Here is a 115,343-nt window from a genome sequence, read left to right on the forward strand (position 1 = left end):
TATATAATGGCTCTAAAGCCGTATTGTCATCAAAACTACCGTCTCCTGCAGTGCTCCAGCTTAAAGTAGAGAAATTGGTAGCCGATACCGTGCCACTTGCTGATAAATCAAGGTCATCACCTTCACAAATTGCCACATCATCACCCGCTTCTGCCTTCGGGGCTGGGGTAATGGTCAAAGTCATATCGTCCGTTGTTGCCGGGCAACTACCATTTCCAGTCGCCTCAAGGGTCAATACCACACTTCCGTTGGTGATGTCCGTTGCACCCGGGCTATATATTGGCTCCAATGCTGTATTGTCATCAAAACTACCATCTCCTGCAGTGCTCCAGCTTAAAGTAGAGAAATTAGTGGCCGATACCGTGCCACTTATCGATAAATCAAGGTCATCGCCTTCGCATATTGCCTCATCATCTCCTGCTTCTGCGGTTGGAGCTGGAGTAATCGTTAAAGTCATATTGTCCGTAGCGGTTTCCGTAGTGCAGGCACCGTTTCCAGTCGCCTCAAGGGTCAATACCACACTTCCGTTGGTGATGTCTGTTGTACCCGGGGTATATATTGGCTCTAGGGCTGTGTTATTATCAAAACTACCGTCTCCTGCTGTGCTCCAGCTTAAGGTGGAGAAGTTGGTGGCCGATACCGTGCCACTTGCCGATAAATCAAGGGCATCGCCTTCACAAATAGTCTCATCATCACCCGCTTCTGCCGTTGGGGCTGGGGTAATAGTCAAAGTCATATTATCCGTGGTTGCAGGACATCCATCATTTCCATTTGCCTGAAGCGTTAACAGCACACTCCCGTTGGTTATATCCGCTGCACCTGGGGTATATATTGGCTCTAAGATTGTGTTGTCATCAAAACTACCGTCTCCTGAAGTGCTCCAGCTCAAGGTGGAGAAGTTGGTGGCCGATACCGTGCCACTTGCCGATAAATCAAGGGCATCACCTTCACAAATGGTCTCATCATCACCCGCCTCTGCAGTTGGGGCTGAATTAATAGTCAAGGTCATATTGTCCGTAGCGGTTTCCGTGGCACAGGCACCGTTTCCGGTCGTCTCAAGGGTTAATACCACATTGCCATTAGTAATATCCGTTGCACCTGGGGTATATAATGGTTCTAGTGCTGTATTGTCATCAAAACTACCGTCTCCTGCTGTGCTCCAGCTTAAGGTGGAGAAGTTCGTGGCCGATACCGTGCCACTTGCCGATAAATCAAGGTCATCGCCTTCACATATTGCCACATCATCACCTGCTTCTGCCGTTGGGGCTGGGGTAATGGTCAAAGTCATATTGTCCGTTGTTGCCGGGCAACTACCATTTCCATTTGCCTGAAGCGTTAAAATCACACTTCCATTGGTAATGTCTGTTGCACCTGGGGTATATATTGGCTCTAATGCTGTATTGTCATCAAAACTACCGTCTCCTGCTGTGCTCCAGCTTAAGGTAGAGAAATTGGTGGCCGATACCGTGCCGCTTGCTGATAAATCAAGGGCATCACCTTCACAAATAGTCTCATCATCACCCGCTTCTGCCGTTGGAGCCGCTGTGATCGTCAAGGTCATATTGTCCGTGGCAGTTTCCGTGGAACAGGCACCGTTTCCAGTCGCCTCAAGGGTCAATACCACACTTCCGTTTGCAATATCCGTTGCGCCTGGGCTATATATTGGCTCCAAGGCTGTATTGTCATCAAAACTACCATCTCCTGCAGTACTCCAGCTTAAAGTAGAGAAATTAGTGGCTATTACCGTGCCACTTACCGATAAATCAAGGGCATCTCCTTCACAAATAGTCTCATCATCACCCGCCTCTGCCGTTGGGGATGGGGTAATAGTCAAGGTCATATTGTCCGTGGCAGTTTCCGTAGTGCAGGCACCGTTTCCAGTCGCCTCAAGGGTCAGTACCACACTTCCGTTGGTGATGTCTGTTGTACCCGGGGTATATATTGGCTCTAGGGCTGTGTTATTATCAAAACTACCGTCTCCTGCCGTGCTCCAGCTCAAAGTGGAGAAGTTCGTGGCCGATACCGTGCCACTTGCCGATAAATCAAGGGCATCTCCTTCACAAATAGTCTCATCATCACCCGCTTCTGCCGTTGGGGCTGGGGTAATAGTCAAAGTCATATTATCCGTGGTTGCAGGACATCCATCATTTCCATTTGCCTGAAGCGTTAGCAGCACACTCCCGTTGGTTATATCCGCTGCACCTGGGGTATATATTGGCTCTAAGATTGTGTTGTCATCAAAACTACCGTCTCCTGAAGTGCTCCAGCTTAAGGTAGAGAAATTGGTGGCCGATACCGTGCCACTAGCCGATAAATCAAGGGCATCACCTTCACAAATGGTCTCATCATCACCCGCCTCTGCAGTTGGGGCTGAATTAATAGTCAAGGTCATATTGTCCGTAGCGGTTTCCGTGGCACAGGCACCGTTTCCGGTCGTCTCAAGGGTTAATACCACATTGCCATTAGTAATATCCGTTGCACCTGGGGTATATAATGGTTCTAGTGCTGTATTGTCATCGAAACTACCGTCTCCTGCTGTGCTCCAGCTTAAGGTGGAGAAGTTCGTGGCCGATACCGTGCCGCTTGCCGATAAATCAAGGTCATCGCCTTCACATATTGCCACATCATCACCTGCTTCTGCCGTTGGGGCTGGGGTAATGGTCAAAGTCATATTGTCCGTTGTTGCCGGGCAACTACCATTTCCATTTACCTGAAGCGTTAAAATCACACTTCCATTGGTAATGTCTGTTGCACCCGGGGTATATATTGGCTCCAAGGCTGTGTTGTCATCAAAACTACCGTCTCCTGCTGTGCTCCAGCTTAAAGTAGAGAAATTGGTAGCCGATACCGTGCCGCTTGCTGATAAATCAAGGGCATTACCTTCACAAATAGTCTCATCATCACCCGCTTCTGCGGTTGGAGCCGCTGTGATCGTCAAGGTCATATTGTCCGTGGCAGTTTCCGTGGAACAGGCACCGTTTCCAGTCGCCTCAAGGGTCAATACCACACTTCCGTTTGCAATATCCGTTGCACCTGGGCTATATATTGGCTCCAAGGCTGTATTGTCATCAAAACTACCATCTCCTGCAGTGCTCCAGCTTAAAGTAGAGAAATTAGTGGCCGATACCGTGCCACTTACCGATAAATCAAGGTCATCGCCTTCGCATATTGCCTCATCATCTCCTGCTTCTGCGGTTGGAGCTGGAGTAATCGTTAAAGTCATATTGTCTGTTGCATCTGCACAATTTTCGTTGCCAAATGCAGTCAAAGTAAGGGTCACACTACCTGCCGTGATGTCTGCCGCACTCGGACTATAGCTGGTGATCAATTGTGTGGCATCCCCAAAAGTACCTGAACCACTTGTGCTCCATTCAAGCCCGTTGTTGTCGCTTACCGTTGGTGCGGTGCCAAAATTGTTCATGTCAAAAATATCCGTACTGCATATCTCTTCATCACTACCAGCCGTTGCGCTTGGTGCCGGCACTATGGTCATGATCACATCGCTTGTTACGGGCGCACAACTACCGTTTCCAGTCGCTTCGAGCGTCAGGGTTACCGTGCCGTTGGTTGCATCGTTAGCTCCAGGGGTATAGACCGGTGCTAAAACCGTATTATCAATAAAGCTACCATCTCCGCTTGTTGTCCAGTTTAAGCTTGCGAAATTGCTTGCACTTGGCGGGGTAGCAGAACCTGAAAGGTCATAAGCAGTCGCCTCACAAATTGACTCGTCACTACCGGCATCCGCTGTTGGTGCAGGCGTGATCGTCAAGGTCATATCGTCAGTTACAGGGTCACAGCTGCCGTTGCCGGTCGCTTCCAAGGTCAATACCACGGTTCCGTTGGTGATGTCCGTTGCACCCGGGGTATATAATGGCTCTAAAGCCGTATTGTCATCAAAACTACCGTCTCCTGCAGTGCTCCAGCTTAAAGTAGAGAAATTGGTAGCCGATACCGTGCCACTTGCTGATAAATCAAGGTCATCACCTTCACATATTGCCACATCATCACCCGCTTCTGCCGTTGGGGCATTAGCCACTGTTACAATCACATCAGAATCAGAATCTGCGCATGTACTCGTATTATCACTTATTGTCCATCGAAAAGTATAATCGCCATCGAAAAGTAAATCTGTGATTAGTGTATTAGGATCATTAACATTGTCAATCTGAGCATTTGCTCCACCCGGTTGTGAAATTATTGTCCAAGTACCTGTTTCAAAAGATTGAACTGCATTTCCATCTAGTGTGGTGTTATCTACACAAATACTTTGGTTGGAACCAGCATCTGCAACTGTAGGCGTATTAACCACGATTCCTGATTCTACCTCAGTACACCCGTATCCATCAGTAACAGTTACTTCATAAGTTCCGGCAGAAAGACCTGTTTGATCTTGGTCTGTGACTACAAGACCACTACCATCGCTAGTTGACCATTCATAAGTATATGTCCCTTCTCCTCCTGAAACTGAAATAGCAATTTCTCCATCATTACCATTACATGCAGGTAAAATATCATCTATTGTAATAATAATATCTAAAGCGCTGCTAACAAAGATATTGTTAGCAGGAAAAGGAGAAAACCCAGCCCCATATGATTCTCCATTTGGTGAAGCTGGACATGGTCCATCACTTAATAATAAAAGATAATCTCCTTGTGGTAATCCAGAGAACTGAACGGTATTAGTTCCAATTACAGGTGCATCAACTGTATTTCCTCCTGGTAAAGCATTATCATCATAGACAAAAATAGCACTAGATTGATCATATAATCTTATTCTATATGTGGAACCATCAGGAGGTGTACCATCATTAAATGTAAATAAAATACTACCCTCACCCGCATCCCAACAAGGAGTTATATCTGTACTTCCAGGGCTTGGGCATTGAGCACTTAATTGAAAACTAAATGCTGGAATAATAAAAAATAATAATACAATGTATAATTTTCTCATATTTAATCAATTCTTAAACCAGAATAAGGAAATCCTGAAAAATCTTTACCTACATGTACATCTTTACATGAAGGTTTCTTAACAATTAATAAGTAATCTCCAGTAGGAATATTTTCAAATATTAATCTTTGTAAAGATTTATTAAAGACAACATCCTGAATATTTCCAGAACCTAATGATATAGTTTTATAGATACTTGCATTTGTATAATTATAAAGAGAAAATTCTATATCTGTAACTGAGTCTTTATAATTAGGAAAACTTACAACAAGTTCCTTTCCTTCTATTATTTCGATTTCAAAATCTTCAGTAGATATACATTGCCCTTTTACTTGGGATAGCCAAGCAAAGGAAGCAAAAATTAATACAAATGTTAATCGAATTATCTTAATCATCTTATTAGTTTCCTTAATAACCAATTGTAAAAGTAAAATTTTAATACCTAAATTAAACCACAAATCTAACCCCTTTTGGTACATATTGCATAAAATCACTCAAAGAAAAACATAATTCTTTAAATTTAAATACATACGGAACAAATTCTTCTAATGGATTTTATAGCAATTCAAATATAAGTGATTCAATATTCTAAACAATAAAAAACAAGTAAAACTTTAAGTACTTAACCTTAACTTTCTACTAAACAACGATTTATATCGATAATTAGAATTTTTACAAATACGGATAATCCTTATTCTCACATAGGATAAAAGTCTTGTTTTTGTATCTTTGCAAAAAATCAACAGATTTTAAATTAAATATAATAATATGGCTTTTGATATAGACATGATTAAAGCTGTTTATGCCGGAATGAGTGAAAAAATCGCTTCGGCAAGACAGGTAGTCAACAAACCTTTAACTTTATCTGAAAAGATACTTTATTCTCATTTATGGGACGGGAAGGCAAAAAATGCTTTTGAAAGAGGTAAATCTTACGTGGATTTCGCTCCAGACCGTGTAGCCATGCAGGATGCAACGGCTCAAATGGCACTTTTACAATTTATGCAAGCTGGAAAAGATCAAGCAGCAGTACCTTCAACAGTACATTGCGATCACTTAATTTTAGCTAAAGAAGGCGCTAAAGAAGATTTAAGAAGTTCATTAACCGCTTCTGGAGAGGTTTTCAATTTCTTGGAATCGGTTTCAAATAAATATGGTATTGGCTTCTGGAAGCCAGGTGCCGGTATTATCCACCAAGTAGTTTTAGAAAATTATGCTTTCCCTGGCGGAATGATGATAGGTACTGATTCTCACACAGTTAATGCAGGTGGTTTAGGAATGGTAGCCATAGGTGTTGGTGGAGCTGATGCGGTGGACGTAATGGCTGGAATGCCTTGGGAACTAAAATTCCCAAAATTAATCGGTGTAAAGTTGACCGGAAAATTAAATGGTTGGACTTCTGCTAAAGATGTTATTTTGAAAGTAGCAGGAATTTTAACTGTAAAAGGTGGAACAGGCTCAATTGTTGAATATTTTGGCCCTGGTGCGCAATCCCTTTCAGCAACAGGAAAAGGCACAATTTGTAATATGGGAGCTGAAATTGGAGCCACTACTTCAACTTTCGGTTATGATGATGCTATGGAGCGTTATTTAAGATCAACTGATAGAAATGATGTAGCCCATGCAGCTAATAAAGTTCGTGAACACCTAACAGGAGATGATGAGGTTTATGCTAATCCTGAGCAGTATTTTGATCAAGTAATCGAAATTGATTTATCATCTTTAGAACCACATGTTAACGGTCCTTTCACTCCAGACAGAGCCACTCCTATTTCTCAATTAAAAGCGGAAGCTGAGAAAAACGGATGGCCAACTAAAGTAGAATGGGGATTGATTGGTTCTTGTACCAACTCATCTTATGAAGATTTATCAAGGGCTTCCTCTATCGCAAAACAAGCCGTAGAAAAAGGTTTAAAAACTAAATCTGAATTTGGAATCAACCCTGGTTCAGAGCAGGTTAGATTTACTGCAGACCGTGACGGTTTATTAAAAATATTCGAAGATTTAGACGCAACTATTTTCACCAATGCTTGTGGTCCTTGTATCGGGCAATGGTCAAGAACTGGTGCAGATAAAGGAGAGAAAAACACTATCGTGCACTCTTTTAATAGAAATTTCTCTAAAAGAGCTGATGGAAACCCAAACACTCACGCATTTGTAACTTCTCCTGAAATGGTAGCAGCTATTGCCATTAGCGGTGATTTAGGATTCAATCCATTAACCGATACATTAACAAACGAAAAAGGAGAACAGGTTAAGTTAGACCCTCCTTTTGGTGCAGAATTACCTGATGAAGGATTCGCTGTCGAAGACAACGGTTATCAAGAACCTGCGAAAGATGGAAGTAAGGTAGAAGTAAAAGTTGCTCCTGATTCTAAGAGATTACAGCTATTGGAAGGCTTTGATGCATGGGACGGTAAAAATATTACCGGAGCTAAACTGCTTATTAAAGCATTAGGCAAATGTACCACAGACCATATTTCTATGGCTGGACCTTGGTTGAGATTTAGAGGTCACCTTGACAATATTTCTGACAACTGCTTAATTGGTGCTGTTAATGCATTCAATGAAGAAACCAATAAGGTTAAAAGTCAAATCACAGGTGAATATGGTGCTGTTCCTGCAACACAGAGAGAATATAAAGCAAAAGGAATCCCAACTATAGTAGTGGGTGACCACAATTACGGTGAAGGTTCTTCAAGAGAGCATGCTGCCATGGAGCCAAGACATTTAGGTGTTAAAGCTGTATTGGTGAAATCATTTGCTCGTATTCATGAAACTAATTTGAAGAAGCAAGGTATGTTGGCTTTAACTTTTGAAAATGAAGCTGATTATGATAAAATTCAGGAGGATGATACTTTCAACTTTGTGGATTTAGCAGAATTTGCTCCTGAAAAACCCATCACTATTGAAGTGGTTCATGCCGATGGAAGTAAAGATGAAATCAAAACTCTGCATACTTATAATAATGCTCAAATTGAATGGTTTAAAGCAGGTTCTGCCTTAAACAAAATCAAGGAAGAAGCAGCCGCAAGAGGATGATAATAAATTCATAGAAATAAGTTTATTAATTTAAAGGACTATTCATTGAATGGTCCTTTTTTATTTCCGCTTATTTATATTGAATCCATATTTAGAAGAAATCCAATTTCAGATTAATTTTAAGCTCAACTTTTTCCACTTAAATTATGTATAATGCATAAAAATAGAAAATGAAAAAATTATGAAAGATATAATAACACCTAATAAATCTTTAACTGCAGAAACAGAAAAGAAACTGAATCAGCAGATTGAAATGGAGGGGAAATCATCTGCCTACTATCTATCGATGGCTTCTTGGTGTGAAACGAAAGGATATGTAAACTCCTCAAAATTTTTATATGACCACTCTGATGAAGAAAGAGGTCATATGTTAAAATTATTTAGTTATATCAATGAGGCTGGCGGTCATGCAAGACAACCGGCTATCAGTGAAATCCGACATGAGTTCAATAGTTTGAGAGAAGTATTCGAATTGATCTTAGAGCATGAAATTAAAGTAACTAAATCAATTCACGAATTAGTAGATCATTGTTTCAGTACAAAGGATTTCACTACCTTCAATTTCCTTCAATGGTTTGTGACCGAACAGAGAGAGGAAGAAACCATTGCGAGAAGAGCATTGGAAATCTTTGATATCATAGGTGAAGAAGGAATGGGATTATGGCATATAGATATTGAATTAGGGAAATTGCATGGAATTGACGGTGCAGAAGAATAATAATCCCTAAATAAATGAAGCCGCGAGATTTCAAGATCTCGCGGTTTTTTATTCAATATTAATTATTAATCTTATCTATATTCTGATCCATTTAGGGAATACCCTTCTTATTGAAACCCCAATCGAATATATCAAAGCTAGATAAAATCTAAGTAGCCAATCCCATAGTAATCAAAAATTTGTGCCTCTCGGATAATTGAATAATTTATCGCTACTTTTCAGAGCTTCTTTATCTGCACTTAAAATTGTGGTAATTTGATAATTGATAATTCATTATACCCTCTAAAAAATACTTTAATAAGCATGCAGCTGATTTTACATCATTATAGGAATATTAAATTACGCATGACCCCTTAAAGTTTTGATTCTATTTTCAATTCATTTACTAAATATACCTAATTTTGAATTATGAGGATGTTTTTATTTGTCTTTTTTATGCTAGCTTGTATTCAACCACAAGCAACTGCTCAAATCCAAAAAGACAGCATTAATAAGAAAAAAATAAAAAAGATTATTTTAGCAGAAAGCGCAATATATACAAGCGGCATGACTGCTTTAGGATTTTTATGGTATAAGGACAACCAATCTCAATCTTTTCAATTCTTTAACGATAATAATCAATGGCTTCAAATGGATAAAGTAGGCCATGTTTATACGGCCTATCATATCACCGAAATAAATTTTCAACTATTGAAAAAATCAGGAATGAATTCTCAAAAAGCTATGCTTTATAGCAGTTTAAGCGCTACAGCTATGATGTTTCCTATAGAAATATTCGATGGGTTTTCACAAGCCTATGGAGCTTCCTGGGGAGATGTTGTAGCCAATACAATTGGAGCCTTCCTACCCTATCAGCGGTTTATGTTTGACCAAAACTATATTTTTCCCAAATTTTCATTTTCACCGAGCTCTTACGCTGATTTGCGACCCAATACCCTAGGAAATAATTATATCAAACAGTTAATAAAGGATTATAATGGACAAACTTATTGGCTCAGTACGGATTTAAATATCTTCAGCAAGAAAAATAAATTTCCCGATTGGCTACAGTTTTCGGTGGGTTATAGTGGAAATAAAATGGTTTATGGGAATCCTTTAGAAAACACACAAAATGGCTATGAAGCAAACAGACAATGGTTTTTAAGTTTGGATTTAAATATGAGTAAAATTGAAGTGGAGCAAAAATGGCTGAAAATTATGTTCAATATAATCAATAGGGTTAAAATTCCGTTTCCAACATTAGAATGGAATGGAAAAGGCGTAGTTTTGCATCCTTTGTATTTTTAAAATAGAATAAAATGAAAATTGGCGATAGAGTAAGATTGATGAAAGGAACTGAAGAAGGCATAATAGTAAAAATGCTGGATAAATCTTTGGTAGAAGTTGAGATAGAAGATGGCTTCGCTATCCCTGTTTTAGAGTCAGAATTAGTGGTGGTTTCTTCTGATGAAAGCACGGCTTTTGACACCCCAAAATATGAAAGTCAAAAACCTTCTAAGCAAAAAACAGTCTATGAGCAGCCCAACCAAATAAAAGGCTTTCATTTAGCCATTATACCATTAAATGATCATCTTAATAGTATCTATTTCTTGAATCCTACGAATGATGATATTCTATTGATGGCAAATGAAGTAAATGGGAAGCAAGAGGAAAAAACCATATTATCAGAAAAAGTATTTGCCGGGAAATTCAGTAAAATAACAGAAAGAAATATGGATCATATCAATACTTGGGCTCCTCTTTCCTTTACCATTTTAATTGAAAACAGTAAATGGTCAATTCCTATTAGGCCTGAAAAAATCATCCTAAAAATCAAATCAAAGCATTTTCAAAAAGATAAGGTAGAAATTCCATTCCTGAATAAAAAAGGCTACTTATTGCCTCTCAATCAAGCAATCAAAGAATCTATTGAGCCAGAAAAAATTAACCCAGAGAAATTGAAAAATAGTTTCTTCAGGGGATTGGAAGATGCTGAAAACTTTAACAATACAGTAACGAACAATTCTAAAGTCCCTGAAATTGATCTACATATAGAAAGCATAGATCCTAATTATGAGCATTTACCAAAAGAGGATATTCTTCGCATTCAACTAGCTAAATTTGACGAAAAACTCAATGAGGCTTTTATGGCAGGATTGGATGAAATCATTTTTATTCATGGCGTTGGTAATGGTGTTTTAAGAAACAATATTCACAAACAATTATCCCAACACCATAATGTCCAGTTTTTTAAGGACACACATAAAGAAAAATTTGGATATGGGGCCACATTAGTAAAGATTAAATAAAATTTTATCTAAATTTTATGCAATATTTTACTAAATTTGTTATTATATGCATTTCCTTCATTAAGGAATCATAAAATATAACTAAGAAAACTTTTTAATGACTGTCTTATGAATTTTAATGAATTTATGGAATCGTATGCCAATGAAATAGGCGGACAATTTCAAGAATATGACACTAATAAGTCGGTGGTTATTTACCCATTGGGTGGAAATCGATATCAGGCTGTATTAGGCACTTTAAAAAAGAGCGATATCACCAACAAACCAAGTATTGAATTTACTTCTAAGGTTTGTGAGTTCAACAATTCTATAAACTTAGAAAACCTTATCAGGGCTAATGCTACCTTCTGTTCAGCAAGATTTGTATTGGTAGATGATTTTATAAGAGTTGAAGCGGCCATTTTAGAAGAAAGCGCAACAGATGCCGTATTAAAAGATATTATTGAAGAAGTGGCTACTGTTGCTGATGCATGGGAGCACAAATTAACTGGTCAGGACGTACATTAGATATTTATATTAAATTTTATTTTAACTTAAAACCTTTACACCCTCCCAAATCCATATTTTGGTCTTATTTTTGATTTAAGAATTTTAATAAAAGATTGCAAGCTGTCTTATCGCTTCCTGTTTTAACAGGGGGAGGAAAGTCCGGGCAACACAGAGCACCGAACCTTGAGAAACCAAGGGGCTTGATGTAAAAATCAAGAACAGATAGTGCCACAGAAAACAGGTAGCCTTGACAATTTGCTTGTCAAATTCGTCAGGGTCATAGTGAAAAGGTGGGGTAAGAGCCCACCGTCTCGAATAGTAATATTCGGGTGCACGGTAAACCTTTCGGGTTGTAAGGTCACATATATTTTTGCTTCTGTAGTTCAAGGACTGCGGAATAAGGGCTGCTCGTCCGAAAATCCCGAATACTCGGGATGGTAAAAAGGGGTAGACTGCGTTAGATAAATGATAGGAGCCTGTCTTTGGACAGGGACAGAACCCGGCTTATAGGCTTGCAATTTTTTTATTTAACAATGATTATTTTCAAAACAAAAAAATATGTCAAAGATATTATTGATAGATGATGAGGCCAGTATCCGACAAACATTGAAAGAAATACTGGAATACGAGAAATATCAAGTTGAGGAAGTAGCCAATGGTGCCGATGGTTTAAAGAAAATAGAGAGCGAACATTACGATCTTGTCCTCTGCGATATAAAAATGCCTAAAATGGATGGCATGGAATTGCTTAATGCCGTTTATGATAAAGGTATTGAAATCCCATTCATTATGATTTCGGCTCATGGGACGATAGATAATGCAGTGGAAGCCACCAAAAAAGGAGCTTTTGATTTTATCTCCAAGCCACCAGATTTGAACAGATTATTGGTTTCGGTTAGAAATGCTTTGGATAAATCCAACCTTATGGCAGAAACCAAAACCCTCCGAAAAAAAGTTTCCAAAAAATATGAAATGATTGGCTCTTCTAAAGAATTGGAAGAAGTAAAGGATACCATTGCTAAGGTGGCTCCTACAGATGCCAGGGTACTAATCATTGGGGAAAATGGAACCGGAAAAGAATTGGTCGCCCGCCAGATTCATGAGCAAAGTGAAAGAGCTAAAGCTCAAATGGTAGAAGTCAATTGTGCTGCTATTCCATCTGAACTTATTGAAAGCGAACTATTCGGACATGAGAAAGGAGCCTTCACTTCTGCGGTTAAACAACGAATAGGAAAATTTGAACAAGCAACTGGGGGAACCTTATTTCTAGATGAAATTGGGGATATGCCATTAGCCGCACAAGCGAAAGTTTTACGTGCTTTACAAGAAAATAAAATTAACAGAGTAGGTGGTGATAAAGACATCAAGGTTGATGTGAGGATTATTGCTGCTACTAATAAAAATCTTAAAGAAGCCATTGAAAACAATGAATTTAGAGAGGATTTATTTCACAGACTTAGCGTAATAAGAATTAATGTCCCTCCTTTGAAAGATAGGAAGGATGATATCCCGGAATTAGTGGAGAAATTCTTGAGCGACATTGCTGAAGAACAAGGAGCAAAGAAAAAATCTATTGATAAAGAAGCTTTAAATCAACTAAAGCAATATAATTGGAGTGGAAATATTCGTGAGTTGAGAAATGTAGTGGAAAGATTGATAATTTTGGGAGCTGATAAAATTACTGCTCAAGATGTGAAAAAATATATTGAGTAATGAAAACTGAATAAATCAAACAGATTGCTCTTCCAAATTAGATTCCTGCTCTGTATTTAAATCATTAAATGAATAAGTCGGACAGGTTTTTTGAGCACATGCGCCAATAAATAATCCTGCAATAATAACTAATAAAAGTTTTTTCATATCGAAAGCGTTTAAATATCTTACATTCAAATATAAGTGCATTAATCTAAAATTTAAAATCTATTATTAAATTAATTACATTATTCGATAAAATTTAAAATAATCCATCTACTAAAATTCATAATTCTCAACACAAAAAACCTCTTCAATGAGCTTAAATAGAGTTTTTATGTAAATTAGGAGAAAACAATCAACCGCTTAAAAATAATTTAACTTATACTTAAAAAACACACAAATCATTAACTTCAATCTGTATAATTTTGCTTAATTTGATGCTTAATGTAAATTTAAATATGCTTAAAAAAGCAAAACATCTATTTTTATACTTACTATTTATAAGCATTAACCTTCAGGCGCAATCTTCTGCAATTTCTTCTGAATGGGAGTGGTTTAAAGCACTTAAAGATACTTTATCTGCAAGAAATGCAGAAGAACTCTTAGAAAACAAGCAAGAAGTATTGCAATCTGCGATAGACATTGAAAGAAGCGATATCGTAAGTAAAATCTCAAAAGAGCTGGCTTTTATTCACATAAACAAAACCAATGATTTGGAAAAAGCCATGTCATTATTAATTAAAGCATTGGAAATAGATGAAAAGGCAGAAAACAACACAGCACTTATTTTTACATATATTGGCTTTTATCAACTTTTTGAAAAAATAGAAGACTATTACTATGGGAAAGAATTTTTGGAAAAAGCCTCCAACCTCTTAAGAAATTACGATTTTCCTCCCCTAAGGATTTACCTCAATAAAGAACTAGGCTACACTTATTGGATGACGGGTGAACTGGGCAAATCAATAGAACAACATCAAAATATATTGACCTATGCTAAAGCGGAAAGAATACCAAAACTAGAAGCTGAAGCTCATACGGATTTGGCGAGTATCTATGCAAACGAAAATGAATTTGATAAAGCATTAAGTCATTATCAAAATGCACTTAAGACTTACAGAAGAATTAAATCACCTTTACCGGAGGCTGAATGTTTAACGGCAATAGCTGATATTTATTTATTACAAAACAACTCTGAAAGAGCTTATGAAAATTATTTGGCGGCCCTGAATATATTAAGAGATGTAAGCGATGCAGAAATCCAATTAGCTAAATTATATAATTCAGTTGCTCAATATTATTTAAAAAAGAATAATGCAGAAAGGGCTTTGGCCAATTTAAGGTTGGCTAATCCATTGGCACAAAAGTCCCAGAACCAAGAGCTCATTCAAAACACTTATGGACTATTAAGTAAAGCTTACAAAGAACTTGGCGACTATAAAAAAGCATTGGAATACAGCGAGTTATTTAAAGCTTTGGAAGATTTCCTTCAGAAGGAAAAAAATGATAGGAATATTTTAAAAATGCAAAGCCGTCATACAATCAATCAGAAACAAAGCTTAATAGACCAATTAGAGCTCAATAGGATTCAAAAAGACTTCGAACTTGAAAAAGAAAAAAGATTCAAGGAATTTCTAATTATTATGGTGGCATTAATTGCCATTATTTTGATTTTAATCTTAACGCTTTTCATTCTACAAAAAAGGAACAATAAAAAATTAAAAGAAGCAAACCTAAAGGTAAAAGCCCAAAATGATGAATTAGAAGATCTTAATGCTACTAAAGATAAATTCTTTTCCATTATTAGTCATGACTTAAAAGGTCCTTTAAATTCACTTACCTCTTTTTCCGGTCTTTTGATGAACCATACCAGCAGTTTGAGCACAGAAGAAATTCAAATGCTGGCAAAGGACTTAGATAAATCCTTAAAAAACCTTTTTGCCCTGCTAGAGAATCTTTTGCAATGGTCACGATCTCAAACAGGTAACATAGAATTTACTGCAGAAGAATTTGACCTTACTGAAATGTTGAATGAAAATAAAAAGTTACTGGACAAACAAGCAGAAAACAAAAAGATCGACATAGAGGTAAAAAACACTAAGCCGATAAAAGTAAAAGCACACCGTAATTCTATCACAACAGTAATAAGAAACTTATTGTCAAATGCCATAAAATTCACAGATGAAGCAGGACAAATTAAAATGGGCGTGGTAGAGGAAAGCAATCAATATGTGGTGAAAATTGCAGATAATGGTGTGGGGATGCCAAAAGATGTAGCCTCCAAAATTTTCAGGATTGACACCAAACACTCTACTCAAGGAACAGCTAAAGAAAAAGGAACTGGTCTAGGGCTTATTTTATGTAAAGAATTTGTGGAGAAAAATGGTGGTAAGATTTGGGTGAAAAGTGAAGAGGGAAAAGGAACTATTTTTTCTTTCTCAATACCCAAATAAATTAATTATAGGTTATATTTTCTGCCATTTGCCTAACGGGCAAAATGATTTCTATTGTAGTCCCCTCGCCCTTTTTACTTTTTAAATTTAGCTCTCCGCCTAATCGCGAGATTACCTTTTTAGCCATATACAAACCCATTCCAACATTTATATCACTCCTTTTACCTTTAAAAAACACCTCAAATACTTTTTTATGTAGTTCCTCCGGAATGCCAATACCATCATCTTCAAAATAAATTTTATAGTGGGTGGCATTATATTTCTCATAGACAATTTTCAGTTGGGTATCATAATAATTGTTATGTTCAAACACATTTTCAATTAGCTGATAAAACAACCGCTTAAGTAATGCACGATCAGAAGTGATGTATTTAGAATCTGCTAATAATTCAAAATCGATTTTTGCCTTTTTGATATCTTTATTTCTCTTTAGGAAAATTGATTTGGTCACATCTTCAACCAATTCCTTTAAATCAAAAGTAGTAATATTCAAATCGCCATGTAAAATAAAGCTCACTTCCTTAAAGTCATTAAAAATATGCTCCAACTTATGCACACTCTTTTCAATCATACCAAAATAACTTGATATTTCTTTATCATTCGATTTCAAATTACCCAGATTCACCAAACCTAACACATTTGCAATGGGCCCTCTTACATCATGAGAGGTTTTGTACATGAAATTAGCCAGTTCAGCATTTAAATCTTTTAAATTCAAATTTGCTTGTTTCAAAGGTGTTATATCCCTCAAAAATTGTTTAAATCCGATGATTTTTTGATTAGCATCATAAAGTAAAGAAGTGCTACTATCCATCCAAACAGGTACATTTGAACTGGATTTAAATTCATATTCAGCATCCAAATAAGAAAATTCTTTGTTCATCAAAATACTTTTGATCTCTTGATCTTTAGCTACAGATTTAACTGATAGTAATTGATGGATGTTAACACCCCAAAGTTCATTCTCTTCAAATCCCAATATTGAATAGAATAATTTAGGTGCTTGTGTAATATTGTGCTCCAAGTTTGTTTCCACTAACATGACAGAGGTAAAGGCTTCCATTTTACTTCTCATATTTTCACTCTCCTTTAATTCCCATTCAGTCTCTGTCCTATTTTGGATTTCTTTTTGGATCACCAGCGATTTCTTTCTTACTAAATTTCTTAAAGAATAAATATAAATACCAGCCAATATGGCCAGCAATAACAATATTGCTATTATCATGAGGATTAATTCTTTATTAACCTCCCACCACCCTTTTTTGGGTGTTAACCATTTCTGATATAAATTATCATATTCTCCAGAAGCTTTCACTAATCTTAAGCCCCAGTTTAATGAATCAAGTAAAGCTGAATCTTTTTTATTCACTACAAAACAATATTCAGTAATGAATACTGGGTCACTAGAGGATTGAATATTACTAATGTTTTCAGCCCTCATTTTATAATTAGTAGTCATAAATGATGTAATGGCACAATCTGCCTCTCCCCTCACCACGGCATCAATAGCATCAGATTCTGATGCATAAGTTTTGAGCTCCTCTAATTCTAGAAAACCTAATTGATCAAAATATTCTTCTACAATAGTTACTTCTTGAATTGCTACTTTTTTTCCAGAAAGGCTAAACAAATCTTCAACAGGCTCTTTATCTGAGCGAGTGAAAATTGAATAGTAAACTAAGCTGATGGGACGAGAAAATAAAAGATTATCCTCACGATCTACTGTTTTAAAATATGCAGAGGCATCAAGCTCATGTGTTTCCTCTAATTTATATCTGATTTTTTTCCAGTCATCGGGATGAATATTTACCTCCCAATTAAGTTCCTTACCAATGGCCTTAATAATCTCAACATTGAAACCGGTTGCTTCTCCATCCTTGTTGACAAACTCATAAGGCTCATAAGTTTTATCAATTCCATAATTTATTGATTTTTCGGGTAAAGTATTATTATTACTTTTAGCCTGTCCAAACAAAAAAGACGGAAATAATAAAAATATTAGTAAGGCTTTGGAAATGGTCTTCACTCTATTAAGATTTTCGTTAATTGCATTTAATATAGTCAATTTTTGATTAAATTATAAATAATAGTGTAAAAACACAATATCCCTTCTATAGATTATATAATTTTATAGACGGATATTCCGAAAATCAGTTATCATAAGACACAAAATGGAAGAACAAGCCAATACAAAAGCTCAATGGAAAATAAGGGCCTTCAATATCATATTCAAAGCAGATACGGCTGAAGGTAAGTTGTTTGATGCTATTTTATTAATAACTATTTTCTTTAGTGTTCTAGCCGTAATTTTAGAAAGTGTCGGTTGGATTAAACTACAATACGGAACCTATTTTTTATGGGCGGAATGGATTTTCACTGGCTTTTTCTTGATAGAATATATTTTAAGAATCATTATTGTAAAACATCCCTGGCATTACATTAAAAGCTTTTTTGGTATAGTAGATTTATTGTCTATTCTGCCATCATTATTAGCATTTGTCTTTGTTGGAGCACAATCCTTAATGATCATTAGAGGTTTACGACTCTTAAGAATTTTTAGAATATTCAAATTAACCCAATATTTAGGAGAAGCTTCCCAACTTTCTTCGGCCTTATTGGCAAGCAGAAAGAAAATAACACTTTTTATAGGAACAGTATTGATATTGGTATCCATATTAGGGGCTATTATGTATTTAATAGAGCCACCTGAAAGTGGTTTTACTAATATTCCAAAAGGCATATACTGGTCGATTGTTACGCTCACCACAGTCGGTTATGGTGATATTGCTCCTATTACCCCATTAGGTCAAATTGTTGCTTCCATAATCATGATAATGGGCTATGGCATCATTGCAGTACCTACTGGTATAGTTACATCGGAAATGAACAAAAACAGATTTAAAATAGATAATAGAAGTTGTATTAATTGTGGAATAAAGCAACATGGTGATTTTGCAAAATTTTGTCATAATTGTGGCAAAAAATTACCTACTGAATAAAAAATCTAAACCCATTTTTGTCAACATATTGAACAAGATAATCGTTGTACCTACATGGAAAATACAGGAATCAATAAAATAGAAAAATTAAGTTTCCCGTGGCAGACACAAGACCCCTTTTTGTTTTGTGTACATCATGAGGATTTCTTCCCTAAGGGAAATAAAGATTTGGGACCTGCTGCTTCTTTAGAAGGCAGAATGATAGGGCAAGATTTTACCATTAAGGATGGTTGGAGAATGTATCACGGAAGTAAAGTTCCAGGCTTCCCAGCACATCCACATTGTGGTTTTGAAACCGTTACAGCAGTTAGAAAGGGCTTGGTAGATCATTCTGATTCACTGGGAGCAGCTGGAAGATTTGGCAATGGTGATGTGCAATGGATGACGGCTGGGAAAGGTGTTCAACATTCTGAGATGTTTCCCCTATTGAAAGAGAATGAAGAAAATCCATTAGAGCTTTTCCAGATTTGGTTGAACTTACCAAGAGACAACAAAAAAGTAGAACCCCACTTTGCTATGCTCTGGAAGGATACCATTCCCGTTTACAAGCATAAAGATGCTAACGGTAAATCAACAGAGATTGAAGTAATGGCTGGCAAAGTTGGTGATGAAACAGCTCCTAAACCTGCACCTGATTCTTGGGCAGCAAATCCAGAAAATGAAGTGGCCATTTGGCATATTAAAATGGAACCCGGAGCTGAATTTACCTTGCCGTCAACAGAAAATAAAATCAATAGAAACTTATATTTCTTTAAAGGCAAAGATTTTAAATTGAACGATACTGATTTACCTCATTATCATGGTGCATATCTTGATGCCAGAGCAGATATTAAGTTGAAAAATGGCGAAGAAGAAGCAAGATTATTATTACTGCAAGGAAAACCTATTAATGAACCTGTAGTTCAACATGGTCCATTTGTATTGAACTACCCAGCAGAGGTACGAGAAACCATTATGGAATTTCAAAAAACCGAATTCGGGGGATGGCCTTGGCCTTCTTATGAAAATGTTCATGATAAAAATAAAGGGCGATTTGCAATACATGCAGATGGAAGAGAGGAAATTAAAGATTGATGCAAGAAGAATTTTTAGACAATTTATATAAAGAACACCAAAGTGCATTGGGCTGTCCCTCACCGGACAGCATCATTGCATTTTATGAATCATTATTGGGTTTTATCTTTCCAGATTATGGAAACGAAAAAATCTCCGATAAGGATGAATTAGAAAATAGATTTCTGGAATTAAAAAAAGAATGGCATCTACTTTTAGAAAAACGATGTAGGAGCCTTCAAAAAAAATATCCGGGTGAGGAAGAAATCCTGTTTAATGATATAATTAAAATAAAATCTGCACTCGAAAAAGACATTAATGCTATTTTCGAAGGTGATCCTGCAGCAAAGAGTCGATTGGAAGTTATTAAAACCTATCCCGGTTTTAAAGCGATTGCTGCCTACAGAATAGCGCATTGCATTTACAATTCAGGATATGTTTTAATAGCTAGGATGATCAGTGAGCATGCCCATAGTAAAACTGGTGTTGATATACATCCTGCAGCAAAAATCGGATCTCATTTTTGCATAGACCATGGAACAGGAATAGTAATAGGGGAAACAACTGATATTGGTGATTATGTAAAAATTTATCAAGGAGTAACGCTTGGTGCCACAAGTGTTAAAAAAGAAAATGCAAGCCAAAAAAGGCATCCAACTATAGGGAATAATGTGGTGATTTATGCCAATGCCACCATTTTAGGAGGCAAGACCCATATTGGAGATCATTGTATAGTAGGGGGCAATAGCTGGATTACCAAAAGTCTAGAACCAAATTCAAGGCTTTACTATGATTCTGAAAATAAACATCTACTAAAAAACAATTTGGAATGAATGGCTTTTTAAGTTAAAGCCTTTCAAAATAAGTTTGATTTTATTGTTCAGTTTTCATTTTTGAGCCAGCCCAAATTCTATTGTTCAGATTGAGATCATCTACAATCCCAATGACTAAATCCAACATTGAATAATATTCTTCTAGAACTTTTTATTTAGATTTGTTCTGAAAATCCTTGGTTCAAATAAATTTTTATGTTCTGTGATGGCCACAAAAATGCTATTATTGACAAATGAAATGGCAACGGGATGTTTTCTCTTCTCTCGAAATTCTGTAAGCCTTTTCATTAAGGATGTAGATAGAATATAGCGTGCCTCAACTTGATCTTCACCATAAACTGCGAAATACTTTTCAAACTCAGGATCTTCCAATTTTATTAAATCAGGTCGGCTAAAATTCATGCTTTGTAATTTCTTCCCAATAAAACCTAATGATCTTTCCAAATAATCAGGCATTACAAAAGTTTTGGTCTTAAACTCTTTATTGAAATCAGCTTCAAAGAAAATACCCCTGAATATTGTATGCCAAGATTCTTTATTGTCTTTGCCACTCCTTGTTTTATACTCTGAATGTACTTCAGAAAACCTAAAGTATGTCTCCCCTATTTTTCCTTCAATATAATCCTCAGCTTTATACCGGTCTGGTTTCCTTTTAAACAATTCACTGGTCATATACTGATTTTTCGGAAAACCACCCTTAGCATTATATTCTAAATCGCTGCTGATGTGATGGATAATCTTTTTTATGACATCATTTTTATAGGTGGCTGTAAATTTCTTTCTGAAGGAATTATACATTACAAAAAATGGAATCAGGAAAATAATGAATAAAATCCAAAAGACAGGAGTTGTGGTTTCCGCAGCAAAGAAAGTATTAACCAGGAAAAAATAAATTGATATAAAGGCTATAAAACTTATGATTAGATAGGTAAAAAACTTCTTCTTGAAAGCTTTTCGTTCCCCTTCCTGTTTTTCAATTTCTGGAATTAACTCATGCTGGTATAAATCATCAAATGATTTTTGACTTTCCATTACGTAAAATTTTATGCATTAAATAAATCCTGGGCACTAATATTTTTTCGTTCCGTATCAGGAATTTCAAACCAATCTTTCTTCTTATAATTCATCATGGATGCCAAAATATTGGTCGGGATCATTTGTATGGCATTATTATAATCAGTCACTGTACTATTATATGCTCTTCTTGCCGCAGAAATTTGCTCTTCAGATTCTGTCCAAGCACCTTGTAATTGTAAAAAATTAGTATTGCTTTTTAAATCGGGGTAGTTTTCAACCGCCACCATGATCCCGCTCATTTTTCCAGCAATTTTATTCTCTACATCAATTTTTTCACTATCAGACAAATTACCGGAAACCGCTTTTGATCTTAATTCAGTAATTTCCGTCAATAGTTCTTTTTCATGTTTCATAAATACCTTTACTGTATTGACCAAATTGGGAATCAAATCGTATCTCTTCTTCAACATCGCATCTATGGTAGAAAAACTATTCTCAACTTGGTTTTTCTTGTTTACCAAGCTGTTATACATCAATATTATGATTAATAAAAGAACTCCAACGGCTATTCCAATAGCTAACATATTTTAATAAGTTTAAGTAAATGAATAATTGTAAAGCACAATTTATGGATAAAAATAATAATGACAACATTTTATATCAATAAAGTCATATAAAATTCCTGAGTAAAATTCAAACAGTTAAATTAATCACTCGTTTGTTACCATTGATTCAAGTTCATTTTAATAAATATTATTAATGTTTGTAGAAGATTTAGTGGGCAACACCCCGATAGTAGAATTAAAAAATATCCCTACCAATAAAAATGTTAAGATTTATTGCAAATTAGAAGGGCAAAACCCAGGGGGAAGCGTGAAAGATCGTGCAGCTTTGGGAATGATTGGTGCCGCTTTGGAAAGAGGTGACATAAAACCCGGGGATAAATTGGTGGAAGCCACTAGCGGGAATACTGGAATTGCCTTGGCCATGATTGCCAAGCTGAAAGGTCTCCATATGACCTTAATTATGCCTGAAAATTCGACTGCCGAGAGAATACAAACCATGGAAGCTTATGGTGCTGAGGTGATTTTAACCAAAGCAGAAGGGACCATAGAATATTCCAGAACTTTGGCGGAAGATATGGCTGCCACTGGTGAATATTATATGCTCAATCAATTTGGGAATGCAGATAACTACAAACAGCATTATAAAACTACAGGACCTGAAATTTGGAAAGACACCAATGGTGAAATCACACATTTTGTGTCGGCTATGGGAACTACCGGGACTATTATGGGAGTATCGAGGTATTTGAAAGAGCAAAACCCAAATATTCAGATTGTAGGTACACAACCTACTGATGGCTCAAGAATCCCCGGTATCAGAAGATGGTCTCCAGAATTTTTACCTAAAATATTTGAAGCGGATAGAGTAGATAGAACCATTGATATCAGTGAGGAAAACGCCACTAAAATGACGCAAAGGATGGCTAAGGAAGAAGGCATATTAGCTGGAATGAGCAGTGGCGGTGCGCTATATGCCGCTTTGGAAATTGCCCAAGAAATTGAATCAGGTGTTATTGTTTGTATCACTTGTGATAGAGGTGACCGATATCTAAGTTCCGATTTATTTAAATCTTAAATTCAACTTCTTTAACTCTTAAACCAGAGGCAGGTGCGGTAAACTTTTGGAAATTAGGGGGATTTCCTTTCAAAGCATATTCAATATCTTGCAAGGAAATTTCATTTCTACCCAGCCTTATCAAGGCTCCCATCATTAAACGAATTTGGTAACGCATAAAACCTTTCCCTTTTACCATGAAAACAAAACTCTTTTCTGGAAAGAAGCTTGCCGTAAATACTGAATTCGGCTCAATCTTAGATTCCTGAATGTTTCTTATAGTGCTTTTATTTTCAATATCTCCTGTGATAAAATATCGGAAATCGTTTTCTCCCTCAAACAGCTTTGCTCCTTCACACATTTTGGCAATGTCCAATGGTTCTCGAATACAATTCATAAAAGGCGAGGCAAAGGGATATTTTTCATTTACCGGAGCAAAATAATAATGATAAATTTTGTGCTTTACATCTTGAATGATGTTGAATCCTTTATCAACAGCTTCGATACTTATCACCTTCATATCTGCAGGAAGGTTATCGTCCAATTCTTGTTGAAAACTGGATGGTTCCAATTCATCATTGGCAAATAATTCAAAGTATGCAGATTCAGCTGAAACCATTGCATCTGTACGTCCAGCTCCCAAAATCTTGAACTTATCTTCTTTAAAAAGAAAAGCGAATGTTTTTTCCAGCATCCCCTGAAGTGTTTTCAACCCATGCTGAAATTGCCAACCATGATAGCGAAAACCTAGATACTGAATTTCTATTAAATAGAAGTAGTCGAAACGAGAAGCCATTGGGTTTTATTTACAAACTTCAGCATTCACTTCGCTATGTCCTCTATTGGCTTTGCAACTCCAAGCCTTTTTGATGTCCATGACTTGCCAAATACTTCCTCCTAATTTCAACTCTATTCGGTAATACTGATCGTTAATGGAATCATCCTGAAGATTTTGCTTTTCAATCATGACCACCGTATGAGTGATCAATTCATTACCTGACATGCTCTTAGCTAAAACTTTCACATGAGGACTCACCATTTGTTGCCCGGCCACTCTTATAGCAATCGTGATCGGGCTATAGGCCCAACTTAAACGCATTGTAGAAGCTTTCTCAATAGCTTTGTTGATTTCATCTATTTCAATGTTTTCCCCATTTTCGAACACTTGTTGCTCTAATTCCCAAAGTGGGTCTTGATCGTTTGCAGTTTCAGTATTTTGACTACAAGCAAAAAGAAAAGTAGAAAAAATGATCAATATAAAATTTAGTCTCATAGATTGGTTTAGTAAAATATCTTCAATTTTAAGGATTTCTTTTCACCTTCCAAAAGGAATTTTGCATCCTTATATTTTGGGGCACTAAAAGTATTCACCGCATCATTACTAGCACCATACCCTTCTGTTGGCACACCTACAAAATTTGTATCCATTTCCTCATTACCGTTTTCATCATGTAAAAACACTACGGCATATTCACCTTCGGGAAGGTCTTCAATCAAGATGGTATGCTTCTTTTGAGTTACTTTAACTTTCTTATTCACAAGCGCATATTGCTCATTATCAGGAAAATCATCTGAATTATCGAATACTGAAACTAACAAATGACCTTTAGTATTCCTAAACTCTCCTATTTCTAATTCAAGAGTTGAAGTTGAAGGTTGTATAAACAATGTAAATAGGATAAGGAAATATTGATTAATTATTATCATGGTTTTATGGTTAGCAACAATTTGTCCATATCAATGTTCACTTTACCAAATCTCTCCAATACATCAAAGCTGATGACCATGGATCTTGAGATTTCATCTGAAATAACGGCCTCCAAATTAGTTAATTGTCCTTCACCCAAAGCCAATGAATTTAGGTTAAAAACATGCGGTGGTTCAAAAGCTTTATCTTCATCGATAAAGTAATAATAATTACCTTCTTTCCATTCTTTATAGCCAAGTGTTTTAGTTTGAATTAATGTTTTCGCAATATCTTTTGATACAATCACTTCATTTGAGGTTTTTTCCAGACCTACATATATTTTTAAAACATCATTCACCATTATCGGAATTTCAACTGAGCCTGAATCACTCAATTGAATAGGAATTGATATTTCATCTCGTTTAAAAGCCTGATCCATAAATACTTGATCCATATCAGTTGGTTCTTGAGCCTTCTCAGGGTAAATCATTTTAAATTCATCTATTGACCAATCAGACCAGTATAAAATGAATTTCTTATTGCCAAACACAATTTTAATATCTTCAAGATTGGGTTTGGTGGGCTTTCCAGCGTTCCACCTGCCTTCATACATCTCTTCCGATTTGGCGATCATTCCTTTCAAATCCCCATAGACCCAATTTTCCAAGCCTCCTTCTAAATAAACCAATTTGTAAATATCCTGATCTTTAGCTAAGGCGATGGAATAAGACCTACTGTCTCCGGAAAGCGCATAAACACCTTCAATAGCTTCTCTACCTACGTTTTCCCATTTCTTTTTAAGGCTATCCAATTCAAATTGAGCCAAGGAAGTAAGGGGCAATAAGTATATTATTATAGTAAATAAATGCTTCATGATTCTACAGCTATAATTTCAAGATTTATTCAAATATAGACCCAAATAAGTAAAATAGGAAAATAAGTAAATGCAAATTCATTTCGTTAGTCATTAACTATTTAATATGACATAAAAAGCTTTAAACTTATCATTTCTGATCGCCAATCATAAAAACTGTGGATTGAAATCGATTATGTTATGTAATTTTTCTTAGTTTTGTCACCATTCTCAAAAAAATAACTGATTGAACACTAAGCTTTATGCAAGAAGTAAATAATTTCCTCATTTTTATTGACAGTTTTATTGGAAGTGCCACATGGTTTCCTTATGCCCTTTTGGGAACTGGTTTGTTCTTTACCATATATTTAAAATTTCCTCAAATACGGTTCTTCAAACATGCTATAAAGATCGTGACGGGAAAATTTGACCGAAAAGATTTACCGGGAGATACCTCACACTTTCAGGCTTTAGCAACCGCATTGTCAGGAACAGTAGGGACTGGAAATATTGCAGGAGTTGCATTTGCTATTCACCTTGGAGGTCCTGCCGCGCTTTTCTGGATGCTAGTAACTGCCGCCATCGGTATGTGTACCAAATTCGTGGAAGTATCGCTTTCTCATAAATACAGAACCAAATTAAGTGATGGCACCATGGCAGGTGGTCCAATGTATTACATGAAAAATGCCAATTTCAAATTCAATGGTAAAAAGGTGAATTTAAAATGGTTAGCTGCCATTTTTGCATTTGCTACTGTTTTATCTTCATTTGGAACAGGTAGTTTACCTCAAATAAATAGTATATCCAGTACACTATTGGCCACTTTTGGAATTGATCAAGTAGTGACAGGAGCTGTTTTAGCTGTGCTTTTAGCTTTGGTGATCATTGGCGGAATTAAAAGAATTGCAGCGGTAACTTCTAAATTAGTACCCGCAATGGCCATTATTTATTTCATTGGTGCTTTTGCAGTTATCCTATTCAATTACGAAAATATCATTCCTTCTTTAATTGCTATTTTTGGAGATGTATTTACAGGTTCTGCGGCAACAGGTGGTTTTATTGGTGCCAATATTGCTTATGCCTTTAACAGAGGAGTAAACAGGGGGTTATTCTCAAATGAAGCAGGTCAGGGATCTGCTCCAATTGCTCACGCTTCAGCAAAAGCTAATGAACCACTTTCTGAAGGTATGGTAGCCATCTTGGAGCCCTTTATTGACACTATTATCATTTGTACTGTAACTGGTTTAGTATTACTTTCCTCTGGTGCTTGGAATGAAAAGCATATTAATAAATTTGAGTATTCGGAAATAGAAATATTGGAAAAGCAATATGTGGAAACCAATGAAGAACATAAAAATAAGATATATCTCCACATCAATGATGAAGAAAAACTCCCTACCTATTCGGGAAAATTAGAAGTTGTGGATGGCAAAATCCAAAATAATGATGACTTTACCTTTATTCATAGTAGAAGTTTTGCAGATAACATCATGGTTTATAAGGATGAAGGCCTATTAACAGATGAAGTTTTTACTGGTTCAGTAGCCATTACCAATGGTAAAGTTTCAGATGATCGTCCAATCAAATTCATTGGCGAATCGCTAGTACATAGTGCCCCTTTAACTGCATTAGCATTTAAAAGAGGTTTCTTTGGCGACTATGGACAATATATAGTCTCCATTGGATTACTATTATTTGCATTCAGTACAGCTATCAGCTGGTCTTATTATGGGGACAGAGCCATGACTTATTTATTTGGACCCAAATCAGTGATTTATTATAGAGTAGTTTATGTAGTAGCATTTTTCTTTGCTGCTTTTCAAGACACTACCATTATTTGGACACTATCTGCTATTACGATAGCCTTAATGACAATTCCTAACTTAATTGGTATCTTATGGCTCAGAAAAGATATGAAGAAAACGATCGGGGAATATGGAGATTTCTTTGAGGAGAATTTTCCGGGGGAAAAACATCCGAAATTTAAGTAAGGGTTTTAGAACATATATAAATAACAAAGGCTGTCCATTTTCAGGGCAGCCTTTTTTATAGATATTCCATAAAATTCGAATTTAGTGGTGAGTATTAAGTTAGAATACTTTATAGAAGCTTTTGCCTCCAGCAGACATAATGAAATCAGCTTTAGTCAATAATCTTGTTAAAAAAGCATTATTTTCATCTTCCAATTGGTGGCTTCCTTGGTAAACAATTTCATCATCTTGACCTAAGACTACAATAATTTCAGTGTTTTCACATTCTAGCACTCCTGCTTCTCTCATTTCAGATTCAAATTGATTAAAGTCAGCTTCTGCTTCTAATAAGTTGATCATTTCAGCATCCGAAAAAAACGGATTATTGTGCGGTTCAGCTGAACTCGCAAAGGCAGTAACGTTAATTGCTAATCCCATTATAAATGTTAAAGCAATCATTTTGGCGGTGGTCTTAATAGTTTTCATTTTTTTAGATTTTTTAGATTTTTTGTTAAAATATTATTTTGTTATTGTTTCTATAGCTAAGACGCTGCCAAATTTCAAATAGTTGCAGATGTGCGTTTAAATGAACTTTAAAGGGTTTTTCAATTTTATAAATTCTAAAAGTGTTCATTAATGAACATAAAAAATTCCGTCTGCGAACACTATCTTACATATTGCTTAAGATTATTCATAACTGAAGCATAGTATCCAGATCCAAATAGATTCAAATGCACTAATAGCGGGTAAATATTGTAGAGCGAAATCCTATCTTGAAATCCGGGTTCTAATGGAAAGTGGTGATGGTATGAATCATAGAATTTGCTATCAAAACCTCCAAAAAGATAAGTAAAGGCAATATCAGTTTCCCTGAAATTGTAATGAATAGATGGATCTATCAGATAGGGAGTATCCTGCTCTCCTATCATAAAATTTCCACTCCATAAATCACCATGCACTAATGATGGTTCGGTGTCGGGTAGGATTGTATCTAGTTTTTGAAATAAATTTTCGAATAAACTGAGTTCTTTTGAAGCAAAATACTGATGTTGCTGAGCCAAACGGATTTGAGGTTTTAGTCTTTGATGAATGAAAAATTCAATAAAATCATCCATTTTTTCATTGCTTTGAGGTAAGCTGCCAATAAAATTTTCTTGATGCCATCCATAATAAGGAGCTGGGTTTTGATGCATTGCTGCTAATTGCTTTCCAAAATTTTCCCAAGCAATTGCCGTTTTTAAACCGCCTTGAATGTACGACATAATTAACACTTCATACCCATCCATTTTCTCAAAGGCTATTACTTCTGGTGTGGCAATACAATTTAATTTAGCTATTGCCTTAAGTCCATCTACTTCCTTTTCAATTATACCTTCTACTTCATTATTATATTTTATGAAGAACTCCTCATCTCCAACAGCATAGCGATAGGTTTCATTAATACTTCCACCTCCCACAGATGAGAATTGGTGGATTCTTTCTTGGTGTAGAGAGTTGATGAAATTTTGGATTGCTAGAGGTAGCATATGATGATGTTTTTTAATAATGTCACCCCTAACGGGGCTTGGGTTATGTGCTATTGGCTAACTATTACCATAATGTCGTCCCCAATGGGACTTTGTTTTGCATATCTGAATACTATTATTCAATAGTCAGTTTTTTTGCTAAAATACTAAAGAAGAAAGCAACTTAAAAAGTCATGATCAACTTTAACAGACTGATTATAAATCTATTCTCAGTGGATTATATGAACCAAAAAGGGGTTTCGGTTAAGCGCTTTTTACTAATTTACCATATTATTGCCCCCAATGGGACTTTGTTTTGCATATCTCTTATCTTCAATGAATTTAATTTAATGCGATACACTTTAAGGTTTAAACAATGAAAATAAAAGTATTGAGTCCAGAAAAGAATAACATATAACAAAATCATAATATACTTTGGCCCCAGAGGGGCAGTATTATGGTAACAAAATGAATAAAAAACTATCCTAAGCCCCGCGAGGGGTGACATTATTTTAGGAAAGCTTGAAAATCAATAAAACTCAAAAATATACCGCTCATCGTATTCAACCTTAAATCTTTCTAAGAACCCTAGATATTCCTCCTTGAAAGAAACACTTCTATGATGAATCTCTTGATTTAGTATATATTTTATTACATTATTCCTTTGCGACTTTGAATAGGAAAAAGCTCCATATCCCTCTTGCCAATTGAATTCTCGATTATTAAAATAATGATTATTTAACCATTTCGATGAAGATGATTTTAACTTCATCATGTGATCTGCAATTGACATTTTAGGAGACAATTCAAAAAACACGTGCACATGGTCTTTCCAACCATTTACAGCTAAAGGATAAGTACCATCATTCTCCAAAATGCCATACATGTATTTAAACAATTCAGTCCTAATATCTTTTGTTAATAAGTATTTTCGTCCTTTTACAGCAAAAATACATTGGATATTGATTTGGGAATAGGTATTTGCCATGGTTGATATCTTCAAAATTTAAAACTAAGAACACTTTATTTACTTTACAAAATTACAGTAGTATTTATGAGCCCTATAATTAAAATCCATGATCATATTAGCCGATATTTATTTTCTAATTTCAGAGAATAATGTCACCCCTACCGGGGCTTTGGTTTTCTGCTATACTTATTATTACCATAATGTCGTCTCGAATGGGACTTAGATTTAAAAATCTATGATTCTTATTGCATTCATTATTAAATAAAATCTGAAAAGAATCTAACATTTACTGATTTTAAATGCTATAGCCATGCTTAATTCATTTTCCTTATCAGGATAGCTGATTCTAAATCAGTTATTCATGGTATGACTTTGGTTTTTAAGGTATTTTACTATCTTTAGTGTAAATGATTGAAAACAATGGAATTGAAAGCCTCAATTTTTTTCATGTCTCATTTCAATTTTATTTAATCAATTCAAAAGTATTAAAAAAATAAAAAGGTTCAGATAATTTTAGCCCCTTTCGGGGCTATATTATGGTAACAAAATGTCTGAAAAACAGGCCTAAGGCCCATAGGGCTGACATTATCTACAGCTTTCTTAGAACATCTCCAAAAGATTAGCTTCAATTGCCATACAGGTAATTAGATTGATGAACTTAAAATTTTATCATAAAATCATATTTGTTTTAATTGAACATTATCATATTTGTTTTAGTATTGAAACCAAAACATTGGAATATGAAACCACTCCCACTTGAAGGTGTTTCCAACTTTAGGTATTGGATGGTTTGAAATTTGAAAAATAAAAAAACAGAGAATGAAAATATCCATGATAGTGGCAAAGGCTAATGATAATGCCATAGGAAAAGACAATGATATGATTTGGCACTTGCCAGATGATTTAAAATATTTTAAAGACAAGACTAGAAACCATCATATCTTGATGGGGAGAAAAAACTTTGATTCTCTGGGCGAGAAATATCAGCCCCTACCCAAAAGAGTGAACATCGTCATCACCCGAAATAAAGATTGGGAGCATGATGGCGTAAAAGTATTTCATGATATTAAAGATGGAATTGAATTTGCTAAATCTAATAATGAAGAGGAGTTGTTTATCATTGGAGGTGGTCAAATCTATCAACAAGGTTTAAAATATGCGGATAGGATGTATATCACGGAGGTTGATGCAGAATTCCCCGATGCAGAAGCTTATTTTCCCGAATTTGACAAATCAGACTGGAAAGAATTAAGTAGAGAACACCACCCTAAGGATGATAGGCATGCTTTTGAATTTGACTATGTAGTGTATGACCGCAAATAGCTTTTTTCCCTAGCTTAAAAATCGTTCCCTTTGTAAAAGAATTTACTTATAACTATATTTAATAACTTATGTAATTACATAATAATATTTTTATAGTTTATTTTTTTAACAACAGAGCATGCCCAACCCAATCCAGATATCCTTAGATGAATTCATGGAATTAAGTCTGGATATCCTATGTACTATTGATAAAAAAGGTTATTTCGTTTCAGTAAGCAAAGCAAGTAAAAAAATATGGGGATATGAACCTCAAGAATTAGAAGGAAAATTATTTTTGGATTTTGTAGCCCCACAAGATTTAGAAGCCACCAAAAAGATTGACCAAGAAATTATTAATGGAAAAGAAGTAACTTATTTTGAAAACCATTATGTTCATAAAAAAGGATATCTCGTTCCATTAGTTTGGTCTGCTAAATATGACAAAAAAAAGGAATTAATCTATTGTGTTGCAAAAGAATCTACTGCAATTAAAAAAAGGGAAAGTAAACGAGAAAAAATCCTTAAATCCTCTCATGCGCTTATTAACGGGACACAAAACCTTATCTGGAGCATAGACAAAGATTACAATTTATTGGCAAGTAATCAGGCCATGACAAAGCGCTTTTTGAATGATTTAGGTTTTGATCTACAAGTAGGTCAAAATATGCTTCAAATCCCGATCTTACCTGCAGATTATATTGATAGATGGAAAGCTTTATATGATCAATGTTTTAAAGGAAATGAAATAAATATAGAAATCCCTCCCTCAGAAAATGACCATGTTAAACCAGCTTGGATTCATGCAAACCTAACTCCTATCTATGAAAATGAAAAGATTATCGGATTAGTTTGCCATAGTACCGACATTACTGAGAAAAAATTAATTGAACTTGAACTCAATAAACAAAAAGAACTGGTTGAAAATATACTGGAACACATCCCAATGGGTGTAGCTGTAAATGAAATCAGTACTGGTAAACTTGCCTTAATGAATAGCGAATTTAGCTCCGTTTACGGTTGGCCAGAAAGCAAATTAACCGATGTGAGCTCTTTTTTTAACAATGTATATAGTGATCCCGAATATCGAAAAGAAATCAAGGAACGAATATTTGCTGATATCGAAAGTGGGGATTTAGAAAGGATGAAGTGGAGTGAATTAAAAATTCAAACACAAGATGGAAGAACCAGGTATGTAGATGCCAAAAACATTCCAGTTATTGAACAAGACCTCATGATCTCCACCGTGATAGATGTTACGGATAAAGTTTTGAACAGAAGAGGTATAGTTGAAACATTGGAAGAAAAGAAAAATATACTGGAAAGCATTTCAGATGCTTTTTATGCTTTAGATAAGGACTATAATTTCACTTATGTCAATAAAAGTGCTCTTAAAACCATGAGGAAAGATCAAAACGACCTCATAGGAAAAAATGCTTTTGAAGCATTCCCACAGCTTAAAAAATCAGTTTTTAAAAATTATTTAGATGAAGTAAAAAGGACTGGTAAACCAGCTCAATTTGAATTTTATTATGAATTTTATGATCTATGGTTTGATGAAAGTATCTACCCAAGCGAAGATGGATTTTCAGTATATTATAAAGATATAACCAAAAGGAAAATAATCACCCAAGCCTTGGAGGAAGCTTATGAAAAAGAAAGTGAAATATTAGAAAGTATATCTGATGCGTTTTTGGCAGTGGACAAAGATTATAACTTCATCTACTTTAACAAAAAGGCGGAAAAATTATTGAATATAAAAAAGGAAGATGCAATAGGTAAAAATAAATGGGATTTGTTTCGCTATGCAAAAGGAACCATAGCAGAAGAAGAATGTGATAAAGCCTTAAAATATAATGAGACCAGAACCTTCGATTTTTATAATGAACCCTTGGAGAAATGGTTTAATATCAGAAGTTATCCCTCAAAGAGAGGCCTCTCCATCTATTTCAGGGATATAACTTTAGAGAAAAAACAGCAGGAGGAATTGGAGAAATTAAATCAAGAACTTCAAGAATACACACAAAAGTTAGAGAACAGCAACCAAGAATTGGAGCAATTTGCCTATATAGCTTCCCACGATTTGCAAGAACCCTTGAGAATGGTGTCCAGCTTTATGACCCAATTAAAGAATAAATATGAAAGTCAATTAGATGATAAAGCCCAAACCTATATCAATTTTGCAGTAGATGGTGCTCATAGAATGCGACAAATTATCATAGATTTATTGGAATACTCTAGAGCAGGGAGCCAAAAAGAAGAACTTCAAAAGTTAGACTTAAATGAAGAATTGGCAGAAGTCTTGAGCTTGCTTCACTCTAGTTTAAATACCAAAAATATTGATTTGGATGTAATTGAATTACCTGAAATTTATTATTCCAGAACTGCCATAAGGCAACTTTTCCATAACTTGATTGGGAATGCTATTAAGTATTCTTCAAATGTTAGCAAGCCAAAAATTGAGATTGGTTTGAAAGAATCTAAACATGACTACCAATTTAAAATAGCGGATAATGGAATAGGGATAGACCCGAAACATCAAGATAAAATATTCCAGATATTTCAAAGACTGCATTCCAAATCTGAATATGCTGGGACTGGATTAGGCTTAGCAATTTGTAAAAAGATAGTAGAAAAATACGGAGGTACCATTTGGGTAGAGTCTCAATTTGGAAAAGGCAGTAATTTTTATTTTACTATCCCAAAGAATTAAAATTATGTTAACAAACCGAACACCCATTATAGGCATCGGTGCTTCTGCGGGGGGTCTAGAGCCTTTAGAAGTATTTTTCAACTATGCTAACCATATTGCAGGCTATGCTTATGTGGTCATTCAGCATTTAGCCCCCAACCATAAAAGCCTGATGGATGAGTTGTTGGCAAGGCACACTAATTTGCCCATCAAAGTTATTGAAGATGGAATGGACATTGAACCCAATACGATTTTTCTTAATCCACCCAAAAAATTTGTCACTCTTTCTGGAAATAAATTAAAATTAAGCGATAAAGAAGATAAAAAGTTAAGTTTTCCTATTACCACCTTTTTCCAATCTTTGGCAGAGCATAACCAAGAACTCTCAGCAGCCATTGTTTTATCAGGAACTGGAAGTGATGGTTCGGAAGGAATTAAATTTATAAAAGAAAAAGGAGGAATTGTATTAGTTCAAGATCCGGAATCATCAAAATTTGATGGAATGCCCAAAAATGCCATCCATACAGGTTCTGTTGATAAAGTATGTGCCATTGAGGACTTACCTAAAGAACTTGATATATTCTTTAATAGCAATAAAAAGTTAACATTACTTGATTTTCAAACCGAAGAAAACAGCAAGCAAATCAAGAATATCTTAAAAGAAGTTGAAAATCAAACCCAAATTGATTTCTCAGGATACAAATTCTCCACTATGTACAGGAGAACGGTCAGAAGAATGGGTATTCAAGGCTTCACCGATTTGGATAAATATTTAGATTATCTCAAAAAGAATAATTCTGAAGGCGCATTATTGGCAAAAGAATTACTTATAGGCGTTACCCGTTTTTTCAGAGATACGGAAACTTTTGATGCCATCAGGGATAGGCTCATTCCAGAATTAATTAATCAAACATCAGAAACCAAAAATATTAGAGTATGGGTTCCCGCTTGTTCTAGCGGGGAAGAAGCCTACTCTATAGCCATTTTAATAAAAGATTATCTAAGGAAAAATAATCTTCAATATGATGTAAAAATCTTTGCAACGGATTTGGATGTTGAGGCCATTAAAGCGGCTAGCAATCCCTTTTTTCCGGAAAATATTGCGAATGAAATAGAACCCAACATTTTAGGAGCATATTTTATCCATCAAAAGGAAGGCTACAAGATTGCGAATGAAATCCGGGATATGATTGTCTTTACAGTTCACAACATCATTCAGGATCCGCCCTTTAGTAAAATAGATGTAGTCAGCTGCCGGAATTTCTTAATTTATCTCAATCCTAATATTCAAAAACAACTTTTTTCACTCTTTCAATTCACATTGAATTCAAACGGATTCCTAGTGTTAGGCTCAAGTGAATCAGTTGGTGAAAAAGATACTGAATTTCAAGAGTTTGATAAAAAACATAAAATATTCCAAAACAAGAAGAATCAAAAGGTATTAAAACCTATGGTTAAAGGAGACAATGAGAAACCCATTAGGATGAAAATGACTCCTTCACAAGGCCAAAATCAATCCGATTCGGAAAGCAATAAATTTTCAGTTTCTCCTAAAAAAATGTTGGAAAACATCAGAGACTTTTTAATTCAAGAATATGTCCCTGATGCAGTCATATTTAATCGGAATTTTGATTTGGTTCATACCACCGGAAGAACCAATCAATGGCTCAAATTACCTTTAGGCGTAGTCAGCATCAATATCCTTAGAATGTTGCCTGAAAATTTAAGCTTAACTTTTGAGGTCGCTGCCAATAAAATTATTCAAGAAGACAAGGAAGTAAGCTTAAATAATGCAGAGATCACACCGGAAATGGAGAAAATATATGGGACAAAATTCCTTAATATTTATTTCAAAAAAATTGAAAGTGATGATGGTTCTGTATTGATTATTGCACTGTTTGAAGGGAACAAAAGCATACAAAAGAAGGATAAAACTTCACCTATCAATTTAGATTTAGCCTCCAAAGAGAAAATTGAGCTATTAGAAAGAGAATTAAAATCAAATAAAGAAAACCTTCAAACAACTGTAGAGGAACTTGAATCAAGTAATGAAGAACTACAAGCTTCCAATGAAGAACTACAAAGTTCAAATGAAGAATTAGAGTCGGTAAATGAGGAATTATATACTGTAAATGCAGAGTTTCAAGAAAAAGTAGAAGAACTAACCGCCTCAAATAATGATTTAAACAACCTGATTTACAGTACCAATATTGCGATATTGTTTTTAGATGCTGAACTCAATATTAGAAAGTTTACCCCTGCAATTAAAGACATACTTAATCTGATGCCACATGATGAGGGCAGGCATATCAGTCATTTTAGGTCACGCTTTCAAATAGAGAATTTCACGGATAAAATAGAGGAAGTTCATAAAGATTTACAGCCTTTTGAAACAAGCATTCAAGACCCCAACGACAGGCAATTTATGATGAGGGTTTCTCCATTTAGAACTAATAAAAATGAGATTAAAGGAGTCGTAATATCATTTGTGGAAATCACATCCTTTTCCCATGCCAATAATTCAATACAACTTCCTGAAAATGCTTTAAATCAAATTAATCAGGATTTCGAAACTCAAATTGAGCTATCCAAATTAATTATAAATCAATCTAGTGAAATGATTAGTTTGCTTGATTTGAAGGGAAAAATAGAATACATTTCACCTGCTTCAAAAGAAATTTTAGGTGTGAATCCTGAAAATTTACATACCATAAATCCGAATAAATTTATAAAAGACAAAGACCACCGAAACTTATGGAAAAGCACATTTAAAAAAATAAAGCAAGGGGAAAATACGGCTACTATTCAAATTGAAATCAAAACAGGAAAGAAGGAATCAAAATGGTTGGAATCTCGATTTAAGGCCGTAAATAATGAAGAAGGTGAATTAATTAAAATATTAGCCATTAGTAAGGACGTTAGTAGAAGAGTATATTTCGAGGAAGAAATTCAAAAACTATCACTAATTGCCAAACAGACTAAATATGCGGTTATCATTACCGATTTAGAAGGCAAAATTAATTATGTGAACGCATCATTTCTAAAATTAACTGGCTATAAGGAGTCTTATGTGTTAGGGAAAAAGCCGGGAGAATTTTTGCAAGGAAAAGAAACAGATCCTAAAACGGTAAAAATCATGAGTGATGCCATAAAAGAAAGAAAAGGTTTTGAGGTGGATATCATTAATTACACTGACAAAGGACATAAGTATTGGACTAACATTCAATGTGAACTTTTACATGATAGATTCAGAAAACCTATAGGTTTCTTTTCCATTCAAGCTGAAATAAGCCGTGAAAAAGAATTTGAAAACCAAATTGAGTCGTTAAACCAAATACTAAGATCCCGAAACAATAAGCTAACAGATTTGAATAAATCCTTAGAGGAATTTGCTTATGTTGCCTCACATGATCTAAAGGAACCTGCCCGAAATATTAAAAGCATATTAGAATTAATATTGAAAAAATCGAAGGGAGAGTTGAATGAAAAATTAGAGAATTACATGCGAATGGCAGCAGGAGCTGGAGATAAAATGAACCAGATGATCAACTCTTTATTGGAATATTCTAGGTCAGGAGTTTTAAATGAGGAATTGAAAACCGTTAACCTTAAAGACATGACTGAGGAAGTGAAATTCTCGCTTCAAAAGCTTATAACAGAAAACAATGCCATTATTAGCGTGAATGATAATATTGGTGATTTCAAAGCATATCCTATCCTATTCGGAAGATTATTACAAAACTTAATACAAAATGCCATTAAATATCGTTCAGAAAAGAAGCCTGAAATAGTGCTCAAATCCTCAGAAGATGAGTTCAGTTACATTTTTTCTGTGGCCGATAATGGCATTGGCATATCTCAGCGTGATTTTGACCGAGTATTTAAAATTTTTCAGAAGGTACATCAAGAGGATAATGAGAGCCATGGAATTGGGCTAGCCGTATGTAAAAAAATTGTGGAAACTCATTTAGGTGAAATCACGGTGGAAAGTCAAGAAGGATATGGGACCACTATCCATTTTAGTATTAGTAAAAAACTTGATTCTTAAAATAACAAAGCCAGAACTTTAGAAAGTATTTTTTAAACCAAGTATAGGTCAATTCTATACTATAAAGAAAATCCCCTACTTATGTCATTAAATAAAAATAACGGACTGAAAGTATTACTCATAGAAGATAATCCAGGTGATCAAATTTTAGTAAAAGATTATCTTGAAGATGAATTTCCGAAATTAAACCTTGATATAGCATCTGATTTTAAGGAAACTAAACTTTTCCTTAAGGAGCCAAACATCCCTTACAAAATCATATTGTTGGATTTAAGCTTACCGGATGTTGAAAAAGACACATTATTAAAGGAAATCTTGGCTTTAGCACCTTCTACACCCATTATCATCTTAACTGGCCAAGATGATATCCACACGGCTATTCAAGCCTTAACCTTGGGTTGTACCGATTACTTACTTAAGAATGAAATCACCAGCAAAGGTCTGAGAAAAAGCATCACCTATGCATTTGAAAGAAAACATATTGACAAACAACTGGAAAATTCTGTAAGGAGATACCAACAGCTTTTTCAATTAAACCCACAGCCAATTTGGGTGATCAATAATAAAACAAGTGTATTTCTTGAGGTAAATAAATCCGCCATTGATAAATATGGATATAATAAAGAAGAATTTTTGGAAATGTGCATGCAAGATATCGACCCTGATTTTGATAAAATAGATTTACAAAAAAATTACAATGCAGATGAAATATTAAGAGATGGTAACCTGCATCAGCATCAATTAAAAAACGGTCATAAAATCCAAGTGAAGCTCTATGTCAATCCCATTGATTATCAAGGGATAGACGCCACACTTTTAATGTCCATTGATTTGAGCGAAACAGAATCCTATATCCGGCAGATAGAAGAACAAAACCAACAATTAAAGGATATAGCCTGGGAACAATCTCATTTGGTTCGAGCACCATTAACCAGAATGATGGGAATTATCAACAGGTTGGAAGAAAAACATATGGCTCATATTATGGAGGTGGATGAAGAGTGTTCATTTTTATTAAAAAATGTTTTAAAATCTGCTCATGAGATTGATGATGTTATAAGGAGTATTGTGAGTAAATCTAGTTCAAAAAACAAATAAATCCATTTATAAAATTTTACTCTATAACCTTATTTACTTTTAGTAGTATTGCACCTGATGAAAACGACTATTCTACTCATATTAGGATTATTATATTTGGGATTTATACAAGTTTGTAATGCCCAAAACCAGGCACAAGAAACACAATACAACCTTCAGAAGACAAAAGAAAATATTGTTTTAGATGGTGAATTAAATGAATCCATATGGTCCTCTTCCGAAGTGGCCACCAATTTCTATATGAACATCCCCTATGATGACCGACCAAGCGCCATGGAATCAGAAGTAAGGATGACCTACGATGATAAGAACTTCTACTTTGCCATCACCTGTTTTGATGGTCAGGAGGGTTATGTAGTCCAATCTTTAAGAAGGGATTGGGATTGGCCACTTAATGAAAATTTCTCTATCTATATAGATCCCTATAATGATTTCACCAATGGATTTTCATTTGGCATTACGCCTTATGGTGTACAAAGAGAAGGCACTATAGATGAAGGAACCAATGTGAATGAAGATTGGGACAATAAGTGGTATTCAAACGTAAAAAGATATGATGATCGTTGGGTGGCAGAAATTGCCATTCCTTTTAAATCCATAAGGTATAGTGATGAAAATAAGGTTTGGAATATGCAGTTTTTCCGAAACCACCTAAAAAGGAACGAAAGAAGCTCATGGATTGCAGTTGAACAACAATATACCCCTTCCGCACTTACTTTTTCAGGACAAGTAAAATGGCCTGAAAATCCACCCCCTGCTGGAACCAATATTTCATTCATTCCTTATGCGCTAGGGAATTATGATAAAAATTTCATAGAGCCTGAATTGGAAAAAGGCTTAAATGCCAATGCGGGCTTTGATGCAAAAATCGGCCTCTCCCCTTCTTTAAATTTGGATTTGACTGTGAATCCTGATTTCTCGCAAGTGGAAGTGGACAGGCAAGTAATTAACCTCAGTCGTTTCGAAGTTCAGTTTCCTGAAAGAAGACAATTTTTCCTAGAGAATGCTGATCTATTTAGCAAATTTGGTTTTCCACAATCAAGGGCTTTTTTCTCTAGGAGAATTGGTATTACAACCGATACTTTAGGGCGTTCTGAACAGGTACCTATTTTGGGAGGAGCCAGAATGAGCGGTAAACTCAATGAAAAACTAAGAATAGGCGTTTTGAACATGCTGACTGATAAAAGGGATGATTTACAACTGCCTTATCAAAATTATAGCGTTTTAGCACTTCAGCAGAATATTCTGAAAAGATCTAATGTAGCTTTAGTATTTGCCAACAAAGAAAATTTAGGGGTAGAAAAAGGCAAAGATATAAGCGAATATAATCCGCAAGTAGCCAGAAGGGAGATTCAAGGAAATGATACTACTACAAGTTATAAACTTTACAATAGAGTTTTAGGGGCAGAGTTCAACCTGTTTACAGAAGATACGCGTTGGGCAGGAGATTTCTATTATCAACGCTCTTTCGATAATTGGAATAAAAACGGTACCTATAATCACGGAGCTTTTTTACGTTATCAAAGAAGAAACTATTCTGTTAGATGGGTTCATACTGCTATTGGAGATGGCTTTAATGCAGAAATGGGATTTGTACCAAGAGTTGGCTACAATCAAGGTTCCTTAAGCCCAAGCTATATTTTCTATCCTGAAAATAATAAAATCATTAACCATAGCGTAAGTTTTGATGTTTCCTACACTACCAATTCGGATTTTAGCAGAATAACCGATCGTTCTCTCAGTCTGTCGCATGATTTTAATTTCACCAATACTTCTTCTGCTTCTATTAATTTGAGTAGAAATTATGAATATATGTTTTTTGACTTCAGCCCGATAGCACCATTTAATGACAGCTTGTTATTGCAGGGGACAGATTATGAATGGAATGTTATTCAAGCAAATTATACCTCAGACAGAAGATCACTATTGAATTATGATGTAAGCACCAGTTATGGTGGTTTTTATAATGGTAGCAGATTTAACGTCAATGGAAATGTTGGCTACCGCTTTCAACCTTACGGATCTTTTTCAATAAGATATGATTTTAATTCAATCGAACTAGCAGAAGGCTTTGGCAATGCAAATTTTTATCTTTTAGGGCCAAGATTAGACCTTACCATGACCGATGCTATATTCTTCACGGGCTTTGCACAATACAATAACCGATTTGATAATGTAAATTATAACTTGCGGTTCCAATGGCGTTTTGCTCCAGCTTCTGATATATTCCTGGTTTACACAGAAAATTTCGTACCAAACGGACCCGTAGATTTTATTCCAGGGGAAAATACCAAAAATAGAGCTTTAGTTTTAAAAATTACTTATTGGTTGAATCTGTAAGCTTTTTAAAGACGAGTCACTTCAACACCAAAATACTTCAACACGTTATTACTCACTTCAAAACTTAATCAAAACATAACCATCTGCCACATTTTTAGTGATAGTGGTTAAAGCAGATGTTGCCACTTGGGTATATTCCCAAATCTCATTCCTTCCTAAATCCCTAGCTATTAATGACTGGCCACAAATGATAATATCTGCACCTGCATTACTTAAAGCTTCCCAAACAGGAAGATTAGGATTTTTGGGGATTCTGTACTTTTCAAAATAATTACCATCTGACAGTAAATCAAAAACTGCAGGACCATGCACAATTACCTTTACGCTTAAATCACCTGGGGACACCCCTTCAATACCATGAAGGTTCATTAAACGTGCTATATTGTTCACCCAAAAAGAATGCTTCTCTGGCGTTTCATTTCCCGTAACTAATTCGACTATAATTTTAACTTTTTCACCTTTCTCAAGCTCTTCTACTACATTTTCAATCTCATAAATCCCTCCATAACCTTTTACAATAGGGAATTGAGCTTCCTGAGCTTGAGCAGTTGCACTAATGAGTATTATGGCGACTACAGTATGGAAAATATTTTTCATTTTATTAATTCTTTAAATCACAATGATAATTAATGCTAAAATTGAATTTAAACTCTTTGAATTACAAATTAATTGTGAGATTTTAAATGAACGGTATATTTTATGAGATTTAGCTTAATTTATTGGTTATATAATAGTTAATTTGCAACTTTTTAAATTGAATATCAGAATTAATGGCATTACAGGAAGAATTTGAACAACAAGGTGTATGGCTTTTCAAATACAGGGGAACATTACCCGTTTTAATTTTATTAATTGGGATGGGTATCTATTTATATGCCTCGTTAAATCCAGAACTTTTCTTTATTCAAGACCCCAATATTAAGAACTACTTTCTGATTTTTTGTATTGCCGTAAGTTTATTTGGACAATATATTAGAGCTTATACAGTAGGTCATACTCCTAAAAATACCTCAGGTAGAAATACTGGAAAGCAAGTAGCTGATACCTTAAATACTACCGGGATTTATTCAACTGTAAGGCATCCGCTCTATGTGGGAAACTTTTTTATGTGGTTGGGCCCTGCTTTGTTAACTGAAAACTTATGGTTTATTATAGCCTTTATTTTGTTCTATTGGGTATATTACGAAAGAATAATGTTTGCGGAAGAACAATTCTTAAGAAGAAAATTTGGCGAGGTTTATACGAGCTGGGCAGCGAAAACACCTGCATTTATCCCAAATTTTAAGAATTTTGTTAAGCCCAATTTATCTTTCAGTTGGAAAAAGGTTTTTAAAAAAGAGAAAAATGGATTTGCTGCCATTTTTATCATTTTTTGCGCTTTTGATGTATTGGCTGAATTATTGAAAGGAACTCAAAATTTTAATATTTATCTCATTATTGCTGCTGCAATTTCAATTTTAATTTATTTAATACTTAAAGCATTAAAAAAATCTTCATTATTAAAACTGAAAGAAGATAGATAGGAACTATTTTAAATGTTTTTCCGATTAAAAGAAGCCTTGTATAATCTATAAGGCTTTTTTATTATTCGGATTCGGGTTCTGATTCTTGCTCTTCGGTTTCTTCTTTCGAGGCGTCCTTATTTTTGTTCCCAAAAATTCTTCCGAAGAATCCTTTCTTTTCGTTTGATGTGGAATCCGAAGCTTGCGTTACTTCTTCTCTTTCCGTTCTGGCTTTTGCTGAATCTCTTTGGACGGCTTGTTCTTTCAACACATCATTTCCCACCAGCAACATATAATTTACAAAATCAACATTATATTTAAACCGCTTGGTATTGTCCCAAGCATCAGCTCCTTGAGCACGTTGAGCGGAATCCAATTCAGGAGTAAATGGAGACTTCTCTTTGATATCTCCTCCTTCTGCCATCTCTGGAACACCCTTTTTCCGAACATCCAATAAAGAGTCCACTTCCTTGCTATATACTTCTTTTTGTTTGACCTTCAGCAATGCCTGTTCCTTCCAATAACCGTATTTCTTTTCCGAAATACCATAAATATTGGTTTTATAATTGCTTGTGGAAGCAGAGGCAGTTAACACTAAGGAATCCCCTTCAAATAAGGAAAACCTTTTCTTTTGTTCCTCCTCATCTAATATATAACTACTCTGAAATGCAGCACACACCATTTTGTCTTTACAGGCCGTAAATACAAGTAATACAATAATATATATATGGAAGTGCTTTAACATTCTTATTTCAATAATTGGTAAATGCCCGGTGCCAAATAGTCTGCCCATTCAGCATACATTTTTGCAGAAGGGTGTAATTTATCTTTAGCTATCATTTCTCCATCCCAAATTGCTTTTAAGGATATAGGGGTGATATCAAAGAATTTAACGCCATATTTGTCTGAAATATTTTTAGCTATTTTATTATATTCATCCAATTCTTTAGCTATCAATGCATCATTTTTATTATTCTCCTTTGCAAAAGGGGTTACCCCATAATCGGGGATACTTACAACAAATACCTTGTTCACCCTTTTCCCAGCTAAGTCAATTGCTTTTTTCAACAATAATTCAAATTCCTCTTTATATTGTTCTATACCATAACCTCTGTATTGATTGTTGACACCTATCAAGAGACTTACTAAATCATATTTAGCATTTTCTAAATCTTTATCGTTATTAATAGCGCTTAGTAGTTCATCTGTAGTCCAACCCGTGGTAGCCACTATTTTATCCAATTGAACTTCAACATCCTTTTGATTAAGTTTTTGGCTCAAAACACTAGACCATGTCTTATCATTATCAACTGCCTCACCTATGGTATAAGAATCGCCTAAAGCCAAATATGAAATGCTATCTTGAGCCATTAAATTAGTATTTAATAAGATAAAGTATATAAATATAATGCCTTTGAAAATTTTCATTTACTTTTATAAATAAAATGCAATTTAAAATATATTAATTAGAATAAAAAAAATAGCTGAGAATGACTCCCCAAAATCAATTGTTTTATTCCTGTATCTTGAGTTTATTTCCTATTTACAAGCATTCTTTATGATCATGTTTCAAAAATGAATTTTCAAATTAAGTTATCAAAACGGTAAAATAGAAATTTTTATACTTTTTAGCCCATATTAAAAATGTACAACAGCTTATGACACTATAAATATTATTCATAAATTCATATACAATAAAGTACCATTAGTCGAAAAAACTTATTTTAAACCGTACATTTTCGTTTTTTTTATATTTAAAATTATATTCTACAAGAATTCAACTAAAATTTAAATATTGAGACTACTTATAACCTTAATATATATATTACTTCCTTTATATTCATTTGCGCAAGATGAAATAAGCATAGAAGGTATCCCCGGAAATGTAAACAGCCAATATCAAGATGTCAGGCCCATTATTTCTGATGATGGTAAAAAACTTTACATCAACAGAAGATTTCATCCTGAAAATATCAGAGGTGATAAAGATTTTCAGGATGTTTGGGTCAGTACCTTCGATTCAAGGGGTATTTGGACTAAACCTAAAAATCTGGGAGAGGATTATAATGATAAAAAAGCCAATGACCTCGTTAGGGCAAGTAAAAATGATGATTCCCTCATATTTGTAAATGCCCGGTATAGGGGAGTAAGTTCAGAACTTGCGCTATTTACTAAAGGAAGTACCGATCCTAAGGAATTCCCAATAGATGGTTATTATAATAATAGTAATTATGTTGATTTCGATTATAATTTTAAACATAAGGTAATCTTAATGGCAGTGGAGCGAAAAGACTCTGAAGGGGATCAAGATTTATACTACAGTGTTTATCAAGAAGATTCAAAGAGATATAGCACTCCAATGCATATGGGTAAGAATATTAACAGTGATAAAGCAGATTTCGCACCCTTTCTGACAAATGATGGAAACACACTGTTTTTCGCTAGTTATGGTCACAAAGGCAATGGAGCAGCCGATTTATTCATGGCACATAGAACTGGAGAGGGTTGGGATGAATGGACTGAACCGGAAAACTTAGGAAATGTCATCAATACAAAATTTGAAGAAACCTTTGTTTCAATTGATCCTAGCTTTGATTACTTGTATTATGATTCATATCCTTCCGGTGCGACAAATCGAAATATTTGGAGGGCAACATTATCTTCTGAAATTAAAGAAAAAATTATTACCGCAAGGGATCGAAATAAACAAAAACAGGAACAAAATATTCGAGTAGAAAAAGAATCTGAAGATTTAATTAGCGAAAACAACGAAGCGGTGGAGGAAGAACCCACTAATACGAAAACCTCTGAATCGCAAGAAGTTGTAAATGTAACGGAAGAATCTACCATTGCTGAAAACGCCCAACCATCTGCTGTCACAATCAATCAGGAAATGGATTATCAGAAGGAACAAGAGCGGAATAATAGAGGCTTTTTATCCACTTTAGGAAATAAACTAGGATTTGGGAAAGAAGAAGATATTCAATTATTGGATGCAGGGTCAAAAGGGATGAAAATTAACAGAAATGTTTACTACAAATTTAATTCGGATAAACTTCAAGGGAAATTTAATATATTATTAGATATGATAAGTGAGGAATTGGAAAAAAATCCTCAACTCAAATTATTAATCGAAGGCCATACAGATGCAATTGGCGGTGAGAATATCAATATTGATTTATCATGTAATAGGGCGAACAATGTTAAAGATGCATTAATTGACAGGGGGATTAATCAATACAGAATTGAAATTAGTTGCGAAGGAAAAGAAAGACCAATTGCCACAAATGATGATGAATTTGAAGGTAGGGAACTCAATAGAAGAGTGGAATTTTATCTGTTCTGATTTACTTCTTCTCGAGGCTTCTTAGGAAGTTTGGATACCACCAAATCATAACTGTGGTTGACCCAATGGAAAATTTCTCGATCAGATAAGCTTCCATCAAATTCGATTGTGTTCCAATGTTTTTTGTTCATATGATAGCCGGGCTTAACTGCATCATACTTATCTCGTAATTTTATAGCTTGTTCGGGGTCACACTTTAGGTTTACACTTTCAAACAATTCAACATCAATAAGCGCAAACATTTTTCCCATCACCTTAAAAACTAAAGTATTTTCATCAAAGGGTAATTCTTCAGTAACACCATATTTTTGGATACAAAAATTTCTAAATTCTTCGATGTTCATTTTAAACGATTTGCTTTAGCAAGCAAAATTAATGAAATATCTAAATTTAGGACCTCATAATGGCTCTAGTCACCATCACAATCACCGCAATAAGGAATAATACGATTGAAATTTTATTGATCCCATGCATCATTTTCAAATTGAAATTGCTGGGTGCATTGGGGTCTTTTTTACCAAATAATCTTCCGAAATAAGAAACGATATCACCTAACTGAAAATAGCTTTTCCAATCTGATGATGATTCTTTTTTTAAATCCTCTAAATCTCTCTGCTCTTTCATGTGTATATTATGCTTTTAAATTGCCATCCCGGTAAATCGGGACAGACTTTGGAGTAGTCAAAATTCACAAGCCTAGTAAACCAAGCTTTGACAACCTGTTATATTCATTTCGATTGGTATGCTAGGCTTATGACTATTTCATGTATTAATTTTATCTTATTAACTCTAACCATGCTAAACTGTTTCTGGTTCTAACCATTTGCCATCATTTCGAATAATCTCTATCAATTCGTCCACCGCTTTTTCAAAAGGGACTCCCCTTTTCATCACTTCCTGTCCTTTGTATAACGTGATTTTACCTTTTCCGGAACCTACATAACCATAATCAGCATCCGCCATTTCCCCAGGACCATTGACGATACATCCCATAATTCCTATTTTAACCCCTTTCAAATGATTGGTTCTATTTCGAATCATGGCCGTGGTTTCTTGCAAATCAAAAAGTGTCCTTCCGCAAGATGGACAGGAAATATATTCGGTTTTGGAAATTCTAGTTCGGCTCGCCTGCAAAATATTAAAAGCAGTTTCATTAATAGCCTTATCGCCCCCACAATTTTCAGCGGCTATGAAAACACCATCACCAAAACCATCAATCAATAAACCGCCCATATCAGTAGCGGAGTATAACTGTAATTTCTCTAGCGATAAATCTTGATAAGCTCTTCCTATTACAACTGGTACATCACAGGCCTTTTGCATCAATTCCATGAACAATCTCCGCTGTTCAGCCATTCCATGCTTATTATAAGTATCAATCAATAATACTGCTGTTGAATCATTTTTAAGTTTATTGATAAACTCATCTGTCAAGTCCGATAAAATGGCATAAATGAAATTCAATTTTGGATGTTGCTCAACCCCTTTCAAATAGTCTTTTGGATTAATGAATGGATACCTTCGTTCTTTATCCTTCTCCTGAAGCCAGGTTTTATGCGAATGTATTATTCCTAATGTTCCTGGGATTTCAAAATCAACTGTCTTGTCATTGGTGAAAATATAATCGCAAGCAAAGTCTGAAATTGACCACTTATCTAAGGGAACTGAGTAATTATAACCTACTCCAAAAAATGAAGCCGGTGTAATATTTTGCTTCAAAGAAAAATCAGCCATTACAATAGGCACTTCTTTTCCTCCTATATTGGCTACCTGTCGGCTGCTTCGTTTTTCATATTCATAGGGATTGAAAAGGCAATTATCTATCAGTGGGATTTCCTCATGATCACCTCTATCATTATAACGATCAGCTAAAACCTTGGCAACTGGGATTTCTTCTTCTGGCTCTTCTGTTAATGAAACTCTAATGGTATCACCCAATCCATCTTCCAACAAAGTGCCTATTCCAACAGAGCTTTTAATACGACCATCTTCTGCCTCTCCTGCTTCCGTAACTCCTAAATGTAATGGATAAGGTTTTAAACCCTCTTCATCAAGTTTTTGCACTAATAAACGATAGGCCTGCACCATCACTTGCGGATTACTAGATTTCATGGAAACTACAATATCGTAGTATTCCATTTCTTCACATATCCTAATGAATTCTAATGCGGATTCCACCATACCAAATGGGGTATCACCATAGCGGCTCATGATACGATCAGAAAGCGAACCGTGATTGGTGCCTATTCTCATGGCAGTACCATGTTCTTTACAGATTTTGACCAAGGGTTTAAATCGCTTTTTTATACGATCTAATTCCGCTTGATAGCTCTCGTCTGTATATTCTATATTCTCAAATTTCTTTTTGTCGGCATAATTACCAGGATTTACCCTTACCTTCTCCACTATCTTAGCAGCTAATTCAGCTGCATTAGGCGTGAAATGAATATCAGCCACTAGAGGCGTATTATATCCTCTTTTTCTCAAACCTTCTTTAATGGCCCTCAAGTTTTCAGCTTCTTTGATGGAGGGGGCCGTAATTCTTACCAACTGACAACCCGCATCAATCATTCGGATGGATTGCTCAATGGAGCCCTCTGTGTCCATGGTGTCAACAGTGGTCATGGATTGCAAAACAATGGGATTGTCACCTCCTATAGTAACATCACCCACTTTTACGGGAATAGTTTTTCTACGCTTATAAGCGACTAAACTATTACAATACTGCTGAAAATTTTTAGTTGAGATTTCCATATTTTATTTCCTTCCACCAATTTAACTACAAAGTAAACAAATTGTTAGTATAACAACTATTGTTAATTGTTTAAATTATTGTAAGAAGCAAACATGTAAAGATGAATTGAAGTGTAATATTTTATCAAACCCACCCTATTCTCTCAAAAACCTCATAAACTTTCAGCCCTAAGTAAGCATCAGTTGCAGCATAATCTAATTGAGCTTGGGTCAATTCTGTTTTTTCCCAATTAGAGGTTTGCTGTGCTTTGGAGATTCTTTTTTCCAAAAATATTGCCGTCAAATTTTTAGCACCGCTTTGCAACATTCCATTTTCTCTAGCGATTGATCCTATATCTTCAAAGCCTGAGGGTCTGAATTTTCTTAGTTTTTGAAGGTCTTTTAAATCGTCATGAATGGCGGCTCCTGTTTTAATGATTGATGGGTCTTCAAATATCCTAACCAATTCACCATGAAAACCACACATTAAATTACGAATGAGGAAAACCTCTTCCTCAGTAGCCAATTGAATCAGTGAAACAGGATTGTAATGTCCTTTTCTGAAAACAGGCTTTGCTTCGGTGTCAAAACCCAATTTCTCAGCTCTCCACAATTTGGGAATTACTTCTTCCCAATCTTCATCTTTCTCCACCAATGTTATTTCCCCTTCGAATTTCCAAAGTGGTAAATCATTGATTTTTTCTTTTGAAATTTCTTTTACAAAATTCATTTATCAGTAAATCTTCTTATTTTAATATTTAGATAGGCGAATAATATAGTCATAAATGGACTTATAATATTGAAAAACGCATAAGGTGCGTATGTCCAAGTTGAAACACCTAAAACCGATGATTGCGTGGCTCCACAAGTGTTCCAAGGAATCAACACACTGGTAACAGTACCTGAGTCTTCTAAAGTTCTACTTAAAACTTCTGGTTTTAAATCTCGCTCTTTGTAAGTTTCTGCAAACATTCTTCCTGGAACTACTATTGCCAAATATTGGTCAGATGCTGTTACGTTAAAAAACACACAAGTTCCAGCAGTAGAAGCTACTAATGAGCCGGTAGAATTTGCTAGTTTAATAATAGAAGCGGTAATCACTTGAAGCATTTTAGTTGATTCCATAACCCCACCAAAAACCATGGCACAAACAATCAACCAAATAGTATTGAGCATTCCAGCCATACCACCTGTAGATAATAATTCATTTACCATATCATTGTTTGTAGTAATACTTATATCTCCATACATGGAAAGCATTACTGCTTTATAGGACTGCTCGAAAAAATTAGCCCCACCACCCGATATGATTTCGATAATTCCGGGCTGAAAAATAATGGCAAAAGCCCCTCCGAGCAAAGACCCTATTAACAATGCCGGAATAGCAGAAATTTTCTTTACAATCATGAAAATCACTATTGCCGGCACCAAAAATAACCAAAGATTAATATTAAACTTATCCTGAATGGCCGCTTGAACCAAAGCTACTTGTTCTATATCAGCTTCCGAACTATTCAAAAATCCTAAAACCAAAAAAATAATTAAGGCAATGCTTATAGATGGTATAGTGGTATAAGCCATATATTTAATATGGGTGAACAAATCAGTTCCTGCCATCGCAGGCGCTAAATTCGTGGTATCACTTAATGGGGACATTTTATCTCCAAAATAAGCACCCGAGATAATGGCGCCAGCCACAACACCTTCACTTAACCCCAAAGTTTGACCAATTCCTAATAAGGCCAATCCTAAAGTGGCAATGGTGCTCCAAGAACTGCCTGTAGCAACTGAGACTATCGCGCTCACAATACAAGCAGCAAAAAGGAAAATGGTGGGGTTCAAAATATTCAAGCCGTAATAAATCATAGCCGGAACTATACCGCTCAATAACCAAGTGCCTGCCAAGGATCCGATTAAAAGCAATATCAAAATGGATGACATAGCAGAACTGATACTACTCACTATGCCGTCAAGCATGGTAGTCCATTTAAACCCAACCTTTAATGCTATGATGGCTGCAACCCCAGCAGATAAGATTAAAGCAATTTGATTGGAACCATCCAATGTTCCATCACCAAAAAAGTAAACATTTAAACTTAAAAGTGAGATTAAAAAAACTATAGGAATTAAGGCTTGGAGTAATTTTGGCTTGGGCTGCTTGTCAGTCATGTAAGTTAAATCAAAATATTAATTTAAAATGAATTCGAAATATAATAAAAATAAGTTATCAGTCAGCAAGCAATTCGTGTAATTCCTGTCCGACCTGAGTACCAATGGCAACTCCCATTCCTCCCAATCTAACGCCAATAGCTATCTTATCAGACACTTTTTTGATAATCGGTGATTTCGTTTTGCCAAAAGCCATGATTCCCGACCATTCCATATCAATGGAAAACTCTTGATCAAGCAAAATCAATTGCTTTAAGTCATTTATGATTGCAGACTCAATTTTGGAGTTAATTCCAAATTCAGTGGTATCCTCTCTAGATTTATCCAAATTTCTTCCTCCACCAATCAACACTCGCTTCCCTACATTTCTAAAATAGAAATAGCCTTCATCGTAATGAAAAACACCTTTAAATTTTAATTCCTTTATGGGATGTGTAATTAACACCATCCCTCTGCCAGGGTTGATATCTTCCTTTTCAAACCAATTATGAGCAAAGGCATTAGTACAAATTGCTAATTTTCTTGCTTGGAAATGAACCGAATGTTTTCCTGATTTACAATTTAGATTTACAAAATCTTGATTTTCCTCAAAATCCAATATTTCACATCCAGTAATAATTTTCACACCTATTTCATTGCACAATGCCCACCAGCTTTTAATCATTTTACCAGTACCAATCTGACCTTCAAATGGATTGGAAACTATAGTCTCAAGCTGATTTCCATTAAAGCCAAACTCTTGAATCAGGCTTGGTTCCAATCTATAAACATCCTCTTTAAATACGCTTTTTAAAAGATCATTATAGTAATCCAAATATTCCAAAGCAGGCAATTCTGCTTTCCGAATCAATTCAAATCCACCATTTGGCTCAAATCCAATATTATTTTCTCCTAAAATACTTTTTAATGATTGAAGCCCCTCCCACCTCTTTTCCACTAGTGCTAATTGCTCTTCTTCACTTAACCCATTTCGGTCATCTACTAATTCAGTTAAACTACCAAAACATGCAAAGCCTGCATTTTTTGAACTGGCTCCGCTAGGAAACACGCCTCTTTCAATTATACAAATTTCAGCTTTAGGATTTTTCTTTTTCAAATGATAGGCTGTGGAACAACCCACAATCCCACCTCCTATGATAATATAATCATATTTTGATAAACTTTCTCTTTCCCAAAAACTCAGCATGCATAATAAATTTTTATCAACAGTTGAAAAATAGGGCTATTTCTACGAGATTGCTTCATAAAATGAAAAATATTTTCAAAAAATCATTTTCAAATTCAATTCAATCTACTAAACACGCAATTTAATGAACTTGACTTCCATCGTTAATAAAGCACAACATTCAAGATTTTATTTATGGTTATTAAACCAAGGATTAAGTAGAATGATCCCTTTTAATAAACCTCATGGATTTAAGATCATAAAAATTTCTGAGGATAAAATCCAAACCAAATTACCCTATAAAAAAAGGAATCTAAATCATATTAAAGGTATTCATGCCTGTGCTATGGCGACTATTTCGGAATACACTACTGGTTTGATGATCTTATATAAACTGGATGTAAAAAAATACCGCATCATTATGCAAAAACTAGAAATGGATTATCATTTCCAAGCTAAAATGGATGCCTTTGCTGAATTTTCAATCGATGACCATTGGGTGAAAAATGAAGTGGAAAGACCCTTGGAAACAGAAGAAGCAGTTGTCATACCATGTGAAATCAAATTATATGATAAAAATAACAACCATTTGAGCACCGGTAAGATTTATTGGCAGATTAAAGCCTGGGATAAAGTAAAGACCAAACTATAAAAAAAGCCTGCAGACTTTTTAAAATCTTCAGGCTTTTGATGTGATCATACTGAAAAATTATAATTATCTACCTTTAAACTCAGGCTTTCGCTTATCCAAAAATGCTTGTTTTCCTTCTTTATAATCCTCCGAACTTCCCGCTATTTGTTGTGAGTATTTTTCGTATTCCAACATATCGTCCAAACTAGAGGTGGCTGCTTTGTTCAGCATCTTTTTGATCATGCCAATAGATTTGGTAGGTGCTTTTGCGAAATAATCTGTATAGGATTTTACTGCCTCATCCAATTTCTCATCTTTCACCATCTTGTTCACAATCCCCAAATCAAAAGCTTCTTGAGCTGTTATTTTTGTACCCATAGCACATAATTCAAATGCTTTTTGATAACCTACCAAATTTGGGAGGAAAAATGAAGAACCAGAATCCGGCACTAAGCCAATATTGATGAATACTTCAATCATTTTAGAAGATTCAGCTGCTACAATCATATCAGCAGCCAAAGCCAGTGAACATCCGGCACCAGCTGCCACTCCATTCAATCTAGCAATGATGGGCTTTGGAAGCTTCCTCATCGCTCTTATGATAGGGTTATACCTTTTCTCCAGAGAATTGTAAAACATTTTATCATCTTCATCCCTGGCTGATTTCAAATCTTGTCCTGAACTAAAGGCTTTCCCTTCCCCTGTAATGACCACCACCCTAACTTCAGGGTCTTTTCCTGCAGATTTAAGTGCGTCTTGAAATTCATAACTGATGCCATCATTAAAAGCATTGTAAAAATCCGGGCGATTAAAAGTGATGGTGCAAACACCATCTTGAAGGTCGTATTTTAAAAACTCGTACATTATTTTTATTCTTTCTATGGATACTGATTTATTACACAAATATTTAATCATTAGTACTAAATATCAAATATTGATAACTTTCTCTAATAATTGCTAAACAGGCACTGTTTAATTAAAAATCAAAATTGTGAGGAAATTTACAAAAAAGCCAAGTAGGAAACCAAGCCAGACTTGTTTACTGTCATGAGCGGAAAGTTTTAAACGCGCACTCCCCACCAATCCACAAAACAAAAAGCACAAAGCCACTGCATAGTAAAAATCAGAAGGCTCGGATTTAAATAATAATGCCAGATATATTCCCGTTGCTCCTGCAATAGCTATGGCATGAGCACTAATCTTCCACCAAATTGTAATAATAGTCAAGAGAATGATACTGATAGTTATGGACAATAAAATAACTGTAACCAAATTCGGGAATCTAAATTTCTCCCAAAAAAGATAAGTTGTGGCACCATAAAAAATGGCATTGAACAAAAAAGGGAAAACTCGTTCTTTTCTATCCTCCATATTCAGATTACTGATATTACGGGTGAATTTTAGAAGCAAAATCCCCATCAATGGAATAAGAAAAGTAGTCATGAAAACCATAGACATAAACTTCCACGCAAGATCACTTGCCATATTCAAACTATAGGGTAGAAATAATAATATTCCTAAAAATATATAGCTTGGAATAAGCAAGGGTTGAAAAATGATTGATATGAAATGTGCCCAAAATCTTCCCACTATAACTCTTTTCTTAACCTGGCCACTGGAATATTCAATTGCTCTCTGTATTTTGCTACTGTTCTTCGGGCAATTTTATAGCCTTTTTCCTTCAATAATTTTTCTAATTTATCATCTGATAGTGGTTTGCTCTTATCTTCCTTATCAATAAATTCTCTTAATGTATTTTTCACTTCTCTGGAACTTACATCTTCCCCGGATTCTGTAGCGATTCCTTCAGAGAAGAAATATTTTAACGGATAAATTCCGAATTCGGTCTGAACGGATTTGCTATTGGCGACTCTGGAAACGGTGGAAATGTCCATATCTATTTTTTCGGCTATATCCTTCAAAATCATGGGACGCAATTTGCTTTCATCCCCTTCTCTGAAAAATTCATATTGATATTCCAAAATGGCTTGCATGGTATTCAAGAGTGTAAATTGCCTTTGCTTTATTGCATCAATAAACCATTTGGCCGCATCCAGTTTTTGCTTTACAAATCCAACTGTTTCTTTTAATTTTTTATCCTTTTTATCACCTTTATCATAGGCTTTTAGCATTTCAGAATAAGAGGGACTAACCCTCAAATCAGGTGCATTTCTTGAATTTAAAGTAATGATCAACTCTCCGTTCTGATTGGTGAGAATAAAATCGGGCATTAAAAATTGTGTTCTGACTGCCCCAGAGCCAGAACCACCCGGCTTAGGATTCAAACGCTTAATGGTATCGATTGCATCCTTAAATAATGATTCATCCTCAATATCAAGCTTCTTCACTATTTTTTCATAATGCTTTTTAGAAAACTCCTCAAAACATTCATCTATAATTCTGTAAGCTAACTCTACCGCATCTGATTGGTCAATTTTTCTTTCCAGTTGAAGTAACAGGCATTCCTGTAAATTTCGTGCCGCAATCCCAGCTGGATCAAAATCTTGGATTTTAGCTAGAATACTCTCTACTTCATCCTCATCAGTATTCACGTTTTGAGAGAATGCTAAATCATTTACAATAGCATTGATATCCCTTCGGATGTAGCCATCGCTTTCAATGCTACCAATTAATTGTTTGCCTATTTTATATTGATTTTTGTCTAAGCCCAAAAAACCTAATTGCGTCATCAATTGGTCATTCAAAGTGGTACCCATAGCAATAGGCATTTCCTTCTCCTCTTCCTGCCCGTTTCCATCACCTTGCATTTTATAACCAGCCTCATCGTCATGAAGATAATCTTCTATATCAAAATCATCGGTAGCTTCTTCCTCGTAATCCTCTTCATAGTTATCCTCTTCGGGCTCTTCCTTACCTTCTTCAAGAGCTGGATTGATCTCCAACTCTTCTTCAATTCTTGTATCCAACTCAGCAGTAGGCACTTGTAACAGTTTTATAAACTGAATTTGCTGAGGTGACAAACGCTGTCCTAAAGATTGTGAGAGTACTAATTTCTGCATAAATCTATTTCACTAAAAATTGTGCCAGTTATCTTCACTCAAATTTATTTTAAATAATCGAATTAAGCATTAAAAAATTGATTATAACCACATAAAATCTTTGATAAAAAGCCAATAATATCGAATTTTGGCGAATTAAATTTCATAAAAAATAAACGCAATAATTATATGACTGTTCCGGCAAGAGTTAAAATCAAAAAACTATTAGCTAGCGAAGCTACTGAACAACAGGCAAATGTAAAAGGATGGGTAAGAACAAAAAGAGGTGGTAAACCTGTTTTTTTTATTGCGCTTAATGACGGCTCCACTATTAATAACATTCAAATTGTGGCTGATCCGGAAATAATTTCAGAAAATATTATTAAAGATATCACCACAGGTGCTGCTATAAGTGTAGTAGGAAAAGTGGTAGCTTCTCAGGGAGCTGGACAGTCAGTGGAAATTTTAGCAGAATCAATAGAGGTATTAGGAAAAGCAGATCCTGAAAAATATCCATTGCAGCCCAAAAAGCATTCGATGGAATTCATGAGGGAAAAAGCTCACCTGAGAATGAGAAGTAGTACTTTTAGTGCGGTATTTAGAATTCGTCATTCCTTAGCTTTTGCTATTCATCAGTTTTTCCATGAAAAAGGATTCTATAACCTTCATACCCCTATTATCACAGCTAATGATGCGGAAGGTGCAGGAGAAACATTCCATGTTACCAATTTCGATTTGGATAATATCCCAATGACGGATGATGGAAAAGTAGATTACAAGCAGGATTTCTTCGGTAAAGAAACTAATCTTACGGTTTCTGGTCAATTAGAAGGGGAATTAAGTGCAATGGCTTTAGGTGAAATTTATACATTCGGCCCGACTTTTAGAGCTGAAAATTCCAACACAACCCGTCATTTAGCTGAATTCTGGATGGTAGAGCCTGAAATGGCATTCTATGACTTGAATGACAATATGAACTTGGCAGAGGAGATGCTAAAGTATGTGGTGAAATATGCATTGGAAAACTGTAAAGAAGATTTGGATTTCTTAGCCAAAAGAGCCGATGATGAGGACAAACAAAAGCCTCAAAATGAGCGTCAGGAAATGGGCTTATTGGAAAGATTACAATTCATTTTAGATAATGATTTCGAGAAAGTAAGTTATACGGATGCAATCGAAATCCTAAGAAACAGTAAGCCAAACAAAAAGAAAAAATTTAACTACATCATTGAAGGCTGGGGAGCAGATTTACAATCAGAGCACGAAAGATTTTTGGTTGAAAAGCACTTTAAAAAGCCAGTTATTCTGTTTGATTACCCGAAAGACATTAAAGCATTCTACATGCGTCAGAACGATGATGACAAAACGGTAGGTGCTATGGATATTTTATTCCCGGGAATAGGTGAAATAGTTGGTGGTTCTCAAAGAGAGGAAAGACTTGATAAGCTTACCCAAAGAATGAAAGAAATGGACATTCCTGAGGATGAATTGTGGTGGTATTTAGACACCCGTAAATTCGGTACAGCTCCACATAGTGGCTTCGGTTTAGGCTTTGAGAGATTGATGCTTTTTGTTACTGGTATGGGGAATATTAGGGATGTGATTCCTTTTCCGAGAACCCCAGACAACGCAGAATTTTAGAATTATTGACAGAGGCTTATTTATTCAATAAGCCTCTTTTCTTTTAATTACTTTTTCATAGAACTAAGAACTATTTTTCAATGATTATTACGAACATTAAATCGCTATACGGTATAAGAGAGAAAACAGAATTACTGAGAGGCAACAACTTAGGAAAATTTCCTGCTATAGATAATGCTTTCCTAGAAATAAAAGACGGTAAGATTTTGAATTATGGTAAAATGGAGGACTTGAATACTGAACAAAATCAAGAAGTATTCGATGCCAAAGGAAAATCTATCTTGCCTACTTTTTGTGATTCTCATACGCATATTGTTTTTGCTGGTAGCCGTGAGGATGAATTTGTACACAAAATCAAAGGCTTAAGCTATGCTGAAATTGCTGCTAAAGGTGGCGGTATTTTGAATTCAGCTAAACGATTGGCTAAAACTTCCGAAGATGAGCTATTTGAACAAGCCATGGTTCGTGTAAATGAAGTGATACAGCTTGGAACAGGAGCTTTGGAAATAAAAAGCGGATATGGATTGAGTTTGGAAGCTGAACTCAAAATGCTTCGGGTAATCAGGAGAATAAAAGAAACGGTCAATATTCCAGTTAAATCTACTTTTTTAGGTGCACATGCTTTCCCAGAGCCCTATAAAGAAAATAAAGCAGCTTATGTAAAGCTTATCATAGATGAAATGTTGCCCGCCATAGCAGATGAGAAATTGGCAGACTACATTGATGTTTTCTGCGAAACAGGCTTCTTTGATGAGAAATTAAGTGAACAAGTATTAAACGCTGGAGCTAAATACGGCTTGAAGGCAAAAATTCATGCCAACCAATTGAATAATAGCGGTGGAGTTCAATTAGGAATTAAAACCAATGCTTTATCAGTTGACCACTTAGAAACTTTAGGTGAAGAAGAAATCAAGTTACTAGGTGAAAATGAAATCATTTCAACTTTGCTACCTTCTGCAGCATTTTTCTTAAGAATGGGCTTTCCTCCTGCTCGAGAATTAATTGATGCAGGCGCTGCCATTGCTTTGGCTACAGACTATAATCCAGGCTCTTCCCCAAGTGGAAATATTCCATTGTTGATTTCTTTAGCCTGTATTCAAATGAAAATGACTCCCGAGGAAGCTTTTAATGCCGCTACTTTAAATGGTGCTTATGCCATGGAAGTAGAAAAGGAAGTCGGTTCCATTACTAAAGAAAAAAGAGCTAACTTGATCCTCACGAAAGATATTCCTTCTTTAGCCTATATACCCTATGCATTTGGCTCTCAGAATATCGAAAAAGTAATGATTAAAGGAAAATGGATATAAATCACTTTCATTTTTTTGAGGAACAAGATTTAAATAGCTACCTAAAGCCAAGAGAAGGAGAAACCAAAATTGGGGAGAAAATAAGCTATGGAACTGATTTTAAGAATTCTGCAGCAAAATTTATTCTTCTAGGAATTGAAGAGTCCATCGGTGTTAAAGGAAATTTAGGAGTAGCAGGAACCCACACAGCATGGGTATCATTTCTAAAAGCTTTTCTTAATATTCAGCATACCCACAAATTGAATGGAGAAAGCATTCACCTTTTGGGAAATTTTAATTTTCAACAATTGGCTGAAAATGCTAAATCTGTAAAAGACTTTAGAGACCTAGTCCCAGTTATTGATGATGCAGTTTTTGCCCTTATTCAAGAAATCTCATCAGCTGGGAAAATCCCGGTTATAATTGGTGGCAGTCACGCCAATGCGTTTCCCATTATTAAAGGAGTGAGTCTTGCAAAGAAAAATGCAATCAATGTAATCAATTTAGATGCTCATGCTGATTTCAGGGCTTTGGAAGGTAGGCATAGTGGTAATCCATTCAGTACTGCAAAAGCTGAAGGATTTATGTCTGATTATAGCATTTTAGGTCTCCATGAAAATTATAACAGTCAAAATATGTTGGATGAAATGGCAAAACATAAAGGCATTCGATACTACTTTTGGGAAGATATTTATTTACGGAAAAAAATCACCTTTGAAGATGCGCTAAATGATTTCATTCAACTCAACCAAAATAAAGCCTGCGGAATTGAATTGGATATGGACAGCATTGAAGGAGTTTTAAGCTCAGCTATGACACCCTCTGGTTTTTCCACCACAGAAGCTAGATACTACTCTTACCAAACAGCTCGTAATTTACATCCAGCATATTTCCATGTCTGTGAAGCAGCTACTGAATTAGAGACTGGTTTAAAAAATAACAGTACTGGAAAATTAATTTCTTATTTGGTGAGTGATTTTGTAAAAGGGGTTTTAGAGAAGTAGAAAAAAAATCAATACTTTAAAATATCCCCTAAAGTCTTCTTCATTTGTTCCATACAATCTGGCGTAACTTCTCCCAATTTGTTAACAAATCGGTCTTTTGAGATAGAGCGGATATGAAAAACCAAAATCTCTGACTTTTCCTTCAATCCATTTTTAATATCCGGTACTAAAACAGGATTGCCTTTATATTCTTTAATCTTGGTGGTGAGCGGACAAACAATTACTGTCCGTAAAAATTCATTCGCTAAATTGCCACTTAAAATGACAACAGGCCGAAATCCTGCTTGCTCACTTCCTTTAACAGGATTTAAGTTGACATTCCAAATTTCAGCCTGCTTCATGCTTCATCAGTATCTTTGAGTTGCTTCCAGTAATCTTGCATACCTTCTTCTGCAACCATCATGACATCTATATCATCTCCTGCCATTTTGTATGACTTGGCATATTCTGCCTTTTCTATGTTTTCTAAATAGACAGTTAAGGCCTTTTCTATCAATTTATTCTTAGGCATATTTAATTCATTAGCCTTTTTGGCCAACAAATCAACGACATGTTTGGGAAGTGTTGTTGTTATATTCATGGCTATTTTATATTTGTATATCACAAATATAATACAAAATTATAAAATTAAAAATTCCAGAAAACTCCTTTTCCTTTAACTCTGAACCCCAAAACTATCATTCCCAATCAAAGAAGGTTGATTAAATCTTCCATCTTCATCTCTATTTTCCAGATTCAATACGCCTCTTGGGCAAACAGAAGAACAAACTCCACAGCCCACGCAAGAAGAACGGATGATATTCTGACCTCTTTGTGCATACCACCTAACATCAATACCCATTTCACAATAAGTAGAGCAATTCCCACATGAGATGCATTGCCCTCCATTTGTGGTAATTCTAAATCGAGATTTGAAACGCTGAACCAAACCTAAATATGCAGCCAAAGGACACCCAAATCGACACCAAACCCTGTTACCCATGAAAGGATAAAAACCTGTACCTACTACACCTGAAAATACAGCACCTATACCAAATCCATAAGTTGCTCTTATATTGTAAGTATTGATTCCCAATAAATCTGAACTACCAGTAAAGAAAGTGTACAACACTGCAGCGGTCATCACTACTGCGAAAACCAAAACACCATGGATCAACCACCGCTCAATTTTCCATGCACCTAAGGACTTATCTGAAAGCTGTCGATATGGGTCCCCTAAAGTTTCCGCCAAACCCCCACAGCCACAAACCCAGCTGCAATACCATCTTTTTCCATATAGATAAGTAAATAAAGGGACTCCAATTGCAAATAAAGCTATTCCCCAGCCTAGCATAAACAAACCAATTGTTCCTGCCTCTATCATTTCATTTAATCGATAATCGAAAAAGAAGGTATAATCCAATGGCCACATATTTTTAAGATCCATATAAGGTTGATTCAATCGGACTAATATCTCTGGAATTACAAAAGCAAAAGCCAATTGAAAGAACATAACGGATACAGTTCTAATCATTTGATATGGACTGTGTCTGTATTTTATAATCATTCTAATACCCATTACCAAAATAGCCAAAGTATAAAGAAATCCGTACATAAACCATTGACTGGCAGGGTTTCCACTGAGCATTTTACTCAGTGGGTCCACCATCACTATCCAAGAAGTCATATATTCTGGAAACCAGTAAAGGAACACATAAAAGCTAATGAGAAAAGTGCCTAATAAAATCCCAATCCAACCTCGGTTTTTGAGGGCACTATGAAATATTCCATCATTTTTAATTCCTGCATGCTCTGTTTTCAACTTAGGCAATAAATACATAATGGCTCCAATAATTGGGATACCTATTGCCAGAAATAACCACAACCAAGTATTTTGGGCAACTGGCCCCACTTCAGATTGCTTGGCAATAGTGAATGCTTTACTATTGATATTATCCTTACTAAACCCTTTTTGAGAGATAATGGAATTATTGACATCCGAAATTACTTTCTCCAACTGAGCCCTCAGTTCATCTGTAGATTCGTATTCCCTGCCTTCCATCCAGCCGGTATAATCTTTTAGCTGTTTAATTTGCCATCCTTTTATTTCATTGGAAGGCTCACCCAATACTTTTTCTATGGCAGTTTGCTCAAATGTCTTACCATTATTTGCTTTGGCTATTTCTCCTGCTATGGAAGATTCAATTTCATATTCTGATTTAATCTCTTTATTGGTTTGATTTAAAACAGATTTAAAATCACTTACAAAAGCAAATTGGCTCGTATATTTTCGCTCATAAATATCCTCTGCAAATTTATTGACAGTAGGAAAAGACTGCTCACCCACAACTTCCTTCAAATTATTTTTATCTAATTGATACTGTCCTATAAAGAACAATGACAAAAAGGTAAAAAAACCAATGGTAAAAACAACTAAACCAATTTTATGTATCACTTTTAAACTTTTCATATCATTTTAAAATTTTATTCCCATTACCAATACATCATCCATTTGTCTATGGCCATTTCGCCAATCATCAAAATTCTCTTCTAATTTTTGACCTATAGTTTCCATATCTTCATTTTGGTGTCGCTTGAAAAAACCCCTCATATTTTTTTGTCCAAATTTCAGATTATCAGGCCCTCCAAATTGATCTGGATAACCATCCGAAAAAAAGTGAATACTATCTCCACTTTCATAGGTAGTTTTATAGTTTTTAAACTCCATCTTCTTGCCCCTGGAAGTGTAATGCGTGCCTCCAATGGACAACCTTGAACCTTTTATTTCCTCCAATTCACCATTACTTATTCGAATCAATGGTCGGTGCGCACCGGCAAATTCCAAGGTTTTTGCTTCAGCATCAATTTCGATTAAGGCTATATCCATTCCGTCATTAGATAAGGAGTCTTCCTTTTCCTGGTTTAAAGTGTCCACCACGCCAAAGTGCAAATGCCTTAATATTTCCCCAGGTTTATTTAATTTTTTACTGATGATCAGGTCATTCAATAAAAAGTTACCAATAATCGAAATTAAAGCTCCAGGCACACCATGTCCGGTACAATCCACACTTGCTATATAGACAATATTTTTATCTATCAATTTCACCATGAAAGGAAAATCACCACTTACCACATCCTTGCCCCTAAAAAACACATAAGATTGAGGGAATATTGATTTGATTTCTTTTACAGTGGGGATAAAAGAATCTTGAATCCTTTTCGCATAATTGATGGAATCTGAAATATCTTTATTTTTGTGTGCGATGATTTTGTAAGAAGTTTCCAGCTCTCTTTTTTGCTCCTCCTCATTTTTGATAATAGACCTCAAAAATTTTAAAACGACAAGTAGGATGACCACAAAAATTGCAAGTGAAATCAATAAATCATTGATCAGCTTTTCCTTTGCCATGGCGTAAAATTCTTCAAAATTTCTATCTGCCTGAATAACGGCTACGGTTTCACCCTCCTCGTTTTTCACAGGGGCAAAAGCTGAAAGCCACATACCATTTTCACTGCTATGAACATTTAACTTCCCACCTATTTCAAAATCTGTCAGCAATTGCTTAGGAAATTCTTTATAAGTATGCCGGAAATAGGGTGTTTCACTAGAAGAAACAATGAATTCAAAATAAGGTCCTTCATTTGACCTGACCATCGTATATAGTGAGGTAGTCATTTCATTTGCTTTCACCACTTCAAGCAACTGCTGGTTAATTTTTTGATAAATAGAATCCTGCTCATTAGTTTTGATGGCATCTTTCTCAGCATACTTATCAATCAAATATTCCATTTCTTCTCCATCAATTTGCAGAGAAGCCGTTTTAGCTATACTATATAATCTATCGACTACCTGCTCTTCTGAATTACTGAGAAACTGGTGATAGGAATTATAAATAAAATAGCCGGTCAGAATACTGAATGATACAATGACCACTAATAAAACTCTATTACTTAACCCTTTTGCCGATAAAAAATCGCCCATAATTCAATAATTAAAATATCCCAAAAAGTTTCTGACTACTCAATTTTACTTTATCATTGGGGTACCGCTCATTATGCATCCCGACTAACTGATCCTCATATCGCTTAAAAAATTCTGGATCAAAATTCGCCTCTTTCAAATTCTGAAAGACTTTTTTCATAGGCCATTTATCTCTTATCATTTTATCGCAAACCTCATGACGATATCTAATGCCCATTAAGTTTACGCCTTTTAATGTTTTGTCTTTTTTATGAAAAACTAAGCGAATAGACTTTTCACCCCTTTCATGCTCCCAATAAAAATGCTCTTCCGTTTCTTCATCAGGCTGGTTGCCTACCTGTCCATAAGTTTGATATTCAATATCCAAAAACTTGGCAGAATTGAACCAAACCCCAGGTTTATAAGCGGTTTTTGTTCCGCAAATAGTATTTGCTAGAGTTTCCCCATGCATCCTGCCTGTGTACCAAACTTGTTCGATTGGCCTTCTATCTTCAGCAGGTGCTTTTTCAAACTCAGCGCAGTCTCCAATGGCATAAACATCTGGCTGATTGGTCTCAAAATATTCATTGACTTTTATTCCCCTTCCGGTTTCCAATTCAGACTCTTTTAAAAAATCAATATTAGGGGAAACCCCTACCGTAAGGCCAACAAATTGTGCTTCTAGTTCCTCGCCATCTTTTAACTTTACTCCCTTAGCCCTGCCATTTCCATCATCTAAAATTTCAGTAATCTCAGATTCAAGCATCAATTTAAACCCATGCTTTCGGATATGTCGATTAATCATTTCCGATTCTTCAGGAGGCAAAACATTATTCCAGAAGCTACTTTCACGAACTACAAAAGTGACCTCAATATTACGTGTATGGAACATCTCCCCCATTTCAATTCCAATCAAACCGCCTCCTACTATTACCGCATGTTTTGTTGTAGGAGAATATTTCTCCATTCCTTCTAAATCCTGATAGCTGTACAAGCCTTGAACAGCCTCTAATTCTTGACCTGGCCAACCGAATTTGTTTGATTTAGAACCTACCGCCAGTACCAATACATCATATTCTAATTCATTAGATTGTTTTAATTGAAGTTTTTTATTGCGGAAATCTATTTTCTGCACATAATCATAGACTAAATCAATTCTGTTTTTCTTCCAAAACCAATCTTCATAAGGCTTTGTACTTTCATATTTCATATGCCCCATATAAATATACATCAAGGCAGTTCTGGAAAAGAAATGCTTTGTTTCAGAAGAAATAATGGTGATATTATCATCACTATGTTTACGGATGTGCCTTGCCGTAGTGACTCCTGAAATGCCATTTCCAATGATGACGATATTCCTCATAGGATATAATTTAGTTTTCTATGGATGTAAAGTTCAATATTAAAGCTAATAAAGCTAATCATTTGTCAATAGGAAGACAATAAAAAGTAATCCGAAATTATTATCTTCTCGTAAATACTAATAAACATAATAATTATGAGAAATTTAAACTTAACCATTGTTGCCATTCTTTTATCAAGCTTAAGCTTGATGGCATTCAGACAAGAAACTAGTGAATTTAACAAACAATTAGATGCGTTCTTGAAAAAGTATGTTCAAGAAGGAAAGGTTGATTACAAAAGATTAAAAAACAATTTTGAGGATGTGAATAAATTATACAAATCCTTAGAAACAGTTAATATTGATGGACTAAGTAAAAATGAGACCAAGGCATTATATATTAACGCATATAATATCATAGTTATCCGACAAATAACTGAGTATTTCCCACTTAAATCCGCTTTAGATAAAAATGGGTTTTTTGATAAAGTAAAGCATAATGTGGGTGGCGAAATGCTTACTTTAGATCAAATTGAAAAAGGAAAGGTCATTATTCCATTTCAAGACCCACGGGTTCATTTTGCATTTTCATGTGCGGCCGCTAGTTGCCCTGAATTGGCAAATTTCGCATATTCAGCCGATCAATTAGATGAGCAATTAGATGAAAGAACATCTAATTCAATTAACAATGCTGATTTTATTAAAGTAAAATCAAATGAAAATTTGGTGCAAATCTCTAAAATATTCAAATGGTATGAAAGGGATTTTAAAATGAAGGCTGATGATGCTTTATCATATATTAATCAATATAGGAAAAACAAAATCCCTGAAAATTATAATGTGGATTTCTACGAATACGACTGGAGCTTAAATATTCAATAGCATTGAAGCTTTTCCAAAGAATTGTACTTTGGAAAAGCTTTAATATTATTCAACATCCTCCTCTGAAACCTCCTCTTGTACTTCTGAGCCTTCAGGAGATAATTCACCTGTATAATTAAAAACTTCAATAATTGGGCTTTCCACTACTTCTGGCACTTGAAAGGAAACCAACATATTATTCAAGCTTAAATAAATTCTGTCGTAAGCTTCTTTTACGTTTTTGGCAGTAACAATCATTTGGTTCACAATTTTCTTTTCTTTCCCGCTTTCCTCAGCCACATAATAAACCACCTTGCATTTGTGCCAAACATCCGCATCTTCATAATGGAATACATCCACTATTTTGCTCTTACTTATGCCTGTTATCATAAATTCACCTCTCACGCGCTCCCCCATTTCTTCATAAATGCGAGTTTCCGCTTCCGTAAAAGAAACGGCATCCACCAAATAAGGCTCTGTTACGGATTTTAATCTTCCGTTTTCATCTTCTTTTTGGTACTTCACTTTGCACAAAAACCACTGCTTCATAATCTTAATTTTCAAATTGGATTGCGAATATAAAGGAAATCAAAATTGAATGGAAATGGCTGACAACAATTTGTAGAATAGATTTTCTCAAATATAGAGTTAAGTTACTGTTGAGCCTCAAATATAATTTTCTAAAGTAAACTCTATTTTTACTTTAATCTATAATTAGCCATTTCTTTTAAATCAAAAACTTCCACACCTTGACTTCTTGCATAGTCCGAAAGAGTTGAATCTGATGTTATTAATAGCTCGCAATTTTTTGCATGCTCCAGAATTAATGTATCTGTTAAACCAAGATCATAAAATGCATAATTTTCTTCAATAAGATTTGATTGGAGATATTGCTCTGTTGTATTTTTTATGGTTTGTATAATCTTTTCAACATATATCTCTTTTTGGTTTCCATTAAATTTATTCAATAAATTATCCACTTCAGTCCAAATATTTGGCAATACAACTAAGGATTCAATACTACCTATTACCCCTAAAAGGTTTTCGTAATCTTCACTGGAATAGATAGAAGTCTTTTTGTGTTTGTTAATTAAAGAGGGGCTCATAAGACCCAAAATTAGAACGAGAAGTGCATTTGAATCAATCAATTTCATACCTTCTCAAACATATAAAAACCCTTTACATTTTTATTTTTATCAATCTTCACTTTTTTATAAACTCGATGATATTGATATTTAAAACCTGTAGAAAGGGCTCCTAGAGGCGAATCTGGTTTATTTATATTTTCAACCAGATAAGAAACCACAATGTCCCATGTCTCATCATGGTCATTATACTCTGCCTGCTCTAATCTAAAATCAGCTTCATCTAAAGGTGATAATTCCTCTAATGACTCCTTAGCAATTTTATATAACTCTTTAAAATTCATATTCCATTAAATTAATTTTATTGACAAATTAGTCATAAAACTAATAAAGTCAATAAACAATTCACTTACACTAATTCAATATATTGTTATTAATACAAACTGCCCTAACTTTGCCCCATGGAAAAAAGCAAAATCGTTCTCACCTGTCCCCCTTATATCGCTCCTATTCTTAGAAAAGAAATAGAATCTCTTGGATACAAAGTCACCCATGAAGGGCCTTTGGATGTGGCCTTGGAAGGTACTAGGAATGATTGTATGAAGTTGAATCTACATTTAAGGACAGCCAATAAGGTTCTTTTTCTTATCAAATCATTTAAAGCCAACCATCCAGATAAATTATATCAACAGCTTTATCAAATCAAATGGGAAGATTACTTAGATGAGAACGGTTATTTATGTATTACTTCCTATGTGAACAACGAAAAAATATTAAATACTCAATTTGCCAATGTAAGAGCTAAAGATGCTATTGTAGATCGCTTAAAAGATAAAACGGGTGTTAGACCTGATTCTGGGCCTTTGAGAGATCAAATGGTAGTGTTTTTACATTGGATGGAGGATCAAGTATCTATTTATTTGGATACTTCTGGAGAAACCATTTCAAAACATGGCTATAGGAAAATTCCAGGCAAGGCCCCAATGAATGAATCATTAGCTGCGGCCACGATTTTGGCATCAAACTGGAAACCCAATCAAGCATTCATTAACCCTATGTGTGGCTCTGGAACATTAGCCATTGAAGCAGCCTGCATCGCAGCCAATAAAGCTCCCGGCTTAAATAGACAGAAATTTGGTTTTCATTATCTCAAAGATTTTGATTTGGAGTATTGGGAGAAACTCAAAGAAGAAGCCAAAATAAATGAAAAACCTATTGAATGTGATATTATAGCAGGTGATAACAGCAGAATGGCCATTCAAGCTGCCAAACAAAATGCAGAAGAAGCGGGAGTGGCTGATGCTATTACATTTGAGAAAAAAGACTTTAGAGACAGCACTATATCTGAAGGTGAGGGAATTGTGATTTTGAATCCTGAGTATGGGGAAAGATTAGGCGAAGAACAAGAATTAGCAAATGTCTATGCCCAAATAGGGGATTTTTTCAAAAGAGACTGCAAAGGAAAAACTGGCTATATTTTTACAGGAAATATGAATTTAGCCAAGAAAATTGGCTTACGGACTAAAAGAAGAATTCCTTTTATGAATGCTAAAATTGAATGTAGGCTGTTGGAATACGAACTATATGCGGGCACTAAAAAGGATAAAGGTTAAGGAAATCTTTCGAAATTAATTTCCCTTAACTTATATTTAGCAAATGCAATTCAGCAAAAAAGATAAAGAGGTTATTAATAAAGCCATCAATCATTGGGAATCAAACGAATTGATTGATTCAGAAAAGTCGAAACAGCTTAATGAAAGCATTGAAATCAAATCATTCAACTGGCAATCCCTGGCTTATTATTCTTTTCTCTTCGCAGTGGTAAGTTTGCTAATTGCGGTTGTTAGCATTTTTGCAGATCAAGCTTTATTAGATTTAATTGATTCTTTGATTTCCACCTCTTATGTCACCAAATCCCTTACTTTTCTATTTTTAGGTGCATTATTCTTTTGGTTTGATTATAGATACAATCTCAAAAAGAAAAGAAGAAAATACAGTAAAGAAGTCTTTACTTTTTTTGGGGCTATTTTTCTGGCCATAAGCACTGGTTTTATAAGTTATCTTTTTGGAAGGGAAGAAAATCCTAGTGTATTTATTTTAGGATTAGCCATGCTATATTTTGCCATTGCGGTCTTCAGAGAAAAAGAGCTCCTTTGGCTATTTGGGATTATGGCATTGGTAATCGCATTCGGAGCCATTACCCATAACTTAGGAAAAGACAATTACCTATTTATAGGGATGAATTTCCCTATGCGCTTTACAATTTTTGGAGCGCTCATTTTAGCTTTCACCTATTTCATTAAAAAAACAGAAGTTTTTAAACCTTTTATAGAGCCCACCTATTGGAGCGGTCTGATCATATTCTTCTTGGCTTTATGGTTTTTAACCATATTTGGAAATTACAGTAGCTATGAAAAGTGGCTAGAAATAAGACAATACCATTTATGGTGGTATAGCTTAATATTACTTTTAGTTAGTTTTGGAGCAATAGTAATTGGCATTAAGAAAGAAGATAGCTTACTTAAAAACATCGGGATTTCTTTTATATTCCTTAACCTTTATACGCGCTACTTTGAATATTTTTGGGATGAATTACATAAAGCTATATTCTTCGGAATAATTGCGGTTTCATTTTGGCTAATTGGTAAAAAGGCAGAAAAAATTTGGGATACGGAAGTGAAATGAATTTTTAGTTAGTCAAAACCCTTTGATAATGAGGAATGGGTAATTCTATTCTGAAACAGGCTGGTTTATTTTCATCCAAACTAATTCGGCCACCCAGTTTAGAAACTGCCAACTTCACACTATAAAGCCCCAATCCTGTTCCTCTTTTTTGTTCAGTTGCCACAAAGAACATATTGAAGATTTTATCTCTTACTTCAGGATCAATTCCTGAACCAAAATCTTCAAAAATAATTTGATAAGTATTGTCCTTTATACTTTTCGTGAATTCAATCACTATTTTAGGCTTTTCACCCCTGCCAGTAAACTTAATTGAATTATTAATCAGATTGGAGAAAATCACTTTTAAATGGATTGAATCAGTTAAAATTTCATGGTCCCTTGCTTCCAATTCAATATCAATAAATTGTTGCCAATCTTCATTGTCAGGTATATTTTCTTTAGATGCCTCTATAATTAAATCTCGAATATTATGGATTTGCACATCTACTTTTTGCTGCTTCAGTTTATTGATTTTTTGAAGGTTGAACAAAATATTATTCATCCTTTCTGCAGTTTCATTTACTTTGGTGAAATAAAATCTTGAGGCTTGTTCATCAGTTTCTTTCATGGCCAAATAACAGAGTCCTAAAATTGTAGAAACAGGTCCTTTTAGGTCATGTGCCGCACGGTAGAAAAAAGTATCGAATTCATGTTTTGCAATTTTCAAATCATTGTTTGCTTCCCTTAACTCTTTTGTCCTTTCATCCACCATTTCTTCCAACTGAAGATTGCTTAATTTTAATTCATCATTTTGTTTTTGAATTATAGCATTTTTATGTTCAATTTCCTTATTCTGCTCAGTTATTTCTTCCTTTTGATGGATCACCAAAGACTGATTCTCTAACAGACTCCTATTTACTTCCTCTAATTCTAAGGTTCTCTCTTCTACTTTATATTGTAATTTTCGCCTCTGGTTTTTGAAAAACCTTATTCGTAATTGTATGTAAGCTAGCACGAGCATTAACACAAAAACTACAAGAAGCACCCTAAACCAATTAGTGGCCCAAAATGGAGGATCCACTTTTATATAAATTTCTCTTATTTTATCGGACCATTTACCATCCGCATTAGTTCCTTTAATTTTTAAATTGTACTCTCCGGCTGGTAAATTTGTAAAGGAAAAATGTCTTCTGTTTTTATTATAAATCCAATCTTTATCGAAGCCTTCTAAATAATAAGCATATTGAATTTTATCAGATGAACTCAGATCTGTGGTGGCAATTTCAAGAGACAACAAATAATCTTGGTGGTCTAATAATATAGAATCTACTGAAAAATCCACAATTGACTTTTTACCGCTCTCATTTATAATATCAATTCCGACAACATTGATATTGGGCTCATAATCACTCCTCTTTATTTCCTTAGGATTAAAAACATTTAGACCATTAAACCCACCTGCAAATATTCTCCCATCGCTAATTGTTGCAATGGATCTCCTAACAAATTCCTCACCTTGAAGTCCATCAGAAACATCGTAATTTTTAAATTCTTCTGTCATCGGATTAAAAAAAGAAATGCCTTTATAGGTTGTGATCCAAAGATTTCCGTCTAAATCTTCTGTAATCCCTGTGATATTATTATTAACCAATCCATCTTCCTTTGTATAAGATTTAAAAATAACACCATCTTTAGATTCGATCATCTTGGCAATTCCGCCTCCACCTGTACCAATCCAAATATTTTGATTTTGATCTTCTTTAATAGTTCTGATCACATTATAGTTGATACTATTGGTATCATTTTTATCATATCTAAAATGTTGAAAATCATCAGTTTCTGGTTGATATAAATCCAAACCAAAATCTGTTGCTAACCAAATTCTTTTTTTACTATCTACTAAAACTTTATGCACCCTATTATTTGAAAGGGAATTTGGCCTGTTTGAATCGTGTAGATATTTTTTAAAAGTCTCTGTAGCTTTATTGAACACCACTAATCCACCATCCCCCAAAAGACCAATCCAAAGTTTACCATAGGGTGCCTCGGCAATACTTTCAATAAAATTAGTAGTGATAGAGGTTGTGTCACCTTCAATATGTTTATAGGATCTCAATTCACCAGTTTCCCTATTGTACTTCGATAGACCAAAATTCCACAAGCCTACCCATAAAATGTTGTCAGAGTCTTCGAACAGTAACCAACCTCTGTCATCAGGAAGCCCTGAATAACTACTTATAATCTGCTGAAATCTAAGCTGACCTTTACTTTCCGTTACTAAATCGATACCAGCATCATGCGCCACATATATGTCTCCCCTACTGTCTTCAAAAATATAATTTACCGCATCATCTGAAATACTAAATGAGTCATTTTCGTCCGGCTGATATAAATCAAATTTTTTCTGGTTCAAATTGAAAGATGTAATTCCTCCACCATGAGTACCTAACCAATAATTGGATGATTCATCCTGAAATATTTCAACCACATTATGAGAAGGTAATGCTTTAGGATTATACTGCTCCTCTTCAAAATGATATTTTGTCTTAAATTGATGATCTATATAAAAAAGGCCTGAACCGAAAGTACCCAACCAAACACCTCCATTATCATTAGGGTAAATTTTGCGTGCATAAATCGAACTTTCATCAATAAATTTTAAATCAATTTGTTGGAATTGCTTTTTGTTTTCGGTTTTATAAAATATTCCCCCAAATTTGGTAGCAACCCAAAGTGTACCATTGGAATCGAAATATAAATCCCTAATATCATCATCCAAAAGTCCATTATCTCCTTTGAGGAATTGTTGTACTTCAAATGTTTTTACATTGACTTTATGCAATCCTTCACGAGTGCCCACCCATATTTCATCCTTACTTTTAGCTCTGGAAATACAATAAATTACAGCATTATTTAATTTGGGAAATGTATTTGGATTGGTATTAAGATTAGTAAATACTTCAGTTGTAATATTGATTTTATTCAACCCATTCTTTGTTCCTAACCAATAAATTGAATCTGAATATTGAAAAATTGTATAAACTACATTGTCACTGATAGCATTAGCAGAATTATCGTGAGTAAAATGCCTGAAATTAGACTTTTTATCGAATTTATTTAAGCCTCCGCCATAAGTTCCAATCCATAAATTACCTTTCGAATCTTCTACTATGTCCTTTACATAATTATTACTTAGGCTGGTGGAGTCATCAATTTTATAATTATAAGAAACAAAATTTTGTCCATCAAATCTGTCAAGACCATCCTGCGTTCCTAACCATAGAAAACCATTACTTCCTTGATAGATAGCTTCCACAATATTTTGAGATAGCCCATCATTTACGGTTAAAGTTTTAAAATCGGTGTTTTTTAGCTGATTCTGTGCAAATAGCTGGAAGCTTAAAAATTGTACTATTAACAGATATAAAAGTTTCATAATTGGTTCAATCAGATATTAAAGTAGTGTAATATCTTCATAAAATCAATCATTTTCGATTAACTGTTGATTCAGTACTATAAAGGTATGATTGTATTATTTCGGAATTCTATAATTCTGAGGCTTTATCCAAAACGATCTTAATCAAATTATCAATAGTTTTGTCAGAATTCTTGGAAAACTGATGGGTCATCCTATTGGCCACAATGGCATTGCAACTCAAGACTTCGTGCCCCAACAACCTTCCCATCGCATAATAACCTGCCGTTTCCATTTCAAAATTGGTTAACCATAAATCTCCATAATGAAACATGGATAGTCTTTCTGCAATATCGGGAAACCGGATCGGACTGCGTAATTGCCGTCCTTGAGGAGCATAAAATCCTGGGCAGGTGACGGTATTGCCTATGTTCATATCATCAGAAAAATGCTTAAGTAAGCTGGAAGAACCCTCCACACAATAAGGTCGAAACGGTAAATTAACTTCCAGTTGTAAAGCAGATTCAACATTTGATTCTGCCTCTGTTCTTTCCAAAGGATAAAAATGCATCAATGTATCCAATCCAATGGCGAATTGGGAAACTAATAACGAATCTACAGGCAAATCTTGTTGCAATCCGCCTGAGGTACCAATTCTAATGATTTTTAATGATTTTTTTTTGACTTTATCTACTCTTTTCTTCAGATTTATATTGGCCAAAGCATCCAATTCCGTCATGAGGATTTCAACATTATCTGTCCCCATTCCTGTGGACATCACGGTTAGCTTTCTGCCTTTATAAGTTCCTGTATGAGTAATAAACTCTCTTTTGTTCATTTCAAAAGTGATTTTATCAAAGTATTGACTCACTTTATGAACTCTAGAAGGGTCTCCTACTGTAAGAATGACATCTGAAATATCCTGAGGTCTTAAGCTTAAATGATAAACAGAACCGTCTTTATTCAATATTAATTCTGACTCAGGATATTTATTCTCCATATTAAAAAATTTTACTAATGTGATTCAAATAACTGTTGATTAACCCTGTTATGTTTACTTATATTATTACTTATCTTTTCAGGGCGGTGTGCCACCGACCGGGGAAGAATCCATGTTTGATGGCACACCAACCACTTAAAGCCCGATTGAAAAGCTGACAAGTTTCTAAACCAATTTTATTTTGCTTTTTGCAATTTACCTTGAAACCCTTTGTACGGATCATAACCATTAGTATTCTTTTGGTAATAACCCGTTCCGTTATATTCTCTTTTTTCAGGATGCTCCTTACACTCTTCGGAACAAGCACCTTCCATTTCCCAACCGCATTTCTCACAGATCGGAACGTGAACATTGCACTCAGGATTGGCGCAATTGACCATTCTATCCGAAAGGGTTCCGCAAACATAGCATTTTGAAACCACTTTTGGATTCACCTTATTGACATCAACTGAAAGTCGGTTATCAAAAACATAACATTTTCCTTCGAAATCTTCTCCTTCTGCTTCTAATCCGTATTTGATAATTCCACCATGTAATTGATGCACATTTTCAAATCCCTGCTCTAATAAAAATGCACTTGCCTTCTCACATTTAATTCCGCCTGTGCAGTATGTGACAATTTTTTTGCCTTTATACTGCTTCAACTCACTAATTTTATCAGGGAAATCCCTAAAATTCTCAATATCTAAGGTAACAGCATTTTTGAAACGACCCAATTCATGTTCGTAATTTGATCGAACATCTAAAATTACAATATCCTCCTCATTCTTAATCATTTCCCTGAACTGCTCAGGCTCCACATAGGCTCCTGTTCTTTTTCTAGGATTGATGTGTGAAAGACTTGAATGGACGATTTCAGGCTTGTGCCTAACATTCAACTTTTTAAAGGTATGTTCGGGGTGAAAATCCTCTTTGAAATCAGTATCCGCAAATCTTGGATCTGATTTTACTCTTTTCATGTACTCATCAACATTTTCTGTGGTACCTGAAACAGTGCCGTTTAGCCCCTCTTTTGAGATAATGATCCTACCTCTTAAATCGAGTTCTAAACACATTAAATGATGCTCATCCCTGAATTGATCAGGATTCTCAATTTCCGCATAGCAGTAATAAAGAATTACTTTGTATTGATTTTCTTTATTTTCCATAATTTCCTCCTTAGTGTAAATAAGGTGATTTTATAAATGTAATTAATTAATTTTCAATCGTTTGTGCAGGATTTCCAAAAACGGTTTCTCCGTCCTTCACATCTCTAATCACAACTGAACCTGCACCAATATTGGCTTTTCTGCCAATTTTCACTCCGGATACAACCGTAACCCCAGAACCAATAAATGTTTCCTCTCCAACAGTTACCCCACTATTGAGCTGTGTTCCAGCCCCAATCTGTACGTAATCTCCAAGTTCTACATTATATTCTATGATAGCGCCAGAATGAATCAAACAATGGTTAGGCACTTTTGAATATGCGCCTAATACAGCCCTTGCATTGATAAAATTTCCATAACCCAAATGTGCTGAATCCGATACAATAGCTTGTGCATGAATTGCATTTGCTGGCATTGTCTTTCTACGATCGTTCAACATTTTGGTCATCTTCTTACGCGCTTTCATATTGTCTTCCGCCACAAAAGCATCGCATTTTTTACCAATATATTTTAAATAACCGTCATCATCCGTTTGACCTAAAACAGATACGAAATCTATTTCAGTGCCATGCATCTCTTTATCGTCATCCAAAAAGCAATAAATTTCAACATTATTGCTCTTAAAGATTTCAGCTGCTGAAGGCCCAATACCTTTTGCACCTAAGATTATAACTGGTTTTTTATCCATAATTTATTTTTCAAAACGCAAAGTTAAGGCTTAATCATTCCTTGCGCAATAAAGCGCTTTCTATTTTAGAGTAAGTACAAAATAATTTTTCTATTCCAAATAGTAAAAACACAACCCCTCCCCTTTTGGATGTTTTCACCCAAACTGATAATATCCAAAAAGCTTATTAGAAAAACTCTCATTTACTCACAGATTCTTGAAGGTGAAAACACCTTCAATAGGGGGTAGTAAAATTTTTCACATAAACACATCTCATAATATTTTATCTTTCCCTCGTTTGGGTGTTTTCACCCAAACTACTCAGACAGATTTTTGAAGGTGAAAACACCTTCAATGGGGGTAGTAAAATTAGGTTTAGATTGTCTTTTGGAGTTTATATTTATTTAAAACCCACAAAACCATCAACCACAAAAAAGGCATATAAGCCACTTCATATCGGACTAATGTCCCGAAATTTGGAGTTGCTAATGTGATAATTGAAGACAAGACAGAAGCATAAACAATAATGGCTATTCCCCACCATTTTTCATTGGGTGTGAATTTAAGTTTAATGGAAAGGGATACGGCATAAATTATCAATACTGTAAAAATCCCCTTTTCAATAGTCCAGAGCAGGGAAAAGGCATTAAATGATTCCCAAAAAAAAGGTCGGAAAATACCCGTAAACCAAGCTAAGGGTAAGTTTTGTATAAAAAAAAGGATATTGCTTTCTGTATTTTGAAATTGAATAATAGCTTCAGTTGAATTAATTGCGATTACATCGTGACTAATTCGAATCAATTCAAAAAAACGCCCACTGCTAAAAACGGGATGGATAAAAGCAAGCGCCAATCCTCCGACAATTAAAAAAACCAAGTAGAGGATCAGTTTTTTCGAGAATTGAAGTGTGGGTAAGAAGCCCTGACGACTAAAAAGAAGTGTTAATATTAGAATGGGAAGTAATGTGATCGGTACATAATATTTCAGTTCCCATAGAATAAAGAGGCTAAGCATCACTGGAAACAAATATCCCCACTTCTTGTAATCAGTCTGCCATTTAAGAATAAAATACCCCAAGGCATAAATAGCCATTGTCATTAAGCTTTCTTTCAACAAGCCCGAACTCCAAAATGTGATAGAGGGAATAAAAAGCAAGGCGATATAAATGATAAATTTATATGCATTGCAAAATTTAACCAATTGATAAGCAAAAGCCCATGTGGCTAAAGCCGAAAAGGAACTCAAATAAATACTCATAGTGAAATAATTGCCCTGAGTGAAAGCATAAAGAAAGCTCACTAATCGTACAAAAAAGAAAGTCCTAAGCTCGTTTTGAGCGGAAAATTCAGCGTATGACAAACTTACAGGTGAAAAACCTATCCATTCTGAAAATGAAATTCTATCAGTTTGAAAGTATTGAAATAAGGCTTGGGCTTGTTCATAAAAGTATATCGTATCACCAGTTCCTCCATAATAAGACCAGTACAAATAGCCTATCAGAATCCCACAACTGATTTTTAGAAGTGTAAAAGTGAGAAAGATTATTTTGTCATCAACTCCTGATAGCTTTCTATTAATCAATACAAAAACTGCAGATACAATGAGAATATGAATGAAAACAGTTATCATGCTTTCAAAATGGATAAGCCTATGCTACAATCCAGACATTTTTTAGGTTGGCAATACTCATTATGAAGTTGAATCATGGCTTGTGAATCAAATGCTGATTGAATTTCCTCTCCCAATGCGGAGAATTTTTTGGTAATATAATTCTTTTCTGCTTTTATTTCATTTAGGAGGGCAAGGGCTTTATCCATATACTTAACCTCTCCCACGCTATTGGCGTAAAGTGCCAGTAATGGTGGGATGCAGTTTATAATCAGCGTTTTAATTGAATTCTGACCTAATTGCTTATTGCGAAATTTACTTTCCTTTTCAAATTGATAATGATTGAGCCAATAATCAGATACCTTCACTTTGAATCTTTTTTGGATATTTTTTAAATCCATATCAGTCACAAATGCATCAAATAGTGAAGGAAAAACATGGAGGATTTGTGCCAATTCCGCCAATCTGATAGTCGGGAAATTGGCTGGTCGTAATCTAAGAAATCGCCATTCATGCAAATGCATTCCACTTCCTAAAGTTGCTTTATGCTTATGTTTTAAAAACTCCCATTCCTTCTTGAGTTGATTAGGATACTCATCTTGAAAATCCTCAGCCAGAAAACCTGATGCCCCAAAAAGCAAGGCTTCCAATTGAAAAATATTGCCTCTGTATTTTTTAATTAAATTATAGGGAAGGATTTCAGCTAAACGCTCAAAGGGATGCTGATTCACTTTGAATCCCATTGCCGACAACAACATAAAATAAGAGGCTTGATCCCAATTTTGAGTTCCCTCTTCGAAATGTGTCTTTGCCTTTTCCGACTTTTGATGAAGCCTTTCCACTAATGCTTTTTCCAGCATTTCAGATTTATGAAAACTGCTTATTCCATTCCAATGTCCGGCACAAGGAATTTCATCCTGTGAACTTTGTAGCTTTTGATACTTTTCAATCAGATCATAATCTACTCTATCTTTCAATTCGATTGTGGGGATTTTACTTCCATCAGGATGCTGAATGGGATCATCATTTTTCCAGACTACATGCAATACCACATTTTCATAATTAGGGTCTTCTTGATGATTATGCCGATTCCAGTCTGAAGATTTGATATGAATTTCCACCGCCCCGTTCCATTCCATATCATCAATCAATATTTTAGCTTGTTGAAAATCAGGCCCTGAGTTAGCATGAGCGAAACCAGTTTTAATCGTTTTTACTTTGGCACCATCAGAAGTTTCTAATTCAGTTTTATCAAATTTCTGATATCGCCAAACGTAGTGCAAAAAATCCTCCTTCATAGGTTCAATAGTAGGTTGAAAAATGAATATCTGAAAACTATGGAGTTATTACAAGTTGAGATTTGAAATAAACTGAAAATTCTGATTATAAGAGATTGGATTAATAAATCCGCTAAAAATCCCCTCCATATTTTTAACTTTGCTTTCTATGAAGAAATTACGCATCGTTTATATGGGCACCCCGGATTTTGCGGTGCCTTCCTTGAAGATATTAGTAGAAAACCATTATGATATTGCTGCTGTCATTACCGCTCCTGACAAACCAAAAGGCCGTGGGCAGAAATTATCTCAATCTCCAGTAAAAGAATATGCCGAATCAGCAGGCCTTAAAATCATGCAGCCCACTAATCTGAAAGACCCTGAATTTCAAGCTGAATTAGCTTCATTAAAGGCTAGTCTTCAAATTGTGGTGGCTTTTAGGATGTTACCGGAAGCGGTTTGGTCTATGCCGGAAATTGGAACTTTCAATTTGCATGCGTCCCTACTTCCGCAATACCGAGGTGCCGCCCCCATTCATTGGGCGGTTATGAATGGTGAAACTGAAACGGGTTTAACTACCTTTTTTCTCAAACATGAAATAGATACGGGAAGTATTATCATGCAGGAAAAAGAACCTATTTCCAACACCGATACTACTGGTGAAGTATATAACAGGCTTATGGAAAAAGGTGCTGGATTGGTATTAAAAACAGTGAACGCCATTGAAAATGAGAGCTATGAGCTAAAGCAACAAGATGAAAAGCAAACTTTAAAGCATGCACCCAAGCTCTTTAAGGAAAATACAGAACTAAAATGGACAGAACCAGCAGAAAAGCTCTACAATTATGTAAGGGGCTTAAATCCATTCCCTACCGCTTGGGCAGTTATTAACGGTAAAAAATATAAAATCCATGAATCTTCCATTATTAACAAGGATTCAAAAGGAGAAGCTGGTAAACTAATAACAGATCATAAAAACTATCTACATATTCAGTGCAATCCTGGAATTCTCTCATTGGAAGTCATTCAGCCAGAGGGTAAAAAAAGAATGGGTATTGCTGATTTTTTTAGGGGAAATCAGCTTTGATCTAAAACTCTAAACCATATACAAACTCATTCTGACCACACTTTATAACTTTCTCATTTTCAATTTATAATAAATAATAAAATTTTAGTTTTACCTATTGAAACGTTTGTATGTATTAATTTGTGTCTTTATATTTATTATGATTTTGACTAAAACATTATATAATGAATAATCCATTTCAAACCTTTGTTTTATTTATTTTATTGATAAATGTTAGCTGTGCACAAGAAGATACCTTTACAAACTGCGATAATATATGTGAAAAGGCTACTTCAATAGAAGAAATTAATAATATTCCTGCTAAAATTGTTCAACTTCAAAATACTAAATATAATCTTGATTATATGTTCTTAGATATTAATCCTGAATTTTTGGATAAGGAAGGATATTCTACATCAAATGAAACGGTATTAATACCATGTGAATTAGATAAAAGTTATACAGATGGAATGAAGGTTATTATTTCGGGTAGAAAAACAGACTGCTGTAATATTATAAGCCTTCCTTCAATTAGAAAATCATGGGGTTGTAAATTCGAAATCACTTCTATTGAGCATCAACCTGATTAAAAAATGATAAGATCATTATTAGCCCCAGTTCATGTTTTTGATTATCAATAATGTTTCAGCACAACATATCTGTGGCTCTGAAATGAATTTAAAAACAATTCAAAAAAGTAATCCTGATCGATACCAAAGAGTTACAGAAATTGAACGACAAATATGGAAAATTGGTCTATTCCAGCAAAAGTACAGCGCTATTTCATGAAATCAGTATGAAGTCCCTTGACAAAGGCCTATATCGCCTAGTAGTAGAAAAAGATGGGGAACAGCATATTGCTAAGATTTGTAAGGAGTAACGGTTGACTTTTAAATTATAAATTTCTCATTTTCAGATTATAATAAATATTAAAAATTACGTTTTATTTTTTTAAACGTTTGTATATATGAAATTACATTTTTATCTTTATTATGATTTTGACTAAAACATTAAAAGTATGAAAAGTATTTATAGAATGTTATTCTTTATTGGAATATTATGCTTTACTTCCTTTAGTTGCAAAGAGGATACCGCAGAAGTTGAAGATTGTGGTTGTGATAGTGAAACCATTGAAATTTACGAAAATGTTAGAGGCACTATTTCTCGGTTTAAAGACATGTATTATATAACGTTAAATTTAGAAGATAATAAATTAAGCCTTCAACCATGCGAGGAATTAAATACATCCTTAAAAAACGTAGGTTTAGAGATAACCTTCAGTGGTGAAATGAAAAAAAGATGCACGTTAGAATCTGGTTCATTTGTATTCACACCTTTTCCTTTCATAATTAAAAACATATCGGAATCAAATCAAGATTAATTATGATAAAATACTTCATTCTTGTATTTCTAGCAGTTGTCAATTTTTCATCCTATAGCCAAAAAATATGTGGGACTGTGTATGATGAATCCAAAATTTCTCAAGAAATTAGAGAAGATGTCCAATCTTTTTACAACCGTGTCGGAAATAAGACACAGAATTATGGAAATGAATCAATTGCAATAAACAATTTCAATCCCAATTCGGGAATAATAATGATTCCAGTGGTGGTTCATGTAGTATCTAGAACATTGGCTGAAAACATTAGTGATGAACAAATCTGTTCGCAAATTGAAATCCTCAATCAAGATTTTGGAAGACGAAATGCTGACAGAAACCAAACACCTGCTCAATTTTCAGGATTAGCCACCAATACAGAAATTCAGTTTTACCTTGCTACAAGTGACCCCAGCGGGAATATGACTGATGGTATTACTCGAACTTCTACCTCAAGAATTTCCTTTACAGATAACGATGACGTAAAGTCAACTACTACAAATGGCCAAGACCCTTGGGATACAAACAGATATTTAAATATTTGGGTATGCAATCTTGCAAATGATCTAGGTGGCTATGCACAATTCCCCTGGATGTATTCTTCCAGTCCAAATACTGATGGTTTAGTAATTCATTATGAGGTTTTTGGAAACACAGGTACACTGTTACCTAATTATGATTTGGGGAGGATAGCTGTTCACGAAACTGGACACTGGCTAGGATTAAAACATATATGGGGAGATGATGGTGGCTTATGCACTGAAAGTGATGATATTGCTGATACACCAAATCAAGGCAATCACTATGGTGGTCAATGTCCAACAACTGTTCAATCTTCATGTGGAAGCAATGACATGTATATGAATTACATGGATTATACCAATGATGCATGTAAAAATTTATTTACTTTCGGTCAGAAAGCAGTAATGCGTGCCACATTAAATTCAGGTGGTTATAGAGGGGCTTTCGAATATATATTGCCGAACATGACAGGCCCCTCCCTAGTCTGCACTTTCAACAGCACATTTAATCTCAATAACCTTCCACCGGGATCAACCGTCAATTGGAGCTCAAGTTCCAATATCAATATTTCAATTTCCACCAATGATCAGGCTACCATCAATGCTAGTAATCCATTTGTAAGCGGTACTGGCTGGTTGGAGGCCAATATAATAACAGACTGTGGAGAAATTCCTATAAGAAATTTTTTCTGGGTTGGTCGCCAGCAAACCCAACCGGAGATTTAGGTGATCATCCGATCAGTTATAATCTCTCTTTAGACGGAGTTCCATCTGAAATATGCGTAAGCTCTGCCAGTCAAACAGGGGATTTTTATGCTGGCTATGTGGATGTAACGAATGGTGGCTCAGCTTTTGCTCATCACTGGGAAACTGATGCGGGTCCTATTCTTACTAATCCAAGTCCCACTTATTATAGTTCCGTTACTGTGCGCTTGAATAATTATGGTTATCGCTACATCAGGGTAAGGGCGGAAAATGCCTGTGGCTATAGTGGCTGGGTGACCCGCTATTTTGATTTGGTTTATCAGTCTGGTGGCTGTGGTCCCGGTGGTGGAGGCATTGGTTTTGCCATGCAATATTCACCCAATCCGGTAGCAGAAACTTTGACCGTTGAAATAGAGCAAGATGAAAAAGCGATAAGCCAATCCAGTGAATATACAGTCAGTTTGAATGATAAATATGGGAAGCTGGTCTATTCCAATAAAAGTACTGCACTCTGTCATGAAATCAATATGAAGTCTCTCGAAAAAGGCTTATACCGATTGGTGGTGGAAAAAGATGGGGAACAGCATATTGCTAAGATTTATAAGGAGTAACTTATAATTGCATTATAATAGTAAAAAAAATCGATTTAAAGGTTATGATTTATGCGACTAATAATCAAATCTGCTGTTTTTTGGGAGGTGTTTTCATCTCCCATCAGATCTTTTAAAACTTTATAGTCTTTTAGAACTTGATCTCTTTTATTTCCATTCGGAAGTATCGCTTTTAATTCTACTACCAGATTTTCCAAAGTAAATTTCTCTTGAATCAATTCTTTTACCGCTTCTTTTTGAAGAATCAAATTGACCAGTGATATAAACTTTACTTTTACCACATTTTTTGCGATGGCATAGGAAATTTTACCGGTTTTATACACTACCACTTGTGGAACATTAAATAAGGCCGTCTCCAAGGTGGCAGTACCGGAAGTCACTAAGGCTGCTTTAGCATAGGAAAGCAAATCATAAGTCTCCTCAAATACCAAATTTACATTTTTCTGATTCTCTACCTTAGTGTAGAGAGATTTATCTAGGTTTTTCACCCCTGCTACTACAAAATGTTCTTCAGGAAATTTTTGGGTAACTTTATGCAAATTATCCAGCATATGCTCCACCTCTTGCTGACGACTACCAGGCAACACAGCAATCACATCTTGAGCTTTAAAGGCAAAACTTTCACTTGGCTTAAAGTCTCTGATCGCATCCAATAAGGGATTGCCCACATAATCCACTTCAAAATCAAAGCGTTTATAAAATTCCTTTTCAAAGGGAAGGATCACGTACATATAATCTACATTCCTTTTGATTTTAAGCGCTCTTTTCTGGTTCCAGGCCCAAACCTTAGGAGAAATATAATAATGAACAGGAATGTCGTGTGCCTTAGCAAATTGGGCTATTCGCAGATTGAAACCGGCATAATCGATCAAAATGATGGCGTCCGGTTTGAAAGCTAAAATATCTTCTTTGCAATAAGTAATTTTTTTACGAATGGTTCCCAAATGCTTGAAAACTTCCCAAAAGCCCATATAGGCCATTTCTCGGTAATGCGTCACCAACTCCCCACCAGCCTTTTCCATGGCATCACCACCCCAACAGCGGATTTCGGCATTGGGCTGTTGTTGCTTTAGGGCCTTTATTAAATTGCTACCATGTAAATCTCCGGAGCGCTCACCGGCTATGATGTAAAATTTCATTTTAAGAACTGGGATTTTATCCTAAATAACCTTTCTCATAAGCCATTTTCACCATGTGGGAAACATTTTTAGCTTCGAATTTCTGTAATAAAAGTTTGCGGTAAGAGGCAATGGTATTAGATGCCAAATCCAATTTATCGGAGATTTCCCCGGAGGTATCTCCTTCACTTAATAATTGTAATATTTTCCTTTCGGTATCGGTTAATTTTATTCCCCCTTCAGATTCACCATAGACCCGCATTTTTAGGGCCATTTTTGCCATTACATCCTGAGAGAAATAGGTTTTACCTTCCATCAATCTTTTCACGGCAGAAATGATTTCCTCCTCGCTTACATTTTTCAAAACATAACCATCCACCCCTACATCTAAAGCATTTTGAATATAGCCCTCTCGGTCGAACATGCTAAGGATCAAAACTTTTGTTTTAGGGAAACTCTTTTTGATGATTTCCGTGGCTTCAATGCCATTTAAAACCGGCATATTCAAATCCATGATCACAACATCCACCTCATTTTTGGCTAAGTAATCAAGCACCTCTTGGCCGTTTGAAACAGTTCCCAATATCTTTAATTCTTCCTTTTTGGACAGAATAGATGACATTCCACTGGCCAAAATTTCATGGTCATCAGCAATCAATAACTTTATGGGGTAGGAAATCTCGTTCATATTCAAATCTAAAATTATTCAATCTGACTTACAACACATCCGTGGAATTAAATTGAATAATTTTAAGAACTCTTAACAGTACAATTAATGCCATAAAATTTAACCCTACTTTCTCATATTTGTAATTCTAAACAAAACTGTCAAAATTCATCTTAAAGATTAAATTAACAAAGTAGGATTAATTAGATTTACAATGAATTTAGCTAATATTATATTAGGTTAAATATGAATAATCCAAGAAACCAATTATACTGCCTCAGCTCCTGTCCTTGAAATATCCTTATTTATGTTATCACTCTCTACCAATCCATCTCGCATTCTTATAATTCTATGCGCATATTGCGCAATGTCATCTTCATGAGTTACCATCACTATAGTATTTCCTTGGTCATGCAAATATTGAAATAATTCCATGATTTCGTAGGAGGTCTTACTGTCCAAATTACCCGTTGGCTCATCTGCCAAAATAATACTAGGATTGTTCACCAATGCTCTGGCAATGGCCACCCTTTGTCGCTGACCACCTGAGAGCTCATTTGGTTTATGATAAGCCCTTTCTCCTAACCCCACGCTTGTCAATACCTCTAATGCCCTTTCTTCTCTTTCTGATTTACTAAAGCCTGCATAAACCAATGGCAACGCCACATTTTCCAATGAAGATTGTCGAGGCAATAAATTAAAGGTTTGGAATACGAACCCAATTTCCTTGTTTCTGATCTCAGCCAAGTCATTTTCTGAAGTCTCGCTCACATCCTGCCCTGCCAATTGGTAGGTTCCGCGAGTCGGGGTATCCAGACATCCAATAATATTCATTAAAGTTGATTTCCCGGAACCTGAAGGGCCCATAAAAGCAACATACTCCCCTTTATCGATATTGATAGAAACTGATTTCAGTGCTTCTACTGTCTCGGTCCCCATCCTGTATATTTTTGCTATATCCTTAGTTTGAATAACTGATTGTCCCATTTATTATATTTGATTATTGATAGTTTCAACGCAAAATTTAATTCAGAAGTATGGTTTCTACAATTGATTTGTGATAAACGGAAACTACCAAGGTGTTTGTTCCACTTCCTCTTTAATAGTTTCATATTTTTGAGCAAATTCCTCCCACTCTTCCAGGGTCAATTGCTTTGCCAAGTCATTATAGGCCTTTTCTGCATAAGAACTTAAATTCATGCTAATTGCTTGTAAAGCATAAGCCTTTAAGAGATCCGTACTGCCTGTGTTCAAACGACTCGACTCAACCAAAATTTCATAAGCCTTATCCTGATTCCCCTGCTCGTTAAAATAATTTGCACTTAACAATATTGCCGATTCAAAATATGGATTTTCATTTCCTAATCTTTCCATTATTCTGCCCAACTTATCGAGGTTATCCCTATGTTGAAATGCTTCCCAAACCAATTGATAATTATATGGATATTTTAATAAATTGGCTTCGTCCACCTGCTTTGCCAATTCCTCATCACGAGAAATAGTCGCCAATAATGCCAAAAGGTTATTTCGATAAATCATTAAGCCCTTTTCTTTATCAGACAAATTGATGTTCAACAATAATGCTTTTGCCTCTTGCTCCTCGCCCTTTTTGATCAAATTTTCTACGTTATTTAATTTAAGCAAAGAAAGGAATGGTGATTTTTTTAATTCATTCTCCATGGAATCTCTTTCACCCGCCTGCAAAGAGGAATTGGTTTTTAGCCATAGATATTTAAAGCTATCTGGCAACTGAGCAGGCTTAGCTTGTAGGAATTGATATAAGGGGTCATTCTGTAATAATTCCGGAGAAATTGACTCTGATTCTAATTGTTTATCATATACCTGTGCCGCTTCAAATAATCTTTCATCTAAAATCAAGGCAATAGTCCTGTAGGTATTGGCCTTGCTCATTTTTAAATCGGCCGCCTCGGCAAAATGCTCGGCCGCTTCTGCATAAGCTTTTTGTTCCATCAACCACATTCCGTGCAATAAATAATAAAAGCCTGCATCTGAAATATTTTCGTTTTCCAATTCATAAATATAACTGTAGGCATCCTTAATTTTCCCCGAGTAATTTAATCGGTAAGCAGTTGCATATTTAAGTGATTTGCTGAAAGATTCATTTTCAGAAAACCTAGCTAACCACCTGACGGTATCTGATTTAAAAGCTCGGTTGTCCAAAGACCTGTTCATACTATAATTAAAAATAAAGGAAAAGTCATTGTAAGTTAAGATTTCAGGAACCTTACTTGCTTCCAATTTTATGCTGTCAATAAACTCCCGCTTTCGATTGGCCAAGGCTAAATAATTGGCTTGGTAAGCCACAGAGCCTTCACTTAAGGATGATTGATGAGGCAATTCTTCATCGATTCCTTTTTTAGCAAATAGCGCAAGCCTATTCACCTTAGCAACTTCAGCAGCTACTCCCCTTTTGGCCGCCCTTTCAGCAGCATCAAAATAAATGAAAGAGGAATCTGTTTTATTCAATTTTTCATAAACCAATCCTTTTATATTCAACACAAAAGGGTTATCTGGAAAATCTTTTTGAGCATCTTCCAATGTGAATAGTGCCTCAAAAACAAGATTTGCATTTAATTGAGATTGAACCTTATTGAGGTAGGCCTGCACACTTGGGCGCTTGAAGTTGGCTTGAGAAAAATAAGTAGAAGCTTCCGCCCAATTTTTAGCTTCGTATTCCCGCTTTCCTATTTCGAAATTGTGTTTGTGGGAGGTAACCGCATATTGCCTGGCAATTTTATAGGTAGTAGTGGCTTTCTCTTCCTCTCCTATGTATTGATAGTAATCAGCCAAACTAACGTAATAACCTGATATTGCTTGATAATATGGTAAATAAGATACCCTTAAAACCAAGACAACCACAATTCCGAAACCCACAGCCCGAACCAAATTGTAAGGAATATTGACTGGCCTAAATACCACTGGGTAAATACCGTGACCGGCTTTTAGCAAAGCCACAAAATTATAGAGGACATAAAAGAAGAAAAGAACGCCAAAACCCAGATGAGAAAATATAATCATGTCCTCGAAAGTATCCATGAGAGGGTCATTCCCATTTCTAAACACCCAGGTCAATACTGAAAAGGCCATAATCCCCATTGCTAAATATACATAGCCACCCAATGGTCTAAATATCAATTGCTTTTCAATCAATTCACTTCTTTTTCTAAAACCCCAAATACCTAAAACAGCCGATACACCGAAGAGTACAAATTCATTGAGGTAAATAATCTCTATATTGATCAGATTATCATTCTTTGCAAAAGTCAGCCCAACGTATATTAAATAAAGTAAGGATATAATCAGGAAGTGCATGAGGTTTGAGCTTCCATCAGGACTTTTCTTTGCCGCCAATAAATAAAGGATATGGAGAATAATATCATAGGCGACATTAAAAATAAAAATAATCGCCAAAATAACAGGAATAATGATTCCATGATGAGCCATAAATACTACCGGTGCCTCCACTTGAGAACCGATGATCACCAAGGAAAGTAAAGCTATCAGGATTAAAGCAAAAATCAGCCATCTTTGAAATAGGCCTGCATCCTCCTTAAAAGCATGAAAATAATAACCAGCCACAAGAACCAGCCCTACAAAGACAAACGTAAACAGCTGATTATCAATACCAAATATATTTAAGAATTGAAGTTTGAGGGTAATAATCCATATCACAAAAACGGACTGAAAAATAATAAACCACCATCTGCTCAAATAGGTAGAAGCGGTCATTAAAAAACTAAAACAGCAAAATATTACTGCTATCAGCAAATAGGTATTGCTTAACTGAAAACCTGAATCCAGAGAAAGAAAAGACTGAAAAACAATATAACTACGAGCGGGGATTTGTAAATCAAATACGAAATCTTGAACATTATGCAAGCTGAGCTCTATGCTTTGTGTTTTCCTGACAGTGTCTTTGGGGAAAGCCAAATCATAACTATTATACTGCGAGTAAAAACTGTAAATAATTGATATAAAAAAAACAAAAAGGAGCACTTGATAGATGCCCCTGTATTTCTTACGCCAATCTTTCCAAAAATTCAAATTATTCATCCTTCCTTTATTCAATTACTTTTGGTACCCTAAAAAAGTCTTTATCCTTCTTTGGGGCATTTTTTAAACCATCGTGATGAGCCAATTGGTTTTTTACTTTATCTTCTCGAATTTGATTGATTTCAAATGTCATCGACTGTAAGGGCTCAACATTATCCGTATCCAGTTCCTGCAATTTCTCTACAAAAGAAAGCATATTATTCATATCTTTCAGCATTTTACCTTCGGATTTTTCATCAAACTCCAATCGGGCTAAATGGGCAATTTTCTCTAAGGTCTTTTTATTAATACTCATTTTTCAGTCGAGTTTTTAATTCATTTTCAATTACCTCATAAACCTTTTCCTTTAACGAAGGTACATCCTCCATATTGAGTCCTTTGGTAGGAATAGGCTGATGATAAATCATTCTCATTTTTCGTCTCGTAATCAACGGGATTTTTTCATCCGGTAAAATTATCCAATTATCCGGAAGGGACACAGGCACAAGCGGAATTTGTTTGCTGATGGCAGCACGAAATGCTCCATCTTTAAACCTGGCCATTTGAGGAATCTTTTTGGAAACTATACCTCCTTCAGGATACATCACCAAAGAACGTCCATCTCCCATTTTTTCTAATGCTATCTGCAATGCTTCATATCGGTTTTTTAAACTTGACCTATCAACCGTGACATGCAATTTCTTGAACATATAGCCAAATAAAGGAATCTTGGCTAAGGAGCTTTTCCCAATATAAACCACAGGATTAGGCGAAAAGCCAAAACTTACGATATCTAATAAGGAAAAATGATTGGAACAATAGACATATTGTTTTTTTGAATCCAGAAATTGAAGTCCTTCAATTTGTGTTTTTATCCCCACTAAAAATAAAGCTACATTGGCCCATATTTTATTGAGATAAAAACAATGCTTATGCCAAGAATTATTGGAAATGATGATCAAATAAAAAGGAAATAACAATAAGAAAAGGCCAACGAAAACAATAGCGCACCAAACTGTGTATATCTGCTTAAAAAAATATTTCATACTTTAAGACCTAAAAATAGCGAATGTCAAAAGAACTAAAATATAAGGAAATTTCTATTGGATGGGATGTCGGAGGTTGGAGCGGTAAAAATCATGGATTATGTATTTTGGAATTTGCTGAAGATGAAATTAAGCTTTTATTAGCTTCAAATGTAAATATATACCAATTAAAAGAAAAAATTCAAACAATCATACATGATTATCAGGATAGTCACAAGATTACATTAGGGATAGATGCACCATTACAATTTCCCCAATTGTTCAAAGAAATTATTAATCAGAACCCAATCAATATTTTTAATTCCATACAAAACAAACAAAAGGCAAATCCAATTGCTTGGAGAGCAACTGATTTATATATCAAAAAACAGTTTGGCAAAACCCCTCTAAGTGCTTCTTTCAGCTTTTTAACCAGCAATGCCACTGTGGCCATATCATTAATTGGTGAATTAAAATCAAAATTTGATCACTTTTCCATTTTGCCTTTTGATCAAAAAAATCACATTAATGCGATAGAAGTATATCCGGGATTACTGAAAAGCATCAACTTACGGAATCATGCTATATTCCATAATTTCAAAAACATACTTAGGAATAAAATCTTCAATGGAATTGAAGGATTCGATTATTACTTCAATGAAGCTAAAGAAAAAACAGATGTTGCTGATGCCGTAATATGTGCAATTTTTGGCTTAGGGCTAAATGGCAATACACAATCAATTCCCAAAATTGAAGATCAAATCCCCTTTAATCTTATAGATATTGCAAAAGACGAAGGCTGGATTTATCATCCTGCTATATCTTGATTCATTTTGATGGCCAATTTTTTGGTCTTATTGTTGAACCTAATAAATAAAATTACTGCTGTTACGCTCAAGCCGATTAACAATCCATACCAAACCCCTTTTTCCTGTAAGCCCAAAACAAATGCGAGCAAATATCCTGAAGGTAGGCCAATTACCCAATAGGCCATAAAAGTTACGGCAGTGGGCAACTTTACATCTCCCATTCCCCTTAATGCACCTAAGCCAACTACTTGAACCCCATCGGATAGCTGAAAGAGTGCCGCTATGATCAATAAGGAAGAAGCAATTGGAATTACTTCCTGATCCGAGGTGTAAAGCATAGGCAAATAATCATTCAAGCCCATGAATAACAAGCCCGTAAAGCTCATGAAAATAATGGCCATGAGAAAACAAGTAAAAGCCGCAATTCGCATGGTGGGGATATCACGTTGTCCAAGTTGATTACCAACCCTCACTGTGGCGGCTGCTGATATGCCAGTGGCCATCATATAACTAATGGAGGCTAAATTCATGGCCACTTGATGAGATGCCAATGGGATTTTCCCCATCCACCCTATCATGATGGCGGCCGAGGCAAAAGCTCCCACTTCAAAAATATATTGAAAGCCTGTGGGCACACCCAAATTAAGCAATTGCTTAAATGAGACAGCATTCCAAACTGTGACTTTGAAATATTTCCAATAAACTTTGAATTTTCTGTAGTGTCTTACAAAATACACCATGCCTATTGCCATGATGATCCTCGAAATTAGTGTGGCCCAGCCAGCTCCCAACAAACCCATCGGTTCAAAGCCCAGTTTTCCAAAAATGAGAATATAATTTAGGACAATATTGATGACATTAGCACCCAAGGTGATATACATCGCTTGTTTTGTCAACGATAAACCTTCTGCAAATTGCTTGAAAGTTTGAAATACCATAAAAGGCAATAAAGAAAAGCCTATCACAGCCAAATAAGGTTTGGCCAGAACCACGACCTCTTTTGGTTGATCTAAAACATCAAGAATATAGCCGCCAAACAACAAGAATGAAAAGAGTATTATTCCAAAAATAACATTGATGACAAAACTATGCTTCATAAAACGCATAGATGATCTATGGTTTCCTTCCCCATCTGATTGCGCAACTAAAGGAGTCAATCCAAAAGATACTCCTATTCCGAACATCATGGTAACACTGAAAACTGCATTAGCTACAGACACAGCAGCCAATTCAGCTGTTCCGACCCTTCCAACCATTACAGAATCTGCTGTTCCCACCAAAACATGCCCTAATTGACTTAGCACTACCGGATAAGCAAGAAGATAGTTTCGCTTGAAATGTTCTTTAAAATCTTGAGAATTCATTTATACCAATTCAAGTTGCAAAACTAATAATATTATGGAAGGAATTCCTTTCAGAAAGGAATTAGAATTATGATTAAAATCAAATACCTGCTTTGGCTTATGCCCAAAATATTTAGTCTATGGAAGAAAACCTTTTATCCCTAATTTATCATATTTAACAAAGCTGTAATGTTTTTTCTCAATTATTAACTTAGATAAAGAAGGACTATTTAAAAAAATGATTAACAATCTAATTTCATAAACTAAATATCAATATATTTTTATTATCTTTATCTTATAAAAAATTGCAATAATCTAATCGTTATGGATACGGTCAAAAAACTTTTTGAAATATTAATACTCGGCTTACTTTTAACGACATTCGGCCAAGCCCATGTTTATGCCCAAAGCGTAAAAAAATATAATAAATATGTAGAAAAAGCCGATAAAAAATATGAAAAGGGAAAATATGAAAAGGCAATAAAGTTTGCCAATAAATTAGAAAGTAAAAGTGTAAATAAATTCGGCCCTGAAAACCAGTTTGTTGCAGTTGCTAAGCTGAAAAAGGCAAAATTTAATTGGGCTATGGGTCAATTAAATAATTATTACCTACTGAACGAGGATGCCATCAAAATAAGTGAAAAGACCAATGGTGAAAATTCCATTAGCCATGGGATAAACCTTACCGATGCCACGCAGAACATGGTGAATTACGGTAATTACGTTAAGGCCTACAATTATCTTGAAAAAGCAATTGATATATTCGAAAATTCATCAGCGGCTGATGATGTTTATATGAGTGAATTAAAACTCAAAAAAGCTGAAATTTTAATTGCCTTAGGAGATTATAATCGGGCATTAAGATTAATCAATGCAGAAGAATCCTTTTTCCTTCAAAGGACTTTAAACAAAGACAAAAAGCTTAAGAATGATGAATTAGACAAGAGATATGAGGATGCTGCACGGATGATTACTTTAAAAAGTAATGCGTTGAGGCATAAAGGGGAAATCAGAAGGGCAGATTCCGCCTTTTCCACAGGTGAAAGTTGGATTCAAGACAAGCTTAAAAAAAGGAATAAATATTTTGTTGACCATCTATTCCATTTTGCAGAATTTTTAGAGGAAAACGGAACCAGGGATTTACCCTACAGCTATTATACCGATGCCTACATATATTCCATGTCTGCAAACGGAACCAATCATCCGACCACACTGAAATATCTGGAAAGATTAATACTCAATACCGTAAAGGAGAACAATATTAATAGAGCTATGGCTTTTTACAAAGATTTGGAAAAAATTCTCAAATCCAATTTTGATAAAACTAGTTCTCATTTTGTCAAGCTTGCTAATGTATCCTTTGAATCGAACCTCAGAAAAGGTGAAATTAAAAAAGTAGATAAAGCAGCAGCGAAATTAGAAGCAGATAAAAACCTTCTTCCATCAGATCACCCTATCAGGATCGATCTATTAAATACTTTAGTAAAGGTGGCTTCTGCCAAAAATCAGTATCAAGACGCTGAAAAATATCTTCAAGAAATCATCAATATAAAAACAAAACTTTATGGGGATACGAGCATTACAACAGCCTATAGCAGATTGGACCTAGCCCATCATTGGGTAGATTACACCGACAAATTTGAGGAGGCCGTTAAAATATATGACAGCCAATTTTTTGGTAAGATAGAGAACCAAATCACAGATAAACATTATAAATATGTTAATCTGCTAAACCATCTGGCCACTACTTACCAAATTGATGATGAATACGAAAAAGCTTCCAATCTATTGGATGAAGCTTTACTGGTTACTAGAGAGAAATATGATAATCAAGATATCGATTTTGGAAAAGAGTTGAATTTGATAGCCGATTTACAAATTAAAATCGGGGAATATGAAAAGGCGGAAGTCAATATTGCTGAATCTCTTCGTATTTTAGAAAATTTCAATAGTGACTTTAATGTGGTCTATTACATCATGGCATTGGAGACTTATGCAAAGCTTATGTCAATAAAAGGCTTTTTTGATGAAGCTGAAGATGCGCTGGAATTATCCCAAAAACTTTACTCCAACACCGTACCAAGCCCAGAATACAATCCTTTAATTGCCTCCCAAGAATTGGCTTCTGTTTATATGAAGGTCGGTAAATATGGAGAAACTGAGGAGATTCTAGCAAAAGCATTGGAAAGAAATGTAAATCTGTATGGCAATGACAGCAGAAAACTGATTCTCCCGATGGTTGATTTTGGAAGACTTCAGCTTATTAAAGGCGATTATACCAAAACAGAAGAATTGGGCAGGCGAGCACTAGAAATATCAGAAAGGGTCTTTGGTGAAAATTCCACAAAAAATGCCCCCGCTATATTATTACTAGGGGAACTATATGAAACTTTAGGCGACTATAATAAATCTGAGGAATTTTATACAAGGGCTATCACCATTCTGGAAAAACAATTTGGCAGGGAACATGTGGATGTTGCTACCTCTATTTCGAAATTGGCCATAGTCATGTTCTATGAAGGAGAGGAAAACACTCAAAAAATAGAAGACTTATTATTTGAAGCCAAAGAGATTATTGGTAAAAGATTTTCGTATAAAAGTCCGCTCTATGCCGATCTACTGAAAGATATGGCGCGCTTTTTCATATCTGAAAACAAACTGCAGGATGCATTAAGCTTTTTGGAACAATCAGAGGATATATGGAAAGAAAAAGCTGGAAGAAGAAACAATATTAAAGCAGCCGATATCCATATTTTAAGGGGTGATATTTTCTATAAGCAAAGAAAATGGAATGATGCTGAGAGCGAATATAAAGACAGTCAAAAGCTTAACGAAAAGTTTTTTAATGACCAGCACCCTGAATATGTGAAAGCCACTTCTCGTATGAGTAAGGTCTATTACATGGACGGAAACGAAAGGAAGGCCAAGAACTATATTGAAGAAGTAATGAATAATTACAACCGCTTTATCAAGGATTATTTCCCTGCTTTGAGTGAGCGTGAAAAAACCAAATATTGGAACACCATCAAAAATGATTACGACTATTTCAATACCATGGCCCTGACCATGCATGACCGCTATCCCGAAATGATAGAAACAGTTTATAACAATGCTCTTAAAACCAAAGGCTTGTTATTAAGTAGCTCCATTAAAATGAGGGAAAGGATTTTAAACAGCAATGATTCGACTTTAAAAGCCCAATATTTTGACTGGCTCGATAAAAAAGAAGTGCTTTCTAATGCTATTTCAATGAGTCAGGAGCAACTTCAAAATGAAAATATAAAATTGGGTCAATTGGCCCGAGAAGTGGAATTGATAGAAAAATCCTTAAGCCAACAATCCGAGTTGTTTAGTGAGGGGATTATTCAAAAAGAATACAATTGGGAGCAAATAAAAGAGACCTTGCAACCCAATGAAGTGGCTATTGAAATGGTTCGATTTAGATATTTCGACCATTACATTACAGATTCGGTGGTTTATTTAATGCTTATTCTCAAAAATGAGAAAAAAAGTAAGCCTGAATTTGTAGTAATGGAGAATGGAAAGGATATGGAATCCAAATTCTTTAATAACTACCGAAATGCTATTAAATTTAGGGTAGCGGACAACTTTTCCTATAAAAACTTTTGGGAGCCGATCGAACAAAAAATCGGAGAGAATAAAACCATTTATCTATCGCCAGATGGCGTTTATAACCAGATTAATTTAGAGGCCATTCCCATTGGTGATAATCAATATCTTTTGGATAAATCAAACATAATTTTAGTCAGCAACACCAAGGATTTATACTTGAAGAAAAAAGACAGCGTGACTTCCCAGGAAGAAAAAACAGCGCTCCTGTTTGGGGATCCAAAGTTTTATTTGGCCTCAAGAGATGAATATATCAGCGAATTCAGGTCTGGCGCCACTCAAATTAGTGATTTGCCAGGTACACAAAAGGAAATAAATGAGCTTACAAAATTATTCAATGAAAATGGTTGGTCCACATCACACTATATGGATGAAAAAGCGGCAGAGGGAACTGTTAAGGAAATGAAAAGCCCAAAGGTATTCCATATTGCCACTCATGGTTTCTTTACAGAAAAAGAGGATAGGAATACAGGCAACACTTTTGAAAACAATCAAATGAGTGATAATCCATTATTAAATACAGGATTAATGCTTAAAGGTTCAGGGGATTTATTGGCCAAAACACGCTATAATTATAATATAGAACCCGGCATTTTAACAGCCTATGAAGCCATGAACCTCAATTTGGACAAAACTGATTTAGTGGTACTCTCTGCCTGCGAGACCGGTTTGGGAGAAGTGCATGAAGGCGAGGGCGTATTTGGATTGCAGAGATCCTTCTTGGTAGCAGGAGCTAAAACATTGGTCATGAGTCTTTTTAAAGTTTCAGATGAAGCCACTCAAAAATTGATGGTCAATTTTTATGAAAACTGGTTAGAAAGCGGGGATAAAAGACAAGCCTTTATAGATGCCAAAAAGGAAATCAGAAACGAATACAAAGACCCAATTTATTGGGGTGCTTTTGTGATGATAGGGATTTAGGTGTTGAAGTGAGTAAGTTTTGAAGTTTTTATGTTTCGATTTAGGTCACGATCGAAGGTCAGACCGGAAAATAGCTTTATATTATAGCGGGGAGCTAGAAGACAGAGGTGCCAAGTAATGGTATGGGTAATTGTAAAAGACCTTCCAGATTTTAAAAACATGGAAGGTCTTATTGAAAGTAGCGAGTTTTATTTCTTGTTGTCCTTCTTCCAATCCCTAATGAAATTACTCCAGGTCATAGGGTTTAGGAAGTTATTAGGCGGTACTATTCCTGTCATTTCATATAATCGGGCATATCTCCACTGATCGTAATAGGGGCTATTTTGATTATATTGTTCTTCCAGTAGGTTATTTAGATCCTTTTTAAAATCATCTAATTGTCTTTTCTGAACATCCGTTAATTCTGTTTTCACAATGGTATTGGTAAAATAATCAGCATCAGGCAATGGATATACTTTTACCTCATCTAAAAGTACATTTTCCCGCACCATTAATTCGATTAGAGAATAGGTTGTTCCTTCCAATAATTTCGGGATAATGAAAGTGGAAGTTTGATAACCGACACTTCTGAAAGTGACGGTATCACCAGGAAAAGCCAAAAATGAGAAATAACCTGAATTATCTGCTACTGTACCACTTTTTCCGTCTCCAATTAAGACAGTAGTGAATGGGATTGGCTCCATATTTTCCGCATCCAAAATTACACCCGTGATATTGATCGGGTCATCTTGTTGCGCATTAGCTGAAAAACTAAATAAAACCAAAGCTATAAATGTAATCAGACTATTTCTCATGATATTCTAAATTTAGTGATCCCAGTTATACTTGTCTAAAGTTTCCAAACAAGCATTCAATAATTGAACGGAATCCAATATATCTTGTTTATGAGCCATCTCAATTACTTGATGAAGATTTCTAGTGGGAATAGAGATAGCCCCAGCTATTGCACCATTTTTACCCATTCTTTGTAAACCTGCAGTATCTGTGCCACCAGCAGTTAAAATTTCTGGTTGCCATTTAATGCTATTTCGATCTGCCGTTTGTTTCATAAACTCCACCATTCGGTAATCACAAATGGTCATGGCATCCAATACTTTAATGGCTGTTCCAGCTCCCAAAGAAGTCACTTTTTCATGGGCTTGAGCTCCCGGTAAATCAAAAGCGATAGTGGTATCCAAAGCAATTCCAAAGTCAGGATTTATTTTATGGGACGCTACATTAGCACCTCTCAACCCTACCTCTTCTTGCACCGTAAAGACCGCATAGACATCATAAGGATGATCTCTCAAGCTTTTTAAGGCTTCTATTAAAACAAAGACAGAAACACGGTTATCAATTGATTTACAGTTCACACAGTCGCCCATTTCTATCAAGCCTCTTTCACGGGTGACAGCATCTCCTACTGAAACAATCTTTTCAACCTCTTCCTTCTTCATTCCAAGGTCAATAAAATAATCAGTTGTTTTACTTACTTTGTTTCTTTCCTCCGTTGTCATCACATGAATGGGTTTAGATCCCATCACGCCTATCACATCTTTCTTTCCGTGCACTATTACGCGCTGGGCAGTAAGTGTTTTAGGATCAAAACCACCAAGGGTTGTGAATCTAAGGAAGCCATTATCATCAATATGAGTCACCATAAAACCAATTTCATCCATGTGGGCCGCCACCATCACCTTTTTGCCTTCAGGATTGCTTTTGGCTCTTTTGATGGCATGTACGTTTCCAAGATTGTCCACCTCCACTTCATCAACCAAAGATTTCACTTCATTGATCACTAAATCTCGAATCCTCTTTTCATGCCCAGGAGCTCCTGGGGTCTCACAAATTTTTGAAAGTAATTCTATATTAAAATTTTCCATCTTAGCTTATTTAATTTTTTCAAAATTAATTGAATTCGGTAGTTATCAATAATTGTGTGGGAAAAGAATTGTTTTGAATAAAGAAGAATTGATTTAAGCAATGCTAAAAATTAAATACTACAACTTGTCCCATATTTACTAAAAAAAAGAAATTAATAGATAATAACCGAAAATCATCCTCACTTAATATTGTTTTTAGCGTCAGTCAGGATCTCAGACTCTTCTCAACAATCACATCATGAATCATAGAAATATTGAAGAGGCTTTTGGAGTATTATGAAAACTGTAGCATTTCTCCGCTATCGTTTAACCTATGCAATTTTTATATTTAAACTTTCACACTTCATATTTCGAAAATTTCCTCATTTTTGTAATCCGAAAAAATAAAAGGAATGATTAGAGGAGCCATATTGGTATTTTTAGGTGCTTGTAGTTTTGGGGTTCTCACCACCTTAGTGAAGATTTCTTATAAAGAAGGATTTACTTTGGCAGAAGTAACGGGGGCACAAGTATTTTTTGGAGCAGTAATTTTATGGCTTATTTTGGCTGGAAGAGCCATTTTCCAAAATATTAAATTCCATTTTACCTGGAAAAACAGCTGGAAAGTATTGCTTACTGGGGTAAGCACCGGATTAGTCAGTTTATGCTATTATAAATCCATCCAAGAACTTCCTGCCTCAATTGGGATCCTTCTATTAATGCAATTCACTTGGATAAGCATGTTATTGGAAATCATAATTCATAGAAAATTCCCAACACGAATGCAGTGGATTTCAGTTATTTTCATCCTTTTTGGCACCTATTTAGCTGGAAATGTTTACAGCTTAGATAACATACCTTTTAGCTTAGAAGGAATTGGCTATGGATTTTTAGCAGGCTTTTTCTATGCAGTATTTATTTGGGCGAATGGTAGAGTGGGCAATGCCTTAATTCCTGTCCAAAAAAGTGCCATGATGATAACTGGGGCATGTCTTTTTATCTTTGTAATTTTCCCTCCCGAATTTCTATGGAATGGAAGTTTGTCTGCTGGATTATGGTCATGGGGATTAATCTTTGCTTTATTTGGAACTGTAATCCCTCCCCTTTTCTATGCTTATGGTATTCCACAAACTGGAGTAGGACTTAGCAGCATTCTAAGTTCTGCTGAATTACCCGTAGCTGTTTTCTTTTCAAGTTGGCTTTTGGCTGAAGAGGTGACTGGTCTGCAATGGGTGGGCGTTGCTACTATTCTTTTCGCAATAGTGGTAGCTAATGTTAAGAAGGCTAAAAGCCCCCTAACTCGCTAGCTAGCGGGGAACTGGTCGAACAGAATAGTGTCAGTACTAACAATAAACTGTATCTCTTTTTATTTCTATTCCTAATATTATGTACAAATTATTAATTACAATTTTTGAAATTAAAAAGCAGATTTAATCCCGTGAGTCTTCCCCCTTTGGGAGAATTAAAAGGGGGCTGGGTTAGGAAGCTGTCCACTCCGAAGGATTATCTCTCCATTCTTTTAAAGTGGCTAACTCGTCATTTTGAATTAGTTTTTTTACTAAAGCCTCTTCAAGCAAATGTGGGTAATCGCTTAAACACACCAACTTGATATTGGCTTTTTCAAAGTTTTCAACTGCTACATCAAAACCATAAGTGAAAATAGCCGCCATACCTAAAACTTCTGCTCCAGCTGATTTTAGAGCTTCTGCCGCTTTAATAGAACTACCACCTGTTGAAACCAAATCTTCTACTAATACAATTTTTTGACCTTTCTCTAATTTACCTTCTACCAAATTCTCCATCCCATGTCCTTTTGGCTTGGAACGCACATACATAAAAGGAAGATCCAATGATTCGGCAACCAAAACACCCTGTGGAATACCTGCAGTAGCAACACCTGCAATTGCTTCTGCGTCAGGAAATTGCGACCTTATTACATCGGATAAATAATGCTTGATAATACTACGGGTTTCAGGAAAAGAAAGCGCTAATCTATTATCGCAATAAATGGGGGATTTCCAACCTGAAGCCCAGGTAAAGGGTTTAGCAGGTCTGATTTGGATAGCTCCAACATCTAACAATTCTAAAGATATGGCGCGTGCAATTTCCGGTTTGGCGATGGTGATCATGAAAAAGTTTTGATTTAAATTCCCTGCAAATTTAAGGTTTTTATTCGCAAGGCTGAAATAAAAGATAGATTAAGAAATGGATAATTTACTGCTTACTTCCTGATGTAAAGGAATCAAATGTCTATTTATAATCGTCCATATTATGGTATCATCAATATTATCATAAGAATGTATTAACCTATTTCTCAAGCTTATAATTTGGGAGGCAAAATTTAATTGAGCTTCATCTGAAGTTTTTAAATACTTATTTACTGCTTCTCCAATAATCCCCAATTGTCTTTCAATTGCAGATTTAGTTTTATAATCATCACAATAGTCTTCAAAAGAATTAATATCTTCCATGAATGAATAAATCAGCTCAATAGAAGTGATAATATCAGACAAGTACTTTCTCTCCCTGTCCGTCATAAATTTCAACCTTAGTTTCTTCTATACTTTTTTTGAGATATGGATTTTTAAGAGAGTCCGCTGTTAATAAATCAACCTTATTAGAAAAAAAAGTCTCCAATTTGTCCCAAAGAGACATTAAAGCTTCACCCCTGTCCAAAGGATTATCAATATCCAAATGAACCAATAAATCAACGTCACTTTTTTCAAAGTCAAATTTATCAGTAATTGAGGAGCCAAAAGCATACATTTTCTCTACCTTATGTGCTTTACATATACCTTCGAAGATATCGCTATTATTCCTTATGAAATCAAATAAGTACATATTCAAATATAATGATTTTAGAATTACCGTTCAGGGGAAAATGCAAATACTTAAACCTTTATAATCTAAGGTTTTATCATCCCACCAAATTCAACATCCCCATTTTATCCATCTTTAATTTACCTTCATCATCTAATTTTCGCACAGCAGTTATTACTTTTTCTTTAGCATACCCGTCAATATTTTCTGAAAGTCTTTCAATATTCAAATGGGAATCTTTCAGGATTTGTAGTATTTTCTGCTCCAGATCTTTATCCTGATGTACTGATTTTTTTTCATTGATGCAGACATCGCATACTCCGCATTTCTCCTCTTTATATTCTCCAAAATACTGTAGTAATTTTAAAGTTCGACAGACTAAATCATTTTCAACATAATTTTTCACTGCCATCAATTTCTCATATTTGCTTTTTTTCCGTTCTTCCAGTCGCTTTTTATTCAAAGGCAACTTATTTGCATCATGACGCGCTTCCAAAAAGGTTAATTGAGGAGAATCAGATTTGGGTGAATAATCCATGACTCCTTCCTTATCTAGGTAATTCAATTGTTTTACTACCTCTTGTGGACTCATTTCAGCCATTTTGGCTATTTGCAACTCATTAATAAAAATTACTTGCTGATAAATATCCCCACCATAAATTCGCAAAACCGTTTTAATTAGCTTTTCAAATTTGGCATTAGCAATTTCATAGGCATACAAATCCTTAAAATCTAAATTGATATGCAAACCTGAAGGACGATAGAACTGCTCATTCAATTGAATAAAACCTTCTTCCTCCAACACTTTTAGCGCATGGAAAACGGGAAAAACTTCATAGTTATAATGTTGGCAAAAATCCTGAATTTCAAAATTATAGCTTTGCATTTCGCCTGAACCAATAGCAATTTTAAAATAATTAGCCAGCGACTGATAGAGCTTTTTCAGAAAATCAAATTCAGGATGAGCCAATTCATGTTTTTCTTCCATTTCCTTAAAATCCTGAGGATGATAAAGTGCAACTGCAAAAGCAGGTTTCTCATCACGCCCTGCCCTGCCCGCTTCCTGATAATAGGATTCTAGATTATCAGGCAGTTCCCAATGAATTACAGTGCGCACATCGGGCTTGTCAATGCCCATTCCAAATGCATTCGTGGCTACAATAATTCTGGTTTTATCTTTCAACCAAGCATCTTGCTTGGCATTTCGATCGGCTTGTGAAAGTCCAGCGTGATAAAAATCAGCTAAAAACCCATTTTCCTTAAGTAATTCAACAATTTCTTTTGTCCGCCTACGATTTCTAGCATATACAACAGATGTACCTCCAATTTTCCTTAAAATTTCAAAGAGCTTTGCTTCTTTATTTTCAACATTTCTTACGGAGTAAGACAAATTATCACGAGCAAAACTCTTTTGAAAAAGCTTCCCATTTTTGAAATTCAGCTTCTCCTGAATATCAATTTTAACATCCTCAGTCGCAGTGGCAGTTAAAGCAATACAAGGCAAATCAGGGAATAATTCTCGAAAGTTGGCAATCTCCAAATAAGGTGGACGGAAATCATAACCCCATTGGGAAATACAATGCGCTTCATCTATCGCTAACAGATTCAGATTCATTTTCTTCACCCTCTCCAGAAATAAATCAGTTTTCAATCTTTCTGGAGAAACGTATAGAAATTTGTAAGCTCCATGAGCCGCATTATCCAACTGTATATCAATTTCCCGATAAGTCATACCCGAATAAACTGCAGCTGCAGGAATTTTTCTTCTCTTTAATTGCTCTACCTGATCCTTCATTAAAGCGATTAGCGGTGAAATTACTAAGCATAGGCCTTCACTCATTAATGCAGGCACTTGAAAACAAATGGATTTTCCCCCGCCCGTTGGCAACAAAGCCAGCGTATCATTTCCTGAGGTTACGGAATTGATAATTTCCTCCTGCATACTTCTGAAGGCTTCATAGCCCCAGTACTTTTGGAGAACATCAATGGCTTTTGGGTTTTGCATAGAGTTTGAGAAGATAATTTATGAAATTACCAAGTTGGAGTTTCCTTATTCAAAAAGGCTGCTATTCCTTTTTTGCAATCTTCCGAAGCTCGGGCTTTGGCATTTTGCTCAGCAGCATATTGCAGACCTTCTTCTAAACCCTTTTCTTGTACTTCAGCTATCATTTGCTTGGTAAACGCCATGGATTGTCCGGAATTATTTTGAATTAATTGCTGAGCAAAATTATAAACCGTTTCTGAAAGCTTTTCGGCTTCAACCACTTCATTCACTAAACCCATTTTTTGGGCATCAATTGCCTCATATAGCTTGCCTGACAAAAGCAATTCTTTAGATTTTCCTTCTCCTATTTTTCTTAATAAAAACACTTTAACGATGGCTGGAATAAAGCCTATTTTCACTTCCGTATAGCCGAATTTTGCATGTGGAACGGTATAAGAGAAATCGCAAACCGTGGCTAAACCGCAACCTCCCGCTAAAGCATGTCCTTGAATTTCTGCAATCACTACTTTTGGGTAAGTATAAATCTCATAGAAAAGCTCTTTCAAATGATTAGAGTCTTCCAGGTTTTCTTCATAAGTATTGTCTTGTAAACCTTGAATATAAGCTAAATCAGCTCCGGCACAAAAAACTTTTCCTTCTGCCCTCAGCACAATTACTTTTGCATTATCATTATCCTTCAACTGCGCAAAAGCTTTCTTCAGCTCTCCTACAAATTCATAACTCAATGCATTCCTTTTTTCTGGTCGGTTTAAAGTGATATACCCAATTCTGTCTTTAATTTCAATTTTCGTTAATTCCATAGTCTAAAGTTTCCATTCAAAAGCACCTTCTTCCGGCACTATGTAATAATCTAAATTTTCCTCCTCAAATTTAGCTTTAAAGTTTTGAATGTTATAATAAGAATTAGAAGCATCTAGTATAATCTTCTTGGGTTTGAAAAAATCGATTAACTTTTTGGGGTTTTGCAAAGCATTATTGCTGATAATCAATAAATCTATATCAATCGGCTTTTTAAAGGTTATATTTTTATCCAATCCCTGATGCCAATGTATAATCCGTTTATCCTCCCAAATAGTTAGCTTCAAACCATTAAAATCCTCAAAAAGCTCCTTTTGATTATTGGGCTCAAAATGATCAGGATGAAAATCAGCTATTCCACCATGTAATTGACTTGGGTAAACGTGAAATCTAAGTTTATTTTTATCATTGGCCAATTCATCTTCCACTTTAAGATATTGTGAGAATCCGTTTCTGATAGCTAATGCATGATGATTTCCAGTGTCATACACTATCAATTTCTTCTCTTGAAAATTCTCATATTGACGTAAACAAATACTCGCACTCATCAAAAACAAGCTCAAAACTGTCAATTTCATATAATTTATTTTCTTCTCTGAAATGAATAAGGCAATAAAGAATATCGCAATATAAATCAGCCAGCTTTCAGCTGTATTAATGTAAATACCATCAATTGTACTATTGGGAAGGTAATCCAGACTGAAGACCAAATAATTAATGATTTGAATAAAATAATCAATTAAATAACCAATCCACTCCGCTGCCCATTCCCAAAAAGAAATAATCATTAAAAACAAACTACTGTTGAGGATGACAAATGCTGCAGGAATTACAAGTAAATTTGATAAGAAAAAATAAGTCGGGAATTGATGAAAATAAAGCAAGCCCAATGGAGCAGTGGCCAACTGAGCTGCTATGGAAACACAAGTAATGGCCCAGATTTTATCCCATAAAACAAATTTAAACTGTAATAACCCATATAATTTTGGCTGGAAAAAGACTATTCCTAATACAGCTAAATAAGACAACTGAAACCCAACTGAAAACAACAAAAATGGATTGAAACTCAACAGGACAAAAGCAGAAGCTGCCAAGGTATTGTAAATATTGGTTTGTCTTTTCATGGCTTGAGCCAAAATGATAAAGCTAAACATCATAGCTGCCCTTTGTACAGAAGGTGATAACCCCGTAATAAAGGCATATGCCCATAAAACAGATATATTGATAATAGCAAAAAAGACCCTGCCTCTTTTACGATTTCGCCACCTCTTAAGCAGAGTGGAAACAATCAAAAAGATGATCCCAACATGTAAGCCACTTACGGCTAAAACATGCATGGCACCTGCGGCAGCATAAGCATTTCGCAAATCATTATCGAGTTCATCTTTAATCCCTAAAGTTAAAGCTTTGGCAATGGCTAAAGAACGATCATTTGGAATGTATTTATTCATAATACCCTCCAAGTATTGACCTGTTTTAATGGAAGAAGCCATGACCAAATTCCCTTGTTCTTCGTCAAGCTTTAGCCATTTACCAGATTTAACATATTGCTTGTGATAGATTTGATCAAAACCTAAAAATCGCTTATAATTAAATTCTAGTGGATTTTTCGGGGGCTCTAATTCACTTATTCTTGATTTGACTAGTAATTGATCACCATATTGTAAAGCTTTTGAAAGGCTATCTTTTTGGAAATAAATCATGGCATTTCCACTATAATTTTGCCATTCATTATTAAGTAAAACTTGTTGAATTTCTACTTTAAAGCCATGCGTTTTTTCAGTGGTTTTTCCTTCATTTATCAAAATGGCTTGAAAAGCTTCAATCTCTTCTGCATTTACTTTGAGCAAATGCTTTTCATCATGCTTTTCTGATTTCCAAAAAGCATTGAGATAACCAAAAGAAAAACAGATTAAAAAAGCTAAAACAGCAAAGGAAACGGATTGAAATGTAGGAAATTGATAGCCTCTAAAAAATTGTACAGCAATATACAAAACAGCTATTCCACTAAATAAAATCAGAATAATATTAAAAAAATCAGGAAGGAAAGTGCCAGCTACTATTCCAAGTGCCATGAAAAGTACTAAACGGATAAAGGCGTATCGGTTCCAAGCTTGTTGCATATACTAAAGTAAATAACAAGCTGGAAATAGCCAATTGCTTGAACTAAAAGTTTACTAGCTGTAGAGCTTTTTAACTCTTACTACAAGAAATCTTATTGTTTAATGAGCATCAGAAGATGTCGCCATTAATCATTCATCATCTCCATCTGATAATGCATAATATTGCACTCCTCAAACTGATCGCCTACTTTCTCAAAACCAAAACGTGAATAAAGTGATACAGCAGGAATTTGTGCATGCATATACATTTTCTTGCCTGAAGCTTTCGGGTTTTCTTTGATGTTATCTATTACTGCTTGAACCAAAGCTTGCCCAACGCCTCTTCCTCTATGTGATTGCAAAACTGCAAATCTTTCCAGTTTCATTCCGTTATCGGTAAATCTCCATCTGGCCGTTCCGCAGGGAATTCCGTTCTCATCAGTAGCTATAAAATGAGTAGAAATATCTTCAAATTCATCATATTCCTCATTACGGGCAACATGCTGTTCTTTCACAAATACCTCTTCGCGTATAGCAAATATTTGTTTTAGTTCGTCTTGGGTTTCAACTACTTTTACTGATATCATTTGTGTTCTTTTTCAATCAGGGCATCATTTTTATCGTAGGCTTCTATAATTTGTTTGACTAGTTTATGTCTTACTACATCTTCACCTTTTAAATGCACGATACCAATTCCTTTAATATCCTTTAATATTTGAGTGGATTCAATCAGTCCTGATTTTTGTTTTTTAGGCAAATCAACTTGACTCATATCACCCGTGATAATAGCCTTTGAATTAGGCCCCATTCGGGTTAAGAACATTTTAATTTGCATAGGAGTAGTATTTTGCGCTTCATCCAGCAAAATGAATGCATTATGCAAAGTCCTACCCCTCATATAAGCCAAAGGAGCAATTTCAATCACCCTGTTTTCTTGATAATATTTTAATTTTTCTGCAGGCACCATATCGTCCAAGGCATCGTAAATTGGACGCAAATAGGGATCGATCTTTTCCTTCAAATCACCTGGTAGAAAACCTAAATTTTCACCTGCCTCCACCGCTGGGCGTGTTATAATAATTTTTCGTACTTCTTTATTCTTTAGGGCTTGCACTGCCATTGCAACAGAAACATAAGTTTTACCCGTACCGGCAGGGCCAATTGCAAAAACTAAATCATTTCGTCTTACCGCTTCTACTAATTTGATTTGATTAGGTGTTTTGGCTTTAATAGCATAACCCTTAGTCCCAAAAACCAAAGTTTCATCTGCATTAACATCCAGTTTTTTCTGGCTTTCTTCATGCTCCTCATTCAAATAGGTCTTCACACTGTCTTCGGTGATTTTTCCAAATTTATGGTAATGAGTGACCAATGAATGCACAATCTGATTGATTCGAATAATCTCGGGCGTACTTCCTTTTATTCTAATTTCATTTCCCCTTGAGATGATTTTAGATTTAGGAAAAGCTGATGAAAGCTCATTAATGTTACGATTTTCAACTCCTAAAAAATCCACCAGGGATACATTTTCTAAAGTGATGACTTTTTCTACCAAATGATTTTCTTATTTATGTTCTCTCAATGTGTTAGTACTGAAATTTATGTAGTTTTGTTTTTAACAAATTTAACAATAATTCGACTTTTTGTATGCCTTTGATCACTTTTCTATCAGATTTCGGTTGGCGCGACCATTATGTGGCAGCGGTAAAAGCCAAAATACTGAGTGAAGATACTAATCTTCAGGTGATTGACATATCTCATAACATTAAAAAGCATGATATCATTCATGCTGCACATGTTTTAAAATCAGTATATCAAGATTTTCCTGAAGGTAGTGTTCATTTGGTTGCGGTCAATTCCCTATCCGAACCCAATGAAGCACTGATTGCCATCGAAATCAAAAATCATTTTTTCTTAGGTAGTAATAATGGTTTGCTTAGTCTGATCAGGGAAAAAGACCCTGACAAGGTGGTGAAAATAGCTTCAGAAAAAAACTTAGAAGGTAATTTCCCTACTAAAGATATATTAGCTTCCAAAGCCGTTAAAATATTGAAATCCAAAAACTTGGATGGAATAGGCGAAGATATGAAAGTAGAGGATTTTAAAAGATATATAGTACCAAAAGTAAAAGCGACAAGGGAAATTATCCAAGGCCATGTAGTGCATATTGATGATTATGGAAATCTTATTACGGATATTCAGAAATATGATTATGATATTCTAAGCAAAGGAAAATCCGTACAAATTAAATTCAGGAATTATGCATTGACTGGAGTTCAACAGCACTATCATGAAAGTCAAGGTGGTGAAGCTTTTGCTATTTTCAATGATCAAGGTGTTTTGGAAATTGGTATTAAGCAAGGAAATGCTGCTGAGCTGCTTGGCATGGAATATAATAGCATGGTGAGTGTGAAGTTTGGGGAGTATTGAAAAGTTGGAAGTTGGAAGCTCGAAGTTTGATGGGTGTCGATCCCTAAATAGCATTGACCGTTTTGGTTTAAAATTTATGCCTATCTCAACATAAAAACTAATTCTTTGCTCCATTTCCATTTGCTGCATAACTAAATGGTATAACAACTCGAACAGGCACTGGTTCTCCCCTTTGAAAAGCAGGATACCATTTAGGCATTAAATTAATTAACCTAATTAATTCATTCTTTACAGCTTCATTTATTTGACCATCCGGTTTCATAAATTCTATATCATTAGCAGTCCCCTCTTCAGTTATGGTAAATAAAACATAGACAATTCCTGAAAGATCCTTCTCTTGTACCTTAGCAGGATATCTAAAGTTGGCAGCAAAATATGCTTTTAAATTTTCCATCCCACCAAAAAAATTGAAGGACTTTTCAACTAATGTAAAACCTGGATTCTCATTACTCTCCAACCCATCTAAGAGTTCAGAATAATACTCAGCTGAATCAAATTTCTGCAATTCTGATGGACCGTCATACTCTCCTATCCCTACATTTACTTCATTCAATTGGTAAATTGTCTCATTGAGTTCTATAGTATGGGGATTCTTTCTTGATAAAATTGTAGTTACATTTTTTTCATATGACATATGTGTAGTCACCACTGTTATCTTTCGTTTATCACTTTCTAGTTTAAAAGTTCCATCAGAACTAGAAGTGGTTCCTACGGTACTTCCTTGAATAATAATAACAGCAGATTGTATTGGTTCCCCAGTAGATTCATCTAAAATTTCACCTTCAAAAAGGTTTTGTGAGTGACTAGAAAATGATAAAAAAAATAAAACAATTAATAGTATCCGTTTATCAATCATGAAATTGGGTTTAGTTAAATCTAATATAATTTTAAAATTATTAAATTTTTAATACTTAACATAAATCTATTTTATGAAAATCATGAATTGGAAAACTACAATAAACTTTAAAAATTAAATTCAAATACCATTTCAAATAAATGACCTAGTCATTAAATGCAATAGGAGCAGCCAGTAATTGATCAGGAATACCGAATGCATCAGTAAGTGCAACGGCATCTTGACGGATTTCCCAACATAATTGATTGACCATTTTCCTTATAGCTTTGGTTTTGACTCCTTCCATATAACCTTGCTCTAAATACCAGCCTTTGTTTTGCTCTAAAGTGTGCAGGGCATATAATTGACATAATTGCTGTAATGCTTTTTTGCAAGCTGCATTTTGAGTGGTTTCAACCGCCAATTGAAAACGTTCCAACACTTTCCTTTCAATATAGGATTGACCTACATTTACTAGATGATGTTGTGCAACGTTAACAGCATCAAAGGAATCCATACCATCATCAACCAATCTTTTAATACGCTGTCCGGCTGAAGCCACTATTGCTCTTTCTCTATATTTGAATGCATTCAAATGAAATTCAAAATCCAATAAATGCTTTTCATCTGTGCTTCGAACTGTGATAGGATTCTTTTCCGTAAATGAAGTTTTAGCTTGCTTACTCAGATAATTAAAAATAGTAATAAAATTCATATCCCCCATTTCCCTTTTGAATTCCGTCAAACGACTTTTAGCAACCAACTGCATCAAGACCGTATTATCTCCTTCAAAAGTGGTATAAACATCTGTGTCGTTTTTTAGGGCATCTATCCTATTTTCTGATAGGTAAGCTTTTCCTCCACAGGCCTCTCTACATTCTTGTAATGCTTCTGTTGTAAACCATGTGCCATAAGCTTTCATTCCCGCAGCTAATGCCTCAATTTCTTGTCCCTCATCTTCTGATTTGGTTAGAAAGCGATTAGTCAAATATTTTAAAGCAAAATGGAGGGCATAACTTTTGGCCAACAGAGGCATTAATCTCCTCTGGTGCATTCTATAATTTAAGATAGGAACTTCCTCCCCACCTTCTGGACCGAATTGCCTTCTTTTATTTCCGTATCTTATAGCAATTGTCAAACCTGATTTTGTTGCTGATAAACCAGAACGAGGAATTCCGATTCTCCCTCCGACCAAAGTTCCTAGCATGGTAAAAAACCGCTTATTATCAGATGAAATAGAACTTTGGAAATTACCATCCTCATCAACCGAAGCAAATTTATCGAGCATACCCTCTTTTGGAATTACTACTTTATTAAAAGCAATCAATCCATTATCAACCCCATTTAAGCCCATTTTAGGGCCGCAATCTTCAATCTCTACACCAGGATGTAGCTCTCCTGATTTATTTCTTAACGGAACAACAAATGAATTCACCCCATAATCTTCTCCGTCAATAATCAATTTGGCAAAAACCGTGGCTTTTTGTCCATGCAAGGCCGCATTTCCAATATATTCCTTTCTGGCATTTTGATGGGGAGTTTGGATGGTAAAAGTTTTATCCTGATGGTTATAAGTAGCAGTGGTTTCAATCCCCCTCACATTGGAACCATGATTGGTTTCCGTCATAGCAAAACATCCTGGAAGCTCCAAAGTGCCAATATGCTTTAAATATTTTTGATGATGTTTTTCAGTTCCTAAGAAATAAATGCTCATTCCCCAAAGCCCGAATTGTACGCCAAATTTAATGACCATACTTAAATCATGATAGCTCAACGTTTCCATGATGGTGAAATAGCCTTCCATATCAGCCCTGCCACCAAATTCTCTTGGAAAAGCCCAAGAACCGTAGCCTTCTTTAGCTAATAATTTACACCATTCTAAAACTTGTGCTCTTTGATCAGCTATTTTTTCATGCTGATGATAAGCAAATTCAGGTTTAGTTAAAGTGTTTTTTACTTTTTGAATCAATTCTATTTTGGAACCATCCAAGACTTCTTGCATCAATTTTGGATCAAAAGAAGATTTTGATTGTTGCTCGGATGTAATAGTGGAATGACTATCCTCAAATCGGTAAGCTGCTTCATTAAAAATTAAGCCTAATTCCGTTTCAGCTTTTTGAAATGCTTCTTGATCCTTTTCAGATATTTTTAATTCATGCCCATTTTGATTGGCCTTTACCAATTGTATTCCAAGGGTGGTTAAGTTTTTTAGATTTTGAGGCTTGATAAATTGGATCTGGTTTTTCCAGCTTTTCAGTTCTTGGGCTGTCGGCTTTTGATTGGGATTCAAATACTGCTCCAATATATCGGCTTCCTCTTTTTTCAACCATGGCTGAGCTTTAATCAATTTTTTCATGATTTTAATATCAGTCTCAGTGAGATTAAAATCTTCCCACAGCGTGAAATAGAAAGGTAAGAATATGTAAAGATTAGGGTTTTGTGAAAATAAGATAGAATTCAGCATGGGCTCTATTAATTTAGAAAATCAAAAGAATAAACGTATAAGATTAGGCATAGTTTAGACAGCTCCTTAAGCCACAATGGGGAAATTAGGTCTGTGCTTTAGATTCAGAAAGAAATTTAAGCTTGTCAAGCAGTAAGGTCGCTCTTACAGAGCTTAGGTTATACTAACAGATTGATGTTACCATAAGTTGGCTCCGATGGAGCCATATATATATATATAAAGGTTTAGTTACCTTAATCTTAAATATATCTTTTCTCGAGTGAATGAACTAATTAGAATTGAAAAATTTATCCTTAGTTCCAGAGAAACTAACTTATGGTAATAATAAGTCAATAAAATATCTGTAAGTTCCGTAGGAACGACCTTATATTTTTAGCCTTGCAGAGCAATACTGAATTCAAACAAGTTAATTTCCGATTAGCACTTCCATATAGAATCCCTACTCACAATACTGCCTTATATAATAATTCACACTATCATCACCCATATTTTTAGCCCTGTTCCAATCGTCACAAGCTTTAATATCATCTTCCAACTGGTAATAAATATTTCCTCTCAATTTGTAGAATGAAGCATCCTCTGAATTTAATTCAATGGCTTTATTCAAGTCTTTCAAGGCTGGTTGATAATTCTCTAGTACAGCTTTTACATTTCCTCTGTAATAATAAGCGGAAGCATCCTCTGGATTTAGCTGCACCACTTTGTCATAATCCTGTAAAGCTCCTTCCCAATTTTCAGTTTCCTCGCGTAAAATAGCTCTGTTGTAATAAGCATCGGTGTTTTCTGGCTCTAAAGTAATGGCTTTTGAGTAGTCCTCCGCTGCAAGGCGAACATCGCCTAAATACAGAAAGCATTGGGCTCGGTATAAATAAATACTCGGATTTGAAGGATTTGCTTCTGCCGCCCGATTGAAATCATCTAATGCCGCTTGGTAATCTTCTAATTCCAAATAAGCTCTACCCCGCTTGAAATAGGAGTCTGATTTTATGACATCAGCTTGTATAGCTCTTTCAAAATAGGAAATAGCCCCCACCCAATCCTCTAAAGCATAATAGGATTCCGCCTTAATATAAAATGCATTGGGATTCCCCTCGCCTAAATCTTCTAGCTTATCTACATCCTCAATTACTCCAACATAATTTTTTTGTTCATATCTAGCTGAAGCTCTGTTTTCGTAAGCTCTGGCATATTCACTGTCAGTAGCTATAGCTTTATCATAATCTTCTACTGCTGGTTCCAATTTCCCTGTAAGTTGTTTGGCCTTACCTCGATTATTAAAATAAACAGCTTCCTTAATTCCACCATCAATCGCAGTATTATAATCACTTATAGCACCCGACAAATCCTCTAAACGAAATTTAGTATTTCCACGCAAGGCAAAAGCCTCATAATTCTCCTTATTAGATGCTATGGTCGTGTTGAAATCTTCCAATGCTTTTTTCCAATTATCTAAAGCATAATGAGTTTTCGCTCTTAAGAAATAGAGTTGATCTGCATTACTTCCATATTCATCTGCCTTATTAAAATCTGATAATGCAATTTCATATTCCTCCTTTTGAAAATTAATTTCCCCTCTATTAAAATAGGTTTCCGGATGTTCATCACCAAATGTAACTGCTTGATTTAAATCATTGTACGCATTATCCAATTCACCTAATTTATAATAGGCGTTACCTCTCCCGTAAAACACATCCGAAGATTGATTTCCAGTTTGAAAAGCTTGTGTCATCATTTCAATTGTATGTGGATAATTTTCTAAATTATAGTAGCATAACCCCAACCTGACAAAAGTATCATTGTCTGTTTGCCCTAATTCGGTTGCTTTATTTAAATCATTGAGCGCTTCTTGATAAGCTTCCATTTCAAAATAGGCATTTCCTCTATTTAATATGGCTTGTCCGTAATTTTCATCCACAGAAAGGGATTGATTATAATCCAAAATGGCTTGCTCGAATTGATCCAATTTAGCTTTTGCTTTCCCTCGATTATTATAAATAATGGCATCCCTCTGGCCCAACCCTATTGCTTCATCATAGGATTTAATGGCATCTTTATATCTATCTTCTCTAAAAAGAGTATTGGCATAATGATAATGTGTTTTAGTATTTTGCGTACCCAAAGCAATTGCCCTTTGCAAAAATTTACTGGCTTCCTCATATTGTTTCCCCTCATAAAGTGCATTCCCTAAATTCTCAATTACTTTTTTATCAGAAACACCTTTATCAACCGCTTTGGTTAATTGTTCAGCGGATTGCCTAAAATTCTCCATCTCAAAAAAAGCATTTCCCATTTTGGCATATAAATCACCATCATTAATACCCCCTTCTTCTGCTTTCTGAAAATCACTGACTGCTTGTCTGTATTCTTCTCTTTCATACAAAATATTCCCTTTGAAATAGAACAACTCTGCATTTTTAATACCGCCACTAATGGCAGACTGCATATTTTCCAGAGCTTTATCTTTTTGCTCGGTTTTGTAATAAGCTAATCCTAGCATTTCTGCTACCTCAGGACTTTTCTTCTCAGTTTTTTCTAAATCAGCTATGGCAGATGAATATTTTTTTTGTTGATAATATGCTGTTCCTCTATTTAGTAAGGCTTGATCATAATTAGGTTCTTGAGCTAGAGCCAAATCATAATCTGAGATGGCCTCTGAAATTTTATCTTGTAAAAATTTAGCTTTACCCCTATTGTTATAAATAATAGCTTCTTTTGCGCCTAAACTTATTGCTTTGTCATAAGACTCTACTGCTTTGATTAAATTTTGGGCACGGAAATATAAATCCCCCAAAGTGGAATATACCGTTGTATTTTCACTTCCTTTTTGGGAGGCTTTAGATAAGTCGGATATGGCAGGATCTGCAGATTTCAATTCATTATGAGCCAATCCTCTTTTTTCATAAAGGGTAAGACTGCTTTCTCCTTGTTCTTCCGCTTTGGTTAAAGCATCCGTTGCGTTTTTATAATTCCCTTCTTCAAATTGTGACTGTCCCAACGCAAAATAAACCGATTGATTGTTGATACCGCCTTGAATAGCTGTATTTAACGCCCTCGATGCTTCCTCATAATTCTCTACTTTAAAATAAGATAGCCCCATC

General features: G+C 35.1%; 94 protein-coding genes and 1 other RNA gene (1 of these 95 cut by a window edge). 36 read left to right on the forward strand and 59 right to left on the reverse strand.

Features of this window, described 5'->3' with window-relative positions; genetic code table 11:
• The coding region (locus ACFE0M_RS07815) for a beta strand repeat-containing protein (protein WP_434545198.1) at positions 1–4,951 on the reverse strand (4,951 nt) is incomplete at its 3' end.
• Positions 4,952–4,953: 2 nt separating this feature from the next.
• The gene (locus tag ACFE0M_RS07820) at positions 4,954–5,430 is read right to left on the reverse strand and encodes a hypothetical protein (RefSeq protein WP_434545199.1); all 477 of its coding nucleotides are present in this window, start codon (positions 5,428–5,430) and stop codon (positions 4,954–4,956) included.
• A 289-nt stretch (positions 5,431–5,719) separates the two neighbouring features.
• On the opposite strand from ACFE0M_RS07820, the gene ACFE0M_RS07825 reads away from it, so the two are divergent.
• The 7 genes from ACFE0M_RS07825 (at position 5,720) to ACFE0M_RS07855 (ending at position 13,201) form a co-directional block, all read left to right on the forward strand.
• On the forward strand, positions 5,720–7,993 hold the full coding sequence (locus tag ACFE0M_RS07825; protein ID WP_434545200.1) for an aconitate hydratase: 2,274 nt from the start codon (positions 5,720–5,722) through the stop codon (positions 7,991–7,993).
• Between the two features lie 181 nt (positions 7,994–8,174).
• Complete coding sequence (locus ACFE0M_RS07830; RefSeq protein WP_434545201.1) at positions 8,175–8,711, forward strand: ferritin; 537 nt, start codon at positions 8,175–8,177, stop codon at positions 8,709–8,711.
• Positions 8,712–9,146: 435 nt separating this feature from the next.
• Positions 9,147–9,998, forward strand: coding sequence for a DUF2279 domain-containing protein (locus ACFE0M_RS07835; RefSeq protein WP_434545202.1), 852 nt, complete (start codon positions 9,147–9,149; stop codon positions 9,996–9,998).
• Positions 9,999–10,009: 11 nt separating this feature from the next.
• Positions 10,010–10,999: a Smr/MutS family protein gene (locus tag ACFE0M_RS07840; protein WP_434545203.1), complete on the forward strand. Its 990-nt coding sequence runs from the start codon at positions 10,010–10,012 to the stop codon at positions 10,997–10,999.
• A gap of 108 nt (positions 11,000–11,107) precedes the next feature.
• Entirely contained in the window at positions 11,108–11,506 is a 399-nt protein-coding gene (locus ACFE0M_RS07845; protein WP_434545204.1) for a hypothetical protein, read from the forward strand.
• Between the two features lie 94 nt (positions 11,507–11,600).
• Positions 11,601–12,011, forward strand: an RNA gene (gene rnpB, locus ACFE0M_RS07850) — RNase P RNA component class A.
• A gap of 35 nt (positions 12,012–12,046) precedes the next feature.
• Positions 12,047–13,201 carry a sigma-54-dependent transcriptional regulator gene (locus ACFE0M_RS07855; RefSeq protein WP_434545205.1) on the forward strand — a complete coding sequence of 385 codons (1,155 nt, stop codon included), beginning with the start codon at positions 12,047–12,049 and terminating at the stop codon, positions 13,199–13,201.
• Positions 13,202–13,216: 15 nt separating this feature from the next.
• Here ACFE0M_RS07855 and ACFE0M_RS07860 read toward each other — a convergent pair whose 3' ends face one another.
• On the reverse strand, positions 13,217–13,348 hold the full coding sequence (locus ACFE0M_RS07860) for a hypothetical protein (RefSeq protein WP_434545206.1): 132 nt from the start codon (positions 13,346–13,348) through the stop codon (positions 13,217–13,219).
• A gap of 293 nt (positions 13,349–13,641) precedes the next feature.
• Here ACFE0M_RS07860 and ACFE0M_RS07865 point away from each other — a divergent pair, with 293 nt between their 5' ends.
• Positions 13,642–15,636: a tetratricopeptide repeat-containing sensor histidine kinase gene (locus ACFE0M_RS07865; RefSeq protein ID WP_434545207.1), complete on the forward strand. Its 1,995-nt coding sequence runs from the start codon at positions 13,642–13,644 to the stop codon at positions 15,634–15,636.
• A 1-nt stretch (position 15,637) separates the two neighbouring features.
• On the opposite strand, the gene ACFE0M_RS07870 is transcribed toward ACFE0M_RS07865, so the two are convergent.
• Positions 15,638–17,662: a transporter substrate-binding domain-containing protein gene (locus ACFE0M_RS07870; protein ID WP_434545208.1), complete on the reverse strand. Its 2,025-nt coding sequence runs from the start codon at positions 17,660–17,662 to the stop codon at positions 15,638–15,640.
• Between the two features lie 145 nt (positions 17,663–17,807).
• Between ACFE0M_RS07870 and ACFE0M_RS07875 the strand changes: the two genes are divergently transcribed.
• Genes ACFE0M_RS07875 through epsC form a run of 3 tightly spaced genes read left to right on the forward strand, consistent with a single transcriptional unit; the run spans position 17,808 to position 20,521 of the window.
• On the forward strand, positions 17,808–18,635 hold the full coding sequence (locus ACFE0M_RS07875; RefSeq protein WP_434545209.1) for an ion transporter: 828 nt from the start codon (positions 17,808–17,810) through the stop codon (positions 18,633–18,635).
• Between the two features lie 54 nt (positions 18,636–18,689).
• A complete protein-coding gene (locus ACFE0M_RS07880; RefSeq protein ID WP_434545210.1) occupies positions 18,690–19,709 on the forward strand; it encodes a pirin family protein in 1,020 nt (339 codons plus the stop codon).
• Positions 19,709–20,521: a serine O-acetyltransferase EpsC gene (gene epsC, locus ACFE0M_RS07885; protein ID WP_434545211.1), complete on the forward strand. Its 813-nt coding sequence runs from the start codon at positions 19,709–19,711 to the stop codon at positions 20,519–20,521. The genes ACFE0M_RS07880 and epsC overlap by 1 nt, the downstream gene beginning before the upstream one ends.
• Before the next feature lie 141 nt (positions 20,522–20,662).
• Here the strand turns inward: epsC and ACFE0M_RS07890 are convergent, their stop codons facing one another.
• Both ACFE0M_RS07890 and ACFE0M_RS07895 read right to left on the reverse strand, forming a co-directional pair.
• On the reverse strand, positions 20,663–21,553 hold the full coding sequence (locus ACFE0M_RS07890) for a DUF3137 domain-containing protein (protein ID WP_434545212.1): 891 nt from the start codon (positions 21,551–21,553) through the stop codon (positions 20,663–20,665).
• Between the two features lie 11 nt (positions 21,554–21,564).
• Complete coding sequence (locus tag ACFE0M_RS07895; protein ID WP_434545213.1) at positions 21,565–22,122, reverse strand: LemA family protein; 558 nt, start codon at positions 22,120–22,122, stop codon at positions 21,565–21,567.
• 175 nt (positions 22,123–22,297) lie between these two features.
• Here ACFE0M_RS07895 and cysM point away from each other — a divergent pair, with 175 nt between their 5' ends.
• Positions 22,298–23,179: a cysteine synthase CysM gene (gene cysM, locus ACFE0M_RS07900; protein WP_434545214.1), complete on the forward strand. Its 882-nt coding sequence runs from the start codon at positions 22,298–22,300 to the stop codon at positions 23,177–23,179.
• Here the strand turns inward: cysM and truA are convergent.
• The 4 genes from truA to ACFE0M_RS07920 are packed head-to-tail and all read right to left on the reverse strand — an operon-like array spanning position 23,169 to position 25,719.
• Positions 23,169–23,954 (reverse strand): tRNA pseudouridine(38-40) synthase TruA, encoded by a 786-nt coding sequence (gene truA / locus ACFE0M_RS07905; protein ID WP_434545215.1) that lies wholly within the window; start codon positions 23,952–23,954, stop codon positions 23,169–23,171. The two genes, cysM and truA, sit on opposite strands and share 11 nt — an antisense overlap.
• A gap of 6 nt (positions 23,955–23,960) precedes the next feature.
• Positions 23,961–24,431: a hypothetical protein gene (locus tag ACFE0M_RS07910; RefSeq protein WP_434545216.1), complete on the reverse strand. Its 471-nt coding sequence runs from the start codon at positions 24,429–24,431 to the stop codon at positions 23,961–23,963.
• Positions 24,432–24,439: 8 nt separating this feature from the next.
• A complete protein-coding gene (locus ACFE0M_RS07915) occupies positions 24,440–24,865 on the reverse strand; it encodes a DUF2141 domain-containing protein (RefSeq protein ID WP_434545217.1) in 426 nt (141 codons plus the stop codon).
• On the reverse strand, positions 24,862–25,719 hold the full coding sequence (locus ACFE0M_RS07920) for a hypothetical protein (RefSeq protein WP_434545218.1): 858 nt from the start codon (positions 25,717–25,719) through the stop codon (positions 24,862–24,864). Before ACFE0M_RS07920 ends, ACFE0M_RS07915 begins: the two co-directional genes overlap by 4 nt.
• A 242-nt stretch (positions 25,720–25,961) precedes the next feature.
• Here ACFE0M_RS07920 and ACFE0M_RS07925 point away from each other — a divergent pair, with 242 nt between their 5' ends.
• Complete coding sequence (locus ACFE0M_RS07925; RefSeq protein ID WP_434545219.1) at positions 25,962–27,689, forward strand: alanine/glycine:cation symporter family protein; 1,728 nt, start codon at positions 25,962–25,964, stop codon at positions 27,687–27,689.
• A 99-nt stretch (positions 27,690–27,788) separates the two neighbouring features.
• Here the strand turns inward: ACFE0M_RS07925 and ACFE0M_RS07930 are convergent, their stop codons facing one another.
• From ACFE0M_RS07930 to tnpA, 3 genes are all read right to left on the reverse strand, one after another.
• Positions 27,789–28,154 (reverse strand): hypothetical protein, encoded by a 366-nt coding sequence (locus ACFE0M_RS07930; protein ID WP_434545220.1) that lies wholly within the window; start codon positions 28,152–28,154, stop codon positions 27,789–27,791.
• 179 nt (positions 28,155–28,333) lie between these two features.
• Positions 28,334–29,194 (reverse strand): fructosamine kinase family protein, encoded by an 861-nt coding sequence (locus tag ACFE0M_RS07935; protein WP_434545221.1) that lies wholly within the window; start codon positions 29,192–29,194, stop codon positions 28,334–28,336.
• A gap of 508 nt (positions 29,195–29,702) precedes the next feature.
• Positions 29,703–30,161, reverse strand: a complete 459-nt coding sequence (gene tnpA / locus ACFE0M_RS07940) for an IS200/IS605 family transposase (RefSeq protein ID WP_434545322.1) — start codon at positions 30,159–30,161, stop codon at positions 29,703–29,705.
• An 801-nt stretch (positions 30,162–30,962) separates the two neighbouring features.
• On the opposite strand from tnpA, the gene ACFE0M_RS07945 reads away from it, so the two are divergent.
• The 5 genes from ACFE0M_RS07945 (at position 30,963) to ACFE0M_RS07965 (ending at position 41,620) form a co-directional block, all read left to right on the forward strand.
• On the forward strand, positions 30,963–31,466 hold the full coding sequence (locus tag ACFE0M_RS07945) for a dihydrofolate reductase (protein WP_434545222.1): 504 nt from the start codon (positions 30,963–30,965) through the stop codon (positions 31,464–31,466).
• Between the two features lie 118 nt (positions 31,467–31,584).
• Positions 31,585–34,155: a PAS domain-containing sensor histidine kinase gene (locus ACFE0M_RS07950; protein WP_434545223.1), complete on the forward strand. Its 2,571-nt coding sequence runs from the start codon at positions 31,585–31,587 to the stop codon at positions 34,153–34,155.
• Positions 34,156–34,159: 4 nt separating this feature from the next.
• Positions 34,160–38,182 carry a CheR family methyltransferase gene (locus ACFE0M_RS07955; protein ID WP_434545224.1) on the forward strand — a complete coding sequence of 1,341 codons (4,023 nt, stop codon included), beginning with the start codon at positions 34,160–34,162 and terminating at the stop codon, positions 38,180–38,182.
• Positions 38,183–38,263: 81 nt separating this feature from the next.
• Positions 38,264–39,280, forward strand: coding sequence for a response regulator (locus ACFE0M_RS07960; protein ID WP_434545225.1), 1,017 nt, complete (start codon positions 38,264–38,266; stop codon positions 39,278–39,280).
• Positions 39,281–39,337: 57 nt separating this feature from the next.
• Positions 39,338–41,620 carry a DUF5916 domain-containing protein gene (locus ACFE0M_RS07965; RefSeq protein WP_434545226.1) on the forward strand — a complete coding sequence of 761 codons (2,283 nt, stop codon included), beginning with the start codon at positions 39,338–39,340 and terminating at the stop codon, positions 41,618–41,620.
• Positions 41,621–41,677: 57 nt separating this feature from the next.
• Here the strand turns inward: ACFE0M_RS07965 and ACFE0M_RS07970 are convergent, their stop codons facing one another.
• Entirely contained in the window at positions 41,678–42,217 is a 540-nt protein-coding gene (locus tag ACFE0M_RS07970; protein WP_434545227.1) for a DsrE family protein, read from the reverse strand.
• Positions 42,218–42,390: 173 nt separating this feature from the next.
• On the opposite strand from ACFE0M_RS07970, the gene ACFE0M_RS07975 reads away from it, so the two are divergent.
• Positions 42,391–43,143, forward strand: a complete 753-nt coding sequence (locus tag ACFE0M_RS07975) for a methyltransferase family protein (RefSeq protein ID WP_434545228.1) — start codon at positions 42,391–42,393, stop codon at positions 43,141–43,143.
• Between the two features lie 61 nt (positions 43,144–43,204).
• On the opposite strand, the gene ACFE0M_RS07980 is transcribed toward ACFE0M_RS07975, so the two are convergent.
• Complete coding sequence (locus tag ACFE0M_RS07980; protein WP_434545229.1) at positions 43,205–43,915, reverse strand: hypothetical protein; 711 nt, start codon at positions 43,913–43,915, stop codon at positions 43,205–43,207.
• On the reverse strand, positions 43,870–44,493 hold the full coding sequence (locus ACFE0M_RS07985; protein ID WP_434545230.1) for an SGNH/GDSL hydrolase family protein: 624 nt from the start codon (positions 44,491–44,493) through the stop codon (positions 43,870–43,872). Before ACFE0M_RS07985 ends, ACFE0M_RS07980 begins: the two co-directional genes overlap by 46 nt.
• Before the next feature lie 424 nt (positions 44,494–44,917).
• Here ACFE0M_RS07985 and ACFE0M_RS07990 point away from each other — a divergent pair, with 424 nt between their 5' ends.
• The gene (locus tag ACFE0M_RS07990) at positions 44,918–46,468 is read left to right on the forward strand and encodes an OmpA family protein (protein ID WP_434545231.1); all 1,551 of its coding nucleotides are present in this window, start codon (positions 44,918–44,920) and stop codon (positions 46,466–46,468) included.
• Here the strand turns inward: ACFE0M_RS07990 and ACFE0M_RS07995 are convergent.
• From ACFE0M_RS07995 to ACFE0M_RS08020, 6 genes are all read right to left on the reverse strand, one after another.
• A complete protein-coding gene (locus ACFE0M_RS07995) occupies positions 46,456–46,812 on the reverse strand; it encodes an MmcQ/YjbR family DNA-binding protein (RefSeq protein ID WP_434545232.1) in 357 nt (118 codons plus the stop codon). The two genes, ACFE0M_RS07990 and ACFE0M_RS07995, sit on opposite strands and share 13 nt — an antisense overlap.
• 46 nt (positions 46,813–46,858) lie before the next feature.
• Positions 46,859–47,092, reverse strand: a complete 234-nt coding sequence (locus tag ACFE0M_RS08000; RefSeq protein WP_434545233.1) for a DUF6728 family protein — start codon at positions 47,090–47,092, stop codon at positions 46,859–46,861.
• Between the two features lie 174 nt (positions 47,093–47,266).
• On the reverse strand, positions 47,267–49,222 hold the full coding sequence (ispG, locus tag ACFE0M_RS08005; protein ID WP_434545234.1) for a (E)-4-hydroxy-3-methylbut-2-enyl-diphosphate synthase: 1,956 nt from the start codon (positions 49,220–49,222) through the stop codon (positions 47,267–47,269).
• A gap of 124 nt (positions 49,223–49,346) precedes the next feature.
• The gene (locus ACFE0M_RS08010) at positions 49,347–49,931 is read right to left on the reverse strand and encodes a 3'-5' exonuclease (protein WP_434545235.1); all 585 of its coding nucleotides are present in this window, start codon (positions 49,929–49,931) and stop codon (positions 49,347–49,349) included.
• Positions 49,928–51,370, reverse strand: a complete 1,443-nt coding sequence (gene nhaC / locus ACFE0M_RS08015) for a Na+/H+ antiporter NhaC (RefSeq protein ID WP_434545236.1) — start codon at positions 51,368–51,370, stop codon at positions 49,928–49,930. The genes ACFE0M_RS08010 and nhaC overlap by 4 nt, the downstream gene beginning before the upstream one ends.
• 58 nt (positions 51,371–51,428) lie before the next feature.
• Positions 51,429–52,556 carry an NAD(P)/FAD-dependent oxidoreductase gene (locus ACFE0M_RS08020; protein ID WP_434545237.1) on the reverse strand — a complete coding sequence of 376 codons (1,128 nt, stop codon included), beginning with the start codon at positions 52,554–52,556 and terminating at the stop codon, positions 51,429–51,431.
• A gap of 124 nt (positions 52,557–52,680) precedes the next feature.
• Between ACFE0M_RS08020 and ACFE0M_RS08025 the strand changes: the two genes are divergently transcribed.
• On the forward strand, positions 52,681–53,187 hold the full coding sequence (locus ACFE0M_RS08025) for a DUF4442 domain-containing protein (protein ID WP_434545238.1): 507 nt from the start codon (positions 52,681–52,683) through the stop codon (positions 53,185–53,187).
• 63 nt (positions 53,188–53,250) lie between these two features.
• Here ACFE0M_RS08025 and ACFE0M_RS08030 read toward each other — a convergent pair whose 3' ends face one another.
• The 3 genes from ACFE0M_RS08030 to rpoN form a co-directional block, all read right to left on the reverse strand.
• The gene (locus tag ACFE0M_RS08030; protein ID WP_434545239.1) at positions 53,251–54,030 is read right to left on the reverse strand and encodes an enoyl-CoA hydratase/isomerase family protein; all 780 of its coding nucleotides are present in this window, start codon (positions 54,028–54,030) and stop codon (positions 53,251–53,253) included.
• Between the two features lie 108 nt (positions 54,031–54,138).
• The gene (locus ACFE0M_RS08035; RefSeq protein WP_434545240.1) at positions 54,139–54,651 is read right to left on the reverse strand and encodes a PA-phosphatase; all 513 of its coding nucleotides are present in this window, start codon (positions 54,649–54,651) and stop codon (positions 54,139–54,141) included.
• 104 nt (positions 54,652–54,755) lie between these two features.
• Complete coding sequence (rpoN, locus tag ACFE0M_RS08040) at positions 54,756–56,186, reverse strand: RNA polymerase factor sigma-54 (RefSeq protein WP_434545241.1); 1,431 nt, start codon at positions 56,184–56,186, stop codon at positions 54,756–54,758.
• Positions 56,187–56,354: 168 nt separating this feature from the next.
• Between rpoN and asnS the strand changes: the two genes are divergently transcribed.
• From asnS to ACFE0M_RS08055, 3 genes are all read left to right on the forward strand, one after another.
• On the forward strand, positions 56,355–57,806 hold the full coding sequence (gene asnS, locus ACFE0M_RS08045) for an asparagine--tRNA ligase (protein ID WP_434545242.1): 1,452 nt from the start codon (positions 56,355–56,357) through the stop codon (positions 57,804–57,806).
• 80 nt (positions 57,807–57,886) lie between these two features.
• Positions 57,887–59,113, forward strand: coding sequence for an imidazolonepropionase (gene hutI, locus ACFE0M_RS08050; protein ID WP_434545243.1), 1,227 nt, complete (start codon positions 57,887–57,889; stop codon positions 59,111–59,113).
• Positions 59,104–60,096 carry a formimidoylglutamase gene (locus ACFE0M_RS08055; RefSeq protein ID WP_434545244.1) on the forward strand — a complete coding sequence of 331 codons (993 nt, stop codon included), beginning with the start codon at positions 59,104–59,106 and terminating at the stop codon, positions 60,094–60,096. Before hutI ends, ACFE0M_RS08055 begins: the two co-directional genes overlap by 10 nt.
• 8 nt (positions 60,097–60,104) lie before the next feature.
• On the opposite strand, the gene ACFE0M_RS08060 is transcribed toward ACFE0M_RS08055, so the two are convergent.
• From ACFE0M_RS08060 to ACFE0M_RS08080, 5 genes are all read right to left on the reverse strand, one after another.
• The gene (locus ACFE0M_RS08060) at positions 60,105–60,437 is read right to left on the reverse strand and encodes a type II toxin-antitoxin system PemK/MazF family toxin (RefSeq protein ID WP_434545245.1); all 333 of its coding nucleotides are present in this window, start codon (positions 60,435–60,437) and stop codon (positions 60,105–60,107) included.
• A complete protein-coding gene (locus ACFE0M_RS08065) occupies positions 60,434–60,676 on the reverse strand; it encodes a CopG family transcriptional regulator (protein WP_434545246.1) in 243 nt (80 codons plus the stop codon). The genes ACFE0M_RS08060 and ACFE0M_RS08065 overlap by 4 nt, the downstream gene beginning before the upstream one ends.
• Positions 60,677–60,751: 75 nt before the next feature.
• The gene (locus ACFE0M_RS08070; RefSeq protein WP_434545247.1) at positions 60,752–62,545 is read right to left on the reverse strand and encodes a 4Fe-4S binding protein; all 1,794 of its coding nucleotides are present in this window, start codon (positions 62,543–62,545) and stop codon (positions 60,752–60,754) included.
• A gap of 6 nt (positions 62,546–62,551) precedes the next feature.
• Complete coding sequence (locus tag ACFE0M_RS08075) at positions 62,552–64,057, reverse strand: PP2C family protein-serine/threonine phosphatase (protein WP_434545248.1); 1,506 nt, start codon at positions 64,055–64,057, stop codon at positions 62,552–62,554.
• 10 nt (positions 64,058–64,067) lie between these two features.
• Positions 64,068–65,399 (reverse strand): NAD(P)/FAD-dependent oxidoreductase, encoded by a 1,332-nt coding sequence (locus ACFE0M_RS08080; RefSeq protein WP_434545249.1) that lies wholly within the window; start codon positions 65,397–65,399, stop codon positions 64,068–64,070.
• 135 nt (positions 65,400–65,534) lie between these two features.
• On the opposite strand from ACFE0M_RS08080, the gene ACFE0M_RS08085 reads away from it, so the two are divergent.
• The gene (locus ACFE0M_RS08085) at positions 65,535–66,260 is read left to right on the forward strand and encodes a DUF547 domain-containing protein (RefSeq protein ID WP_434545250.1); all 726 of its coding nucleotides are present in this window, start codon (positions 65,535–65,537) and stop codon (positions 66,258–66,260) included.
• Positions 66,261–66,305: 45 nt separating this feature from the next.
• On the opposite strand, the gene ACFE0M_RS08090 is transcribed toward ACFE0M_RS08085, so the two are convergent.
• The 3 genes from ACFE0M_RS08090 to ACFE0M_RS08100 all read right to left on the reverse strand — a co-directional run bounded on the left by ACFE0M_RS08090 (position 66,306) and on the right by ACFE0M_RS08100 (position 67,668).
• Positions 66,306–66,788: a DUF4494 domain-containing protein gene (locus ACFE0M_RS08090; RefSeq protein WP_434545251.1), complete on the reverse strand. Its 483-nt coding sequence runs from the start codon at positions 66,786–66,788 to the stop codon at positions 66,306–66,308.
• Between the two features lie 149 nt (positions 66,789–66,937).
• Positions 66,938–67,345, reverse strand: coding sequence for a hypothetical protein (locus ACFE0M_RS08095; protein WP_434545252.1), 408 nt, complete (start codon positions 67,343–67,345; stop codon positions 66,938–66,940).
• Between the two features lie 44 nt (positions 67,346–67,389).
• Positions 67,390–67,668, reverse strand: coding sequence for a hypothetical protein (locus tag ACFE0M_RS08100; RefSeq protein ID WP_434545253.1), 279 nt, complete (start codon positions 67,666–67,668; stop codon positions 67,390–67,392).
• 117 nt (positions 67,669–67,785) lie between these two features.
• On the opposite strand from ACFE0M_RS08100, the gene ACFE0M_RS08105 reads away from it, so the two are divergent.
• Together ACFE0M_RS08105 and ACFE0M_RS08110 are read left to right on the forward strand one after the other, a co-directional pair.
• Positions 67,786–68,937: a THUMP domain-containing class I SAM-dependent RNA methyltransferase gene (locus tag ACFE0M_RS08105; protein WP_434545254.1), complete on the forward strand. Its 1,152-nt coding sequence runs from the start codon at positions 67,786–67,788 to the stop codon at positions 68,935–68,937.
• 43 nt (positions 68,938–68,980) lie between these two features.
• Positions 68,981–70,009, forward strand: coding sequence for a hypothetical protein (locus ACFE0M_RS08110; protein ID WP_434545255.1), 1,029 nt, complete (start codon positions 68,981–68,983; stop codon positions 70,007–70,009).
• A 4-nt stretch (positions 70,010–70,013) separates the two neighbouring features.
• Here ACFE0M_RS08110 and ACFE0M_RS08115 read toward each other — a convergent pair whose 3' ends face one another.
• The 6 genes from ACFE0M_RS08115 to ACFE0M_RS08140 form a co-directional block, all read right to left on the reverse strand.
• Positions 70,014–73,424, reverse strand: coding sequence for a two-component regulator propeller domain-containing protein (locus ACFE0M_RS08115; RefSeq protein ID WP_434545256.1), 3,411 nt, complete (start codon positions 73,422–73,424; stop codon positions 70,014–70,016).
• 109 nt (positions 73,425–73,533) lie between these two features.
• Entirely contained in the window at positions 73,534–74,403 is an 870-nt protein-coding gene (locus ACFE0M_RS08120; RefSeq protein ID WP_434545257.1) for a nucleoside phosphorylase, read from the reverse strand.
• A gap of 176 nt (positions 74,404–74,579) precedes the next feature.
• Complete coding sequence (locus ACFE0M_RS08125; RefSeq protein ID WP_434545258.1) at positions 74,580–75,551, reverse strand: rhodanese-related sulfurtransferase; 972 nt, start codon at positions 75,549–75,551, stop codon at positions 74,580–74,582.
• Between the two features lie 46 nt (positions 75,552–75,597).
• Positions 75,598–76,239 carry an acetyltransferase gene (locus tag ACFE0M_RS08130; RefSeq protein WP_434545259.1) on the reverse strand — a complete coding sequence of 214 codons (642 nt, stop codon included), beginning with the start codon at positions 76,237–76,239 and terminating at the stop codon, positions 75,598–75,600.
• Positions 76,240–76,593: 354 nt separating this feature from the next.
• Positions 76,594–77,847: a hypothetical protein gene (locus tag ACFE0M_RS08135; RefSeq protein WP_434545260.1), complete on the reverse strand. Its 1,254-nt coding sequence runs from the start codon at positions 77,845–77,847 to the stop codon at positions 76,594–76,596.
• A complete protein-coding gene (locus ACFE0M_RS08140) occupies positions 77,844–79,124 on the reverse strand; it encodes a DUF2851 family protein (RefSeq protein ID WP_434545261.1) in 1,281 nt (426 codons plus the stop codon). Before ACFE0M_RS08140 ends, ACFE0M_RS08135 begins: the two co-directional genes overlap by 4 nt.
• A gap of 148 nt (positions 79,125–79,272) precedes the next feature.
• Between ACFE0M_RS08140 and fmt the strand changes: the two genes are divergently transcribed.
• From fmt to ACFE0M_RS08165, 5 genes are all read left to right on the forward strand, one after another.
• The gene (gene fmt, locus ACFE0M_RS08145) at positions 79,273–80,190 is read left to right on the forward strand and encodes a methionyl-tRNA formyltransferase (RefSeq protein ID WP_434545262.1); all 918 of its coding nucleotides are present in this window, start codon (positions 79,273–79,275) and stop codon (positions 80,188–80,190) included.
• 164 nt (positions 80,191–80,354) lie between these two features.
• Positions 80,355–80,759 carry a hypothetical protein gene (locus ACFE0M_RS08150; protein ID WP_434545263.1) on the forward strand — a complete coding sequence of 135 codons (405 nt, stop codon included), beginning with the start codon at positions 80,355–80,357 and terminating at the stop codon, positions 80,757–80,759.
• 428 nt (positions 80,760–81,187) lie between these two features.
• Positions 81,188–81,550, forward strand: a complete 363-nt coding sequence (locus tag ACFE0M_RS08155; protein ID WP_434545264.1) for a hypothetical protein — start codon at positions 81,188–81,190, stop codon at positions 81,548–81,550.
• A 2-nt stretch (positions 81,551–81,552) separates the two neighbouring features.
• Complete coding sequence (locus tag ACFE0M_RS08160; RefSeq protein ID WP_434545265.1) at positions 81,553–82,794, forward strand: zinc metalloprotease; 1,242 nt, start codon at positions 81,553–81,555, stop codon at positions 82,792–82,794.
• 98 nt (positions 82,795–82,892) lie between these two features.
• Positions 82,893–83,384, forward strand: a complete 492-nt coding sequence (locus tag ACFE0M_RS08165) for a T9SS type A sorting domain-containing protein (protein ID WP_434545266.1) — start codon at positions 82,893–82,895, stop codon at positions 83,382–83,384.
• Positions 83,385–83,419: 35 nt separating this feature from the next.
• On the opposite strand, the gene lpxB is transcribed toward ACFE0M_RS08165, so the two are convergent.
• The 6 genes from lpxB to ACFE0M_RS08195 form a co-directional block, all read right to left on the reverse strand.
• On the reverse strand, positions 83,420–84,523 hold the full coding sequence (gene lpxB, locus ACFE0M_RS08170; RefSeq protein ID WP_434545267.1) for a lipid-A-disaccharide synthase: 1,104 nt from the start codon (positions 84,521–84,523) through the stop codon (positions 83,420–83,422).
• A gap of 16 nt (positions 84,524–84,539) precedes the next feature.
• The gene (locus ACFE0M_RS08175; protein ID WP_434545268.1) at positions 84,540–85,190 is read right to left on the reverse strand and encodes a response regulator transcription factor; all 651 of its coding nucleotides are present in this window, start codon (positions 85,188–85,190) and stop codon (positions 84,540–84,542) included.
• Between the two features lie 246 nt (positions 85,191–85,436).
• The gene (locus tag ACFE0M_RS08180; protein WP_434545269.1) at positions 85,437–86,156 is read right to left on the reverse strand and encodes an ABC transporter ATP-binding protein; all 720 of its coding nucleotides are present in this window, start codon (positions 86,154–86,156) and stop codon (positions 85,437–85,439) included.
• Between the two features lie 84 nt (positions 86,157–86,240).
• A complete protein-coding gene (locus tag ACFE0M_RS08185) occupies positions 86,241–89,243 on the reverse strand; it encodes a tetratricopeptide repeat protein (protein WP_434545270.1) in 3,003 nt (1,000 codons plus the stop codon).
• Between the two features lie 7 nt (positions 89,244–89,250).
• A complete protein-coding gene (gatC, locus tag ACFE0M_RS08190; protein WP_434545271.1) occupies positions 89,251–89,538 on the reverse strand; it encodes an Asp-tRNA(Asn)/Glu-tRNA(Gln) amidotransferase subunit GatC in 288 nt (95 codons plus the stop codon).
• Entirely contained in the window at positions 89,528–90,268 is a 741-nt protein-coding gene (locus ACFE0M_RS08195; protein ID WP_434545272.1) for a lysophospholipid acyltransferase family protein, read from the reverse strand. The genes gatC and ACFE0M_RS08195 overlap by 11 nt, the downstream gene beginning before the upstream one ends.
• A gap of 23 nt (positions 90,269–90,291) precedes the next feature.
• On the opposite strand from ACFE0M_RS08195, the gene ACFE0M_RS08200 reads away from it, so the two are divergent.
• Positions 90,292–91,074 carry a hypothetical protein gene (locus tag ACFE0M_RS08200; RefSeq protein ID WP_434545273.1) on the forward strand — a complete coding sequence of 261 codons (783 nt, stop codon included), beginning with the start codon at positions 90,292–90,294 and terminating at the stop codon, positions 91,072–91,074.
• Here the strand turns inward: ACFE0M_RS08200 and ACFE0M_RS08205 are convergent.
• Entirely contained in the window at positions 91,056–92,420 is a 1,365-nt protein-coding gene (locus tag ACFE0M_RS08205) for an MATE family efflux transporter (RefSeq protein ID WP_434545274.1), read from the reverse strand. The genes ACFE0M_RS08200 and ACFE0M_RS08205 overlap by 19 nt on opposite strands.
• Before the next feature lie 303 nt (positions 92,421–92,723).
• On the opposite strand from ACFE0M_RS08205, the gene ACFE0M_RS08210 reads away from it, so the two are divergent.
• Complete coding sequence (locus ACFE0M_RS08210; protein ID WP_434545275.1) at positions 92,724–96,950, forward strand: CHAT domain-containing protein; 4,227 nt, start codon at positions 92,724–92,726, stop codon at positions 96,948–96,950.
• Positions 96,951–97,138: 188 nt separating this feature from the next.
• Here ACFE0M_RS08210 and ACFE0M_RS08215 read toward each other — a convergent pair whose 3' ends face one another.
• A complete protein-coding gene (locus tag ACFE0M_RS08215) occupies positions 97,139–97,744 on the reverse strand; it encodes a carboxypeptidase-like regulatory domain-containing protein (protein WP_434545276.1) in 606 nt (201 codons plus the stop codon).
• Between the two features lie 12 nt (positions 97,745–97,756).
• Entirely contained in the window at positions 97,757–98,812 is a 1,056-nt protein-coding gene (locus ACFE0M_RS08220) for a M42 family metallopeptidase (RefSeq protein WP_434545277.1), read from the reverse strand.
• Positions 98,813–99,204: 392 nt separating this feature from the next.
• Between ACFE0M_RS08220 and ACFE0M_RS08225 the strand changes: the two genes are divergently transcribed.
• Positions 99,205–100,098, forward strand: coding sequence for an EamA family transporter (locus ACFE0M_RS08225; RefSeq protein WP_434545278.1), 894 nt, complete (start codon positions 99,205–99,207; stop codon positions 100,096–100,098).
• A gap of 171 nt (positions 100,099–100,269) precedes the next feature.
• On the opposite strand, the gene pyrE is transcribed toward ACFE0M_RS08225, so the two are convergent.
• The 8 genes from pyrE to ACFE0M_RS08265 form a co-directional block, all read right to left on the reverse strand.
• Positions 100,270–100,920, reverse strand: coding sequence for an orotate phosphoribosyltransferase (gene pyrE / locus ACFE0M_RS08230; RefSeq protein ID WP_434545279.1), 651 nt, complete (start codon positions 100,918–100,920; stop codon positions 100,270–100,272).
• 69 nt (positions 100,921–100,989) lie between these two features.
• On the reverse strand, positions 100,990–101,328 hold the full coding sequence (locus ACFE0M_RS08235; protein ID WP_434545280.1) for a HepT-like ribonuclease domain-containing protein: 339 nt from the start codon (positions 101,326–101,328) through the stop codon (positions 100,990–100,992).
• Positions 101,297–101,632: a nucleotidyltransferase family protein gene (locus ACFE0M_RS08240; RefSeq protein WP_434545281.1), complete on the reverse strand. Its 336-nt coding sequence runs from the start codon at positions 101,630–101,632 to the stop codon at positions 101,297–101,299. Before ACFE0M_RS08240 ends, ACFE0M_RS08235 begins: the two co-directional genes overlap by 32 nt.
• 76 nt (positions 101,633–101,708) lie before the next feature.
• Positions 101,709–103,616: a RecQ family ATP-dependent DNA helicase gene (locus ACFE0M_RS08245; RefSeq protein WP_434545282.1), complete on the reverse strand. Its 1,908-nt coding sequence runs from the start codon at positions 103,614–103,616 to the stop codon at positions 101,709–101,711.
• A gap of 26 nt (positions 103,617–103,642) precedes the next feature.
• Positions 103,643–104,416, reverse strand: a complete 774-nt coding sequence (locus ACFE0M_RS08250) for an enoyl-CoA hydratase/isomerase family protein (RefSeq protein WP_434545283.1) — start codon at positions 104,414–104,416, stop codon at positions 103,643–103,645.
• A 3-nt stretch (positions 104,417–104,419) separates the two neighbouring features.
• Positions 104,420–106,537 (reverse strand): ComEC/Rec2 family competence protein, encoded by a 2,118-nt coding sequence (locus tag ACFE0M_RS08255; RefSeq protein ID WP_434545284.1) that lies wholly within the window; start codon positions 106,535–106,537, stop codon positions 104,420–104,422.
• 125 nt (positions 106,538–106,662) lie between these two features.
• Complete coding sequence (locus ACFE0M_RS08260; RefSeq protein ID WP_434545285.1) at positions 106,663–107,103, reverse strand: GNAT family N-acetyltransferase; 441 nt, start codon at positions 107,101–107,103, stop codon at positions 106,663–106,665.
• A complete protein-coding gene (locus tag ACFE0M_RS08265; protein WP_434545286.1) occupies positions 107,100–108,071 on the reverse strand; it encodes a PhoH family protein in 972 nt (323 codons plus the stop codon). Before ACFE0M_RS08265 ends, ACFE0M_RS08260 begins: the two co-directional genes overlap by 4 nt.
• A gap of 92 nt (positions 108,072–108,163) precedes the next feature.
• Here ACFE0M_RS08265 and ACFE0M_RS08270 point away from each other — a divergent pair, with 92 nt between their 5' ends.
• Complete coding sequence (locus ACFE0M_RS08270; RefSeq protein WP_434545287.1) at positions 108,164–108,946, forward strand: SAM hydrolase/SAM-dependent halogenase family protein; 783 nt, start codon at positions 108,164–108,166, stop codon at positions 108,944–108,946.
• Between the two features lie 97 nt (positions 108,947–109,043).
• Here ACFE0M_RS08270 and ACFE0M_RS08275 read toward each other — a convergent pair whose 3' ends face one another.
• The 3 genes from ACFE0M_RS08275 to ACFE0M_RS08285 form a co-directional block, all read right to left on the reverse strand.
• A complete protein-coding gene (locus ACFE0M_RS08275; RefSeq protein ID WP_434545288.1) occupies positions 109,044–109,802 on the reverse strand; it encodes a carboxypeptidase-like regulatory domain-containing protein in 759 nt (252 codons plus the stop codon).
• A 145-nt stretch (positions 109,803–109,947) separates the two neighbouring features.
• Complete coding sequence (locus ACFE0M_RS08280; RefSeq protein ID WP_434545289.1) at positions 109,948–112,137, reverse strand: acyl-CoA dehydrogenase family protein; 2,190 nt, start codon at positions 112,135–112,137, stop codon at positions 109,948–109,950.
• A gap of 547 nt (positions 112,138–112,684) precedes the next feature.
• Positions 112,685–115,343, reverse strand: the 3' portion of a protein-coding gene (locus ACFE0M_RS08285; protein ID WP_434545290.1) for a tetratricopeptide repeat protein. 2,081 nt of this gene lie beyond the right edge of the window; only the last 2,659 of its 4,740 coding nucleotides appear in the window; the start codon falls outside the window, past its right edge; it ends in the stop codon at positions 112,685–112,687.

It is taken from the genome of Marivirga sp., assembly GCF_051117495.1.
GTDB lineage: Bacteria > Bacteroidota > Bacteroidia > Cytophagales > Cyclobacteriaceae > Marivirga.

Excerpts from the sequence above, each read along its gene's own strand:
- ACFE0M_RS08080 (WP_434545249.1), bottom strand. The coding sequence starts at position 65,399 with ATGAGGAATATCGTCATCATTGGAAATGGCATTTCAGGAGTCACTACG.
- ACFE0M_RS07865 (WP_434545207.1), top strand. The coding sequence starts at position 13,642 with ATGCTTAAAAAAGCAAAACATCTATTTTTATACTTACTATTTATAAGC.
- ACFE0M_RS08200 (WP_434545273.1), top strand. The coding sequence starts at position 90,292 with ATGTCAAAAGAACTAAAATATAAGGAAATTTCTATTGGATGGGATGTC.
- ACFE0M_RS07875 (WP_434545209.1), top strand. The coding sequence starts at position 17,808 with ATGGAAGAACAAGCCAATACAAAAGCTCAATGGAAAATAAGGGCCTTC.
- ACFE0M_RS07855 (WP_434545205.1), top strand. The coding sequence starts at position 12,047 with ATGTCAAAGATATTATTGATAGATGATGAGGCCAGTATCCGACAAACA.
- ACFE0M_RS07915 (WP_434545217.1), bottom strand. The coding sequence starts at position 24,865 with ATGATAATAATTAATCAATATTTCCTTATCCTATTTACATTGTTTATA.
- ACFE0M_RS08240 (WP_434545281.1), bottom strand. The coding sequence starts at position 101,632 with ATGTACTTATTTGATTTCATAAGGAATAATAGCGATATCTTCGAAGGT.
- ACFE0M_RS08160 (WP_434545265.1), top strand. The coding sequence starts at position 81,553 with ATGATAAAATACTTCATTCTTGTATTTCTAGCAGTTGTCAATTTTTCA.
- ACFE0M_RS08220 (WP_434545277.1), bottom strand. The coding sequence starts at position 98,812 with ATGGAAAATTTTAATATAGAATTACTTTCAAAAATTTGTGAGACCCCA.
- ACFE0M_RS08135 (WP_434545260.1), bottom strand. The coding sequence starts at position 77,847 with ATGATAACTGTTTTCATTCATATTCTCATTGTATCTGCAGTTTTTGTA.
- ACFE0M_RS08225 (WP_434545278.1), top strand. The coding sequence starts at position 99,205 with ATGATTAGAGGAGCCATATTGGTATTTTTAGGTGCTTGTAGTTTTGGG.
- ACFE0M_RS07880 (WP_434545210.1), top strand. The coding sequence starts at position 18,690 with ATGGAAAATACAGGAATCAATAAAATAGAAAAATTAAGTTTCCCGTGG.
- ACFE0M_RS08130 (WP_434545259.1), bottom strand. The coding sequence starts at position 76,239 with ATGGATAAAAAACCAGTTATAATCTTAGGTGCAAAAGGTATTGGGCCT.
- ACFE0M_RS08125 (WP_434545258.1), bottom strand. The coding sequence starts at position 75,551 with ATGGAAAATAAAGAAAATCAATACAAAGTAATTCTTTATTACTGCTAT.
- ACFE0M_RS07825 (WP_434545200.1), top strand. The coding sequence starts at position 5,720 with ATGGCTTTTGATATAGACATGATTAAAGCTGTTTATGCCGGAATGAGT.
- ACFE0M_RS07930 (WP_434545220.1), bottom strand. The coding sequence starts at position 28,154 with ATGAAAACTATTAAGACCACCGCCAAAATGATTGCTTTAACATTTATA.
- asnS (WP_434545242.1), top strand. The coding sequence starts at position 56,355 with ATGACTGTTCCGGCAAGAGTTAAAATCAAAAAACTATTAGCTAGCGAA.
- ACFE0M_RS08120 (WP_434545257.1), bottom strand. The coding sequence starts at position 74,403 with ATGGAGAATAAATATCCTGAGTCAGAATTAATATTGAATAAAGACGGT.
- tnpA (WP_434545322.1), bottom strand. The coding sequence starts at position 30,161 with ATGGCAAATACCTATTCCCAAATCAATATCCAATGTATTTTTGCTGTA.
- nhaC (WP_434545236.1), bottom strand. The coding sequence starts at position 51,370 with ATGACTGACAAGCAGCCCAAGCCAAAATTACTCCAAGCCTTAATTCCT.
- ACFE0M_RS07830 (WP_434545201.1), top strand. The coding sequence starts at position 8,175 with ATGAAAGATATAATAACACCTAATAAATCTTTAACTGCAGAAACAGAA.
- ACFE0M_RS08270 (WP_434545287.1), top strand. The coding sequence starts at position 108,164 with ATGCCTTTGATCACTTTTCTATCAGATTTCGGTTGGCGCGACCATTAT.
- ACFE0M_RS08105 (WP_434545254.1), top strand. The coding sequence starts at position 67,786 with ATGGAAAAAAGCAAAATCGTTCTCACCTGTCCCCCTTATATCGCTCCT.
- ACFE0M_RS08110 (WP_434545255.1), top strand. The coding sequence starts at position 68,981 with ATGCAATTCAGCAAAAAAGATAAAGAGGTTATTAATAAAGCCATCAAT.
- ACFE0M_RS07910 (WP_434545216.1), bottom strand. The coding sequence starts at position 24,431 with ATGAGACTAAATTTTATATTGATCATTTTTTCTACTTTTCTTTTTGCT.
- ACFE0M_RS07820 (WP_434545199.1), bottom strand. The coding sequence starts at position 5,430 with ATGTACCAAAAGGGGTTAGATTTGTGGTTTAATTTAGGTATTAAAATT.
- ACFE0M_RS08030 (WP_434545239.1), bottom strand. The coding sequence starts at position 54,030 with ATGTACGAGTTTTTAAAATACGACCTTCAAGATGGTGTTTGCACCATC.
- ACFE0M_RS08185 (WP_434545270.1), bottom strand. The coding sequence starts at position 89,243 with ATGAATAATTTGAATTTTTGGAAAGATTGGCGTAAGAAATACAGGGGC.
- ACFE0M_RS08070 (WP_434545247.1), bottom strand. The coding sequence starts at position 62,545 with ATGAAAAGTTTAAAAGTGATACATAAAATTGGTTTAGTTGTTTTTACC.
- ACFE0M_RS07920 (WP_434545218.1), bottom strand. The coding sequence starts at position 25,719 with ATGAAGCATTTATTTACTATAATAATATACTTATTGCCCCTTACTTCC.
- ACFE0M_RS08180 (WP_434545269.1), bottom strand. The coding sequence starts at position 86,156 with ATGGGACAATCAGTTATTCAAACTAAGGATATAGCAAAAATATACAGG.
- ACFE0M_RS07960 (WP_434545225.1), top strand. The coding sequence starts at position 38,264 with ATGTCATTAAATAAAAATAACGGACTGAAAGTATTACTCATAGAAGAT.
- ispG (WP_434545234.1), bottom strand. The coding sequence starts at position 49,222 with ATGGAAATCTCAACTAAAAATTTTCAGCAGTATTGTAATAGTTTAGTC.
- ACFE0M_RS08075 (WP_434545248.1), bottom strand. The coding sequence starts at position 64,057 with ATGGGCGATTTTTTATCGGCAAAAGGGTTAAGTAATAGAGTTTTATTA.
- lpxB (WP_434545267.1), bottom strand. The coding sequence starts at position 84,523 with ATGAAATTTTACATCATAGCCGGTGAGCGCTCCGGAGATTTACATGGT.
- ACFE0M_RS08150 (WP_434545263.1), top strand. The coding sequence starts at position 80,355 with ATGAATAATCCATTTCAAACCTTTGTTTTATTTATTTTATTGATAAAT.
- truA (WP_434545215.1), bottom strand. The coding sequence starts at position 23,954 with ATGGCTTCTCGTTTCGACTACTTCTATTTAATAGAAATTCAGTATCTA.
- ACFE0M_RS08085 (WP_434545250.1), top strand. The coding sequence starts at position 65,535 with ATGAGAAATTTAAACTTAACCATTGTTGCCATTCTTTTATCAAGCTTA.
- ACFE0M_RS08235 (WP_434545280.1), bottom strand. The coding sequence starts at position 101,328 with ATGACGGACAGGGAGAGAAAGTACTTGTCTGATATTATCACTTCTATT.
- ACFE0M_RS07995 (WP_434545232.1), bottom strand. The coding sequence starts at position 46,812 with ATGAACATCGAAGAATTTAGAAATTTTTGTATCCAAAAATATGGTGTT.
- ACFE0M_RS07975 (WP_434545228.1), top strand. The coding sequence starts at position 42,391 with ATGGCATTACAGGAAGAATTTGAACAACAAGGTGTATGGCTTTTCAAA.
- rpoN (WP_434545241.1), bottom strand. The coding sequence starts at position 56,186 with ATGCAGAAATTAGTACTCTCACAATCTTTAGGACAGCGTTTGTCACCT.
- ACFE0M_RS08205 (WP_434545274.1), bottom strand. The coding sequence starts at position 92,420 with ATGAATTCTCAAGATTTTAAAGAACATTTCAAGCGAAACTATCTTCTT.
- ACFE0M_RS08095 (WP_434545252.1), bottom strand. The coding sequence starts at position 67,345 with ATGAGCCCCTCTTTAATTAACAAACACAAAAAGACTTCTATCTATTCC.
- ACFE0M_RS08195 (WP_434545272.1), bottom strand. The coding sequence starts at position 90,268 with ATGAAATATTTTTTTAAGCAGATATACACAGTTTGGTGCGCTATTGTT.
- ACFE0M_RS07950 (WP_434545223.1), top strand. The coding sequence starts at position 31,585 with ATGCCCAACCCAATCCAGATATCCTTAGATGAATTCATGGAATTAAGT.
- ACFE0M_RS08175 (WP_434545268.1), bottom strand. The coding sequence starts at position 85,190 with ATGAACGAGATTTCCTACCCCATAAAGTTATTGATTGCTGATGACCAT.
- ACFE0M_RS07835 (WP_434545202.1), top strand. The coding sequence starts at position 9,147 with ATGCTAGCTTGTATTCAACCACAAGCAACTGCTCAAATCCAAAAAGAC.
- ACFE0M_RS07935 (WP_434545221.1), bottom strand. The coding sequence starts at position 29,194 with ATGCTACCTCTAGCAATCCAAAATTTCATCAACTCTCTACACCAAGAA.
- ACFE0M_RS07980 (WP_434545229.1), bottom strand. The coding sequence starts at position 43,915 with ATGGGCAGACTATTTGGCACCGGGCATTTACCAATTATTGAAATAAGA.
- epsC (WP_434545211.1), top strand. The coding sequence starts at position 19,709 with ATGCAAGAAGAATTTTTAGACAATTTATATAAAGAACACCAAAGTGCA.
- ACFE0M_RS08065 (WP_434545246.1), bottom strand. The coding sequence starts at position 60,676 with ATGAATATAACAACAACACTTCCCAAACATGTCGTTGATTTGTTGGCC.
- ACFE0M_RS08020 (WP_434545237.1), bottom strand. The coding sequence starts at position 52,556 with ATGCTGAGTTTTTGGGAAAGAGAAAGTTTATCAAAATATGATTATATT.
- ACFE0M_RS08280 (WP_434545289.1), bottom strand. The coding sequence starts at position 112,137 with ATGAAAAAATTGATTAAAGCTCAGCCATGGTTGAAAAAAGAGGAAGCC.
- ACFE0M_RS08155 (WP_434545264.1), top strand. The coding sequence starts at position 81,188 with ATGAAAAGTATTTATAGAATGTTATTCTTTATTGGAATATTATGCTTT.
- fmt (WP_434545262.1), top strand. The coding sequence starts at position 79,273 with ATGAAGAAATTACGCATCGTTTATATGGGCACCCCGGATTTTGCGGTG.
- ACFE0M_RS07985 (WP_434545230.1), bottom strand. The coding sequence starts at position 44,493 with ATGGCTCAAGATAGCATTTCATATTTGGCTTTAGGCGATTCTTATACC.
- ACFE0M_RS08100 (WP_434545253.1), bottom strand. The coding sequence starts at position 67,668 with ATGAATTTTAAAGAGTTATATAAAATTGCTAAGGAGTCATTAGAGGAA.
- ACFE0M_RS08055 (WP_434545244.1), top strand. The coding sequence starts at position 59,104 with ATGGATATAAATCACTTTCATTTTTTTGAGGAACAAGATTTAAATAGC.
- ACFE0M_RS08210 (WP_434545275.1), top strand. The coding sequence starts at position 92,724 with ATGGATACGGTCAAAAAACTTTTTGAAATATTAATACTCGGCTTACTT.
- ACFE0M_RS08245 (WP_434545282.1), bottom strand. The coding sequence starts at position 103,616 with ATGCAAAACCCAAAAGCCATTGATGTTCTCCAAAAGTACTGGGGCTAT.
- ACFE0M_RS07945 (WP_434545222.1), top strand. The coding sequence starts at position 30,963 with ATGAAAATATCCATGATAGTGGCAAAGGCTAATGATAATGCCATAGGA.
- ACFE0M_RS08215 (WP_434545276.1), bottom strand. The coding sequence starts at position 97,744 with ATGAGAAATAGTCTGATTACATTTATAGCTTTGGTTTTATTTAGTTTT.
- ACFE0M_RS08090 (WP_434545251.1), bottom strand. The coding sequence starts at position 66,788 with ATGAAGCAGTGGTTTTTGTGCAAAGTGAAGTACCAAAAAGAAGATGAA.
- ACFE0M_RS08115 (WP_434545256.1), bottom strand. The coding sequence starts at position 73,424 with ATGAAACTTTTATATCTGTTAATAGTACAATTTTTAAGCTTCCAGCTA.
- ACFE0M_RS07860 (WP_434545206.1), bottom strand. The coding sequence starts at position 13,348 with ATGAAAAAACTTTTATTAGTTATTATTGCAGGATTATTTATTGGCGCA.
- ACFE0M_RS08260 (WP_434545285.1), bottom strand. The coding sequence starts at position 107,103 with ATGATATCAGTAAAAGTAGTTGAAACCCAAGACGAACTAAAACAAATA.
- ACFE0M_RS08025 (WP_434545238.1), top strand. The coding sequence starts at position 52,681 with ATGAACTTGACTTCCATCGTTAATAAAGCACAACATTCAAGATTTTAT.
- ACFE0M_RS08000 (WP_434545233.1), bottom strand. The coding sequence starts at position 47,092 with ATGAAAGAGCAGAGAGATTTAGAGGATTTAAAAAAAGAATCATCATCA.
- ACFE0M_RS08275 (WP_434545288.1), bottom strand. The coding sequence starts at position 109,802 with ATGATTGATAAACGGATACTATTAATTGTTTTATTTTTTTTATCATTT.
- ACFE0M_RS07965 (WP_434545226.1), top strand. The coding sequence starts at position 39,338 with ATGAAAACGACTATTCTACTCATATTAGGATTATTATATTTGGGATTT.
- ACFE0M_RS08140 (WP_434545261.1), bottom strand. The coding sequence starts at position 79,124 with ATGAAGGAGGATTTTTTGCACTACGTTTGGCGATATCAGAAATTTGAT.
- ACFE0M_RS08010 (WP_434545235.1), bottom strand. The coding sequence starts at position 49,931 with ATGAATTTTGTAAAAGAAATTTCAAAAGAAAAAATCAATGATTTACCA.
- gatC (WP_434545271.1), bottom strand. The coding sequence starts at position 89,538 with ATGAGTATTAATAAAAAGACCTTAGAGAAAATTGCCCATTTAGCCCGA.
- pyrE (WP_434545279.1), bottom strand. The coding sequence starts at position 100,920 with ATGATCACCATCGCCAAACCGGAAATTGCACGCGCCATATCTTTAGAA.
- ACFE0M_RS07845 (WP_434545204.1), top strand. The coding sequence starts at position 11,108 with ATGAATTTTAATGAATTTATGGAATCGTATGCCAATGAAATAGGCGGA.
- ACFE0M_RS07890 (WP_434545212.1), bottom strand. The coding sequence starts at position 21,553 with ATGGAAAGTCAAAAATCATTTGATGATTTATACCAGCATGAGTTAATT.
- ACFE0M_RS07955 (WP_434545224.1), top strand. The coding sequence starts at position 34,160 with ATGTTAACAAACCGAACACCCATTATAGGCATCGGTGCTTCTGCGGGG.
- ACFE0M_RS08250 (WP_434545283.1), bottom strand. The coding sequence starts at position 104,416 with ATGGAATTAACGAAAATTGAAATTAAAGACAGAATTGGGTATATCACT.
- ACFE0M_RS08060 (WP_434545245.1), bottom strand. The coding sequence starts at position 60,437 with ATGAAGCAGGCTGAAATTTGGAATGTCAACTTAAATCCTGTTAAAGGA.
- ACFE0M_RS07840 (WP_434545203.1), top strand. The coding sequence starts at position 10,010 with ATGAAAATTGGCGATAGAGTAAGATTGATGAAAGGAACTGAAGAAGGC.
- ACFE0M_RS07970 (WP_434545227.1), bottom strand. The coding sequence starts at position 42,217 with ATGAAAAATATTTTCCATACTGTAGTCGCCATAATACTCATTAGTGCA.
- ACFE0M_RS07895 (WP_434545213.1), bottom strand. The coding sequence starts at position 22,122 with ATGTTAGCTATTGGAATAGCCGTTGGAGTTCTTTTATTAATCATAATA.
- ACFE0M_RS08035 (WP_434545240.1), bottom strand. The coding sequence starts at position 54,651 with ATGGCAAGTGATCTTGCGTGGAAGTTTATGTCTATGGTTTTCATGACT.
- ACFE0M_RS08255 (WP_434545284.1), bottom strand. The coding sequence starts at position 106,537 with ATGCAACAAGCTTGGAACCGATACGCCTTTATCCGTTTAGTACTTTTC.
- ACFE0M_RS07925 (WP_434545219.1), top strand. The coding sequence starts at position 25,962 with ATGCAAGAAGTAAATAATTTCCTCATTTTTATTGACAGTTTTATTGGA.
- hutI (WP_434545243.1), top strand. The coding sequence starts at position 57,887 with ATGATTATTACGAACATTAAATCGCTATACGGTATAAGAGAGAAAACA.
- cysM (WP_434545214.1), top strand. The coding sequence starts at position 22,298 with ATGTTTGTAGAAGATTTAGTGGGCAACACCCCGATAGTAGAATTAAAA.